We start from the raw sequence: 91419 nt of genomic DNA, 5'->3' as shown, positions 1-91419 counted from the left end.
GTGCCGCCCCCGTCAGGGCGGCACCGGCCAGCACACCGAACGCCGTGAGAACCGTGCCGACCGCTCTGCCCGCCGCGTACCGTTTCCGACGACGCGTCACTGTCCCCCCTGATGTCTCGTCAAATATCCCAGGACTCGGGGGAAGTGCACCAGACCGCGGTGTCCGGCGCGGTTGCTATGCGTCGACTACGCGAGAACGGGTGAGAAAACGCACCCCCTCGGGTGCCTCCAGAGAGAAGCCGCTGCCCCGTCCGGGCACCACGTCCACGATCAGCCGGGTGTGGCTCCACACCTCGTGCTGGCTCCTCGACATCCAGAAGGTCACCGGCTCTTCGACGCCCTCGACCGTCAGTTCGGCCAGCAGTACGTCGGACGCGCCGGTGCGGAACTCGCCGTCCGGATAGCACATGGGCGCGCTGCCGTCGCAGCAGCCGCCGGACTGGTGGAACATCAGCGGCCCGTGCTCCGCGCGCAGCCGGCGCAGCAGGTCGGCTGCCTGCGGGGTGAGTTCGACGCGTGGCGCTGTCTTTTCCTGGTCCATGGTCACCGTCCCGGAGCCTGGGAGAGCTGGCTGACGCCCAGTCTCAGGTCTCGTCGGGCAGGCGTCCAGGGGCGGTCCGTGCGTGCTCGGCCACCGCGATCGTCCCCTGGGCCACGGCGCACAGGGTCTCCCGGCCCTCCGCGTCGGCCGTGGACACGTCGCACCGGCAGACGGCGAGGGTGCGACCGGCCCGGACCACCTCGGCCCGGGCCCGCAGGAGCGTTCCCCGGGCCGGGCGGAGGTAGTCGATGGTGTAGCCGGCGGTGATCAGCCGGGGGCCGAGGACGGAGTCCGCCGCGTATCCGAGGACTCCGCCTCACTTCACTAGTGAAGTCAGGCTGGCGCGAGCACGGTCCGCCTGTCAAGATCGGCCCATGTCCGAGCCGCCCGACCAGCGCCTGTTCTTCCTGTTGCAGCGCGCCGCGCACCAGTTGCGCACCGCCGCCGACCGGCGCTGCCTGGCCGCCGCGGGGGTCACCACGGCCCAACTCGGCGCGCTGTACGCGGTGCGCGACACGCCCGGGGGGACCCAGGGGGAGCTCGCCCGCACGCTCGGTCTCGGGGAGCCCGCCGTCACGGCGCTGGTCCGGCGGCTCGCCACGGCCGGGCTGGTGGCCAGGAACCCGCACCCGCGTGAACACCGGGCCGTCGCCCTGGAGCTGACCGACGCCGGGAAGGCCGCCCTGACCGCCGCGCAGCCCGAGGTGGACCGGTTCAACACCGAACTGCGCGGCCTGCTGGGGGACGACGGATTCAGCCGGACCGCCGCCGCACTGCATCGCCTCGCGGACTGGGACTCCTGAGCGCCCGCTCCCGGGTCAACCCCCGGGCGGCGGAACCGGCTTCGTCCAGTCCGGGTCGGCCCACCGGCCCGCGTCCGCCGGGCCGGGCAGGTCCGGGCGGTAGCCGGGCTCCCGTTCCCGCCGCAGCCGGACGCTGCCGTGCAGTACCGCGTCCACGGGCACGGGACGGGAGCGCCGGCCCGCGAGGGTCCACAGCGGGCCGTTGGTGTGGACGGCGGCGGTGGCGAAGTCCTCGGTCAGGGCGCAGGTCCTGGTGTAGGCGCCGGGGCGGAACAGCAGATCACGCGTGACGCCGTCGGCGATCCACTTCAGCGCGACCGTGGAGAGCAGCGGCTCGCCCTCCTCGTGCACGAACGTGCCGCCGACGTCGGAGTGCACCCCGGCGAACCAGACCTCCTCGACGGTGCGCGGCCGGGGCGTCACCAGGTACTCCCGGAAGGGCCGGCGCTTCTCGTCGAGGGACACGGCGTGCCGGACGCGGGCGGCGTTGGGCAGCAGGCGGGTGTACGGCCAGCGCAGGTCGCCCAGGCGCAGCAGGCCGGCCGCCTTCACGGTGTCCCAGACGCCGAGGCAGGCGACCGGAAGGGCGTGGTGCGAGACCTGCCGCGGATCGTTCCGCTTGACCTCCGCCCACAGCGGCTCGAGCTCGGTCCGCCGGCAGAACGCGTGCGAGAACCGTGCGACCTCCCGCTCGCTCTCGCCGATGTCCTGGTTGAAGGCGTACCTCGCCACGGCGTAGGGCACCAGGTTCTCTGCGCCGGGGCGCATCAGCCCGGGCTTGTTCAGCATGCCCACCAGGGCCCGGGCGGTGTAGGCACCGCGGCTGAAGCCGAAGACGTACACCAGGTCGCCCGGCTGCCAGTGCCGCATCAGATACGTGTACGCCTCGGCGAGGTTGGCCCGCAGTCCGGTGCCGAACGCCAGACCGCAACCGCGGGACAGCGCCCGCCCGGCCGGCCCGTGCGCGGTGGCCGACGACATGGTCCCGACCCCGGGGTCGTAGTAGAGCAACTGCCGCGCGGGATCGTCGGCCTCGAGCGTCTCCAGCAGCCGGACCACGTTGGTGGGATGGCTCGCGCCCACCTGATTTCCGGTGCCGTCGAGGCAGACGACGATCCTGCGCGGCATCGCGGAGCCCCGGTCAGCCGACGGGCGGGCCGGACGCGGTGTGCTGCCCGGGAGCGATCTGCCTCGCGAACGCCTCCAGCGCGACCGGGCTCTCCGGGGGCAGGACCGCCATCTTGCCCTGCTCCTCCGCTTCGGCCAGGGCGTGCGCCGCCTCGCTGCCCTCGGGCACGAAGGCCAGCCGTACATGCCCGTCGCCGGAGCCGCGCCGGTCCACCGGGGCGACGGCACCGTGGGTTCCGTCGGGCAGCGTGACCCACAGCTGGAAGTCGTCGAACCGGATGTAGTCCGCGCCCTTCACCGGCCACGGGTAATGGTGTTCACCGGGCGGCACGGTGGGCAGGATCGCCTGGTGGTCGGCGTGGCTCAGCGGCACGCACGAGTTGAACAGGGAGTCGGTCCACGCCTCGACGCCCTTGGCGTCCTTCACCGGGGTGCGCAGCAGTTCCTCGGCGCCTTCGTACCCCAGTTCCGCCAGCGCGGGCAGGGTCAGCGGGAAGGCGTCGACGAGTTCGGCTGCCTCCTGCCTCAGCCGGTCCACCTTCGCGGGGTCGGCGCAGAACTGCATGCTCCACTCGATCCCGACCCGGGCGCGGTACATCCGCCAGCCCCGCGCTCCCTTCACCCACAGACTGCCCCCATGGTGCATCTCCCAGTGCTCGGCGCCCACCGGACGTGGCCCGTACGGCAGTTCCTCGTCCGACGCCTCGGCGAGGATCTTGTGCGCCGTCCGTTTCGCGGCCTTGAAGAAATCGGAGTCGAAACGCGGCGGGTGGTCGACGAGACGTATCTTCCACGGGTGGTTCTCGGACTCGACGCCGCCCGGCCGTACGTCGGCCATGGCTGACCTCCTCGGCAGAGTTCCCCTGCCTCCATCGTGCGCCGCTCACCGGCCCGCCGCGACTCGGCCGGAAGGGTCATGTGCCGGTGCCGAGCGGCCGGCGTTCCGCGGCACAGTGCGCCACGTACAGCCGTACCGCGTCGTGCAGCCGGTAGCGGATCCCGCCGTCCCGCCCGGCCTCGGCGACATGGATCATCTGGCGGTGGAGCAGGTCCTCGAGGAGGTCGACGGCGAGTTCCGGGGACGACGTCACCCGGGCCAGCATGTCGTCCACGCCGAAGTCGCCCCGCACGGGCTGGAGTCGTCGCAGCGATTCCTTGAGCGGGGGTGGCAGCAACCGGTGGTAGGCCGTCACGCTCGCCCGCAGGGACAGGTCCCCGACACGCAGGAACGGGACGCGGGCCCGCTCGTCCGCGAGACGGTCCGCCAGGTCGCGCAGGGACCGGTGCGGCCGGGCCGTGAGCCACAGACCGGCGATGTGCAGGGCCAGCGGCAGCCCGGCGCAGGAGTGCAGGATGCTCAGGGCGGCGGACCGTTCCGCCCGGGTGCGCGCGACCCCGACCAGGTCTTCCAGGGCCCGATGGGCGTCCGGTTGCGCCAGGGCACCGACGTGGTGACGTAACTGCCCCGCAAGCGCGGGCAGTTCGCGCCGCGCGGCCACCAGGACGGCGCTGCGCACCTCGTCCACGAGCAACGGGCGGACCTGCGCCTCACTGTCGACGTTGTCGAGGACGACGAGGACGCGGCGCCTGCTCAGGGCGTCCCGCAGCCGGGCGGCGGCCTCCTCCGCGCTGTCCGCGGTCGACGCCGCGCCGAGGGAGCGCAGGACGCGGCGGACGACTGCGTCCGAGGTGACGGGGAGGGAAGAGGCGGGATGCAGGTCCACGAAGACCTGCCCGTCGGGGAAACGGCCGCGCACGCCGTGGGCGGCCCGCAGGATCAGCGAGGTCTTGCCCGCGCCGGGCGGTCCGACGACGACGGCGGGCCCGGTGGTCTCGCGGCGCTCCTCCCCGCAGAGATGGCCCTTCAGGGAGGCGATGAGGCCTTCCCTCCCGGCGAGCCGGTGACGGGGTGCCGCGGGGAGTTCCGCGGGCACCGGACCGGCCGGACCGAAGGGGCGCGGCGACATCGGCAGCCGTCCGGGCGGCAGGCCGAGGGCCCGGGCGAGAAGGAGCAGGGACTGTTGGCGGGGGCGGGCGGTGTGGCCGGTCTCGAGGTTGCGGATCGCCCGCACACTCAGTCCCGAGCGCTCCGCCAGTCCCTCCTGCGTGAGGCCCAGCGCCTCACGCGCGTCGACCAGAGCTGCCGCGAGCGTCTCCGGGTTCGGCGTTTCGGTCACGACAAGCCCATCTTGTTGTGCGGTCCCGGTCGGGGGTGCGTCAACCGTGTCCTGTTGCGGTGCGGTCCCGGCCGGGGGGTGCGTCAACCATGTCCTGCTGTTGTGAGGTTCCGGTCAGGGCCTGCGTCAGCCGTGTCCTCGGTCCGTGGGACGCATCAGCGCGGCCACGAACTTGTACCGGGAGCCGCGGTACACCGAGCGGACCCACTCCACCGGGGTGCCGTCGGCGTCCCGCGAGTGCCGGGAGAGCAGCAGCATCGGCAGCCCGACGTCGGTGGCCAGGAGCCCGGCCTCGCGCGGTGTCGCCAGGGAGGTCTCGATGGTCTCCTCGGCCTCCGCGAGACGCACTCCGTACACCTCGGCGAGGGCCGTGTACAGCGAGCCGCAGGTGTTCAGCGACTGTCTGAGGCCCGGGAAGCGGCGCGCGGACAGGTGCGTGGTCTCGATCGCCATGGGCTCGCCGCTGGCCAGCCGCAGCCGTTCGATGCGCAGCACCCTGTCGCCGACGCCGGTCCCGAGCAGTTCCGCGAGCTTCGCGTCCGCGGCGATGTGGCCGATGTCCAGCATCTGCGAGGCGGGGTCGAGGCCCTGGGCCCGCATGTCCTCGGTGTGCGAGGTGAGCCTGAGCGTGCGGTACAGCTTCGGCCGGGCGACGAACGTGCCCTTGCCCTGGATGCGGTCCAGCCGTCCCTCGCCCACGAGTTCCTGCAACGCCTGCCGGACGGTGGTGCGCGAGGTGTCGAACCGTACCGCGAGCAGCCGTTCGGCCGGCATGGCCGAGCCGGGCCTCAAGGCCTCGGTGATCTCGAGGATCTGCTGCTTGATGCGGTAGTACTTCGGCACGCGCGCGCTGCGACCGGGCGTCCCCCCGCGGTGGGCGCTGCTGACGTCGATGGTCATGGCCTGCCTTCCCGGCTCACTCGGCGGTCTCCCGTTATAGCCCCCAACTGCCCTATGGTCTAGTCCAACCAGAGAGGCGCCGCGCATGCCGGACGGGCGGCCAGCCGGCCGTCCGGTGACTTTCTCGTAACGGACCGCACGGCTTCCCGAACCACCCTTGACACCCCTAAAGGTCTAGGCCAAGCTCCACCGTACTGGTCTACACCATTAGTGGCCAGGTCCCGAGTCCCACGTGCGGCAGCGGCATACGCAGGTCACGGCAGGGGGCGTGGGGGGTCAGTGGCATCCCTGAGGAGGGTGGCGTGAAGCGCAAGCTGATAGCCGCGATCGGTATCGCAGGCATGATGATCTCCGTCGCGGCGTGCGGCGGCGACGACGGCGACAGCGGCAAGAACGCGGGACCGGACAGCTTCAAGGGCCAGACGCTGCGGGTCTGGACGATGGACGGATCCGCGCCGGCCCAGTGGACCAAGGACGTGCAGGCCGCCTTCGAGAAGAAGACCGGCGCGAAGCTGAAGTTCGAGATCCAGAAGTGGGACGGTATCCAGGAGAAGATCACCACGGCCCTCTCCGAGGACAACCCGCCGGACGTGATCGAGGTCGGCAACACCCAGACCCCGGCCTACGCGGCCACCGGCGGCCTCGCCGACCTCGCCGACCTCAAGCAGGCGATCGGCTCGGACTGGACCCCGTCCGTCTCCCAGTCCTCCGTCTACGACGGCAAGCAGTACGCCGCGCCGTGGTACTTCGCCAACCGCGTGGTCATCTACAACAAGAAGATCTGGGCCAAGGCCGGCATCAAGTCCACCCCGAAGACCCGCGACGAGTTCTACAAGGACCTCGAGGCCATCGGCAAGAAGACCGACGCCGACCCGATCTACCTGCCGGGCCAGAACTGGTACTTCTTCGACGGCCTGACCATCGGCCAGGGCGCCGATCTCGTGAAGAAGGACGGCGACAAGTACGTCTCCAACCTGGCCGACCCCAAGGTCACCCAGGCCATGGAGATCTACAAGAAGTACGCCTCCTACTCCACGGCCCCCAAGGACAAGGACGAGGCCACCCCGCAGCAGGCCGAGGTCTTCGCCAAGGGCAAGACCGGCGCCTTCATCGGCATGGGCTGGGAGGCCGGCACCGCCGTCACCGCCAACAAGTCCATCGAGAAGGACCTCGGCTACTTCACCATCCCCGGTGAGACGGCCGACAAGCCCGAGGGCGTCTTCCTCGGCGGCTCCAACCTGGCGGTCGCGCAGGGCAGCAAGAAGCAGGCGCTGGCCGAGGAGTTCCTGAAGATCGCGCTGTCCGACAAGTACGAGGGCGAGCTGGCCAAGCTCAACGGCGTCATCCCCAACAAGGAGTCGCTCCAGAGCAACCTCAAGGGCAACGCCGTGGCGGAGGCGGCGGCCCCGGCGGCCGCGGCCGGCGGCACCACCCCGCTGATCCCCGAGTGGGCCGCGGTGGAGAACACCCCGAACCCGATCAAGTCCTACATGACCGCCGTGCTGAACGGTAAGTCCCCCGCGGACGCCGCGAAGCAGGTGGAGGGCGACATCAACAAGCGTCTGGCCCAGCAGAACTGATGACCCGCGCCGGGGGCGCCGCACGTCGCCCCCGGCTCATTCGTGTCGTTCGTACGGCCGGTACCACTCATACGGCCGGTACGGCCATGGAAGAGATGGCAACTCATGTCAGTGCAGACCGAAGGCACGGACACGGCCGGGGAGCCCGCTGTCCGCAAGGCCGAGGCGCCGGTGCCTCCGAGGGGTGAGGCACGCGGGGCCGGCCGCCCGGCCCGGCGCGGTGCCGCCGCTCCCTACCTGCTCCTGCTGCCCGCGCTGCTGGCCACACTGATCCTGCTCGGCTGGCCGCTGGTGAAGAACGGCATGCTGTCGTTCCAGAACCTCAACCCACGGCAGCTCATCCAGCACCTCACCGAGTGGAACGGCGTCGAGAACTACAAGTCCGTGCTCAGCGGGTCGGACTTCTGGCACGTCGTCGAACGTTCCGTGGTGTTCACGGCGGCCAACGTCGTGCTGATCATGCTGTTCGGCACCCTGATCGGCCTGCTGCTGGCCCGCCTCGGCCGGAAGATGCGGCTGACGCTGATGCTGGGCCTCGTCCTCGCCTGGGCCATGCCCACCATCGCGGCCACAACCGTCTACCAGTGGCTGTTCGCCCAGCAGTTCGGCGTCGTGAACTGGGTGCTGGACAAGCTCGGCTGGCACTCCATGTCCGACTACAACTGGCTCGGCGGCCAGTTCTCCACCTTCTCCGTGATCACGCTGCTGATCGTCTGGCAGTCGATCCCGTTCGTGGCGATCAACCTCTACGCCGCCACGACCACGATCCCCAAGGAGCTGTACGAGGCCGCCTCGCTGGACGGCGCCGACGCCTGGAAGAGCTTCACCTCGGTGACCTTCCCCTTCCTCAGGCCGTTCCTGTACGCCACGACCTTCCTCGAGGTCATCTGGGTCTTCAAGGCGTTCCCGCAGATCTTCGCGATCAACGCGGGCGGCCCCGACCGGCTCACCGAGACCCTGCCCATCTACGCCTTCGTCGAGGGCGTCGGCAACCAGCACTTCGGGGTGGGCGCGGCGATCTCGTTCCTCACCATCCTGGTGCTGCTCGTCATCACCTCGTACTACCTGCGCATGGTGCTCAAGCAAGAGGAGGACGAGCTGTGAAGCGCTCACTCTTCGGCCGTATCTGGCCCAACGCGACCGCCCTCGTCCTCTTCGTCGGCTTCGCGTTCCCCGTCTACTGGATGTTCGCCACGGCGTTCAAGCCGGCCGGTGACATCATCGCCGACAACCCGGTGTGGTTCCCGACGGACGTCACGTTCGGCCACTTCACCAAGGCCGTGCACGCGGACCACTTCTGGACCCTGGTCGCCAACTCCGTCGTCGTCACCGTGTGCTCGGTGGTCTTCTCGCTCGTGATCTCGCTCTTCGCGGCCTTCGCCCTGGCCCGGATGCGGTTCAAGGGGCGGCGCGGCCTCATCGTGACCTTCATGCTGGCACAGATGGCGCCCTGGGAGGTCATGGTCATCGCCATCTACATGCTGGTGCGCGACAACGACATGCTCGACAGCCTCGTCCCGCTCACCGTCTTCTACACGATGATGGTGCTGCCCCTCACGATCCTGACCCTGCGCGGTTACGTGGCCGCGGTGCCGAAGGAACTGGAGGAGTCGGCGATGGTCGACGGCTGCACCCGCGTCCAGGCCTTCGCGCGGGTCATCTTCCCCCTGCTGGCGCCCGGCCTGATGGCCACCTCGCTGTTCGGCTTCATCACCGCGTGGAACGAGTTCCCGCTCGTCCTGATCCTCAACAAGAGCATCGAGAAGCAGACCCTGCCGATCTGGCTGTCCCAGTTCCGCACCGCCTTCGGCGACGACTGGGGGGCCACGATGGCGGCGTCGACGCTGTTCGCGCTGCCCATCCTGATCCTTTTCATCGTTCTCCAGCGCAAGGCCGTCAGCGGCCTGACCGACGGCGCCGTGAAGGGATGACACGCCCGATGACCACACGCGCCACCACCGCGTTCGACAGCGGCTCCGCCGCGGGTGACACCCTGTCCCGCGACGCGCTCGCCGTGTTGCAGCCGGGCTTCGCCGGCACCACCGCGCCGGACTGGGTGCGCCGCCGACTCGGCGAAGGGCTGGCCTCCGTCGCCCTGTTCGGCCGCAACGTCGCCAGTCAGGAACAGGTCACCGGCCTCACCGCCCGGTTGCGGGCGGAGCGGGACGACCTGCTGGTGGCCATAGACGAGGAGAGCGGCGACGTCACCCGCCTCGAGGTCCGCACCGGTTCCTCCTTCCCCGGCAACCACGCCCTCGGCGCCGTCGACGACCCGGACCTCACCCGCGGTGTCGCCCGCGAGCTGGGCCGCCGACTGGCCGCGTGCGGTGTCAACTTCAACTGGGCGCCGTCCGCCGACGTCAACGCCAACCCCGACAACCCGGTCATCGGCGTACGCTCCTTCGGCGCCGGCACCGACCTGGTCGCCCGGCACACCGCCGCCTACGTCCAGGGCCTCCAGTCCACCGGTGTCGCCGCCTGCACCAAGCACTTCCCGGGCCACGGCGACACCAACGTCGACTCGCACCACGCGGTGCCGCGCATCGACGTCGACGCGGACACCCTGTACGAGCGTGAACTGGTGCCGTTCCGCGCGGCCATCGAGGCCGGCACCCGCGCCGTCATGAGCGCGCACATCCTCGTCCCCGCCCTGGACCCGCAGCACCCCGGCACCCTCTCCCGCCGCATCCTCACCGAGCTGCTGCGCGGCGAGCTCGGCTACGAGGGGCTGATCGTCACCGACGGCATGGAGATGCGGGCCATCTCGGGGACGTACGGCCTGGAGCACGGCGTCGTCCTGGCGATCGCGGCGGGCGCCGACGCGATCTGCGTCGGCGGCGGACTGTGCGACGAGGGCACGGTGCTGGGGCTGCGGGACTCGCTGGTCGCCGCCGTCCGCTCCGGTGAACTGCCCGAGGAGCGCCTGGCCGACGCCGCCGCCCGGGTACGGCAGCTGGCGCGCTGGACCGCCCAGGCGCGGCGTGATCCTCAGGCCGCGGCCGAACCCGCCCCGGAGATCGGCCTGGTCGCGGCGCGTCGCGCGCTGACCGTGACCCGCTCGGGCGCCGCCGCACCGGTGACCGAGCCGGTGTACGTCGCCACCTTCAACCCGGCCGCCAACATCGCCGTGGGGGACGAGACCCCCTGGGGCATCGGCGCCGAGCTGGAGCGCACGCTGCCCGGCACCACGACCGGCTCCTTCACCGGGGCCGACGCGGGCGGCGCCGCCCTCGAGGCGTCGGGCGGCCGCCGGATCGTCGCCGTGGTCCGCGACGAGCACCGGCACGACTGGATGCGCGCGGCCCTGGACGTCCTCCTCGCCGCCCGCCCGGACACCGTCGTGGTCGAGATGGGCGTACCGCAGGCACCGCCGCGCGGCGTCCTGCACATCGCCACACACGGCGCCGCCCGTGTCTGCGCCGTGGCGGCGGCGGAGCGCGTCGTCACGGGCTGACGACGCGGTACCGAAGAGCGCCGGCCGGGCCTCGTGCCCGCCGGCGCTCACTTTTGTTCAACGACCGGCATTTGACAGGCACTTGGCGGCAATTCGGCCATGATCCGTTGAATCACGAAGTGGTCTAGTCCAAGGTGGGGGCACGTCAGTTCGATCAACCCGGAGTCGCCGCATGCCGACGCCTGACCGCCACCTCCACCTCTTCCGAGCGGCATCGGACCGCCCCTATTTCAGCGCGGACGGCGAGACGTACCTCGCACAGACGCCCCTGAGAGACATCGAGAAGTCACGGCCGCCGCGCGTGCTGTCCGAGGCGGACCTCGCCTTCTGGCAGACGTACGGCTACGTCGTCGTCCGGGACGCCATCTCGCCGGGCGCCGCCAAGAGTCTGCTGGAATTCGCCTGGGAGTTCCAGGGACTCGACCCCGACCGCCCCGAAACCTGGTACGAGGAGCGGGAGTTCCGCTCGGACCTCGACCGCGACCTGCACGTCTACGGCTTCGTCGAGGCCTACCACCACCAGCTCCTGTGGGACAGCCGCCAGACCGAGCGGGTCCACGGCGCCTTCGCCGACGTATGGGACTGCGAAGAGCTGTGGGTCACGCTGGACCGGCTCAACCTCAACCCGCCCAACCGGGGCACGCGTTCGCGCTCCCTGATCGAACCCACCGACGAGGGCTTCGACATCGAGCTGCACTGGGACGTCGACACCACCCTCGGTGTGCTCCCGCAGCGCGTCCAGGGCATCATCGCACTCACCGACACCCGCCCCGAACTCGGCGGCTTCCAGTGCGCGCCCGAACTGTTCCGGCAATTCGACGAATGGCGCATCGCCCAGCCCGCCGGCCGCGATCCGATCCGGCCCGCGATCGACCGCTCGGAGTTCCCCGTCGTACGGCCCGACCTCCAGGCCGGCGACCTGCTGATCTTCAACGGGCTGCTGGCGCACGGCGTGGCACCGAACCTCTCCGACAACGGTGTCAGAGCCGTCCAGTACCTGTCGATGATGCCCGCGCTGGAGGAGCACACGGACCTGCGCGCCTCCCGCGTCGAGTCCTGGCGCACCCTCAGCACCCCCGACTGGAACGCGACCCTGCTCGGCGACGCCCGCGAGCCCGAGGCCCTCCGCTACGGCCCCGCCGTCCTCGACGGCCTGGGCCGCAGGCTCCTGGGGCTGGACTCCTGGCGCGGACAGGGGGACGAGCGGTGAGCCCGGGGACCGGCACGCACCGGATCTGCCTCGCCCTTCCCACCAACCGCGCCTGCGCCCCGACCCTGGCCGCCGTCGCCGAGGAGGCGGCCCACGCGGCCCGCCACTTTGACGCCGAGGTGCATCTGCTGGTCCTCGACTCCTGCGACGAGCGGACCTGGTCCGAGCACGCCCGCGTCCTGGCCGCACTGCCCCCGGTGGCGGGACTGACCGTCCATCACCTCGACGAGGCCCGCCAGCGGGACTTCCTGCGGGACGTGATCCACGGGAGCGGTTTCGCCGATCCGGACCGGATGCTCGGCCTCATGCTCCCGTCCGGTGTCTCCTACGGCGCCTGCACCAACCGGGCCTTCCTGATCGCGAGTGCGCTCGGCTGCCGGTCGGTGCACCGCCGGGACTCCGACAGCGCCTACCAGTCGGCGGACGGCGAGCCGGTGTTCCCCGTGCACCACGAACTGCCGTCGCTCGGCATGCCCGCCGCACGGGCCGCGGCGGGCGTGTCGGAAACGGACCTCGACCCCGCGCACGCCGACCGCCCGGTGTCACTGGCCGGCGCCTCCTTCATCGGCGAACTCTCCGTGGACATCGCCGAGATACAGCGCCTGGACGAGGACCTCTACCAGGAAGTCGTGAGCCTCTGGGCGCCCGGTGGCTGGTCCGAGGAGCGCAAGCGGGACCTGGTCGCGGAGTCCTTCAAGGGCGCCGGCACCGCCCCGTTCACCGGGGACCACTCGACACTGACCCTCGTCGACCCCATGCGGGTGGACATGTGCAACATCGCCCTCCACCACGAGGTGTACGAGCGGGTGCCGCTGCCGCCGGCCACCGACACCATCGGCAGCGACTACTTCCTCCTCCACCTGGTCCACGACGCCACGCTGCCCGGAGTGCTGCACAACCGCCACATCGAGAACTTCCACACCCCGGAACGGCGCACCGACTCCGGCTTCCTCGCCTATCAGACGCGGTTCGTGAAGTTCCTGCTGTCGATGCTCTACTTCCACCACGTCTACGACCGGATGGCGGAAGCGGGCGCCGCCCTCCTCGACGACCGGCACCGCGTCCGGGCCGACGCCGTCGTGGGCTTCCTGCGGGAGAGCACCCGCCTGGACCGGTCCGAGAACGTGTGGCGGCTGGACCGTATCGACAACGCGTACCGCAAACTGGGCGGCAGATACGCGGCCTTCGCCGACCTGCTGGCGGCGCGCCGCGAACGACTGCTGGACGAGGCCCGGCGGGACATCGAGGACTTCGCGCTGCTGATCGAGGCCTGGCCCGCGCTGGTGGACGCGGCACGGGTGACCGGACTCGGGGAGGCGGGCCGGGAGACCGGAGTCGGGGGCGCGGACCGGTGAGCGGGGACATGTCCGCGCCGCTGGCCGCCGCGCTGGCCGCCGCCTCCGGGGACACCGTCGTCTTCGACCTGCTCGGGATCGAGGCCCAGTACGACGCTCTCGTACGGGAGTTGCCCGGCGCGGCCGTCCGCTTCGCCGTCAAGGCGTGCCCCGTCGACGAGGTGCTGACCTGCCTCGCCGACCGGGGTGCCGGCTTCGACGCGGCGAGCCCGGCCGAGATCGCGCAGGCGTTGCGGACGGGCGTACCCGCGGACCGTATCCACTACGGCAACACCGTCAAGTCCGACGCGGGGATCGCCGAGGCCCACCGGCTCGGTGTCCGGACCTTCGCCACCGACAGCGTGCAGGACGTGGCCGCGATCGCCGCACACGCGCCGGGCGCCCGGGTGTTCTGCCGCCTCGCCACCAGCGGGGAGGGGGCCCTGTGGGGGCTGAGCCGCAAGTTCGGCTGCTCACCGGACGACGCGGTGCGGGTGCTGACGGCGGCTCGGGCGGCCGGGCTCACCCCGGCGGGGCTGTCCGTGCACGTCGGCTCCCAGCAGATGACGGTCGAGGCCTGGCAGGACGCCTTCGACACCCTCGCCGAGGTGCTCGTGGCGCTGCGCCGGCGGGAGATCGTGCCGGACCACGTCAACCTCGGCGGCGGCCTGCCCGCGCTCGGCTACCTCGACCGCTGGGGCCACAGGCTCGAACCCCCGCTGGACAAGATGTTCACCGTCATCCGCGAAGGCATGGAGCGACTGCGGGAGGCCGGCTCCGGCCCGCTCGACCTCGTCATGGAGCCCGGCCGTCACCTGGTGGCGGACCACGGCGCAGTCCGGGCCCACGTGTACCGGATGACCGCACGCCGGCGACCGGACGGAGCCGCCGAGCACTGGCTGTACCTGAGCGTGGGGAAGTTCAACGGGCTCTACGAGATGGACCAGTTGGGCTACCGGCTGGTCTTCCCCGGCCACGCGGGCCGGAACGGGGCGGAGTACGTCCACGCCGTCGTCGCGGGCCCCACCTGCGACAGCGACGACACCTACGGAGCCGGGCACCACCGGGTGCGCGTGCCCGGGGACCTGGCCTCCGGCGACCCGGTCTGGATCCTGTCCGCCGGCGCCTACGCCATCAGCTACATGGCCCAGCACTTCAACGGCTTCCGCCCACTTCCGCACGACGTCGCACGCATCCGCCCCGTCGCCGGCGCCGACTGGCCGGCCGTGGCGGCCCTGGAAGCCGCCGCGTACGCGGACTGCTCGCTCTCGGAGGGCCAGGACGCCCTGGAGTCCAGGGGCCGCAGCTCGCCGGACACCTGCTTCGTCCTGGAGCTCGGCGGCCGGATCGCGGGCTACGTACTCTCCCTGCCCTACCCGAGGTTCCGCTACCCGGACCTCACCAGACCCGAGGACACGGTCTTCCACTCCCGTAACCTCCACCTGCACGACCTCGTCGTCGCCGAGGACCTGCGGGGCCGCGGACTGGGCAGCCTGCTGCTGCGCCGGCTGACGACCGCCGCCGGGGCGAGCGGCTTCGAGCACATCTCGCTGGTCGCGGTCGGCGGCATGGAGACCTACTGGCAGGCCCACGGCTACCGGCCCCATCGTGAGGCCGGACTTCCGCCGGGCTACGGCAGCGACGCGGTGTACATGTCCACCGGGCTGCGTACCAGCGGCCCGCACGACGGCGAGGAGCCGGGCCGATGCAGATGCTGAAGCACACGCCACGCGCCCACGACGGATTCCGCCGCGAGAAGTGGGCGATCGCGGCCCTGTTCTGCTTCCTCGGCTTCCAGTACGCCACCTGGGCCTCCCGGCTCCCGGCGCTGAAGACCAGGCTGGACCTGACCGAGCAGGAACTGGGGCTGCTGCTCATGGCCTGCGGCGCGGGCGCCGCCGCCTCCTTCCCGCTCGTCGCGTCCCTGACCCGGCGACTGGGCTCACGGCGCCTGGCGCTCGGCTCCGCCCTGTGCCTGGTCGCGCTGCTCCTGGCCCTGTCCGTGGCGCCGAACTACCCGACGGCGCTGCTGGTCATCTGCTGCGACGGCGTCGCCGTCGGCTGCCTGAACGTCGCCATGAACGCACAGGGTGCCGCGCTGGAGAGCAAGTACGGCCGCACCGCCATGTCCCAGCTCCACGCGACGTTCAGCGCCGGACTGCTGGGCGCGGCACTCCTGGCCTCCGGCGTCAACACGGTGACACCGGCCGTCACGGCCCACTTCGCGGCGGCCGCCGTCCTGCTCCTGGCGCTCCTCGTCCGGGCACGGTCGCGGCTGCTGACCGACGGGCCGCCGGAGCAACGGCCGCAAGAGCGGAGGACACGCCGCTCCGGACTTACCCTGCCGTCCAGCATGACGCTGTGGATGGGCTGCGCCATGGCCTTCGGCACCATCACCGAAGGCGCCATGAACGACTGGTCGGCGCTCTACCTGAAGGACGTCGTCAAGGCCTCACCGGCCGTCGCGCCGCTGGGCATCGCCGTCGTCTCGGTCATGATGCTGCTGGCCCGCGTGTGCGCCGACCGCTGGCGCAGCCGCTGGGGCGACGCCCGGGTCGTCCGCGTCGGCGGCGCCGTCGCCGGCCTCGGCCTGGCCCTCGCCCTCGCGGCCGGCGGGGTACTGCCCACACTGGCCGGTTTCGCCTGCGTCGGCCTGGGGGCGGCGGCGATCACCCCCTGCGTGTACGTCGCCGCGGCGGCGCACGGCCCGGACGCGCTGGCCCTGGTCGCCGCGATGGGCACCACCGGCCTGCTGGCCGGCCCCGCCCTGATCGGCTTCATCGCGGGCGCCGGCAGCCTCACCCTCGGCATGTCCGCGGTCGCCGCCTCGGCCCTGATCGTGTCGCTCTGCGCGCTGCGGATCCGGTGGGGGACCGGTGCCGTTGCCGTCGGGAACTAGGCGGCGACGCCGGCGGGGTGCTGCGGCGCGGTCGTCGATGCGCGACTGATTGCGCCGAGTTCCCCGTGGGTGGGCGACTGGTGCGCTACGGTCTGGGCAACGGGCGGGACGAGTGGACAACAGGGCGGGGAATGCTGGAACAGGCGTTGACGGCCTTGGCCGCGATGGGCGGTGCCGCAGTAGTTCAGGCGGCCGGAACGGATGCCTGGGGTGGCTTCCGGGCCGCAGTGGCTCGATGGTTCGGCCGAGGCAGCGCAGAGCGTGAGGGCGCCGAGATCGAGCGTCTCGAGCGCAGCGCCGCCGCACTCGCGGCAGCATCCGGCGGAGCCGACCGGGTGCGCGAGGAAGGCCTGTGGCAGGCGCGTTTCGAAGCCCTCCTGGAAAGCGTGGACGGGGCCGCTCGAGCGCAAGCCGCGACCGAACTGCGATCGTTGCTCGCCACCTACGTCCCCGTCGGTCCTAAGGCGGCCGTCGATCCTGCCGGAGTGTCCGTCGGCGGAGACGTGCACCTTCAAGCGGAACACGGATCGGTTGCCGCGCTCCGCATGGGAGACGTCGTTCTGGGTTCCCCTTCGAGGCCGGGCCCGGACCGGGGCTGACGAGACCCGGCACCCCTTCACGCCCCGACACCACGTCAGGCACCGCCGTCCACGCGCAGCACGGCGGCATCGCCGCCCGAAACATCGGGCTGATCCAGATGCAGACCCTGGCGCGTCCGCGCCTGGTCTCCTGGCCGCATCAGATCGGGATCGTCCCTCCCCAGGCGGACTGCTTCCAGCACCGCGACGCGGCCGATGCCCTGGACCGGGCCCTGGCAGGCCATGTGGCTGCGGCCTCGGCGGGGCCGGCAGCCACGAGAGGATGCCTGATCCTCGTCGGTGCCGGCGGGGTGGGCAAGACGCAGTTGGTCGCCCAGTACGCCCGTCGCATGTGGCATTCGGGAGACATCGATCTGCTCGTCTGGCTGAGTGCCTCGACCCCCGAAGCGATCGTCGACGCCTATGCCCAGGCGGCCCGCCGCGTGCTCGACCTCGATCACCAGGGCCCGGGACAAGCCGCCGAAGTGTTTCTGACCTGGCTGGGCCAAGACCATGGGAAGCGCTGGTTGGTCGTACTGGACGACGTCACCCAGCCCGCCGACGTCCATGATCTCTGGCCTCCGCACGTCCCCGGCGGCCGGACCCTGGTCACGACCCGCAACCGCGACGCCGCCTTCCTCACGCAAGACCGCGCATTCGTCGAAGTCGGCTTGTTCACCCCCGAGGAATCGCACGCCTATCTCAGCACCAAGCTGTCCGTTCACCAGCGACATGACAGCGCGGGGCAGATCAGCGCGCTGGCGGAGGACTTCGGACACCTTCCGTTGGCGCTCGCCCAAGCCGTGCCGTACATGGTCAACAAGCATCTGGACTGCGCCGCGTACCGCCAGCGCCTGGCTGACCGCAGGCTGGCCCTCCCCGACGTGCTGCCGGACATCGGCGGCCTGCCGGACGGACAGCGACACACGGTTGCCGCCGCATGGTCCTTGTCGGTCGATCTGGCGGACAGGCTCAACCCCCCAGGGCTCGCCCGGCCCCTCCTCCAGATGGCCGCGATGCTCGACCCCAACGGCATTCCCGGCCCGGTTCTCGACGGGGGGCCGGCCCTCGGCCTCCTCAGCCGGGACCGCGCCACAACCGTCGACTTCGACGACGTCACGTGTGCGCTGTGGAACCTCCACCAGCTCAGTCTCATCGACCACACGCCCGAGGTCCTCCACCGAGCCGTCCGCGTCCACCAGCTCATCCAGAGGGCGGTTCGTGAACCGCTCCCGCCGGACCGGTACCGGCTGCTCGCACGAACCGCCGCGGACGCCCTGGCGGACGCCTGGCCCGACCGCGAACGCGATATCGACCTGGCCCGGGCCCTGCGCGCCAACACCGAAGTGCTGAACGACCATGCCGAAGGGGCGCTCTACCAGCCGAGGGCTCACGGTGTGCTCTACCGCTGTGGCCACAGCCTCGGCGAGGGCCGTCAGATCGGCGCAGCCGCTGATCATTTCGCCCGTCTCGCCACCGGGGCCCGGCGTCATCTGGGCGACGAGCACCCGGACGCCCTCCAGGCCTGTCATGACTCCGCGGTGTGGCGGGGGAGGGCTGGCGACGCGAAGGGAGCCGCCAAGCTCTTCGCCGAGCTCCTCGTACCCACCTTGCGTGCGCTCGGCGACACCCATCCACAGAGTTTCACTGTGTGGAGGAACCTCATCGACTGGCGGGAAGCGGCGGGCGACACGGCCGGGGCAACGGCCGCCGGTGCCGGTTTCCTCGACCACCTGACGCGAGTGCTGGGACCCGATCATCCGTTGACGCGCGCTCAGCAGCGGTTCGCCCGGTGACGGTCAGGTGGCCAGCCCACCCGCGGCAAGGCGGTCACTCACGTCGCTCACCAACCCCTTACCGGAACTCTCGGCCTTGGTGACGAGCGCTTCGAAGGCCCTGAGGCGACGGAACGTCTCGGCGTACGCCGTCTGCCTCTCCAAGGGAAACTGCAGTACCTGGAGACGCCGGATGTCGACCCGGGACGAACTGGAGGCGTGGGTGCCTGCCTGGCGGCCGTTGGCCGGTGCGCGCAGACAGCCCGCGAGGAAGTGGGCATCGAGCTTCTCGGGGTTCACCCGCAAGGCGAAGAGCTGAGGGCCCAGGGCCACCGGCGGTCCTTCGTGGACCCACGCCTTGAAGGCCCGGATCACTCCGGCGACCACGACGTCACCCTCCTCGGCGACGGCGTGGGCCGAGTCGACGGGCAGCAGTCCGCCGGGCGCGCCGTCGTGCAGGAGGTCGGCGACGGTGAGGAGCGGCACGGTGGCCCCGCGAGTCGGTGTCACCGTCTCCAGCGGTTGTTGTCCGGCGCGCAGTGTCAGGGCGCCGGCTTTGACCAGGTCTCCCACGGACGCGGTGGTCTGCGGGGCACCGGCCTCGAAGTCGAGCACGGAGAGGTGACGCGCGTGATCGGCCAGGTCGGCCAGCAGCGATCCGAACTCGTCCCACTTGGCGAGGAGTTCCTTGCGGGAGGGTTCCGTCGTCGATGCGGTGTAGCGCCCCGGGGTGACGTCCACCTCGTCGTCCAGCAGGTCCAGCAACGGGACTCGGACCGCTCCCTCCGGTGGGTCCTGGTCAGGGTGTTCGAGGGTCGCCATCGCGGTCAGGACGAATGACCCGAGAGCGGCCCAGTCGGGGCTCGGCTCGCGCGATCCGGGCCTTGCGAAACGTGTCGCATCCACCAGCAGGGCGTCCTGGCTCGGGGGAGCGGCGGCAGAGCCGTCCGCCGCTGCCTGGAGGATCCACAACTGCAAGGACACACTGTGCGGTTGGGCACTGCCGGGAGGCAGGGACACCACCGACCGGAGCGCCCCGGTGCGCAGCAGCGAACCACGGATACGGCGGCCCGCCTTGCGCGACGCGACCGCCGGCGGAAGGACGACCACGGCGGCCCCACCGGGCTTCAGGTGGGAGAGCAGGTGCTGCACCCAGGCCAGTTCGGGTTCGGTCCGTGGGGGCAGCCCATGGGTCCAGCGCTGGTCGGTGGCGAGCTCCTCGTAGCCCCAGTCACGTTCGTTGAACGGCGGGTTGCAGAGCGCGATGTCGGCCCTCGCTCCGGTGAAGGGGTCCTCCCGCAGCGCGTCGGCCGTGGCGACGCGGGTACGCATGTCACGGTCCTCCGCGACGAACTCGAGCCGGGCGGACGCCAGGGCGGCCAACGCCGCGTCCAGTTCGCAGGTGAGCAGTTCCAGACCCGGACGGTCGTACTCCTGCGCGGCCGCGGCGGCCAGGTGTCCCGTACCGCACGCCGGATCGAAGACGGTGAGTCCGTCCTTCTCCGGGCCGAGCCGGACGGCGAGGGCGATCCGGACCATCAGCGCGGCGAGTTGCGGCGGTGTGGTGCTGAGCTGCCGTACATGGGTTTCCAGCCACCGTTGCAACAGGAACTCGAAGGTTTCGCGCGGTCCCTCCGCCCGCCCCAGTTTCGCCGCCTCGGCCACCAGGTCCCGGGCCTGTGCGGAGAGTTCGGGATGGGCGATCCGTGCTTTGGCGGAACGCATCCGGCGAGCTGCCTCGGCGACGGCCAGTCCGGACTCGTTCCTGCTGCCCAGCGCCTCGAAACGCGGCCAGAGGAGCTCCCGGCCGCCGATGTCCTTCAGCTTCCCGTTGTCCCGCAGCCACTGCTCGACCTCGGCCAGCGAGAACTGCGGGCTGACGTCGGTGCCCCCGATCCGGGTGGGAAAGGAGTCGTGGCGGCGGCGCCAGTTGCTCACCGCGGCTCGCCCGACACCTGCGATCCGGGCGATCTCGGCCAGGCTGACGGGTACGGCGTCGGTGGTACTCATCGATCAGTCTCCGAGTCATGTGGCGGCTGGGCTGGTCGGCGTCCCAGCGGCCGCATTGCTGGGAAGGCTACTACGCTCATTGACTTTGTTCACAGGGTTCACGTTCCACCTTGATGTGTGGGGAATGTGGAGGTCAAGAAAGATGCCGGGTCTCGCGCCGGGATTGGTGCTCAGTGACCGCTATCGGCTGGAGTCGGTTCTGGGCCGGGGTGTGATGGGACAGGTGTGGCGAGGCCGCGATCTGCCCCTCGACCGCCCCGTGGCCGTGAAGACCGTCGCCACGGAGCTACTGGCCGTGGCGAGCGGGCGCGACGCGGCCCTGACCCGGTTCGGCAGGGAGACACGGGCGGCCGCGCGCCTGCATCACCCGAACGTAGCGACCGTCTTCGACGCGTCACTCGCCGACGACACCTGTTGCCTGGTGATGGAACTGATCGAGGGCACCACTCTCGAGTACCTCTTCGACCAGCAGGAGGACGGGCGGTTCGACGTCCCCTCGGCAGCCGCCGTCGCCGCTCAGCTGCTATGAGCACCGACCAGCACACTCGTCAGGCCGCTGAACTGGACTGGTTCAAGAGTAGCTACAGCGGGACGAACGGTGGCGACTGCGTGGAGGTGGCCGCCGGCCTGCACGCCGTGTATGTACGGGACTCGAAGGCATCGGACGGTGGGTCGTTTTTGCGGATCGCTCCCGGGTGAGTGGGCGGGCCTGCGTGCGCAGCATCCCATACCGCAGCCAGAACTCGCTGACCTCGTCCTGATCAGACCTGACGGTCGCCACACCCTGAGCATCGACGTAGACGTGCCGCTTGCGGTCCGTCGACTCCAGCAACACCATGGGCCCGTTAAGTCCACTATGGGCCCCTCGGGAGGTCGGCATGACCTGAAGCTCGACGTTTCGCATCTGCGCGCATGTCAGCAGGTGCTCCAACTGATCGCGCATGACCGCATCGCTGCACACGGTTCGCCGGAACGCGTCCTCCTCCACGATGAACACGAACACCACGGGCGTGTTCTTCCGGGACAGCAGGGCCTGGCGCGCGAGTCGCGCTGCCACACGTTGCTCGACGACCTCCTCGTCCAGAGGCGGAAAGTGCGCTTCGAGGAGCGCCTGTGCGTAAGTCTCGGTTGCAGTAGCCCAGGGATGAGCAGGGGATCGTACGAGAACCTGCTCAGCGCTTCGGCCTCCAGGAGCGCTACGTTCCTGAAAAACCTCGGCAACTTAGCCCGATCCACCTCATCCTGAAGAACCTCCAGAACTCCACCCGCCCCCAGCACCCGCTCCGCCGCCACCGTGAACGCCGCCTTCGCCGGCCGTCGCCCCTGCTCGACCGAGGCGACCTGCTCCAGCGTCGTTGAGCTGCTGCTGGTTCAACCCGGCCCGCTTCCGCAGATGCTGGAGCAGCACACCGTACGCCGACCACACGCCAGGCAGATCCGGCGCCTTCTCCTTGGCCTTCAGCGCCCGCCCGCTCCGCCCGTCCCGTACCGCCTTCACACGCCCACGCCCTTCCGTCCCGAAGCGCACCCCGCTGCACATCCACCCACTGGGCCATGTTCAACGCGGGCCGTAGCAAAGGGGAACGAGCAAATCCCGTACAACGCCCGTACAGGCCCCGTACAGCCAAGATGACTGTCAGCCGCTCACCCCGTACGACGAGACCGACGTACGGCCGTCGTACCTGGTCAGCGGACCCCTCGCCCACTCACCCTGACACCGTGACACAGCATCAGCTCGCCGACGGGACGCAGCCGCCCCGTACTCCCACCCCCACCCACCACCTGGCCCTGCGCTTCAGCAGCACCAGACGCGGCGCCCCGCTTGGCCCGCCAACTCGCCATCCAGCAGTTCACCGAGTGGACGGCCCTCCCGCACGACTCCGACCCCGCCCGAACCGTCGCCCTCGTAACGGCCGAACTCGCGGCCAACGCGATCCGCCACGGCAGCCTCCCCGGCCGCGACTTCCGCCTCGCGCTGCTCCTCCTGCCGTACGCACTCCGCATCGAGGTGACCGACACCCGCCCGGAGCGCCACCCCCGGCCCGCTTCCACCGCCTCGCAGGCGCCGGACGCCCCATCGGGATGGGGACTGCTGCTGGTGGAGGCGTACACCGAACGCTGGGGCTGGGAAAGCCGGGACGCCCACACGAAGACCGTGTGGGGCGAGGTGGCGTTTCCATCCTCGCCCGCCTGGCAGGCTTCCCCATGAAAGCCGTGGAACCGGAAGCCTGGCGCAGATGCCATGTGCTCGGGTGCCGATGGGGCCGGCTTCATCGGTCTACTCCTCTCCTGTTCGGGGCGGTTGGCCGATTCCTTTAGGCGCCTGAGTAAACCGTGAGCCTGGGCATAGTTCGCTTGACGTGAACCTGTTGTGGTGAGACCGAACAGTTGTCTCACAGGAAGGTCATAGGTTGACCCTCCCCAGCAGAAGAAGACGCCGTACAGCCATCGCCGCGGCCCTCGCGGTCGTCCTCGGATCCGGGGCCGCGGCCACCGCCAGCTACGCGGCTCCCTCCGACTTACCGCCGCCCGTGCACGGCCCCCAGGCACGGGCTGCGGCTGCGGCTGCTCCGAACACGCCCAACGGTCCCGAAGTGGGGCCGCCGTTCAAGCAGTCCGGCAGCGTGTGGCAGGCCGACAGCACCACACCGACGCTACAGAACACCGTCACTGCCCCCAGCGGGCACAAGACGACCTCGACGTTCGAGGTCCACACCACCGACAGCAGTGGCAAGCCGACCGGCACGGTCGTGAAGCTCACGGACGACAACAAGTGGGGCGTCCTCGTATCCGGTGAGGTCACAACGGGCCAGCCGACGTCGGTGAAGGTGCCCTCGGGGAAGCTGAAGAACGGTGTGACGTACGCGGTCCGCTCCTCGGGGTACGACGCCACCAGCAAGACGTACGAGAGCGACTGGTCTCCTTATTCGACGTTCAAGATCAGCGTTCCGAAGCCGGCCACGCCGGCGAAGCCGAAGAGTGTGGTGAACAACGGCAAGCCCGGACAGTTCACCGTCACCCTGCCTTCCGGGCACACGGCGAAGTGGGTCGAGTGGCAGCTCGACGGCGCGGCCTGGAAGCGTGTCGACGCTGCCGGGCAGACGTCGGTCACGATCGACACCGGCCTGCGCTCCATGGCCAGGGTGTCCGGCGACCACACATTGAACGTGCGCACCGCCAACGACAGCGGGAGTTCGGATCCGGTCACGGTCAGGTTCACGGGCGACGGAACCTCTGGTTCCGGCCCCAAGGTGGACATCACTCTGGACGCGCCGGACGAGTCGGTGAAGCAGCCGTCGCATCAGGACGGGCCAATTCCGATCTCTCTCGTGACACAGGATCCTGCGGCCTCACGAAGTGCCAAGGGCCTGGAGACGTGCCACAAGGACGGTGATGTGACGTACTGCGTGAAGACGAAGCGCAGGACGGACCTCGTGGCGAAGATAGACCCGAACAAGCCGCAGCCCAGCCGGGCTCTACGCGCCGCGACCTACGACCAGTGCTTCGACGGCCCCGCCGACCAGAGTGGCGTGATCGGGACCTTCACGCGTACCGAGGCGTGCGTAGCCCCGGAAGAGGTGACGCTCACCACCCTGGACACCGACGGAATCTGGAGCAAGTCGGTGTTCCTCGTCAGGGCCAAGGTGCAGCTTGACGCCAAGTCGCGGAAGATGACGCAAAGCGTCAAGATCGAGAAGAAGTCCTTCGACGGAGCTGTCTCCGCTGTCGAGTTCGAGGTCTTCCCCTACTGTGTCGGACCACAGCTCGGGTGCAGGCAGGACAAGAAGTTCTCGTGGGACGGCCCTACGCTGTGGACGTCTGCGGTGCAGCCCACTCCGGACGACCACTCGATCACGGGCACGATGCCCATGGAATGGGTGTCGCAGTTCACCGGTGCCGACACGAAGGACTCCCTCAACTCCGAGCAGTTGGAGATGTCCTGGTCCTACACGGCGAAGGTGGTGACCGTCGACAAGTCCCACACGTTCGAGGAGGAGGACGCCGGTCTCGCCCCGCTCAAGGCCCGCTGCGACTCGGTGTACGCGACGCCTGGCTGCGTCTTCCCGGACTACAGGCCCGGCTACGTCTTCAACTCCAAGAAGTACCCGGAAGCCGCCGCCCATGCGTGGCTGTATCAGAACAAGCTGCCAAGTCACTGGGGGGCGTTCGACCATCCGTTGCGGTTCCTGCCGGACAAGGTTCCCAACGGCACGGCCGGTGACCGCAACGAGTACGGGCGGGACCCGGACAAGAACCGTCAGGTGATCTGCGGATCGAGCTCCGGCTGGGACCCGCACCCGGATGCTGTCAAGGGCCTGGTCGAAGGCAAGAACGACAAGATCAACTGCGACGAGATGGCGTTCGCGTCGACCTACCAGTCCGGTGGGATGCCCGCGAACATGAAGGGCACCAACCCGGTCGGATCCGGCGCCGAGTGTCTCCAGACGTACGCGACACGGCTCGGCGCGAACGGAGACGGAGCCTGGAAGTTCTACAGCGATGAACGCAAGCACGTTCCGACCTGGAACGAGGAGTGCGGTCGGTCGGCGATCTCCGGCTGGATGAACTCCGGATCGGCTGCGGCCCTTCCTGGCTTCAACAGCAAGTACCGGATGCTGGACCAGGACAAGTTCTGGGTCCTCGTTCCTGGCTTCGAGTCGTGCGACCCGAGCAGGGACACGGTGAAGTGCTCCATGTCCTGACCGGACACCACTGATCAGCCGGCCACCCACACACAGTGGGTGGCCGGCTGCTTCACCAGGTGAGCCGGCCGTCCGACACCGCTCGTCCTCCGTCGGCTTCCAGTCGCTCGGCGACGTTCGCAAGCCGGTCGGACAGTGTCTGCTCCGATTCTTCGGGGGGGACGAACATGTTCTCCCGTGAGTACCAGCCGAGACGGCCCGTGCGGACATCGATGAAGTGGAAGTCCCTGGGGAAGGGGTCGGTGGTGTCCGTCGCGAGGGCCTGGACCCATGGCAGTCTCTCTCCGGCCAGATCGTCGAGGACGATCTCCATCATCGACCGGGAAGCCGTGCACTCCGCCACGGAGAACAGGTCGTAGCCGCAAAGAAGACCCTGGCTGGTGCCGTCGTGGATCTTCCACAAGGCCCGTAGCTCGGGCGGCAGGGGGCCCATGGTGTTCTCGGCCTCTTGGATGGCTGAAGGCTCAGCGGCAGGCGGGAGGGTCGCATAGGAGCTTGGCGCATGCTCCCGCAGCCAGGACTCGATCCGTTCCCATGCGTCCAGGGTCTGCTCGACTCGTATCTGCTCGTCGGTCATACCCCGTGACCTTACGGGGCTCCTGGGGCGGAACTGTGGCATCGGCCATTCGGTGCGTTCGTAGTTGGAGGCGCAGGCCCTCAGCACCAGCGCTGCCGTTCTTCTGGCCGAACTGAATGGGGCTGCCATGGAGTTGGCATGAGCGGCATGTGGTGATCGGGCTGCGGGGATGGAGGTCGCAGCCCCCGGCTTCTGAGTTCGGTCAGGACCTGCTGCCAGTGCATGGCGCCTTTACCACCTTCGCCGGCCCAAATTCCAAGATATCCCTCGAACCCTTCACGGACTTCGCGGAACGCGTAGTCTGCTTCATGATGTTCCTCCCCGGCAGGCTCTTCGGTACTGAACTAGCGTTTACTGGCCGGGAGTTGCGCGACTCTCCGTCAGGCCCGGCGAATGTGGCCGAGGTTTCTGCGGGAAGCCACAAGGAGTTCCTCGTCCAGCGGCCCAGACTCATGTCCGCATTCACGTGGGACTGCTTCCAAGCACTCTGATATCGAGGCGAACGACATGACTCTCTCTGCTTACGAACAACGGGAGTGGGACCGACTCCAGAAGCGAAAGGAGGCTTCCCTCAACAAGCAGGCGCGGAACCTGATTCCGCAGCAGGCCCGGGACCGGCTCGCTTCGCTCGGCCAGAAGGCGATGAGCGCCCCGGGCGCGGACAAAGTGGTTGCCGCCTACGGCGGAGCCGCACAGGGTCTCGGCAAGGCTGTGGGAGGCACCGCAAGTCGCACAGTGAGCAAAAAACGTGTTGTTGAGCAGTATCGACGTGCCGGACACGACGTACCCGGGTTGCAGGAGATCCGTGAGCTCGACCTGCGGGTCGTCGATGAGGTCGCGAGACACAACTTGGTTCGGTACGGCCACGCGCTCTCGGCAGTGGCAACTGGCCTTGGATCCGCCGCAGCCGTGACAGGCGGAGAGGTGCTCGCCAGCGCCGGAACAATCGCCGGCGCAGGCGCGGGTGCCGCACCCGGACTCGGGACCGTGGCCGGGGCGATGGTCGCTGACACTGCAGCGATGTTCGCCCTTGCCACTCGAACGGTCGCCGCCACAGCTCTCTACTACGGCTACTACCCGAGCGATCCCGAAGAGGAACTCTTCGTGATGTCAGTGATTGCTCTCGGAATGTCCACGGGCACGTCGGCGAAGACGGCCGCGTACGCCGAACTGTCTCAACTCACCCAGTTGCTGGTAAGGAACGCTCCTTGGGCAAAGTTGAACGAGAAGGTCCTCACCAAGATCGCCCAGGCCTTCGCGGCGAAGTTCACGCAGCACCTGACGAAGAAGAAGCTCGGGCAGTTCGTGCCCGTCGCCGGCATGGCTGTCGGCGCAGGACTGAGCTACATGCTCATCGATCGAATCGCTGTTTCGGCGCGCGACGCGTATCGCGAACGCTTCTTGATCGAGAAGTCGAGCGGCGACCTGACCGGTGACCTGAACTACGGCGACACCGACCTCGCACAGGACGATGACGCGATCGGCGTGATCGAACTGCTCTGGGAAGAGGGTGCTCTGCCGACGTCTCCCCCGTGCGACTCCGAGGACCAGCCGTACAACTGAGCTCGGTGCACCGCATCAGCCACATGAGATGACGGAAGTTATGCAAGTTGCTTGCCGCGGGCGAACAACGTGGCCTCGATCTGGTCGGGGAGGACACCCGCTTTCTGCGCGTGCTCGTGGGCGAGGAACAAGTACTGGCGGTACAACGGCGTCGTCCATCCGCTTGTGGGCCACTTCTCGCCGGTGTCAGCGGCCCGCAGTGCCAGGGCGACGAAACGGTCCAGGATCAGCGGACGCCACGCTCCATCGCACTGCTCGTGACCGGCGAAGTAGATCACCTTCGTGAAGAACGCCGGGCCCAGGAACTTGATGTGCTGGTCGTTGTTGAAGGCGTAGTACGCCGCGACGGGGCCCTCCTCCCGTAGCGCGCCCAACCCACCCTCCAAGCGCGCGTCGATGTCCCCGGCGGAGGCGGCCGCGAAGATGTCTGCGCGGCGCGCGACCGACCGGGCCTTGGTTCCCGTGCCCCAGACGAGGGCGGCGATCAGCAGGTGCCGACGGCCTTCGACGGTGTCCGATCGGCAGGCGACACCGAACACCGTGTTGCGGTCGACTCTCCGCCGACCGGCCACCGTCGGGCAGTCGTCGAGCTCCGGCGGCCACCAGTCGGCGCTGGGTAGAAGAGGCAGCCAACGAGCCCGGTCGAACGGGATCGCTTGCCCGAGCACCTCGCCACGGTCACGGAGGGGAGTCCCGGTGGGCATCAAGTCCACCTCGGCCGCCGTCATGCTTTGAGTGTTCCGCATCGCCGTATCAACTCCTCGGTGTCGGGGCGCCGGGACGGCAGCCGCAAGCAATACTGGAGGCATGCTTGTTCCCAGCGGTCAGCTGTCGCCGCTCCAGCAACACTTGTTGCGGGAAATGGATCTGTGTGACCTCCCGGCTCCCGAGACGGCGCCGGAGTCCTACGCGGCCCGGGACCTCGACACGGACGAGGTCCGGGACGCCCTGCCGACCCTGTTGTGGTCCGGGCTGGTCGAACAGCGCGGCGGCGACCAGGGCGCCCTCCGCCTCACCCCACTCGGCGCGGCGGTCCTGCGCGAGGCGGAGTGCGACGAGCTGACGGCTCGCCTGAGCGCGGTGGCGTCCTTCGCCGACACCGTGTCCCGGGGCGCGCCGCCCCGTACTGCTGGGCACGCCCTGAAACGGCTCGCGGAAGGGACATGGACCCTGGAGCAGGCGGAGTCCTACGTTCGCACGGGTGACGCGGGCGGCGCCGACCTCTCATGATTCGTCCCACTGGCCGAAGTCCAGGACGACACGGCGCCGGGCGCGCGTCGCCCCGGGCTGCGGAGGGAGAACGCCTGCGGACGTGAGGTCGGCGACAGTGATGACCGGCGAACTCACGATCTTGGCGGTGAGCGCCTGCTGCGAGGGTGCGAGGTCGACCAGCCGCCGGAGCACCGACAGCAGCTCGATCAGCTCTTCCGTCCACTCGCTCGGCCAGGCCGTCACGTGGATCTCGTCCAGCGGGCTGGTCTTTCTGCTGGTGGGGGAGGCCTTCCGGTAGCCGAACCACTTCTTGATGACGTGCATGCCACCGACTTCGTAGTTCCAGACTTCGGGCGGGACTCCCGTGAACGTGCCCGGGCCCACGTGCAGGGTGCTGGCCTCCTTGTCGTAGCTGAGCGTGTCGGGCACGGTGGAGCCGATTCCTGTCGCATACCGCACCTGTCGTGGGTCTCCCGACGGGAAACCGACGCCGTCCTGGCCGGACGCTGGCACATCGGGTGGGGCGCCGACCTCGCCGTAGGTCGCCGCCCACAGGAACTCGCGGCCGAGGCGGACCGCCTCGCGCCACAGTTCCGGGTCGCGGGTGAGAGGTAACCGGACGCCGGGGGTGAGGAGTTCCTCGGTGAAGTGCTCGGTGAAGGCGCTGTGACCGGCGACAGCCACGGCGTATGCGGCGAGGTCGTGCACGGTCACCTGGTCCCGGCCGAGGGCGGCGGCCACGTACCGGAGCAGGCCTGTGGGCACGTTGGCGCTTCCGTCGGGATGGAGAATGGGATGCACCCTTCCGCCTCGGCCATTGAAGTGGTGCGTGTCCGGTAACAGTGCGGTCGCCACCAGCGCCGGGCCGCTGTTGATTTCGTGGCTGCTTTGCTGGTTGAGGAACAACTGCCCAGGCTGCAAGGAATCCCATAGGTCGGGCCGTGGGAAGTCGAGCGCCCGGTTGTCGGCGATGAGCCACTGGCGGTCGAAACTGCGCCGGGCGATCCGCGCAAGCAGTGGGCGGCTACCGGCCTCTTCGTCGATAGTCCGGTCGGGATGGGGAAATCCCGGCAGACATCCCACTCGTCTGTCGAGCTGGCGGTCTCGTGTCTCCTTGAACAGCAGCGCCTTGACCTCAGGGTCCTCCTCTGCCTGGAGACGAGCCCAACGCTGCTGAAGGAGCGACTTGTACGGCGAGTTCACCCAGGACCTGTTCGTTGTGATGCCAAGGCTTCCCCACGGGAACAACTCGTCCAGCGCCGGATAGTCCTCCCACCCCGACAACGTGGCCGGAGTAAAAGGCCGCACCCCCTGCACGTGCGCATCCCGCCAGCCCCCATCATCCAGCCGCACCCCGCGAAGCTGCTCGAACTTCTCCGCCCGCCGGCCATGCAGAGCCCGGTAATGGATGCGCGCAGGCGCGTGGGAGTCGTGATCCGCGCGCCGTACGAAGACGCAGATCGACAGCGGCTGGGCGACGTGCGGGAACACCCGGGTGGCCACGTCCGACCGCTGCCCCTCCGGCGACAGGTTGATGACCCACCCCTCGTCGCACGTCCTGCGCAGATAGTCGCGCATGCCCCGCCCGGCGGGCCCGGTGGCGAACGCGGACGGGGTGATGAAGCAGACGACGCCGTGGCGGTCGTCCGCATGGGCGTCGAAGACCTTCCAGGTGGCCCAGCGCCAGAAGTAGACGTACATGTTCTTCAGCGCGTGCTCGTAACGGCCGTTGCCCGGATGACGGAAGTCGTCCAGGGGAGGACGGCCCTGGCCTTTCACACGCTTCTCGATCCAACCGCCGCGGTTCTCGGCCTTGTCGTCGTACGGCGGGTTCGAAATGACCACGGTGACGGGGACATTGGCCTTGACGTGGTTGGCGCGGGCGCGTGACACCGACAGGGCCGCGTACGTCGAGGCGAGCTGCTCCTCTTGGACGTACGGGTCGTCGAGCGTGTCCGTGACGTGGAGGTTGAGGCCACCCGGCGGGAGCTCGGCCCCGTGCTTCTTCAGCAGGTCGGCCGCGCGGAGTTCGGCGACGGCGAACGGGCCCATCTGGAGCTCGAAGCCGTACAGACGCTCGGCGAGCCGGCCGATCGCGTCGGGTGCCATGGCCTGGCCGTGTCGCTCGGCCGCCTGCCGGGCCACCCGCTCGATGATGGTGTGCAGGTAGGTGCCGGTGCCCATGGCGGGGTCGACGATGTGCACGCTCTCGTCCCCGTATCCGCGCGCCTTGCCCAGGCGGGTGCGCAGCACCTCTTCGGCGAGGCGGACCATCTCCTCCACCACCTGGTGCGGGGTGTAGTACGAACCGCTGCGCTGGCGGAGGCTGTCGTCGTAGACGGAGAGGAACGACTCGTAGAGGTGGAGGTAGGCGTCCCGATTGCCCTGGCGGATGGTGTCCCACTCGACGGCCGCGACGGTACGGGCGAGGAGGTTCAAGGTCACCTCGAACCGCTCGTTGACGTTGTCGGTGAGGAGTTGGAGGGCCTTGCCCATCAGGGCGTGGCCGGCGTTGAGGCGGCGGCCGATCTCGTGGAAGCTGCTGCCGGTGACTTGGATGCGCTCCGTTCGGGCGAGGAGCAGCGCGAAGGTGACGGTCTGGGCGTAGCCGTCGGCGAAGGTGGCGTCGTCGGCGGTGGGGAACAGGAGCCGGCGCCAGTCGCTTCTGAGACCGGTAAAAGGGCGCTCGGCCGTGGAGTCGGCCGCGTCGAGTCCGGCTTCGGCCCGCAGCTGTTCTCGTACGGCCTCCCGCAGCAGGCGGCACAGCGGCGCGATGTGCTGGACGAGTACCGAGACGCGCCGGATCTTCGGCGGTTTCCAGCAGAGCACGGCCTGGGCCAGCGCGTCGAAGGCGGCGAGGTTGCCGGCTGTCAGCTTCTCTCCGGCGCTCTTCAGGGCGCCCGACAGGACGACCTCCTCACCGATCTGTACGCCGTACTGGAAGACCCGCCAGTGCGTGCCGTTGGTGTAGAGCAGGTTGGGGAGGTCGCGCAGGCGCTCCCACTGCCTCTTGTCGTGACCGGTGAAGGAGTCGGGGTCGATGGGCTTCTCCGGCCGCTTCACCTCGATGTAACCGGTCACGTCCGCCTTGACGCGGACGGCGTAGTCGGGGCGCACTCCCAGGTGGGGGATGCGGGTCTCCGGGTGCCAGCTGACCTCGTCCATCGCGTGGTGCGCGGCCATGGTGCGGAACAGTTGCTCCAGAGGGCCGCGGATGGCTGCCTCGCGGTCACCGGGGCCCGTCAGGTTCCGTTTGCATTCGGCGCCGAAGGTGGAAACGGCCTCTTGGAGCCACTGAAGACGTGCGTCACCCATCGATTGTTCCCCCCGAGCCCCCAGGCCCCGACGACATACGGGACCATTCCCTCTTCGCGAAGTATGGGACAGAGACATGTCAAATGGGAGGGGCGTACAGGATTTCAAGGGAGGTGACGGTGCGCCCCCACAACACAGCAGTGGGCAGACGAGAGGGCCCGCCATAGTGTGGGCGGGCCCATCGACAACTGTTGCCGCGGTCGGCTAGTCCTCCAGGCGGACCGGCATCAGGATCGAGAAGGTCAGCTCGTCGTCGGGCCGACGGATCGCGATCGGTGCCGTGGGAGCGCCGAGCTCCAGGATCAGCTCGTCACGATCCTCGGCGGCGAGCGCGTCCAGCAGGAAGTCCCGGTTGACGCCGACGTCGTGCCGGCCGTCGTCACCGTCCTCGCAGAGAGTCACCGTGCCGTCGTCCTCGACCCTGAGCACGCTGACGTCGCAGCGCTCGCCGTCCTGCTTCCGCAGTTCGCTCGCGCGGACCGGACCGGCCTTCAGCGCCTCATGGAAGGCCGCCGTGCCGACGAGGGCCCGGCGGCCTTCCGGCAACTGCACCAGGCGACGGTAGTCGGGGAAGTCGTGGTCGAGGCACTGGCCGGCCGTCTGACGGTCTCCCGACTCCAGCGACACACGGTCACCTTCCACGGCGAGCCGCACCGGTTCCCCGCCCTGCAACAGTGCCCGCATCTCATCGGCGAGAGGCAGCGGCACGATGGCCTGCACGCGGGGTCCGTCGTATCCGGTGGTGGCGGCCTGGGCGACGGCCATCCGGTAGCGGTCGGTGGCCGCCACCCTCAGTGCCTCGCCCTCGATGTCGAACAGGACACCGGCGAGCACCGGCAGGTCCGGGTCCGAACCGGCCGCGAAACGGACCGCGTCCAGCGCGTCGGCCAGTTCGGTTGCGGGGACGGACAGTTCGACCGTGGTGGTGCTGAGCGAAGTCATGGGGTTCTCCCTTTGGTTGAGCAGTGCTCGGAGGGCGGAGAACTCGCTGCGTGCGTCGGACAGGCCCAGTTCCAGGCGACGCAGGTGCGCCCGGAGGAGCCCCCGCACCAGATCCGTGTCCGTGCTGGACCAGCCGGCCAGTACCAGCCGGATGTCCGCCAACGGCATACCGGCCCGGCGCAGACGGGCCAGCACTCGTGCCTCCTCCAGCTGCCCGGGGTCGTACCACCGGTAGCCGCTGACCGGGTCCACCCAGGCGGGGACCAGCACACCGGCACGGTCGTAGAACCGCAGCGCACTCACGCCCAGCCCACTGGCCCGCGCCATCTCCCCGATGCTGCGCATCTCGTTCTCCACACCCGGAACTCTGATCCCTCGACAAGGTCGAGGGTCAACCTCGGCCATGGTCGGCAAGTGTCACTCAGGCCGGGCAATCGGCCTGCGTGGTGGCCGTGCCCCAACGGATCATCATGTAGTGGGAGCCGCCGATCTCCGCCACGGCATAGCGGGAGTACGGCCAGGCGCTTCCCGCGCTCTCCCGTTCACTCACGAGAGCCCGGCACGCCTCACCAGCGGCCAGGCCCGCCCAGGAGTCGACCTGCTGCTCGTTCCACTGCACGTAGTCCGACCAGACGTACATCGCCGAGTTGGCCGGGTCGAAGCCCACCTTGATCTGCGCGTTGCCGAGCACACGATCCGTGCCAAGCGTCTGACGCATCCCGTTCGTGCCCGCGATGATCTTCCTGGCGGCGCCGTCCGCGACCCGGATCTCCGCGCTGTCCGTACTGGGGATCATCGCCTGCCCGAGGCCGTCGTCGTCCGGCTGCCAGTCCTGCGAACCGTCCGTGTCCTGCCCGCTGCCGTTGTCGGCGGCCGACTGGCAGTCGGTGTTGGCGACGAAGTCGTCCTGCCAGGTCACCTGGGGATCCTGCCCCTGTTGCTCCTTCACCATGACGTACGTGCGGTACGGCAGGTCGGGGTGCAGGCGGAGCACGACGTCCCGCAGCGTCAGACACATCGACCTGGCGATCTCCGTCTCCGCGTACATCGACCCCTGTTCGTCGGAGGTCAGCCGGTACGAGAGGTAGACCTCGCGGCGAGACTCGTGGAACCGCACGGTCTCCGGTGTGAAGTCGGCGCCGTCGCTGAGGTCCTGGGCCTCCACGCCCTCGTCGTGCAGGACCGCGCGCGCCACGTCGTGCTCACCCGCGCCCTGCGCGGCTCGCGCTTCCTGCCAGCTCGCCGCGCTCGGCTCACCGCCGCTGGATGCCTGTTGCTTCGACGCCGGGTCTGCCTTCGCGGTGCTCGCGGAGGCCTGCGCGGACCCCGTCGCGGCAAGCGGCGACGCCGCGGAAGTGGACGGATGGTGGCCGTTTCCGGTGTCGCCGGGCAGCAGCGCCGCCAGTCCTCCGGCAAGTCCGCCGACGACGCCTGCCGCGAGGACGAGGGCGCCGGCCAGTCGCTTCTTCGAACGGCCCCGGTCCCTGGGCAACTGCCACGTGGGGTCCTCGGCGGGTGGTACATGCCAGACGGCCGTGATCATGTCCACGGCCGTCGCCGGCACCGCGTCGGCACTCGCCACCTGGGTGACTTGAGAGGCCAGCAGCGCCGCGCACTCCTGGGCGGCTTCGGCGGCAGACGGGCGGTCACCCGGTTCCTTGGCCAGCGCCTTCTCCACGGTCCGGCGCAGTGCCGCGGGGACACCGTCGAGGTCGGCCTCGCCCGACATCACGCGGAAGGCCACCACGTCAGGTGCGCCGACTCCGAAGGGCAGCCGTCCGGTGGCCCCGTAGGCCACGAGCGCTCCCCACGCGAACATGTCACCCGCCGGCCCCGCGCTGCCCTGACGGTACTGCTCGGGGCTGATCCAGCCGGGGGTTCCGGTCATGACTCCGGTCCGGGTCACACTGGTGCCGTCGGCGGCGTGCGCGATGCCGAAGTCGAGCACCCGGGGGCCGGCGGACGTGAGGAGGACGTTCTGCGGTTTCACGTCACGGTGCACCACTCCCACGGCGTGAATCGCGGCCAGCGCCTGTGCCGTGGCGGCCGCGAAGGCGTACAGGCTTCCGCCCGTGAGTGGCCCGTGAGCGAGGATGTGCTCGTTCAGCGTCGGCCCCGGAACGTAGGCCGTCGCGAGCCACGGGGTCGGCGCGTCAGGGTCGGCGGTGAGAAGTGGGACCAGGTGAGGTCCGGTCACGCGGGAGGACAGTTCCACCTCGCGCCGGAAACGAGCCCGGAACTCCGGCTCCTGGGCCTGCTCGGGATGAACCACCTTGACCGCCACGCGCATGCCGTCGGACGCGACTCCGGCGTGGACGGTTCCCATACCGCCCGCGCCGAGGCGGCCGACGATGCGGTAGGGGCCTATGCGGGAGGGGTCGCCGGGACGAGCCGGCTGGACTCTTCCACCGGAGCCGATTGCGCTCACGAATACTTCCTTGAACTGGGAAACGGCCTGGAACGGGCCGACAGGGTGTGACGGGTGATCAGAGTGCCATGCCTACGAGGGAGTCGGTCGGGGGAGCTGTCTGCCCGGCGTACTCGACACTGCCCTTCCGCATCACGGTCCCCTCCCCGGCCGTCGACGTGTGGCGACGTGAGCCTATGCGTCCTGCGCACCCATGGACAGTCAGATCGACGATCTCTGTGAACATTTGTTGTGAACTCAGTGCATGGATCGCATACTGAGGGCCTCAGCGTCACCTGCTCGCCGGCCGGTGACTCAGTGTTCCCGGCGTCCCTTGTGAGGTCCCATGCTCGACCACCGCCTCGTGCAGACCGCCGTGATCGGCCACAAGAACTCCGATCATCCGGTCATCCTGCCGATGGACGCCTGGGAGCTGGACCGATGGCGCAAGGCGCATCCCGACTACAGCTACTGGTGTGGGTTGCAGCTCGGCGGCTGCGGTGGTGAGTTGAGCGACCGTCGTTACACGACCAAGGTCTGCCACTTCGCCCACCACCCGACCGCCCCGGCCTGCAACCGCAAGAACAACGGTGAATCGAGCGCCGACCACCTCTTCATCAAGCGCGGAGTCCAGAGCCTGCTCGGCAAGCGGCGGGCGCGAGGCCAGGTGCAGACCCGGGATCTCGGCAACGGGCCCGGTGACGCGGTTGACGTGCATCTGCCCGACAGCCGGCGCCGCCTGCGTTTCCAGCTCAGCACCGTGGACTACCGGGCGTGGCGCCGGGCCGACGACGAACTCGCGGCGGACGGCGACGACATCGACTGGATCTTCGCGTCCGAGGGGGCGATCACCCAGCAGCTCCTCGGCCGACACGGCTACTGCCTCCGGGTCCGCTGCGAGACGGTGGGCGGCGAGCGCCGCGTCCACATCGGCGCCGAGGCCCGGGACCGGACGGTCGCGTGGACCCCGATGGAGGACTGTGAGCTGACGCCGTCCGGCCTCGTCACGCCGGACACCGAACGGATACGCCTGAGTCACCCCCGTCCCCGGCCGACCGCGTTCCCGCTCCAGGGCGGGCTCGTCTTCGCCCTCGCGCCGGAGGCCGAGGTGCCCGCCGACTCCCCGTTCGCCTCGGAGCGACGGCACCTTCTCGCCGCCGATGTGAAGCCCCTGGACAGCCCCATCGTCCGGGCCCTGATCTCCCTCCCGGCGGACAGTCCGGGTGCCACCCGCCGAGCACGTCTACCGGGTGACTGACGGAGCACGCCTCCTCGTCGCCGAGACCGGCGCGGGCTGGGCGGTCGAGGCGAACCGGTACGTACGCCTGAACGCGCACGACGCCCAGCGCACGGGGCTGTGGACGCCCCCGCCTCACGCTGTCACCGAGCAGGCGGCCACATCAGAGGTACCGAAGTCCCGGCAGAGCAGGACCGAGCCGCCCACCCTCCCGATGCAGACCGAGCCCGTCCGTGCCACGCGCTCCGTACCCGGTGGCGAAGCCCCGAAGGGCGGGGCGCTCTTCAGCCACGCCGAAATGGTGACCGCCGTGCGTGACGCGCTTGCTCAGCACGCGCGGGTCCAGTCCACCACCACGTGGGACACCTTGGCCCGCACCGTCAGTCCCGCACTCGCCAAGTATTCGGACACCGGCCGACGCGATCTGCTCGTGGCGGTCGACAGCCCCCTGCGGGACCACGCCCCGGTCCTGTCCGCGCTCATCAGGGACAGGGGAGAGCCGCTGCCCTATCTGTTCCGGGTGCTGTCAGAGCTCGGTGTCCGGCACGCGGCAACGTCCCATCGCATCAAACGTTGGGCCGCCGTGGAAACCGAGCGCGCATTCGCCGCCTACGGCGTTCCGCCGCGCGCCATGCCGCCCCGCATGTCTCTCCTGCCCGCTCAGCCGGCACTGCCGCCACCGGCGCCGGTGCCAAGCGGCCTGCCGACCGCGGCTCCGAAGCGCAAGATCTCCCGCGCGGTGCCCGAAACCTCAACTGTGCAACGTCTGCGTTCCCGCACGGCGGAACTCGAAGCGATGCTGCCGCTGTTGGGTAAGGGCCCCGTAAGCGAGCCCGTAGGTCGCTCAGCTCGGCTCAGACCTGGCTCGCCCTTCGCGACGGCGAGGTGCTGCCCCAGCCGCAGCACGACACCGTGGCCCGGAAGAAGCCCGGCCTCCTCATCGTGGTCGTCGAGGAAGCACTGGAGACCGCCAGGGAGAGCGTCGTGGCGGCCAAGCGCTTCCGGGAAATTCACGAAGGGAAACAACTCACGGGCATCGTCGCGCTGGAGACACAACTCGTCAACGTTGCAGCGCGAGGAGGCACGATCGAGATCGGACAGCTGAAAATCACATCGAAGAACCATGGCGCCCGCCGCGTTCTCGGCGATCTGGAAAGAGAAGCCGGCACTGACAGGCCCATGCTCTCCGCCCTCGTCGTCGGTAAGAACGGCGGCCCTGTGCCCTTCTTCCGCGACATCCTGAAAGCCGCGGGCCTGGCTGTCCCGCAGACCGACGAAGCACTGCTGAAGATCTGGCGCCGGGAGCAGGAACGCGCGCACGCCGCACACGCGAACCCGCCCCGCCCGCTGCCACCGCGGCTCGTGCCGAGGGCGTCCCATGCCGAGTCGGCGAAGTGACTGTCAGTCCCTCCGCGCCAGATCCAGCGCCGCCACCCCCACGAACCAGTCCAGCACCTCGCAGATCTCTTCACCGTGCTCCGCGAAGACACTCACAGGGAAGGACGGCCGCAGCTCCAGCTTCGCCTCGGGCAGGTCGATGCCGTCGATCTGGTTCAGGCGGTTCAGCAACTCGCGGCGCTGTTCCGTGTCGTCGAAGGGGGTGCGGGACTTCAGGTACTGGAACACCACCTCGACCGTGCCGCTCACGGGGTAGATCCCGACCGGCCAGAGCAGATGCGGGCTGCGGCTGGCCCCGGCGTCCAGCATCGGGAAGCAGCTGGTCTCCTCGTACCGGCCGTAGTTGACGTAACCGCCCTGTCGGCGCCAGAAGTCGAGGGTCGCGATGACGCCGGGGTACGCGTCCGGCCAGTGCTTGTGCAACTGCGTCTGGAAGCGCTCGGCCGCCGCCGAGTCCTCCCCCTCGGGCAGCGGGTCGTGCGAGACCTGCTGTGCGACGTCCTTGCCCAGCAAGGTGGCCAGCTCCGCGGCGGACAGGCGTTGTGAGCGCTGCGCCCGGCCCCAGGAGTCGAAGCGCACTCCTTCGCTCGTCAGCAGCTCCTGCGGCGGCGGCCGGTCGTCGCCGTCCGCCCAGCGGAAGGCAGGCGAGATCTTGCCCTCCGCGGTGAGGACCCGGTAAGCGCCGATCACCGTCGGGTTGGCACCCAGGTAGGAGCCCACGGCCACCGGATGGCTGCCGATCAGCTCGGCGACGTCCCCGTACGTCGTCCAGGTGCCGCTCGGCATCGCCACGAGTGCGGCGCGCAGCTCGGCCCAGCCCGGAGACTCCTCACCGGCCGGCTTCACCCCGCCGATGGGACCCGGCCACAGCTCGACCGCGCGCTCGGCCAGACGGTCGGCCCGCCCCAGGATCTCCGCCTTGCCCCAGCGCTGTGCCGAGGAGATCTCGAGGTTCATGCGCAGGGCGCTGGAGTCGAGGATCTGCTGCTTGCGCTCGAAGGGGTGATTGGACAGTTTCGAGTTGTCACCGGTCAGCGTGAGGTTGCCGAGTGTGTGCACCAGGAGATCGTGCAGTTCCTGCGGAGTCTGGTTCGGCTCCGTCTCCTCGGCGAGCAGGTCGAACCACGCCGGAGCGGGGCGCTGCGGCAGGACGTGCTCCACACTGAAAGACGCCTTGGCGAAGTCCACGGGCTCGGAGGCACGGTAACTCTCCTCCAGGCGGCGCAGGATGTAGCTGCGCTGCGGAGGACGCCCGCTCCAGTAGAACGGCTTGGTGCGGATCGCCTCGCGCAGTTCCTCGTCGCTCGGCCAGCGACGGCGCCGGCCGGACAGGAACCGCCGTACCGCCTCGGCGGCAGGACGATCGGTCTCCAGCTCCTTCGGCGCCTCCATGAAGATCCGGTTGAGGTTGGTCGTGGGCGTCTGGCAGATCAGGCGCCGTACCAGATAGGACTCGACGTAGCCCAGCGCCTGCGCCGCGTCGTCGGGCGTTGTCCTGCCGGCGGCGACAAGGTCCAGCAGGTGCAGCGCGAGCGGGTAGTGGGTCTGGCCGCCCCAAGAGGCCAGGCGTTCCAGGACCGCTCGGACGGCGGGGGACTGCTCGCGGGCGGGGTCGACGATGCGCAGGAACCTCCCGGCCCGCTCGGTCAGCTGCTCGATCTCACGTTGCAGCGCGTCCTCGTCACCGGCCAGCGGCTGGAGCCGTTTTTGCTGCTCGCGGTAGATCTCGCTCTGCTTGGTCTTGTAGTGGCCGCGTACCACCAGGTCGAGCCAGACCAGGAGTTCGAGGTTCTTCGGACCGAGGCTCTGCTGCATGGGCAGCCACAGTTCCTGGTAGATCCGCTCGCCTCGCTTCGGCAGCAGCATGAACACGTAGTTGCGCAACAGGTCGCTCTGACTGAGCCCGACACCAGTGTTGTTGATGGACTCGAAGATCCGGTAGACGTTGTCACCGGACTCGGCGGTGATCTCCACGATGGACAGCAGATCCTTGAGGACCGTCTCGACCGTGGCGGTCCAGCGCTCGTCGCCCGCCTCGTGGCCCTCGGCGAGCGCGCCGCGGAAGAACCGGTAGGCAGCCCCGATGTTGTCGCCTCCGCCGGCATCGGCGCGGGACTGGACACAGGCGGTGTACGCCTCACGGTCCGCCTGCGTGGGCAGCAACCGGTAGTGGTCCGGTCCCTCGTGGAACTCGTTGACCAGTATCTGGCGGTGCACCCGGTCCACACCGCGCGCGTCACCCGTCTCCTTCAGATGGTCCCGGAGCGCCGTGAAGACCAGCATCAGCGTGGTCAGCCGCTGCTGTCCGTCCACCACCAGCCACCTCTGCACCCCGCCCGCCTGGATCTGGCCCGGTGCGAGCACCACCGAACCGAGGAAGTGCGGGGCCGCCGTCTCACCTGCCAGATGCTGCTCGACGAGTTCCCCGACGTCCTCCCACAGCCGCTGGAGCTGCTCTCTGCTCCAGCTGTACGTGCGCTGGTAGAGCGGCACCTGGAACTGCTTGTCCCCTTGGACGAGCTTGAGGAAGGTGATTTCCTGGGCGCGCATGCGGCTCCTTTCCTAGAGGCGGCCTTCTGCTGAATCTATGCCTCTTCAGGCGTTGTTGTCCGCCGATGTCAGGGGTGAGCGGCTGGAGATGCGGGGCATCGTCTCGTTGGGGGAGCGGCGCAGCAGCTTGATGCTGCGGCCCTCGACCCAGGCGTTCCACGCCTTCAGGTAGTAGAGCAGATGCTCGCGCGAGTCGTCGCGGCGCCGGTGTGCGTTGCCCAGAGCCAGGTTGACCATGGTGTTGCGCAGCGTGAGACGCGGGTCGCCCGGCTCCAGGCGTGCGCCGGTGACGACTCCTTCCTCCCAGGCGGACTGGTCGACGTCGGGCCGCGCCTCGGTGGTGACGTACCAGCCGATCGTCGCCGCCGTGACGGTGATGCGGCACCCGCGGTTCAACGCGATGCCGTGGTGCAGGGCGTCGCGGATACCGGGGTGCTTGGCGAGCAGATCCAGCAGCTGGTCGTTGCTCGTGACCGACGACCCCCCGCTCCACAAGGAGTTGGGGGCGTTCCGGTACAGGTGCAGCCCTCGCAGGGCGGCCGCCAGATGGGTCGCGTTCGTCTCACCCGCGAGGGCGAGCGCGTCGCGGCCGGTGTGCTTGCGGCCCGTGTCCATCACGGTGAACGCCGTGCGCGGCACACCGTGTGTGACGGTCAGCTGCACGGTGACGCCCGCCTTGACGATGGCCGCCAGGCGGTGCTGCCCGTCGATGAGAACACCGTCTTCGTCGAAGGCGATGCCCTGGTGGGTCAACTGCCATTCCCCGCGCTGGATCTGACCGGCCAGCTGCTGCACCGTGCTCTTGCTGAGTGGCCGGTTGTTGGTATTGCGGGTAAGCCACTCTGCCGCCAACTGGGGTGAGACGTCGGTCACTTGCATGTGCATGGGGCGATTACCTTCCTCCGGGAACGGCGCCGCGGAGACCGCATCGGTGACGCCGACGATATCCTGCCGTGTGATTGTGAACTCAGTCAATGTTTTCTAACGGGGATCGTGGCCTCTGCAGTGATGTCGGAGGCAGGTTGAAGTTGCCGACAGATCGCTCATCAGTGGCGATGTGTGCCGACGAGCCCCCAAGCGGGGTGAGGTGTCGAGGTTTGCCGATACGCTCGCCGCGTGTGCTCAGTTCACACTCAAGGTTGCGCGCCGGGGGGCGCCTCGTAGTCGGCTTGAGGCGGCTGGGCGGAATGTCACTGAACGGGCCACCGGATGGCCCTCAGCAGCAGTGGGGTGGGGCGTGTGAGCCAGGATGAGAGCGGGCTGAGCGACGGTCTGCGGCCGGTCGGTTCCGTCTACCAGTACGACGACGGCCTGTACGTACGGGTGGACGATGTCGCGCCGTACGAACTGGCCGACGCCGACGACAGCCACGGGTACCGGCCGGGTGACGATCTGGTGCGCTGCAGTGAGCAACGGCACCGGGCGGCCCATCGACGTGGACGGCATCACCCTGCTGGTGCGCGGCGGGCCGTACGGCAAGACGGGCCGTCAAGTGCAGGACCACGGTAGTGACGTCCTCGACGACGTGCTGGAGGGCACCCTGCGCGCGGGACGCAGGGCCTCCGCGACGTGGGCGTACAGCATTCCGGCCGGTACCGCCGGCGATCTGGACATCGAGGTCCGCTTCCAGGGTGGACACGACCGGGAGAGCGTCACCTTCACCACGGCCGCGGCCACCGCGTCGGCCTCTCTCAGCACCGGCATCGGCACCGTGTCCCTGTCCGTGGAGAGGGGCTCGGAGGCCTAGCCTGTGGGCGACCTCGACGACCTCGACGACCTCGGCGACCTCGGCGGTGGAGCGCTCGACGCCGTCCCGACCCAGCCGACCGGCCCCTGGCGCCAGTTCACGCAGTCACACGCGCCGCCGCAACTCTCCGCCGACGAGCTCGACGCCGCACGCGTGCGGCAGATCTTCCGGTTCCTCGCCGAGGCGGAGGAGTCGAAGACGCGCCCCGTGCGCACGCTCGACGGCGCGGCCGGCACCGTGTGGTTCGACGAACTACCGGACGACGACGGCGTCGAGGTGATGACCGACGGCGTACTCGACCCCACGAGTCGGCCTGGCTGACCGTCGCCCGCCCCGAACGCGAGGACGCGCCTCACCCCGAGGCCCTGCTCGCCCCCTGGGTGGACGAGACCCGCATCCGCGACTTCAAGCAGAACCGCGCCCCGCACCTGCGCCGGCGCATCGAGCCCGAGTTCCCCGACTGGTCGCAGGGCATCCCGCTCGACAAGACCTACCACGAGCTGGACGAACACCCCCTGCGGGAGAAGATCGAGAAGCTGTACGCCGCCTGGGAACAGGAATGGCTCGCCTGGGCGGAGCGGCGCCGCGCGATCGACCCCGTCGTCAGGCTGTACGACCGGTTGCACAAGATGCACGAGGACGCCGCCAACCTCGGTGAGGCCTACGAACTCGTGCTCGGTCTGGGCCGGCTGACCTGGCAGACGACCTCCGGGCAGCGGGTGGAACGGCACCTCGTCACCCACCGGGCCACCCTCAGGCTCGACCCGTCCACCGGCACGCTCACCGCGGCCCCGGACCCGACCGGCGCGGGCCTGGAACTCGAAGAGGGAATGCTCGAAGGGGCCCAACACGTGCCGGGTCCTGTGCGGGAGGAGATCGTCGAGGTACTGGAAGGCGCCTCCGACGTGACGGACCCCGAACACCTCGACGCCGTGCACACCGCCCTGCGCAGCTGGGTCAACGCCGCGCACAGCGCGGGCAGTTACGCGCCGGCTGTGGAGCGCGCCAAGCCGCGCAGCCTCGACGTGCCGCAGGTCGGACTCACCCCCGCACTCGTCCTGCGTGAGCGCAGCCGCCGCTCGACCATGGACGCTCAAGGCCATCGCCCGGCAGATCGACGCGGGCACCCCGCCCACCGAACTGCTCAGCTACATGGCGGGCCGGGACGGCGCGCTCACCGCGGCCGACCTCGCGGCGGCGGAGGACGACGGGACGGCGAACGACAGCGGCGAGATGTACTTCGCCCTGCCCGCCAACGAGGAGCAGCGCACGATCGCCGAACGCCTGCGCGCCAACCGGCTCGTCGTCGTCCAGGGCCCGCCCGGCACCGGCAAGACGCACACCATCGCCAACCTGGTCACGGACCTGCTCGCCCAGGGCAAGCGGGTCCTCATCACCAGCCACACGCTGCGCGCCCTGCGCGTGCTGCGGGACAAGCTGCCGGAGTCCATCCGCGACCTGTGTGTGAGCCGCACCGAGGACGGCGCCGCCGCCCAGCGCGAGCTGGAGGCGTCCGTGCACAGGATCCTCGGCGAGTACGCCGGTTACGACGAGAAGGCCTCCCGGAAGCAGATCAAGACGCTCCAGTCACGCCTCGACAAGGCCCGCGCCGCCCAGCAGGCCATGCTGCGTGACCTTGCCGCGCTGCGCGACCAGGAGACCCACCGCTTCGAGGCGGAGATCGGCGACTACAGCGGCAGCCTCCAGGAGATCGCCGAGCGCCTCACCGCGGAGGCGGGACGATACGACTGGCTCGGCCAGGTCCCGCAGGAACAGCCCGACCTGACCGCCGACGAGGCCCTGCGCCTGCTGCACAGCACCCGTGCGTACACCCCACACCACCAGGCCCTGGCCGCCGAGGTGCCGGGCCCCTCCGAACTGCCGGGTCCAGGTGACTTCGAGGAGGCCGTGCGGGTCGTGAGGTCGGCCGAGGAAGCGCACGCCGCCGCGCGCCAGGACGCCCTGTGCCCGGAGTACGACACAGCCGTGCGGAGCCTCAGCGAGACCGAACAGCAGCGGCTGTCCTCGGCGCTCGACGCGTTCTCCGCCGCCCGCGCCCGTGCCGCGTCCCTCGCCGCCCCGGCCGGCGACTGGGCGACAGCACTCCTGAAGCAGGTGACCGAGGGGCAGGACTGGCAGGCACGAAGCCGCCGGGCCGCCGTCACCGAGACCCTGGCAGCCGTCGACGCCTCGCTCGCCACCCTGGGCACAGCCATGGTCAGCGGCCTGGAGCAGTACGACCCGGCCACGGCGCTCGCCCAGGCCACCGCTCTGCACGACGGGCTGGGCCAGGGCCAGAAGCTGCGCGGCCCCCTCGGCATGCGCTCGAAACTGGCGAAAACGGCCGGCGCGTTCGTGGAGGCCGTACGGGTCGATGGACGGACCGCGGAGGACGTCGCGACGGCGGCGGTCGTCGTCGCCCGCGTTCAGCTCGAACTGCGGCTGGCGCAGGTCGAGTCCGAGTGGGGCACTCCCGTCGCCGCCTGGCACGGACACGGATCGCGTCTCGCCCGGCTGCGTCAGGACGCGGAGGTGCTCGACGCGCTGCTCGCCGTCGCCGCCGCCCGCACCGATGTTCTGACCGCCGCGGCCACCTCGCCGGCACTCGCCGTCGCCACCTGGCACGACGCGTCCGTCGAGAACGCCGTACGCGCCCTGCTGCGCGCGGCGACGACCCTGCGAGCGGCCGAACAGTCCCGCAAGGTCATCGCGGACACCGAGGAACTGCTGCGGGCCTGGAGCGACCGGCCCGGTGTCGCACCCGCGGTTGCCCGCGCCCTCGACGCCGTGCGAGACCGGGCCCCCGACGGCTACCGCTCGTTCAGCGAGGAGATGGCCGAGGTTCGGGAGGCCGCTCGGCTGCGGGCCGAACAGGACGTGGCGCTCACCCGTGTCCGCGAGGCCTTTCCGGCCCTCGCCGAGCGCATCACCGGCACGCACGAGGACACTGCCTGGGACACCCAGCTGCCCTCGCTCGCCGAGGCCTGGGCCTGGTCCGCGTGGCGTGAGCGCATGGAGCGGCTGACCGACCCCGAGGCCGAACGCGCCCTGCGCAAGCGGCTGACGGAGGCCGACGACGAGGCCCGCATCATGCTCGCGCGGCTGGCCGCCGCCCGTGCCTGGCACCGCTGCCTCGGCCTGCTCACCGGCAATCAGTCCCGTGCGCTCAGCGCCTACCAGCAGGCCGCTCGGCGCATCAAGGGCAAGTACCAGCACCGCTACAGGCGTGACGCGCAGGCCGCCCTGCGAAAGGCGCAGACAGCGGTGCCGGCCTGGATCATGCCGCTGCACCAGGTCGCCGAGACGGTGCCCATGGACCGGCCTGGAATGTTCGACGTCGTCATCGTCGACGAGGCCAGCCAGTCAAGCCTGGAGGCCATGCTGCTGAGCTGGCTCGCCGACCGGATGGTCGTCGTCGGCGACAGTAAGCAGGTCAGCCCCTCCAACGTCGGCCTCAAGCAGGACGAGTACTTCCACCTCAGGGACCGGCTGCTCACCGCGCTGGAACCCGACGTGCGCAGCCTGTTCGGCCCCGATTCCAGCTTCTTCGATCTCACCGAAGCGCTCTCGGCGGGCCGTGGCACGCTCATGCTCAAGGAACACTTCCGGTGCATGCCGGAGATCATCTCCTTCTCCAACGACCTCTGCTACAACCGTGATCTGCTGCCCCTGCGGCAGTACGGCGCCGACCGGCTGCCCCCGGTCCGCACCGTGCACGTCGAGCACGGCGAAGCCCTCGGCGCGAACTCCCGGCTGACCAACACCGCCGAGGCCGAGGCCCTCGTCGACGCGATTGTGCGCTGCTGCGCCGACCCCGCCTACGACGGGAAGACCATGGGCGTCATCAGCCTCCGCGCCAGCAAGGGTCACCTGACGGAGCTGGAGAACCTGCTCGCCGAGCGTCTCGACTACGAGCAGCGTGAGGTGCGCGGCGAGGGCGTCTTCCTGCGTGTGCGGGACCGCCTGGTAGCCGAGTGGGCCGTCCGTATGGAGAAGTCTCTGCCCATGGAGGCGCACAGAGAGGCGTACGCACGGTTCCGCGCCAACCGGAAGTCGGACCGCAAGACCAGTGACTTCGACCCCTATTCCGGCTGGCCCGGAGCCCGCTACATCGCCCTGCACACCCTCTCCCACCTGCTGATCCGCACCATCGCCCTGGAATGCGGCTACAACTCAGCCTCGCTCGCCGAACGCATCTACGCGGGAGACGAAAAGAACCCGAGGTCGGGCATCCTCATCTACACCGCGGTTCCGGACTCCGAGGGAACCCTGGGTGGTCTTGTCTCCCTCGCGGAGGAGCGCGAGTTCGACCGGATCATGCGCCGGGCCCTGACCGACGCCGGCCACTGCTCGGCCGACCCGCTGTGCGCCGAGCGCCTGCCGCACGACCCGGCCGACTTCCTCCACGGAGCCGCGTGCCACGTCTGCCTGTTCGTGTCGGAGACGACGTGCGAACGCGGCAACCGGTTCCTGGACCGTCGCTTCCTCGTCCCCTTGGCCGGGGACAAGGAACCGGTGCTGACGCCGGTCGGCCTGCTGCCGTGAGCCGGCCCGCGTTCGAGGCCGCAGCCGAGGCCGCCGTCGCGGCACTGGGGCTCTCCCGGAGCAAGGACCTCGTCGGCCTGCTCGCCCAGCAACACTCCAGGGAACGAATACTGACCGAACTGGCGACACCGGGAGTCGGCGAGGCCGTCGCGCGACTCTGCGACGCGATGGAGACGGAGTCGGTGCCGCCGGCCGAGGCCGCCGCCTATGTGCGCGGCTATGTCGCCGCCCTGCGGCAGGCCCGGGACTCGGTCCGGGTCCGCACCGTGTGGAGTGGCCCTTCGACGCCCGCCGTACCCGTCCGCACCACCGCCCAGGTGTTCGTCGCGGTCATCACCGAGGCCCGGCACGAACTGCTGGCCATGACGTACGCGGCTCGTCCGCATCCCGCCCTGACGCGCGCCCTGACCGAGGCCGCGGGCAGGGGCGTGCAGACGCACATCGTGGTCGAGACCCTGGCCGGCGCCGGGGGGCTTCTCTCGGGGAAGGAGCCCGCCGACGCGTTCTCGTCCGTGCCCGGACTGCGGCTGTGGGCCTGGTCCCGGGACCCTGCCGCACAGGCTCGCTCGCGGCAGCACGCCAAGCTGGCGGTCGCCGACCGCCGCATTCTCTTCCTCGGCAGCGCCAACCTGACCGAGTCCGCCGCTCGGCGCAACATCGAGGCAGGTGTGCTGGTCACCGGCGGAGAAGCACCGCGACGCGCGGCGGAACACATCGTGGAATTGCAGCGCCTGGGCGTACTGCGGCGTTTTCAGCCCTGAAGTGGATACCCACACGGGGAAAGGACACCAACCCCGTTGGTGACGATCCAGGACGTGGCGCGAGCCGCCGGAGTGTTCGCGGCGGCCGTCTCGCGTGTCTTCGACGACGGCGGGGTCACACCGGCACGCGCCCTGTCCGTACCTTCTTCACCTCGGTCGTCCGCGGCGTCGAGGGCTTCTGCGTCCAGAAGAACCCCCGCTTACATCTGAGCGTCGGTCAGGCCTCGGCCGCGCCGCCGTTCGCCGACAATGATCACCCGGAGTCGCCGTCGGCGGACCCGGGGCCCGTCCAGGGCACGGCGCGGGCACCGGCCCGTCTACCGGCCGGACCCACTCGCTCCCGGCTCCGCCAGGGTGGACAGGGTCTGGAGGCTCCTGAGGAAACCGTCGCGGTCTGCGGCCGGTAGTTGGTCGAGCAGCCGTTCCTCGCCCTTCTGGATGGCGGACTGGACGGTGTCCCGCAGCTGCCGCCCCTCGGCGGAGAGGGACAGCAGGCGCGCGCGCCGGTCATTGGGATCGGGCCGGCGGCGGATCAGCCCACGGCTCTCCAGATCGTCGAGGACCGCGATGATGCGGGTCTTGTCCGCCCGGATGGCATCGGCCAGTGCGGCCTGAGTGCGGATCGGTGTCTCGTCGAGGTGCAGCAGCACGGCATACGCCCACATCGTCAGCCCGTGTGCGTCGAGGACGGGTTGTTCCGCGGCCATCAGGGTGCGCAGCAGCGGCACGACCATCTCGGCAAGGTCGCGACGGGGCGCCCGTCCTCCCGGCGAGGCACCTGCGATGCCTTCCTGATCCGCGTTGTCGGCCATGACCAAGAAAATACCCGTTGACTATTGATAGGTGCGTGCCCATCATATGCGCATGCTTACTAATTCCTCCGCGCACTTGGACCGCTTACGGCGCCTCGACGCGCAGGCGGTCCGGTACAGCGTGGCCCTGGTACGCCGGGTGACCCCCGATGACCTGCTCCGCCCGACACCCTGCTCGGCGTGGACGCTAAGCGATCTGCTCGCCCATATGACGGGCCAGCACCGCGGGTTCGCGGCGGCCGCGCTCGGGCACGGCGAGGACCTCGCGCACTGGCGGGTCCGCCTTCCCGCCGAGGACGCCGCCACTGAGGACGCCGTCGCGGAGTACGGCGAAGCGGCGGAACAGGTCATCACCGCGTTCGCGGCCGTGGCCGCCCCCGACCGACCCTTCGCTCTGCCCGAACTGTCGGCCGTCCGGACGTTTCCGGCCGCCCAGGCCATCGGCTTCCACCTCATCGACTACGTGGTCCACAGCTGGGATGTCGCCCGCAGCCTGGGCGTCGCGTACGACCCCGGTCCCGAACTCCTGGCCGCCGCACTGCCCCTGGCCCGCACTGTCCCGGACGGCGACTTCCGCCTCGCCCCGGACAGTGCCTTCCGGCCCGCACTGCCCGCGGACGACGGCGCCAGCACGCTGGAACGGATCCTGACGACCCTGGGCCGATCGCCGGGCTGGCGCGGCCCGTCCGGCGATACGGCAGCGGACGCACGCCACAGCCCGGCCGTCCGCGACACGACATGCTGAGGTCCTCGTGGACGCCTGGCCAGGCCCATGACCACAGTGGCCCGGTGCTGGTCAGCGTCACCGACTTCAGGCTCGACAGCATCAGGGACCTGCCCGGCGTCTACCGGCAGGGCCGCCGACTGGCGGCGCGCTGGCCGCAGCTCGCGGGGGCGTACGGGATGTGCCTCTGGACGATCCCCACCGCCCGCCGGTGCGGGGCCGTGGCCGTATGGCGCGACACAGCCGCCTTGCACGGCTTCATCGCCTGGCCGCCTCACGTCGCCATCATGCGCGCCTGCGAAGGCCGCGGCACACTGACCTCGGTCACCTGGCAGGCGGACGCGTTCGATTCAAAGGCGATCTGGACCCGCGCGCAGGCCGCACTGAGGACAGCATCTTCGGAAGGGCGCGGCCAGAGGACGAGCCGTCGGCACTAGGCCCTGTTCGATGGATCATGTGACCGCCTGGCTCTTGGGCCATCGTTGCGCTCGTGGGGCGGAGCGATCTGACCGACGAGGAGTGGGCGCGGCTGGCGTCGCATCTGCCGAAGCTCGGCCACCCGGGCGGACAGTGGAGCGATCATCGGATGGTGATCAACGGGATCCTGTTCCGGGTTCACGGCGCACAGCGCGAGGAAACCGGTCATGGCGGCGGCCATGTGGATGGCTCCGGGTGTGCTCAGGGTCCTGGCCGGGGAGGAGTGACCGTCGGGAACCCGGCTCCGGGGTCGGGGGGGAAGAACACGGACAGGAGAAACGACGCGCCGAAGACGCCGATCAGCAGCGGCGCCCAGGTTCCGCCGAGCGCACCGCCAGCACCGAGCACCGACCGGCTTCGGGGGGTGCGGTGGTTCCGGAGGGTGCGGTGGTCACCCGCACATCGGCGAACACCACCAGCGATACGCCGTCGGGCAGGGCCCGGACCGCTTTCGGCGGGCCAATGGTCGTACGGCGCGGACGTCGCGTCGGCCGAGGGAGCGGGTTCGCGGCGGCGTCGTCGGCGACGGGACGTTCACCGCGGCGGCGAGGTCGAGGCCGAGCACGGTCTTACCTGCTCAAACGGAGTCGCGGGGGCGCTGTCGTGTCGGCCGTGCGATCGGGTACTCGGAGAGGGAGCCATCGGGGCACCAACGTCTCTGTGACCCGCCGGCCCGGGGTCCCGGGTCGCGGTGTGGTCTGTGCGGGAAGGACGGCGGCGACGTGGAGGAGGGCTTGAGGTCCCGGGGAGAGCACGAGAGGCGGCTGTCGGCGGCGAAGCCGGCTCTGTGGCATCAGGTGGTCGAGCAGCTGGGCACGGCCGTTGCCGTGGTCGACCCGGCCGGGCGGATCGTCGCGGTCAACCCGGCCGCCGAGCGGCTGCTGGGTCGCGCGGCAGCGGTGGTGTACGGGCAAGACCTGCATGACCTGTGCCATCGGGACCCGGGAGGTGCCCTCATCCCGCGGGAGCGCTGCCCGCTGCTGGGGGCGCTGGCCGAGGGGCGTCCTGCACGCGGGAACGACGACAGGTGCCTGCGGGGTGACGGACGGCTGATCCCGGTCTCCTGGTCGGCCACCCCTCTGACGGACGACGACGTCTCCGGCGTCTGCCCGGGCATGGCCGTGCTGATCGTCGAGACCGCGGCGGACCGCCGTGCCGGAAGGGCACGCGCGGAACGTACGGAGCAGTCAGAGCGGGTGGATCAGGCGGAACGAGCCGCTCATACGAGCGCTCTGGAGAGTCTCGCCGAACGGTTGACACTCGTCGCGGAGATCACCGACGTGCTCGGCCAGACCCTGGAGGTGGACGAGGCCCTCGCCCGGTTGAGCCGGGTCCTGGTTCCCCGCCTCGCCGACTGGGCCGCGGTGGACCTGCGGGTCGGCTCCCGTCAGGTGCACCGAGTGGCCGTGACCGGCCCCGAGGGCCGTGATGGGGGGCAGGAGGACTGGCGCGGTCAGCTGCCCCCGGCCGGGGAGGCGACCCACTTGCCCCTGGTCCAGGTGCTGAACGGAGGCGGTCCCGTCCTGCAGGACCGGGCGGACCTGGACGCACTGCCCGACTCCCCGCTGGCCACCGTCCACAGCGCCTTCCTCGGAGCAACCGGCGCGGCATCCGTCATCACGGTGCCGCTCGGCAGCGGACGGCAGGTCACCGGTGCGCTGACACTGGTGCGCACCGACCCGGCACGGCCCTTCGACACCGGCGATCTGGACGTGGTGAGCGACATCGGTCGCCGGGTCGGCCTGGTCATCGACAACGCCCGCCGGTTCGGCCGGCAGCGTGCGGTTGCCGAGGCCATGCAGCGCAACCTCCTCCCCCCGCTGCCCGCCCACGGCCGGTTCCAGCTGGCCGCCCGGTACCCAGCCCGCTCCGCCCGGATCCCAGGTCGGTGGTGACTGGTACGACGCGTTCCCGCTGAGGGACAGCACGCTCGCTCTCGTCATCGGGGACGTCGTGGGCCACGATCTGACCGCCGCGGCCGGCATGGCGCAGCTGCACGGCATCCTGCGCTCCCTCGCCTGGGACCGTTCCGGGCCGACCGGTGCCGTCGTGGACCGCCTCGACGACGCCATGCACGCCATCACCACCGTGCGGATGGCCACCCTCGTCCTCGCCCGGGTGGAAGGTCCGGAGACCGGCCCCTGGACGCTGCGCTGGACCAGTGCCGGGCACCCGCCGCCCCTGCTGCTGACCCCCGACGGGAACGCGCGGTACCTCGAAGCCGGGCAGGGACTCATCCTCGGAACCCATCTGGGCGCCGGCGGTCATCGCCCGAGCGCCGCCCACACCCTGCCGCCGGGGTCCACGCTCCTGCTCTACACCGACGGCCTGATCGAAGTCCGCGGCAGCGACCTGGACAGCGGGCTCAGCCGGCTGCGCCGCCACGCCCTCGCCCTCGCTCACGAACCACTGGACACCTTGTGCGACCAGCTGTCGGTCCAGGTGCCCCCCGGCAGCACCGACGACATCGCCCTTCTCGCCCTGCGCCTGCCCGTGCCCTGACCGGGGCCGAGGCGTGATCCATGACGGGGTGGCCGCTTATGTCCCCGGAGCCAGCACCAGAATGCGGAACGGACCGGGCGGCACGGCCTGGAGGGTGTCGTCTCCGGCGTACCGCCAGCCCCAGGACCGCATTGTCTCAACGGTCCTGTCGTCCCGGACGTCCACCAGTGCGACGCCGAGCGCAGCGCCGTGGTCGGCGAGCAGTCGCCGTTGCAGGCGCCGGGCGAGGTTCCAGACATGGTCCCGGTGCTCCCGGCGCACGTGAGGCGGGACGACGATCCCGGAGACGACGAAGACCCGACCGGAGGCGGCGCGGCGGAGCAGACTTGCCCGAACGTGTCGGTCGAAGCCCGCCCACCATGGACCTGCGCCGCCCGTGGGGAAGCCGTAGGCGTATCCGGTCAGGGCGGTGGTCTCCGCGATCAGCAGCGAGAACCCCGGTCGTCGTGCGTCGGCCGCGAGATGGCGCAGGAAGGCGACACGCGCCTGGTTCCACGCCCATGGGTCGCCACCCGAGGTCTCCGCGTACAGGTCGCCCAGTTCCTGCAGACGGTCCACGACCTGACCACGCGTCAGCGGGCGGACGCGTTCTGCGGCCTGGGGCGAGGATCTGTGCTCCCCCTTCGGCGGGCTCGGGATGCGGGGTCGCGGCCTGCCCCGTGCGGGCCGGAACGCCGGGAGGGCCAAGGTCGTCGGGAGGAACACCTGTGCGGTCATGACCAACCCTGCCCCAGGCGCGGACAAAGGCCGCCCCGGCGTCGTCGATCCCCGAGAACGGCACCGGTGCCTGAGGCGGTGCGCGGCGTGCCCTCGGTGTCTCCACCGTACTCCCGGCCGGGCCCGCCTCGGCGGGCCCGGCGGTGTCGCCGACGACTGCGGCAGCCGACGCCGAGAACGGCACCGGCCGTCCGCGAGCGGTCGTTGTTCTCCGGCCCAGGCCGGCTCGCGTGGCCACCGGGCTCGGCCGGGCGACCGGCAGGCGGCCGGTCGCCCGTCGGTCATGGGTCGCCCGGCCGGTCATGGGACGCACGGCCGCCCTTGACCGGCATACCCTTCAAAAGGGGCAGTCGTAGAAACGCGACGCAGGCCCCGCACAGTCGCCCGGTGTGTCGGGCGGCGCCGGAATCATGGTTCGTACCCGTAGCCTGCCAGGAGGTCCGTATGGAGCACGAGCCTTTTCCCTCCGAGAGTCACGCCGAGGTCCGCATCGTCGCGGCGACCCCGGAGGTCGCCCGGCGCGTCGCCGAAGTACTCCGGCGCTGTTTCGCCTCGACCGAGCAGCGCAGCTACCCTGCCGGCCGCGAAGGAGGGACCCGGCTCCATCTCACTCTCGACACCGCGCACGCCGCGGAACCCGCACGGTCCTGGCTCGCGACCAGCACATCGACAGAGCAGGCGCACACTCACGCCGACGAGGTACCGGGTCCGTGAGGCCACGAGGATCCACCGGCGCGTCCGTCCCGCCGCGGCCGTCACCCCGGAGAACGACAGCCATGACGAAACTCCGCGAACGCAAGAACAACCGGGAGGCGGTCCTGCGATCCCTGTACGGGGCCGTCGAACTCAATCGCCCCGAGGTCAGCGGATCGGCGCTCCGCGCCGAGCTGGGCCTGCCCGACGAGGACCTCTCCGCCGCCTGCGCCTATCTGGCTGACGAGGGCCTGATCAGCGTGGACTGGACCTCGCACCGGACCCCCGCGGCCGTCTCGCTGACACATGAGGGCATCTGCCTGATGGAGGAGCTGGAGGAGGAACAGGAGGAGCAGGAGGAACAGGAGACGGCAAAGGAGACGGAGCCGGACGACTGACCCGTCCGCTTCTCCTCGGCCAGGAGTAGCCTGACCGTACCGAGGGCTTTTCGCGTAGCGCTTCCGGCGGTGCCGTTCCCGGCGACTGACGAAACGAGCAGTCGACCCACGGCTGCCGGGACGGGACCGCACGATGGAACCCAGCCGCACGCCGGCCGAAGGTGCTTCCGGTGCTGACGCGCACACATATCGCATGCCCCTGCCCCGCCTGACCCTCACCCCGGACGTCAGCCACGGCCCGCTGGACGGGGCCTGGTGGCCGCGCTGCGATGCGCTGGAACTCGAACTTCCCTCGCTCCTCGGCTCGTTGGAGCCGGACCCGGGGGCCGCGATACGGGTCACCGTGGACTCCGCCGAATGGCCCGACGCCCCGCACACGGTCATGGCGCCCGGCCGGGTGATCGCCGTGGAGCCGGCCGGACCCGGAAGCGACGCGCACGTGATCACCCTGGACTGCGGCACCGTGGGACGCTGGGTACTCCTGGTCGTCCCGCCCGAGGAGCCCGCCGGAACCGCGGTCCGGATGCTGGCCGCCGCCGGCCTCGAGAACCCGCTGACCGCCGCACGCATGCTGGCGCTGGCCGAAACGGGTCGCCCGGTGGGCGCGACCGGGGCGGCGGAATGAGGCACGGGGCCCCTTGGGAGCCCACGGCAGGGACGACCGACCGGCCTCAACCACTGTCCGCGCGCGAGCTGTTGCCCACTCGGCACGATGCGTCTGCGCTCTTCTCGGAGTGCCGCATCGTCCGCGCACACGGCGAACTGGACAGGCGGAACGTGGCACCACTGGTCCGCGCCCTGGCCGAGGCCCGCGCGGCCCGGCCCGGACGGCTCCTCCTGATCGTCGACCTGAGTGAGGTGACCTTCACCGACTCCAGCATCCTGGCGCCACTGTGCGAGGCGTGGTCCGACTGCCGCGCCCGGGGCGGCTGGATGCGCGTCGTCCGCGACAACCACATGATCGACCTGGTCTTCCGCCACACCGGCCTGCTCGACCGCTTCCCCGCCTACGCGAACGCACAGGACGCCTGGGAGGGACGAACGGCCGACGCCACTCCACCTCACCGCGGGCTCGCTCCCGGCAGCCGAGGCGCACCGTCCGGCCGAGAACGACATACCGCGCCGAACCACTCGACAGGACACCTCATGAGCAGCCAACTACGGCACTCGCGACCGGCCGTGCCCCTCCTCCGCCTCTACCTCGCGCCCGAGGGAACCGTGCCACGCCGCATCGACGGGGCCTGGTGGCCGCGTACCTTCGATCTCCTGGCGGAACTCCCGTCACTGCTCTCCGGTCTGCCCCGTGCCTGGGGCCAGATCGTCAGTGTCCTGGTGAACGGCACGGCGTGGACCGGGGCACCGGGCCGCATGCTCGTTTGCAACCAAGTCGTCCGGCTGCGCAGGACCGCCACGGCGCGCAGTCCGAGCACCATCGTTCTGATCGCCCCCGCCCTTGGGCGCCGGGATCTGCTGGTCGTGCCACCGGAGGCCACCGAGCAGGCCGCCGAATCGCTCATGTCCGCAGTGGGACTGACACCGGACCAGGGCCACTTCGCAAGCTGAGTGCGCGGGTGCGGCCCGTCCAGCGGCACAGGTAGGCACACCCGACGAGGATGCGCTCGCTTGGTGACGCTTTCCGGGGCGACGACAGGTCATGCGCCGTTCGCGGCTTGGAAAACCGCCGCTGTGGCACCCGGCCTGTGAGCGGACCGGACGCGCGAACCGCGTCCCGAAGGGGCCAACGGTTCGGCAGTGAGCCGCAAGCCGCACGACGCCGGTACGGCCCGGCAATCGCCGTCGATCCGCTAGGTGCTGGCTTGCGGGCGAGGGCTTCTTCCGGCGCGGCCCTGTGCGCGACGCGGTGCGACGTCTGGCGTGGGTACGGCGGCTTAGGGCTGTTGACCGGTGGCCTTTGGCGTGGGCGCGGGGCGTTGTTGCGGTCGCGGTGCGGTCATGTCGAGCAGGAGCAGGGCGTCGTGGTCGGGAGTGCCGGGTTCGGCGGTGTAGACGCCGATGCGTTGACCGGGGGTGCCTTCTACGTGCAGTGACTGGGAGGTGAGGGTGACCGTGCCGATCTGGGGGTGGTGGAACGTTTTGTGCGCGGGCTTGCGTCCGGTCACCTCGTAGCGTTCCCAGAGACCGGCGAAGTCGGGGCTCTTGAGGAGGAGTTCGCCGACGAGGTTGGTCAGGTCGGGTGCGTCGGGGGCGGTGCCGGCGATGGCGCGCAGGCGGGCGACGCAGGCGGTGATCTGGCGGTCCCAGTCTTGAAAGAGGTCGCGGGCCGCGGGGTGGAGGAAGAGGTAGCGGGCGAGGTTGCGCTGTTTGGCGGGCCAGTCGTCCAGGCCCGCGTAGAGGGCGAGTCCGCTGGGGTTCCAGGCGAGCACGTCCATACTGCGGCTGATGACGTAGGCCGGGTTCGGGCGCAGGGATTCGAGCAGCAGCTTGAGGTGTGGGCGCACGGTGCGGCTGGGGGCGGGCGGCGGTTCGGGGGTGTAGCGGGCGGCGCGGGCGGAGAGCTCGCGCAGGTGCTGGTGCTCCTGGTCGTCCATGTGCAGGGCGCGGGCGAGCGCGTCGAGGACGGAGGGGCTGGGGCGGGTCTCCTTGCCGCGTTCCAGGCGCACGTAGTAGTCGATGCTGATGCCGGCGAGGGTGGCCAGTTCCTCGCGGCGCAGGCCGGGGGTACGGCGGATGCCGGCGCCGACGGTGAGGCCGACGTGTTCGGGGCTGGTCTGGGTGCGGCGGGCGCGCAGGTAGCGGCCCAGCTCGGCTCCCTCACTGGTCGCGCTCTCGGATGCCATGACTTCAGTCTCACCCGTTCAGTACCTGCCGCGCGGGGGATGAGGGGGGCCCTGTCATTACCCCTGAAGAGCCCGCCCTGCCACACCGGCGCCATCCAGGGGAAGGTGAATGAGCAAGACGCCGGCACCCCCGCTGCCCGAACCACAGCAGGCACGACCTGCCGGTCCGGGCAAGCGTGAGGGGCCGGGCAACGACACGAACAGAAGAGGGCGAGATGCGGTACATCAAGCTGCGTGACCTGGAGGTTTCCCGGATCGGCCTGGGCGCGATGGGGATGTCCCACGGCTACACCGGTTCCGGCACCGATGAGGCGGAGTCGATCAGGACCGTGTACCGGGCACTGGAGCTGGGGGTCACGCTCATCGACACCGCCGAGATCTACGGCCCCTACACCAACGAGGAACTGCTGGGCCAGGCGCTGAAGGGGCACCGGGACCAGGTGGTGCTGGCCACGAAGTTCGGCCTGGTCTCCCACGGCGGCGACGGCGCCTGGAACCTGGACTCCAGCCCGGCCAACATCCGCACCGCCGTCGAGGGCTCCCTGAAGCGGCTGGGCACCGACCACATCGACCTGTACTACCAGCACCGGGTGGATCCGAACACGCCGATCGAGGAGACCGCCGGCGCGGTCGCGGAGCTGATCGCCGAAGGCAAGGTGCGCGCCTTCGGTCTCTCAGAGGCCGGCCCGGACACGATCCGCCGCGCCCACGCGGTCCAGCCGGTCACCGCGGTTCAGTCGGAGTACTCGCTGTGGACGCGCGGCATCGAGGAGCGCATCCTGCCGGTCCTGCGCGAGCTGAACATCGGTCTGGTGCCGTTCTCCCCGCTGGGACGCGGATTCCTGACGGGCACCGTGCGTTCCACCGATCAGTTCGACGCCTCCGACTTCCGGCGCGACAACCCGCGCTTCACGGGCGAGAACTTCCAGCGCAACCTGGCGATCGCCGACGAGGTGCAGGCCCTGGCCGCCGAGGTCGGCGCCACGCCCGCGCAGGTCGCGCTGGCCTGGCTGCTCGCCCAGGGCGACGACATCGCCCCGATCCCTGGCACCAAGCGGGTCAGCCGCGTCGAGGAGAACACCGCCGCCGACGCCATCACGCTGACCAGCGAGCAGCTCGACAAGCTCAGCAGCCTGCCGCCCGCCGCCGGCGACACCCACACCGAAGCCCAGGCACAGATGCTCGAACGCTGACCTCACCCCTTCCCCCCGCCGGCGCGAGGCACGGCAGCCCCCTGTTTGGAGTAGTACCCCTATGCGTGCAGCAGTGATGTACGGAGCCGGAGACGTCCGCGTCGAAGACCGGCCCGACCCCAGGATCGTCCAGCCGGCCGACGCGGTGGTGCGCACGGTGGCCGCGTGCGTGTGCGGCAGTGACCTATGGCCGTACCAGTCGATGCCCGCCACCGGCACCGGCCGCCCCATGGGGCATGAGTTCCTCGGCGTCATCGAGGAGGCTGGCGCGGACGTGAGGGGTCTGAAGGCGGGCGACCTGGTCGTCGCCCCGTTCACGTACAGCGACAACACCTGCGACTACTGCGCCAAGGGCCTGCACATCTCGTGCCGCAACGGCGGCCGGTATGGCTTCGACGGCGTGGATGGCGGGCAGGGCGAAGCCGTCCGCGTCCCGAATGCCGACGGCACCCTGGTCAAGCTGCCGGTGGCCGCCGACTCCGCGCTGCTGCCGGCGCTGCTCGCGCTGTCGGACGTGATGACCACCGGCCACCACGGCGCGGTCACCGCCGGCGTCGCCCGCGGGGATGCGGTGCTCGTGGTCGGTGACGGCGCGGTCGGCCTGTGCGCGGTGATCGCCGCCAAGCGGCTGGGCGCCGAGCGGATCGTGCTCGCCGGCCGCCACGAAGCCCGCACCAGCCTGGGCCGCGAGTTCGGCGCCACCGACGTGGTCGCCGAACGCGGCGAGGAGGGCATCGCCCGCATCCGCGAGCTGACGGGCGGCGTGGACAAGGTGATCGAGGCCGTCGGTACCCGTCAGGCCCTCAACACCGCCCTGGGTGCGGTCCTGGACGGTGGCACCATCAGCCGCCTGGGCGTCCCGCAGTACGAGCAGGGGCCGATCGGTCCGGCCGAGTTCATGCGCAACATCACCCTGACCGGCGGCGCCAGCCCCGCCCGCGCCTACATCGAGCAGCTGCTGCCCGACGTCCTGGACGGCACCATCACCCCCGGCCGAGTGTTCGACCAGACCTTCACCCTCGACCGGACACCGGACGCTTACCGGGCCATGGCCGACCGCCAGGTCCTCAAGGCCCTCATCCGTCCCTGACTTTCCCCCTCCCACCCGCACAGCGAAGGACATCCCGCTCATGCAGACCGTCATCCTCAACAACGGCGTCGACATGCCGCTCCTCGGCTTCGGCGTCCATCGGGCAGCGTCTGCCTGCCCACAGGCTGAACGGCCACGTTCCTCGCGGGGGCGACCGGGTGGCTTCAGGACCGCACAACGCCGAGTGCGCCGGCAGATGCAGACGTTCTTGGCTGAGCGCGAGATCGAATTTGGTCCGTGACTGGTCCAGAGACCTTGCCGACTGAGGCCGTGTGGCGTCGGATCGTTCTTGTCACGTCACGGACAGTGACTGTGGCAGTCGAGTGCCTGAGGCGCAACGTTCGCTTCCGGCACCCGACTTCAGGCTCTAGAAGAACCCGAGTTTCTTCGGGCTGTAGGAACAAAGAATGTTCTTCGTCTGCTGGTAGTGCTCCAGCATCATCTTGTGCGTCTCGCGGCCGATTCCGGACTGCTTGTAGCCGCCGAACGCCGCGTGCGCCGGGTACGCGTGGTAGCAGTTCGTCCAGACGCGGCCCGCCTGGATCGCGCGGCCCGCGCGGTACGCGGTCGTGGCGTCGCGGGTCCACACGCCGGCGCCGAGGCCGTACAGGGTGTCGTTGGCGGTCTTGATGGCGTCGTCGAAGTCGTCGAAGGAGGTGACGGAGACGACCGGGCCGAAGATCTCCTCCTGGAAGATCCGCATGCGGTTGTCGCCCTCGAAGATGGTCGGCTGGACGTAGTAGCCGCCCTTCAACTCTCCGTCGTACTCGATGCGTTCACCGCCGGTGAGGATCTTGGCGCCCTCCTGCCGGCCGATGTCCAGGTAGGAGAGGATCTTCTCCAGCTGGTCGTTGGAGGCCTGCGCGCCGATCATCGTGTCGGTGTCGAGGGGGTGGCCGGGCTTGATCTGCCGGGTGCGGGCGACGGCGGCGTCGAGGAACTCGGCGTAGTGGCCCCGCTGCACGAGGGCGCGGGACGGGCAGGTGCACACCTCGCCCTGGTTGAGCGCGAACATGGTGAAGCCCTCGAGGGCCTTGTCGCGGAAGTCGTCGTCGTGGGCCCAGACGTCGTCGAAGAAGATGTTCGGTGACTTGCCACCGAGTTCAAGTGTGACGGGTTTGATGTTCTCGGAGGCGTACTGCATGATCAGCCGCCCCGTCGTGGTCTCCCCGGTGAACGCCACCTTCGCCACGCGCGGGCTGGACGCGAGGGGCTTGCCCGCCTCCACGCCGAAGCCGTTGACGATGTTGACCACGCCCGGCGGCAGCAGGTCCGCTATCAGGCTCATCCAGTAGTGGATGGAGGCCGGGGTCTGCTCGGCGGGTTTGATGACGACCGCGTTGCCCGCCGCCAGCGCCGGGGCGAGCTTCCAGGTCGCCATGAGGATCGGGAAGTTCCAGGGGATGATCTGCGCGACGACCCCGAGCGGCTCGTGGAAGTGGTACGCCACCGTGTCCTCGTCGATCTCCCCCAGCGAACCCTCCTGCGCGCGGATCACACCCGCGAAGTAGCGGAAGTGGTCGATGGCCAGCGGGATGTCGGCGGCCAGCGTCTCACGCACCGGCTTGCCGTTCTCCCAGCTCTCGGCGACCGCCAGCGGCTCGAGGTGGGCCTCCATGCGGTCGGCGATCTTCAGCAGGATGTCGGAGCGCTCCGTCACCGACGCGCGCCCCCAGCCGGGCGCGGCCGCGTGCGCCGCGTCGAGCGCCCGCTCCACGTCCTCCGCGGTGCCGCGGGCGATCTCGGTGAACGGTTGCCCGTTGACCGGCGAGGGGTTCTCGAAGTACTGCCCCCGGGCGGGCGGCACGTACTCGCCGCCGATGAAGTGGTCGTAGCGCGCCTGGTAGGAGACGATCGCGCCCTCGGTGCCGGGCGCCGCGTAACGGGTCATGCTGGTCTGCCTCCCGATGAAACGCTGCCCGCCGTTGGGCAGCTTCCGGCGCGAGGCTAGGAACCGGAACGTTGCGAGGACGTTGCGCGGCCGGTCAGCGCGCTGCCCGATGGGCCGGAGCCGTTGGTTCCGCCGGTTCCGCCGTCAGTTCCGACTCCAGCGCCGTGAGTCGCGCCCGTACCGCCGCCGTCGGTCGCACCACCGCGAGCGCCCGCCACACCTCGAGGTCCTCCTCGCCCCAGGGGGCGTGCGCCCAGTCGGCCAGCAGATCGGGGTCGCGGCGGCCTATCAGCGCGGCCCGCAGCCCGTCGGTCAGGCGCCGCCTCAGCCGCACCACCGCAGGCGCCTGCGAGGCGGGCAGCAGCGGGCCCGCGTACGCCGCCGCGGCCGCCGTCACCGAGCCCGCCCGCAGCCGCCGTTCGACGACGGTGACATCCGACTCGACCGGGGCCGTCAGCCGGTACGGCCGTGACGCGAGCAGTCCCGGGCCGAGCAGCCTGCGCAGCCGGGCCAGTTCGGCGCGCAGTGTCACCGGCGGCACCGACTCGTCCTCGTACAGTGCGCACAGCAGTTCGTCGCCGGTCAGCCCCTCGGGGTGGCGGGCCAGCAGCACCAGCAGTTCGCTGTGCCGGCGGGTGAGGACGATCCGGCGGCCGTCCAGCCGGAGCGTGGCCTCGTCCCGGCCCAGCGCGGTCAGCGCGGGCGCCTCGTCGGCGGGCCCGGCCGGCGCGAGCAGGGCGAGCTGCGACTCGGCGGCGCGCGCCACTGCCTGTACGAAGCCCAGGCTGTGCGGGTGTGCCAGCCCGTCCCCACCGGTGATGTCCACCGCGCCGAGCACCCGGCCGGTGTGCGGATCGTGCACCGGCGCGGCCGCGCAGGTCCACGGCTGGACCCGCCGGATGAAGTGCTCCGCCGCGAACACCTGCACCGGCCGGTCCACGGCGACTGCCGTGCCCGGCGCGTTCGTCCCGACCGCGGTCTCCGCCCAGCGCGCGCCCGGGACGAAGTTCATCCGGTCCGCCCGGCGCCGGGTCGCCGGGTGGCCCTCGACCCACAGCAGCCGGCTGTGCGCGTCGCACACCGCGAGCAGATGCTCGCCGTCCGCGGCGAACGGTCCCATCAGCTCGCGGACCAGCGGCATCGCCCGGGCCAACGGGTGCTCCGCGCGGTAGGCGCCCAGGTCCCCGTCGGTCAGTTCGACGCTGGCGGTGCCGTCCGGGCCGACGCCGGCCCGCGCGCTGCGCCGCCACGAGTCCGCCACCACCGACCGCACCGGCCGCGGCACGGTGCCGGCCGTGGTGAACGTCTCGTGCGCCCGGCGCAGCGCCCGGACGCGCTCGGCGGGGTCGGCCCTCGGCTCGAGGGCCATCCACGGATCGGTCAACGAGGCCTCCCGGACGACGATGCGGCTGGGGACATCGTCACTCGGGGTGGTGACCCGGACAACCGGTCAGGCGAAGTTGACCAGTCTGATGTAGCGGACCCAGTCCCAGTTCGGCCCCGGATCGGTGTGGTCGGTCCCCGGTACCTGGTAGTGGCCGATGATGTGGGCCCGGTCCTTCGGGATGGCGTACGTGTCGCAGACCGCCGCCGTCAGTTTCGCCGACTGCTCGTACAGGGCGTCGGTGAAGTAGGCGGGCTGGTCCACCCAGCCCTCGTGCTCGATGCCGATGCTGCGGGTGTTGTAGCCCCAGTTCCCCGCATGCCAGGCGACGTCCGCCTCGCGCACGCACTGCGCGATGTGCCCGTCGGCGGAGCGCACCAGGTAGTGCGCGGACACCGCCTTCTGCGGGTTCTGGAAGATGGCCAGGGTGTCGGTGTACGTCTCCTGGGTGACGTGGATGATCACGCGGTCGATCGTGTAGGTGCCGGGTCGGCCGGACACTGTGTAGTTGGAGCTGGTCGCCGGCTGCCACTCGGCGCTCGGGTAGTCGACGGTTTGGGCCTCGGCACCGGCCCGCGTGGTGGGCAGCAGTGCGCAGGGGACGGCGGCGAGGGCCGCGCCCTTGAGCAGGTGTCGTCTGGTGGGCAGTGATCTGTGCCGGTCCATGCTGGGGTTGCCTTCCGGAGTGGGGGTGTGGGGGAGTGGGCTGCGGAGTCGGGGCACGGCCGGTCGCGGAGGGCCGCGGCCGTTTCGCGCAGCCGTGCGTGCGGCCGTTCCTTGCGGATCTCGGCCACGCACGTGTGATCGGTGTCGCACACGTTGGCCAACGGCGATTCGACCGCCCGGGTTGCGAACTGATACGCGTCCAGCCCAGCGAATCCGTAGCCACCTCGCGCAGCACGACGGCGTCGCGCCGCGGCCCGGCTGACGTCTCCCCCGACATGTGTTTCCCCCGTCCGGATGTGTCCCCTCGTCCACCTCTCGCGCCGCCATCTCGAGCCGTCGGCGGCTGCGCCTCGCGTGAATCACGGTACGGCGCCTGCCGGTTGGGCAGAAGGACGCTGGGCGTTTCCGTGGATGACGCAGGAGTTGGGGACAACTCCGTCACTCGATCGAGTGAACTCGTCCCGGGACTCGGCCGGTTCCGGCCCTGTGACGGTCCTGTGGCCGGAGGAGTGGCTTCCATCACAGCCCGCCGCGGCCGCGTACTGATCCACTCGGCGGATGCGTGCCGCCCCCGCCATCGTGTCGACTGCCGTCGCCGGCGTCCTGCTGCTGGTCACCTCGTGCTCCCGGGCCACCGGTATCGCGGTCCCGTCCGACAGTCCCGCGTGCGGTGCGCACCTCTCCCCGGGGCCCGCCGCGACCGCCGAGCCCCCCGCCGGGGCGACGGGCGATGTCCGGATCGACGACCCGGGCGGCGACGACACGCACGACTGCGGCCGGTTCCAGGTCACCAACCACGCGACGAAACCGTTCACCTACACCATCAGCTTCGCCTTCGTCTCCGACCTCGGGGCACCACTGGCCGACACGTACCGGATCGTGCCGAATGTCGGGCCCGGCCGGACGGTGACCGGCACGGTCGGCACGAGCGACCTTCCGCCGGGTGCGCGGGGCTGGTCGGGGGTGCGCATCACGAAGGTGCGCAGCGTCCCCGTCGACGAGGCACCCGCTCCGGGCGGTCCCTGCCCGTCCTCGGGACTGCGCCTGTACGCCGACGAGGGTGATGCCGCCATGGGCCTCCGCGTGGTGGGCCTGCACCTGGTGAACTGCGGGTCCAGGCCCCAACGGCTCACCGGCTACCCCCGGCTGAGCCTCCTGGACGAGGACCACCGTCCGGTCGACGGGGTGCGGATCCTGCGGGGTGGTTCGGCCATCGCCTCCGGCACCGGCGCGGACGGCCCGGCCCGCCCGCTGTCCCTGAAGCCGGGCCAGAGCGCGCACGCGGGTCTGGTGTGGCGCAACACCGTCCTGTCCGGCACCGCGGTCAACGTCCCCTACGTCAGGGTCTGGGCGAAGCCGGGAGCCTCGCCGGTGATGGTGACACCGGAGCTGGACCTGGGCACCACGGGGAAGGTCGCTGCCGGTCCCTGGAAGCGGGACGTCTAGGTGAGGGGTTCACCCTCCCGCAGGCAGACGACGGTTCCGGACAGGGCCGCCGTGTGCAGCGCGATGAGGCCGGGGAGACGGGCGGTGAGCGGCGTCCCGGCCAACTCGTCGACGGCGAACAGCCCGTAGCCGTCGTGCTCGGCGCTCAGCCGGACGCGTGCTTCGTCGTCGAGGGCGCCGCCGTGGAAGAAGCAGTCGAGAACCGGTCCGGTCCCCAGGACGTCCACCCGGTGGTCGATACCGATCAGATTGGGGATCGGCCCCAGTTCGATGCCGGTCTCCTCCCGCATCTCCCGCCTTGCCGCCGCCCACGGGTCCTCGCCGTGGTCGACCATTCCGCCCGGCAGCCACCATGTCCCTGCTGTCGGTTGTCCGGGCCCGTACCGCAGGAGCAGCATGCGGTCGCGGTCGTCCAGCATCACGACGCAGGAGGCGAGAAGTGCCTGCGGCTGGGTCTTGACCCACTCCTCACGAGGTATCCATTCCGCCACCTGTGCCCCCTCGCTCCTCAGTTCCGTTTCGCTCCTCAGCCGCGTTCCGCCACCGCCGCCGGATCGTCGAGGACGGCGCGTATCACCGAGTGCGCGGCGCCCAGCAGCGGTCCCTCGGGCCCCAGGCGGGACACCGACACCGGGCAGGCGGGTCCCGCGGTGCGGCTCGCCAGCTCGGTCTCCAGGGACGGCAGGAGCCAGGGAGACAGCCCCGCCAGCGCGCCGCCCAGGACGACGGAATCGGGGTCGAGCAGGTTGACCGCCCCGGTCAGGGCTATGCCGAGGGCCGTACCGGCGTCGCGGAGCGCCCCGCGTACGTCCGCGTCCCCCTCCTCGGCTCGCCGGGCGAGCAGCCCGACCAGGTCCTCACCCGGTTCGAGCCCCGCCGCGCGCAGAACCGCTTCCTCACCGGCGTACTGCTCCAGGCAGCCCCGCCCGCCGCACGGGCACCGGGGTCCGTCCGGGCGGACCGGCACATGCCCCAGCTCGCCCGCGAACCCCCGTGTCCCGCGCAGCAGCCCGCCGTCCACGACGACCGCGGCTCCGATGCCGATCTCCGCCGACACGTGCAGGAAGTCGCCGGGGGTGTCCGTCCCGAGCCAGAGCTCCGCCAGCGCACCGAAGTTGGCCTCGTTGTCCACGGTCAGCGGTATGTCCGTGGGCAGCAGGGCTCCGAGGTCGGTGTCGTGCCAGTCGAGGTTCGGGGCGCGTACGACCGTACGGGCGTCCCGCGCCACCAGGCCGGGCACGGCGACCGCCAGCCCGGCGGGCCACAGGCCTTCCCGCTCCGCCTCCGCCACGACCCGGCGGACGAGTGCGTCGAGCTCCTCGAGCACCGGTTCGGGCACCCGGCCGCGGTTCGCGCGGTGCCGGACGGCCCGGGCCCGTACCTCGCCGCGCAGGTCGACCGCACACACCGCGAGGTGGTCGACGCCGACCTCCGCGCCGATCCCGGCCGGCCCCCGCCCGCTGACCGCGAGCGCCGACCCCGGCCGGCCCACCCGGCCGGGGCGCTCGGGGCCCAGTTCGTGCAGCAGTCCCCACCGGACCAGCTCGTCCACCAGCGTCGACACCGCCGCCCGTGTGAGGCCGATGCGCGAGGCGACCGCGGCGCGCGAGAGCGGTCCCTCGGCGTTGACGGCGTGCATCACCCGGGCGAGGTTGCGGCGGCGCATGCCCTGCTGGGTGTCCGGCAGAGCCCGGCCAGGGCCGACCGGGCGGGTCTCGTGCAGCGGTGCGCTCATGCCTCCCCCAGTCCTCGGTCCGTCTTTCCGGTCAGTGCGTCATCCCGTCGGTACGCCGGGCGGCCGGCCCGTACCCGAGCCGTCGCGTTCCGGACGGCGCACGGTCAGCGGCCGTCCGTCCCCCGCTCCAGCAATGGCGCCGCGTCGGAGAGTACCCCGGCGATCCGGGCCAGCGTCTCCTCGTCCCGCTCCACGGCGTCCAGCACCGGTCCCGCCGTGGTGTTCCAGCGGCGGGCGACCGCGGCCGGGTCCTCGCCGGTCAGCAGCCCGGCCGCCTGCGCCGCGGCGCCGAGCGCGACCAGTTCCCTGGCCTCGGGCACCTGCACCGGCCGCCCCGACAGTCGCCGTACCGTCTGCTGCCAGGCCGTGCCCCGGGCCCCGCCGCCGATCAGCAGCAGCGGCGCGGTGCGGTCCGCGTCCTCGTCGAGCACCAGGTCGAGCGCGCCCAGCAGGGAGTGCACGGCACCGTCGTACGCCGCCTGAAGGAGCTGTCCGGCGGTCGTGTCGTGGCGCAGGCCGTGCAGCAGGCCGGAGGCGTTCGGCAGGTTCGGGGTGCGCTCGCCGTCGAGGTAGGGCAGGAGCGTCACGGAGGTGCCGGGCTCGACGGCCTCACGGTCCAGGCCCAGCAGGGCCGCTACGCGGTCGACCGCGAGGGTGCAGTTCAGGGTGCAGGCCAGCGGCAGCCAGTCACCGCGGGCGTCGGCGAATCCGGCGACGGTGCCGCTCGGGTCGGCCGGGCGGTGCCTGGAGACGGCGTACACCGTGCCCGACGTGCCCAGGCTGAGCACCGGCGTGCCCGGGCGCAGCCCCAGGCCCAGTGCTGCCGCCGCGTTGTCGCCGGTACCGGCAGCGACCAGGGTCCCCTTGGAGAACGGGAGGTCGTGGCTGTCGCGGACCGTCCCGGCCACCTCGCCCGGCCGCACCACCCGCGGCAGCAGCGCCGGGTCGAGGCCCACGTGCGCGAGGATCTCCTCGTCGTACGCCTCGGTCCCGGACGCCCACCAGCCCGTCCCCGAGGCGTCGCCGCGGTCGGTGGTGCCCTGTCCGGTCAGGTGCCCGGTGAGGTAGTCGTGCGGCAGCCGTACGGCCGCGGTGGCGCGGACCGCGTCCGGCTCGTGCTCGGTGAGCCAGGCCCACTTCGTGACCGTGAAGGACGCGCCGGGCACGCTGCCGGTCCGCTCCGCCCAGGCCTTCGGGCCGCCCAGCTCCTCGACGAGCCGGCGCGCCTGCGGCGCCGAGCGCACGTCGTTCCACAGCAGCGCCGGGCGCACCGGCTCACCCCGGGCGTCCAGGGTGACCAGGCCGTGCTGCTGGCCGCCGATCGACACCGCGGCCGCCTCGTGGGCCGCGTCCCCGCACTGGTGCAGCGCCGTGCACAGGGCCTCCCACCACTGGCGGGGGTCGCTCTCCCGGCCGGCGCCGGAGGAGACCGTGTGCGGCGCCTGGCCGCTCGCCACGACCCGCCCGGTGGCCGCGTCGACGACCAGGACCTTGGTGGACTGGGTGGACGAGTCCACCCCGACGACGAGCGGACCCTCGGCTGCTGACATCGGGCTCTCCCTCTTTCCGCGGCTCGCGGGATCTGGTCTCGAGATCCGACCTCGAGAACATCTTGTCCCTTCCCAGGGACGCGAGCGCATACTAATTTGTAAATCGCCATGACGAAATAGTCGCAAGCGAGCCAAGCGAGCAAGGAGCCGCGGCATGAGCTACCAGCCCACCCCCGAGCACAGGTTCACCTTCGGCCTGTGGACCGTCGGCTGGCAGGGACGGGACCCGTTCGGCGACGCCACGCGCCGCGCCCTCGACCCGGTCGAGACGGTGCAGCGCCTGGCCGAACTGGGCGCCTACGGCGTGACGTTCCACGACGACGACCTGATCCCCTTCGGGTCCTCGGACACCGAGCGCGAGTCGCACATCAAGCGCTTCCGCCAGGCCCTGGACACCACCGGTATGACCGTGCCGATGGCCACCACCAACCTCTTCACGCACCCGGTCTTCAAGGATGGCGCGTTCACCGCCAACGACCGCGACGTGCGCCGTTACGCGCTGCGCAAGACCATCCGCAACATCGACCTGGCGGTCGAGCTGGGCGCGAAGACATACGTGGCCTGGGGCGGCCGGGAAGGCGCCGAATCCGGCGCCGCCAAGGACGTGCGCGTCGCCCTCGACCGTATGAAGGAGGCCTTCGACCTCCTCGGTGAGTACGTCACCTCCCAGGGCTACGACCTGCGTTTCGCCATCGAGCCCAAGCCCAACGAGCCGCGCGGCGACATCCTGCTGCCCACTGTCGGCCACGCGCTGGCGTTCATCGAACGTCTCGAGCGCCCGGAGCTGTACGGCGTCAATCCCGAGGTCGGCCACGAGCAGATGGCCGGGCTGAACTTCCCGCACGGCATCGCACAGGCCATCTGGGCGGGCAAGCTCTTCCACATCGACCTCAACGGCCAGTCCGGCATCAAGTACGACCAGGACCTCCGCTTCGGCGCCGGTGACCTGCGGGCCGCGTTCTGGCTGGTCGACCTCCTGGAGAGCGCCGGTTACGACGGTCCCCGCCACTTCGACTTCAAGCCGCCGCGGACCGAGGACCTCGACGGCGTGTGGGCCTCGGCGGCCGGCTGCATGCGCAACTACCTCGTCCTGAAGGAGCGCGCGGCCGCCTTCCGCGCCGACCCGGAGGTCCAGGAGGCACTGCGCGCCTCGCGTCTGGACCAGCTGGCGCAGCCCACCGCCGCGGACGGCCTCCAGGCTCTGCTCGCCGACCGTACGGCCTTCGAGGAATTCGACGTGGAGGCGGCCGCCGCGCGCGGGATGGCCTTCGAGCGCCTCGACCAGCTGGCCATGGACCACCTGCTGGGGGCGCGCGGCTGAGCGCACGCACGCGCGCGTGCCGGTGACGCGTACGCGCGCGTGGCGCTGATCTGCCCGCGCGCGGAATGCTCCGGAATCGTGCGGTCCATGGTGTGAGCCGGTATCAACTTCCGTGCGCCGGTCGCCCGATGAACCGTATGAGGCGATGGTGGACGGTATGACCACACCATCCGTACCGCCTCCGCCGCCCGGACCGCCGGGCGGCGGTTTCGGACCCGCTGCCGACGGGCCGGGCCCCGGCCCGCGGAGGCGCCGGGGCCCGCTCTTCGCCGTCCTGGCCGTGCTGGTGGCGGCCGTGGCAGTCCTGGTCGTGACCGTGATGACCTCCGGGGGTGACCGCTCCCCGGACGACCAGCGGCCGGAGAGCACTGCTACTTCCAGCGGCTCCGCGCGGCCCTCGTTCGGCCTCCCGACCGAACTGCCCAGCAGGCTGCCGTCGGGCCTGCCCTCCAGGCTGCCGAGTGGTCTGCCGTCGGGGTTCCCCAGCGTGCTCCCGAGCGAGGTGCCGAGCGATCTGGAGTCGCTCATCAGCTCGCTCCCGGACCTGTCCTGAGACCGGCGCCCGTCAGATGCCGTCGGGCAGCCGGACGTACGTCACCGTCGTCTCGACACCGCTGTCCACCAGCCGGCCCTGCGGGTCGAAGGCGCCCGCGCCGTCCGTCATCCCGAAGTCGTTGTCGTTGATGAGCGCCAGCGTGTCGTCGTCCACGCGCGCGATGCCCTCGATCTTCCCGGGCACCCCGGCGACCTTGCCCAGGTCGACGACGAGGCGCTTGGCGAGCACCGGTACACCCTCGGCCGCCGGGTCGTCGAGCTGCTCCAGGGACGGAGACGTCGTGTCGTCGTCCCAGGGGCCACCCAGGATGTCCGACCTGCGCTGGAGTTTCACCAGCTGGAGCCGGGCCGCCTTGTCGGTGCGCTCCTCCACAAGGAGCCGGTCACGGCCCACGGCCACCACCGAGGAGATCTTGAGCTCCGATGTGTCGTCCTCGCTCGGGTCGACCACGTTCACCGGGTCGAACCGGTAGGCGTACTCGGCGGTGACCGCTTTCTTCTTCGGCGAGAACCGCAGCAGCCGGGTCGTCCGCGAGGCGTCCCCGGCGTCCGCGTCCGGCAGCGAGAGCGGGCTCTGCAGCGCCATCACCAGATCGCCGCCGGGCAGCTGGGCCAGCCCCTCGAAGCCGCGGTTGATCTTCCGGTGCAGCAGCACCGACGGCAGCGCCTCCACGACCGGATAGTCCGCGCCGGTGAGACCGAACCCGCGGGGCACGTAGCGCGTGAGCACCTTCCCGCGCGCGGAGACGTGGATCAGGGACGGGCCGTACTCGTCGACGAGCCAGAAGGTGCCGTCCTCGGCCCGCACGATCCCCTCGGTGTCCAGGCCGTTCGGGTTGTACGACAGCTGTGTGGCGGCGTTGTAGGTGTACGGCGCCTCGTCGCGGCCCTGCTGGTTCGGCAGCCCGGTGACGGGCTTCCCGGAGGATGTGGTGATCGGGACGGCGTCGATCACCTTGACGGTGTCGCCGGACACCCGGATCTTCACGATCGCCGGGGCGAAGCCCGGTACCGGGAAGGTGCGGCGCTTCTGGCCGCTCACCTTGATCTGGCCGTTCGGGCCCCGGTCGGTCACCGTCCAGTACTCGCCCTTGCGGCCCGCCGGACAGATGTCGCTGCCGATGCCGCCGAGGTCGATGCCCCGGTCGTCGTCCACGCTGCCGGGCAGCAGCCCGTTGCTGAACGCGCCGAGGGGGATGTCGCCGAGCGTGGCCGTGTGGGTCACGTACGCATCCCCCGAGGGCGCCGCCGCGGCCGTACCGGCCGCCATGAGAGCGACCGCCAAGGCCAGCGGCAGACCGGTCGCGACAGTGCGGTGGACGCGGCGCCGACTGGTGGTGTGCGGGGACATCGTGCCTCCTGGTGGGCAATTTCGCTGACGCGGCAAGATTTGGGCCCACGGCGGAACCGTGCGCGGCCGGCAGGTGAACGCGGGGCGTCGCCCACTCGTCGGCTTCAGCTGGAAGGAGCCGGCCATCGGCTTCCGGGGGGAAGACACTGGTCCTCAGGGGTACGTAAGGGCCGGGCCTCAGGGACGTCTCAGGGTCGCGGCCTGGAACCGCGGGAAGCGCGGGCCCGTTCTCAGATCAGAGAGCGGCAGTGGCCGCGAAGGAGGCGACGCTCATGTCGAACAACGCGAAGATCGCCGCAGGAGGTGTGGCGGTCGGGCTCATCCTGCTGATATGGCTGCCCTGGTGGGTCTCGTTCCTGATCGTCCTGGGAGTGCCGGCGGCCGCGTACCTCACGCTGGATCCCTCACAGCGACGCAGGCTGCGCCGCGCCGCGCGCAAGGAAATCGGCCGCTGAGGCGAGTCGACCACATCGCCGCCCCGGGGCCGGCCGACGGTCCGGTCCGCGGGCGGCGATGAGCCGGCGTCCGTGAATTCGCTTGCGACGTTGATCACCGAAGGACCACGATGACGGCCATGACGTATGGAAAGGAGGCCCAGCGACTCCACGGTGAGCGCTGATGGCCGGACACGAGGCGCCGCAGACGCCGTCCCGACAGTCCCTCCCTCCGCAGGCGCCGCTGACGCCCGCCTGGCTGAGGGCCCACTTCGACCCCCTGCCGTTCCCGGAACGCATGAGTGCCCTGGCGCGCTACGCCCGCACTCTCACCCCGGACGCCTACGAAACCCTGCACCACGCCCTCGACACCGGCGACCGCGACGAACGGCACACGGCGCTCTTCCTGGCCGTCGTACGGCGTGACCTGGAACGCGTGGCCGATGTCCTCACGGATCCCTTGCTCGGGCACCGGGCCCGTGCGGCCGCCATCCGGCTGCCGGTTCCCGAACACGCCCTGGAACGACTGGCCCTGTGCGAGATCAGGGCCATCCGTCACGACGCCTTCCGACTGCTCAGGCTCAGCCGTCGGAGTGCACTCGCCGACCGGCTGCTGCCTCGCGTGCACGAGCGGCACGGGGTGCGTGACGCGGCCGCGTTGCTGCCCGCGTGCCCAGCCGAGACCGCGGGGGCCTGGCTGAGCCGCCTCGATCCCTCCCAGGGAGTCCTCAGCTCCCTGGCCCGCACCGCACCGAGAGCCGTGGCCGGGTATCTCGCCGCACAGTTCGAAGGGTGTCCGCGACAGGAGAGGCACCGCTTCATGACCCGGTACCGCGCCGTCGCCTCGATCGCCGCCCACCGCGATCCCGGCACGGCACTCCTGCTCCTGGAACGGGCCCCGGGCCTGCTCACCTCCCGAGGGGTCCTCTCGGCGCTCCGACGGCCCGCCGAAGCGGCAGCCATCCTGCGTGCGGCGGAACCTGACGAGGACGGCCGACTGCCCCACCATTCCGTACCCGCAGGGCCACTGCCGCCCTCAGTACGGCGGGCACTGAGCGAACTGCCCGCCGAGGAGCTCGCGTTCCTGGCCGAGCGCTGCCCCGCGACCGGCAGCCGCATGCGCGGCCCGGAACGGCGTGAGGTCGCCCCCGACGGGCTGCTGGCGCTCCTGCCGGCGGCGGACCGGCGAAGTGTCGCCGAGCGCCGGTTCACCGGCGGCAGAGGACTGTGGGGTGCCCCGCTCAGTCTGTTCGCCGCCCTCACCCCCGCCGACCGCGCGGAAATGATCCGGCCCCGGCTGGACCGTCACAGCAACAGACCCTGGACCCAGGCCCGGCTGGCCGCCGCCCTGCCGTTGGCCGATGCCGAACCGGTGCTGCGGGACATGACATCGAACCACCGGTCCCACCACCGGGCCATGGCCTGGCCGGCGCTGCTGGCCTGCGCGGAACTCGACGGGAATCCGGATGAGTTCGCCCGGATCGCGGTCGACTGCGAACGCGCCTGGCACGACCAGGTCGACGTACGCCGCTGGGCCCTGGAACAACTCGCCGGTGCCGCGACGCGGCTGCTGGCCGCCCTGCCCGAACGCGTGCTGCGCGACGCCGTGCTCACCACCGTCCAGTCGCGGGACACGACACCGGCCTGCCTGGCTGCCGCCGAGCGGCTGCTGCGCCGCGTCGTCGAACAGGCCGCACGGGCCGGCCGGCGCGACCGTGCCATTCACGTGGCCGGACTGCTGGGCCAGGTCGTGCTCGCGACGCCGCACGACCGAGCGGTGACCACCCTGAGCGTCGACCGGGAGGCGGCCCGGGCCATCTGGGCGGCCACCTCCGGGCCGGCGCGGAACCGGCCCGACGTCACCACGGCGCTCGCGGAACTCCTCGCTCACCGGCTCACCGCCCTGCCCGCCCTGGACTCCGCGGTCCGACAGGTCGCACTCACCTGCGACGACACGGAACTCGCCGCCCGTGCCGCGGCGGTCTGGGTCCGGCCGCCGCACCTGCGGGAAAGGCGCTGCGCCGAACTCGTCGCCGTGGACGCCACCTTCGCGACCCTGCCGGTCGTCCTGCGGACCCTCGCCGTCCGGCGCACGGACGTCCTGGACACCGTCCTCGCGGCCGCACGAGAACGGTTCACCGGGCGGCTTCGGCCCCGTCCGCTGCCCTGGGCGCCCAAGATGCACCCCGGGCCCATGGGCCGGTGGCTGCCCGGTCAACGGGACGCGTGGGCCGAGCACCTCGCCGGCGTGGCCACCGACGAAACCGCACCCCTGCGCACCCGGGCCGACGCCGCCGCCCTGCTGCGAGACCCCCGGCGGCTGACGGCGCTGGCGCGGGAGGCCCCGCAGCCCGTGGCCGCGGCGGCGCTCACGGCCCTCGGGGAAGCCACCGACCGCACGCTGGAGGCCGGCCGCGCAGAGCTGCGTGATCTCCTGCTGCGACACGCCGCGACCGGAGGAGTGCGCGGGCGGGCCGCCCTGGCCGCGCTGCGGCGGCTCCTGGAGCGGGCCCCCGACCGCGACGCCGTGGCCCTGCTGGCGCCCGTCGCGGCAGCCACCGTCGCGCCCGTGGGCACGCGCAAGGAGGCCGTACGCGCCCTGGGCACCCTGGACGGCGCGTTCGAGGCTCTCCTGGCCGCCTGGGACGCTCCGGGACAGCACCCGGATGTACGGGCCGTACTGGCCCGCGTGCTGCTGCCGGACATCGACCGCGCCGGCGTCTCGGACCGGCTGCGCGCGGCGGCCGACGAGCCCGCCGTACGGGACGCCGTCGTGCACGCGCGCGTGCAGGCGGTCCCCGGCAGCAAGGGCGAGCCGTACAGGGCGTTCCTCGTGCGGCTCGTCGAGGAGGGCGGCGAGGACACCACGGTGGCCGCCTGCCGGGCGCTGGCGGGCCGGCTGACCCCTGAGGCCACCGACGCCCTCCGCGTGCTGTCCGAGGTGATGGCTGACCCGGATCGGCCCCACCGGGTCTGGCGGGCGGCGGCACAGCAGCTGATGTTCTTCCCGCCGGGGCCGGTCGCCGAAGCCGCCGCCCGCACCGCTTTCGACGCCATGGCCGAGCGGGCCCGCGCCGACGATCCCGCAGCACGTGTCGAGGCGTTGCGGCGCCTCCACCAGTGGTGCGAGGCCATACGGCCGGGCCTCGGAGGCGGCAAGGCCCTGCATCTCCTGGACGGGCTGGCCGGCACGCTGGAGTCCGTCGGCATGCACGCCGACGCCGCACGCCTCAACTGGGAGGCCGCAGTGGAGGCCGTACGGCACGGACTCCATGAAGAGCACCGGTGGAACCGGCTGGTGCGATGGTGCGAAACGGGCCCGGGACGCATCCCCAGCACCACCGACTACCTACCCGTGGACCTGGACCGGCCGCCCACGCGCGCGGCCCTGCTCGCCGCCGCTCGCAGCCTGCGCACACGTGCGACGGCCGCGTCCGGGGTGCTCGCCCTGGCCCTGGTCCGGGTCGGCGGCCGCAGAACGGACTGGACGGAGCCGTGGCGGGCCGAACTGGAAGCGCTCAGGGCCCACGAGGACCCGGACATCGCAATGGAGGCCCTCCTGATCGACACGGACAGGAGCGGGTGACCCGCACCGCCGCCGGTGCCTGGCACGGCGCCGGCGGCGTCAGCTCGGCCGTACCGCCACCTTGTCGAGCGCCTCCAGCAGGCCGGGCAGCTCCGGCCCCCGGCCCACCGGCAGCACCTCGCCCGGTTTCTCGTCGAGCAGCACGAACGCCATGTCGTCGGTGCGGGCCACCATCGACCAGCCCGGGCCGTCGGCGCGCAGCGTGCGGGCGTCCCCCGGGGCGAACGACGAGCGGACCCTGCCGAGCGGCGGTGGCGTGTCCACGTACGCGCGAGCCTCGGCCAGGACACGCCGAATGCCACGTTGGCCTCGCGGCGACGTGTCCGCCCTGCCCTCCCGCGCGTCCCCGGAACCGTCCTGCGTGTCCGCCCCGTCGTCCCGCGCGTCCGCCGGGCCGTCCTGCGCCGGGGCCGAGCCGCCCGGTGCACGGAAGTCGGCCTCGTTGATCTGCCCCCGCCACATGGCCCACTGCGAGGCGATCTCGTCGGCGCCCAGACGCCGCTGGGCCGGTCCCCAGGAGGTGGTGTCCGGCGGGGCCAGCGCCGGACGGTCCGTGGCCTCGGGACCGGGGTCGTGCGGCGCGGGCACGTTCGGAGCGGCGACGGCGACCGCCAGGGGCCAGCCGGGCAGGGCGGCGACGACCGTGCGCTCGTCGGGCGACAACTCGTACTCCATGCCGCAGTCCCAGGACGCGATCGCGACGGCGACCAGCGAGACGTCGTCGATGACGACCGTCCAGCGAGCGCCGTAGCCGTCCTGGCCGAGCACCAGGCCGTAGCCGTCCGCGTACGGCGCCAGGCCGAGCGCGGCGCACGCCTCCGGATAGTCGTCGCCCAGCACGCTCGGAAACTGCGCCGGCGTCAGCAGCACAGCTGTGAGCACGTACAGCGCATCGTCCGCGGCGGCGACGGCCTCCTCTTCCGTCCCAGGCATCCCAGCCTCCCCAGTGGTTCGTCCAACGGCGCGCACCCTAGTGCGAGCGGAACGTCGTTGTCACGACTGCCACCACGCAGAGCTCCAGGTATCCACCTGGACGGGGCGAAATGCCGCTCGCCGGACCCGGGTCAGGCCACGGGCAGCCCCAGCAGGTCACGGGCCACCTTCCGCGGTGACTCGTCGCGTTCCCGGGCCAGTGCCATGACGGCCCGGCACGCCAGCTCGCTCACCCCGAACGACAGCGCCTCCGGCGACACCCAGGACGCGGCCTCGTCGATCCGGTCCTGGTCGTCCTCCGCGCGGGCCGACACATAGGCGGCCGCGGCATCGAACAGATTGTGCGTGCGCTTTTCACCATCTCCACCCGTCTCTCCGCGCCCCGAGACGGCCGGCCGGGCGATCTTCTCGCGGATCCTGCCCCACATACGGACCACCTTCCCCTGAGTGGCATCTCTTGCTGATCGTCCATCCGTCGTTGCTCAACATAGAGTTGAAGCCTCGGTGGCAAAAGAGGGACGACGCGGTGAAGCGGCCTCCCCCTCCTGGCTCGCACCCCGCTACGCGCGGCGGCTCCCGAGGCCGTCGAGTGAGGCCAGGGTCTCGCGCAGCCAGGTGAGTTCCGCCCGGCTCGTGGCCCGGGCGACGGTGAGGACGCCGCGCCGGAACGGGTCGTCCAACTCCTCCGCACGCAGCGGCCGGTCGCCGTCGTAGAAGAAGCTGGCCGGCTCCTCCAGGAAGGCCAGCCGGCGCCGCAGCACCGCCGCCTGCGCGGCCGGGTCCTCGAGGTGCCGGAGAAAGGCGAGCACCGTGAACCATCGGTTCTCGTCGGTGATGTCACGCGGGGCCGGTTCGGCGAGCCTGCGCCACAGCTCGTGCCTGCCCTCCTCCGTCAGCGTCAGCACATGGCGCGGCGCGGCGACGGAGCCCGGCTCGGTGGCGCGCGCCAGCAGGCCGGCCTTCTCCAGGCGTTTGATCGCGGGGTACAGCGTGCTCTCGGCGATGGGCCGTACGTGGCCGGTCAGTGCCGCGATGTGCTTGCGCAGGACGTAGCCGTGCAGCGGGGCGTCGTACAGGAATCCGAGGATGGCGAGCTCCAGCATGCCCGCATTCTCCCTCAGGTCCGCTGTATGTCGAAGAGCCTGTATGTCGGACCACGAATATATCTGTTCCGCAGTACATCGTGACCGATGTATTGTCGCCACGTCGACCGCAGCCAGGGCTGTGACCAAGGAGGACGTGATGAAGCACGCCGAGTTCGACGGCAAGGGGAGCCGCATCCGGTGGACCGAGACCCCGGGTGCCGGACCCGCGCGCGTGTACCTGCACGGGCTGGGGGCGGCCTCGACCGTGTACCACGCGCACATCGCGGCCCGGCCCGAGCTCGCCGGCCGGCGCAGCCTGTTCGTCGACCTGCCCGGGCACGGCGTGAGCGACCGACCGGAGGACTTCGGCTACACCCTGGAAGAGCACGCCGACGCCGTGGCGGCCGCGCTGGACGAGTCGGGCCTGACGGGGGCCGAGCTGATCGCGCACAGCATGGGCGGAGCCGTCGCCGTCGTGCTCGCCCACCGGCGGCCCGACCTGGTCTCCCGGCTCGTCCTCACGGAGGCCAATCTCGACGCGTTTCCGCCGGCCACCGCGGGCAGCAGCGGAATCGCCTCGTACGAGGAGGAGGACTTCGTGGCGGGCGGGTACGCGCGCGTGCTGGAGAGGGTCGGCCCGCTGTGGGCGTCGACCATGCGGCTGGCCGACCCGCGCGGACTGCACCGCAGTGCCGTCGGTCTGAGGAGGGGCTCGGACCCCGTCATGCGCACCATCCTGGAGGGGCTGGGGATCGAGCGCGTGTATCTCCAGGGCGAGCTGAGCGGTGAACTGACCGGCAGGGAACGGCTGGAGGCGGCCGGGGTTCGCGTGCGGACGGTGCCGGCCGCCGGCCACAACATCATGTTCGACAACCCCGACGCGTTCGTGGTGGCGGTCGCGGGGGAGAATCCGGCCCGAGCCACGGCCTGAAACCGGGTGACAGCGGCTATCCCTCGCGGACCGCCAGTGCCAGGAAGCGGGCGTCTTCGTCGACGTACGACCTCATGCGCCATCCGGCACCGGCCAGCAGCGGCCTCAGGTTGCCCTCGGCGCGCAGGTCGTCCGGGGTGGTGCGACGGCCCTGGCGGGCTGCCAGCGCGGCGCGCCCGATCGGGTGGAACAGAGCCAGGGTGCCGCCGGGCCGCACCACGCGCGCCAGCTCCCGGAGGTTCTCCGACGGGTGCGGCAGGTGCGCGATCAGGCCCGCGCCGAACACGGCGTCGAACGACCGGGACCGCAAGGGCAGCGCGGCGACGTCGGCCAGGAGCAGCCGCCCGTGACGATCCCGCCCCGCCCGTACGGCGGCCCGCAGCATCGCCGGTGTCAGATCGACCCCGATGACGACGCCGGACGGGCCCACGGCCGCGCGCAGCGGCGGCAGGGCGCGTCCCGTGCCGCAGCCGGCGTCGAGCACGCGGTCGCCGGGGTGCAGCCCGAGGTCGTCCACGGCGGCCGCGAAGGCCGGGCCGTCCTCCGGGAACTTGCTGTCCCAGTCGTCCGCCCGGGCGGTGAAGAACTCCTGGACGTGTGTGTGATCGTCGCTCATGGTGCGCATAATCCCTCACTTGTAAGGAGGGGCGCCCTGCGCGCATGTTCGAACGTGACGCGATCGTTCCGGCGCACGTCTGTGCCAGATTCCGACACCTTTCGAAATGCGCCCCCTTTGTACGCCCCTGCCGGGGCTAGCGTCCCGGGGCCATGGGACACCTGGACCACGCCTCCCTGGGTTGGCTGACCCCCGCGCTGTCGTACGTGATGGCCTGCATCGGCGCCGCCCTGGGACTGCGCTGCACCGTCCGCGCGCTCGGCACCACCGGACGGGCGCGCCGCAACTGGCTCGTCACCGCGGCCTCCGCGATCGGTACCGGCATCTGGACCATGCACTTCGTGGCCATGCTCGGCTTCAGCGTCAGCGGCACCGACATCCGCTACGACGTGCCGCTGACCATCCTCAGCCTCCTCGTCGCCATGGTCGTCGTCTGCGCCGGCGTCTTCGCCGTCGGCTACAGCCGCGATCGCACCCGCGCCCTCCTGCTCGGCGGCCTCACCACCGGGCTGGGCGTGGCGAGCATGCACTACCTCGGCATGGCCGCGGCGCGGCTGCACGGTGACGTGACCTACGACCCGGTACTCGTCGGGGTCTCGGTCCTGATCGCCGTGGTCGCCGCGACCGCGGCCCTGTGGGCCGGTCTCAACATCAAGTCGCCCATCGCGGTCACCGTCGCCTCGCTCGTCATGGGAGCGGCCGTCAGCAGCATGCACTACACCGGCATGTTCGCGGTCCGCGTGCACGTCACCCCCTCCGGCGAGGTCCTGCCCGGGGCCACGGCGATGCAGTTCATCTTCCCCCTCGCCGTCGGCCTCGGGTCCTACCTGTTCATCACCTCGGCCTTCGTCGCCCTCTCACCGACCGCGGGGGAACGCGAGGCGTCCGCCTCCGCGCAGCGTCCAGTGCAGAACCCGGCCGGCTGACCGGCCTCCCGCCACAGAGCGTGCCACGATCCACTTCCGAGCGAGAAGGCCATGCGTACACCCCGTAGGACCACCCCAGGCGCTCAGACGCCGTCCCCGCCGCCCGCGCGCGGCCGTCGCGCCCATGCCGGGCGACCCGCCGAGGAGGACCCCGACGACCCGCCCGGCCAGGCCCCGGACGGCACCCCCACGCGCGCGGGGCGCCGGTGGCTCCGGCCCCGGACCGTACGGGCCAAGGTCGTCTGCCTGCTGATGGTGCCCGTCGTCTCCCTGCTCGCCCTGTGGGCGTACGCCACCGTCAGCACCGCCCAGGACGTGTCACGACTGCGCCAGTCACAGCGCGTGGACGCCGAACTGCGCACCCCGCTCGCGGACGCCGTCACCGCCCTCCAGGCCGAGCGCGCGGCCGCCGTGCGGTACGCGACCGATCCGGCCGCCGGACAGGGCGGCGACCTGCGGACCCTCGCCGCCCGCACCGACCGGTCCGTGGCCCGGCTGCGGCTCGGCGACGACAACACTGTCGCGGACAGCGAGGAGCTGCCCTCCGGTGTCGCACAGCGCTTGGACGCCTTCGTCACCGGGGCCGAGCACCTGCGCACGCTGCGCACGGCGGTGCTCGACCGGCGCGCCGGCTGGGAGGAGGCGTACGGGCAGTACACGCGGACCATCAGCACCGCCTTCAGGGTGGACGGCGCCCTCACCGGCATCCAGCAGGCCGACCTGGGCTCCGACGCGCGCGTACTCCTCGAGTTCTCCCGCGCGCAGGAGGCACTGGCACAGGAGGACGTCGTGCTCGCCGGCGCCCGTCTCGCGGGCGGTCTCGCGGGCGAACGACTGCGGCTGTTCGCCGGCGCCGTCGACACGCGCCGCACGCTCACCGACACCGCCGTCGCCGATCTGCCCGACGCCCAGCGTGCCGCCTGGCAGAACCTCGCCGCGAGCGGCGCCTACACCGGCGTCGGCAGCCTCGAGGACAAGGCCCTCGCCGCCGACCCGGGCGCCCGCGCGGTCGACGCGGCCCCGGCAGCCGACTGGGAGACCGCCCACGCGCGCGTGCGGGACGGAATGCGGGCCATCGGAACTGACGCCGCGAGCACCGTCGCGGGCCGGGCCGACCCGTACAGCCGCGGCCTCCTCACCCCGGCCGGCGCCGCCGTCCTCTTCGGCCTCGCCGCCGTCGCCGCCTCGCTCGTCATCTCCGTACGCATCGGACGCGCCCTCGTGGTCGAGCTGGTCAGCCTGCGCAACGGAGCACTGGAGATCGCCCGCCGCAAACTTCCCGAGGCGATGCGGAGACTGCGCGCCGGAGAGGACATCGACATCCGGACCGAGGCCCCTCCGGAGCCGCCCGCCGAGGACGAGACCGGCCAGGTCGCCGAGGCCCTCAGAACAGTGCACCGCGCCGCCCTGCGCGCCGCCGTGGAGCGCGCCGAACTCGCCAGCGGCATCTCCGGGGTCTTCGTCAACCTCGCCCGCCGCAGCCAGGTCCTGGTGCACCGCCAACTGAGCTTGCTGGACAGCATGGAACGCCGCTCGGACGACCCGGGCGAACTCGGCGACCTCTTCCGACTCGACCACCTCACCACCCGCATGCGCCGCCACGCGGAAAGCCTGATCATCCTCTCCGGCGCGGCCCCCGGACGGGCCTGGCGCATGCCCGTCTCCCTCACCAACGTCGTGCGCGCGGCCGTCTCCGAAGTCGAGGACTACGCGCGCGTGGAGGTGAGACAGCTCCCCGAGGCATCCGTCGTCGGCGCAGCCGTCGCCGACCTCACCCATCTGGTGGCCGAACTCGTCGAGAACGCCGCCCAGTTCTCCCCACCCCACACGCGCGTACGGGTCACCGGCGAACCCGTCGGCAACGGCTACGCCCTGGAGATCGAGGACCGTGGCCTGGGCATGGGCCCCGAGACACTCGCCGAGGCCAACCGGCGCATCGAGCAGTCCGAGGCGCTCGACCTGTTCGACAGCGACCGCCTGGGCCTCTTCGTGGTCAGCAGGCTCGCCGGGCGCCACGGCATCAAAGTGCACTTGCGCACCTCCCCCTACGGCGGCACCACCGCCGTGGTCCTGGTGCCCACCGCCCTGCTGCACAGCGGCGCCGCGGGAGCCGTCAACCGCTCGGCGGCGGACCCGGAACGGGCCGGGCACCCGGCGTACGCGCGCGTGTCCGGCGCACCCCAGAAGGCTGTGGTCACGTCCGCCGACCGGCCCGCTCTCGCGGCCACCGGCCGGCCCTCGGCAGCACCCGCGCCCGAAACCCCACCCCCGGGAGTCACCACCTTGCGGCTGCACCGCCCCCCGAACGACTCCGAGGGCTCCGACGGCCTCCCGCGCCGGATACGGCAGGCGAGTCTGGCGCCCCAACTGCGCGAACACCGCCCCGAGAAGTCGTCTCCGGCACCGGACGCGCACAGCGACGACCGGCGCACCCCCGAACTGGTGCGGGACCGCATGGCGGCCTACCGCGACGGCTGGACGCGCGGCGGCGGCAGGCGACCCGGCCGCGGCGCCACCCCTGATCCCGAAGCGGGCAGCGACAGCAGTGAAGGAGACCCTGCATGATCCAGGACCCGAGCATGAGGGCCGCTCAGCGATCCGGCGAACTCGACTGGCTGCTGGACGACCTGGTGACCCGCGTGGGCGACGTACGGCACGCGGTGGTGCTGTCCAACGACGGCCTGGCCGTGGGCGCCTCCACCGGCCTCGAGCGCGCGGACGCCGAGCACCTCGCCGCAGTCGCCTCCGGCTTCCACAGCCTCGCCAAGGGCACCGGGCGGCACTTCGGAGTCGGCGGGGTGCGCCAGACCATGGTGGAGATGGACGACGCCTTCCTCTTCGTGGCCGCCGCCGGAGACGGTTCCTGCCTCGCCGTCCTCACCGCGGTCACGGCCGACATCGGACTCGTCGCGTACGAGATGGCACGGCTGGTCAGGCGCGTCGGCGAACACCTCTACACGGCACCCCGGGTCGCCGCGCGGCCGCCTGCCGCCGGATGAACCGAGAGGGTGGTCGGCACAGATGACCGAGAACACCACAGACGCCCCGCGGGAGCAGGGCAGCCAGTGGTACGACGGCGAGGCCGGACCTCTCGTCCGTCCCTACGCCATGACAGGCGGCCGCACCAGGTCCGGCCCCACCGGAGTGCGCTTCGACCTGATCGCACTCGTCACGTTCGACCCCGGCGGCCTTCCCGCGGACGGTGACCCCGCGCTCGGCCCCGAGCACCACACGCTCGTCGACCTGTGCCGCACGGAGACGCAGTCGGTCGCCGAACTGGCCGCAGGCGCGGACCTTGCCGTGGGCGTGATCAGGGTGCTGCTGGGCGACCTGCTGGACCTGGGCTGCGTCACGATCAGCCGCCCGGTACCGCCGGCGCAGCTACCCGACGAACGCATTCTGCGCGAGGTCATCGCGGGATTGCGAGCGCTGTAGATGACAGTTCACCACCCACCGGACCCACGCCGCGCCGCCGGCCGCGACTCCCACCCCCGAGAGAAGTGATCATGGTCTCCGAGCACCCCGACGCCACGGACGACGAGACGTCCGCCCTGGCGCTGAAGATTCTGGTCGCCGGCGGATTCGGCGTGGGCAAGACCACCCTGGTCGGCGCGGTCAGTGAGATCCGCCCGCTGCGCACCGAGGAACTGCTCAGCGAGGCCGGGCAATTGGTCGACGACACCGACGGCGTGGACCAGAAGGTCACCACCACCGTGGCCATGGACTTCGGCCGCATCACCATCCGCTCCGGCCTGTCCCTGTACCTCTTCGGCACACCGGGCCAGGACCGCTTCTGGTTCCTGTGGGACGAACTGTCACAGGGCGCCCTCGGAGCGGTGGTCCTGGCGGACACCCGGCGGCTGGAGGACTGCTTCCCGGCCGTGGACTACTTCGAGCACCGGCACATCCCGTTCGTCGTGGCCGTCAACTGCTTCGCCGGCGCCCGCGCCTACGGTGCCCACGACGTCTGCCGCGCCCTCGACCTCGACCAGGGCACGCCCGTGGTTCTCTGTGACGCCCGCGACCGGGACTCGGGAAAGGAGGTGCTGATCCGGCTCGTCGAGTATGCCGGGCGGATGCACACCGCCCGGCTGCTCGACTCGGTGGGCTGACCCGCCGATGGCGGTCTCAGCCCGCCAGGTCCTTCACCGCCACCACGTGGTCCACGGTGACGCGGACCAGGAGCTCGCCCGGAACGCCGTTACGGGCGCCGAACTCCTCGGCGCGTTCCTCACCCATGTACCGTGCGGCGATCCGGGTCGCCCAGTCCCGGACCTCGCCGAGGTCCTCGGACAGCCGGGCTCGGCCGCTCAGCGTCACGAAGTGGAAAGGCGGCCGGTCGTCGTCCACGCAGAGCGCGACGCGCCCGTCACGGGCCAGACTGCGCCCCTTCACGGTCTCTTTGCCCGTGTTGAAGACCACTTCGTCGCCGTCCAGCAGGAACCAGATCGGCGCCACGTGCGGGCTGCCGTCGGCGCGCACAGTGGACAGTTTGCCGGTGCGGGTGCCCTCCGAGACGAACGCCCGCCATTCCTCATCGGTCATCTTCTGTGCCATGCCCCCATCCTCCTTGCCCGGACGGCGGTCGTGGGGAAGGCTGGCGGGAAGTTCCTCCAGCCAGGGGGAGACGTCACACGGGGAGAGACGGAAGATGGCGCAGAACCAGGGACTCGGGTGGCTCCTGGACGACCTGACCGGGCGCGTGGAACAGGTACGGCACGCGCTGGTCCTGTCGAACGACGGTCTGGTGACGGGCGCGAGCACCGGCCTCCGCCGCGAGGACGCGGAGCACCTCGCCGCCGTCGCGTCCGGACTGCACAGCCTGGCCAAGGGTTCGGGACGCCACTTCGGCGCGGGCAGAGTCCGCCAGACGATGATCGAGTACGACGACGCCGTACTGTTCGTCACCGCCGCGGGCAGCGGCAGCTGCCTGTGCGTGCTCAGCGGCGCGGAGGCCGACATCGGCCAGATCGCCTACGAGATGACCCTGCTCGTCAACCGCGTCGGCGAGCACCTCGGCGTGGACGCCCGACAGCCCGGGCGTGAACCCAAAGAAGACCTCTGACCTGCGAGTTCGTTGCCCCGTACGGAGTTATCCACAGGCTTGCCCGGAAATTCGCCGGACCGGCTACGGTTTTTTTCACGGCGAGCGCGGACGGCGTGAGCCACCGACTCCACGGGGGAGACGACCATGTCGGGCAACACCATCGAGGCACCACGTGACCAAGCACCACGTCACCTGACCTGCACGCCGAGCCGCGCCGCTCGCGAACTCGGCCTCAAACGAGGTGAATTCGATCTCGCGGTACACCTCGGACGGATCCGTACCGTGCCCGACGAGGGCGGAGGCGGGGGCCGCCGCGTCGACCGGGCCGAGATCGAGCGCCTGCGAGGGCAGGACGGATTCCCGGAATCGTTCCGGGAGAGCGTCAGGGTCGTGGGCACCACAGAGGGCGCGGCGCTGATGGAGGTGTCGGCCGCCAGATTCACCCGGCTCGCGCGCCTCGGCCTGGTGGTACCGGTCAAGTTCTATCTGAACCGGTACCGCGCCGTGGTGTGGCTCTATCTGGCGGAGGAACTGCGGAAGTTCGCGGCGGACGAGCGGAACGCCCGCCTGCTGACCGGCCGTACCCCTCAGGCTCTGCGCGACCGACTGGGGGAGGGGCTGGACCTGCGGGCCCGCACCTGGCGCGGACGCCACCTCGGATTCCTGCTGCGACAGGCCGACGATCCGTGGGAGCGCGCCGGGACCGTGGCCGCCTTCCTCGACCCCGTGCACATCTCGGACGTGGTCAAGGACCCCTACGAACGGGCCCATGTGAACCGGTTCCGTCCGGGGCCGCCCGCCCACGGCACCCCGGGCTCGCCGTCGGCGGATCTCGCCGAGCGGATCATGACTGCGGACGACCCCGACGAGGTCGGCTGGCTCCGCGGCGATCTGGCGCAGACGGTCGACGAGGCCCGCGCCCACCGGCCCGCCCCGCGCCCGGCGCCGCGCGAGTCCCTGCCCGCACGGCCCCCGGCCCTATCCGCATCACATCCGGGCCCGACAGCACCGCACTCGCCCCCACCCACGCCCGCACCGCACGCGGCGTGCTCGACGAAGGCCTCACGCGGACTACGGGGCTGGCTGCGCCGCAGAAACCCCAGGCCCGCGGAGCACTGAGCGGCGGCTACCTCGGCGACAGCGACTGCAAGGACCTGAACAGTCCTTCCTGGACGACCGACACGAGCAGACGCCCGTGCAGGTCGTAGATCCGCCCGCGGGCCAGACCACGACCCCCTATCGCGATCGGGGACTCCTGGTCGTACAGGAACCACTCGTCCGCGCGGAACGGCCGGTGGAACCACATCGCGTGGTCCAGCGAGGCCATGTCGAAGTTGCGTGTGCCCCACAGCGGCTCGACGGGAATGCGGACCGCGTCCAGGAGGGTCATGTCGCTGGCGTAGGTGAGCGCACAGGTGTGCACCAGCGGGTCGTCGCCCAGCGGGCCGACCGCCCGCATCCACACCGCGCTACGCGGCTCGGCGCCCTCGATCTCCTCGGCGTGCCAGCGCAGCCCGTCGGCGTAACGGATGTCGAAGGGCTGGCGGCGCGCCATCCGCTCCAGCTGTTCGGGCAGAGCGCCCAGGTGCTTGCGGATCTCCTCCGTGACCGTCGGCAGGGATTCCGGGTGCGGCACCTCGCGGGCCGGCGGCAGCTGGTGCTCGAACGGTCCTTCCTCAGGCTTGTGAAAGGAGGCGGTCAGATTGAAGATCGTGCGGCCCTGTTGCACGGCGGTGACCCGGCGCGTCGTGAACGACCGGCCGTCCCGGACCCGTTCCACCTGGTACACGATCGGCACGCCCGGGCGGCCCGGGCGCAGGAAGTACGCGTGCAGCGAGTGCACCGGACGGTCGCCGTCCGTGGTGCGCCCGGCGGCGACCAGCGCCTGTCCCGCCACCTGCCCGCCGAAGACCCGTTGCAGGGACTCCTGCGGGCTCAGCCCACGGAAGATGTTGACCTCGATCTGCTCCAGGTCGAGCAGGTCGACGAGTCTCTCGGCCGGGTTCGTCATGGGTGGGAGTCTCCTGCGCTCACAGCTGGCCGACGTCGGTGACGCGGACGACCGCACGGCCCTCCACGTCGGAGGCCGCGAGGTCGACCTCCGCGCTGATGCCCCAGTCGTGGTCGCCGTTGGGGTCGTCGAAGATCTGGCGGACACGCCAGAGTTTGCTCTGCGGCTCCTCCTGGATCACGAGCAGCTTCGGACCGCGGGCGTCGGGACCGGTACCGAGGTCGTCGTACTCGTCCCAGTACTTGTCCATCGCCTCGCCCCAGGCCTGCGCGTCCCAGCCGGCCTCGGCGTCCAGCTCGCCCAGTTCGTCGACCTGGTCGAGGGCGGCGAGTTCCACGCGGCGGAACATCGCGTTGCGGACCAGCACCCGGAAGGCACGCGCGTTGGTGGTGACCGGCTTGACCTCGTCGGCCTTCTCCTGAGCCTCCTCGGCGGTCATCTCCTCCGGGTTGGCCAACTGCTCCCACTCGTCCAGCAGGCTGGAATCGACCTGGCGCACCATCTCGCCGAGCCATTCGATCAGGTCCTGAAGGTCCTCCGACTTGAGGTCGTCCGGAATGGTGTGGTCCAAGGTCTTGTAGGCGCCGGCCAGGTAGCGCAGCACGATGCCCTCGGTGCGAGCCAGCTCGTAGAAGGACACCAACTCCGTGAAGGACATTGCCCGTTCGTACATGTCGCGGATCACGGACTTCGGCGACAGCGGATGGTCACCGACCCAGGGGTGGCTCTTGCGGTACGTGTTGTACGCGTGGAAGAGCAGCTCCTCCAAGGGCTTCGGGTAGGTGACGTCCTGGAGGCGCTCCATGCGCTCCTCGTACTCGACACCGTCCGCCTTCATCGCGGCCACGGCCTCGCCGCGCGCCTTGTTCTGCTGCGCGACGAGGATCTGGCGCGGGTCGTCCAGGGTGGACTCCACGACCGACACCATGTCGAGGGCGTAGGAGGGCGACTCCGGGTCCAGCAGCTCGAACGCGGCGAGCGCGAACGTGGACAGCGGCTGGCTGAGGGCGAAGTCCTGCTGGAGGTCGACCGTGAGGCGTACGATGCGGCCCGTGGGGTCCGGCTCGTCCAGCTTCTCGACGATGCCGCCGTCCAGCAGCGAGCGGTAGATCGCGATCGCCCGCCGGATGTGCCTGAGCTGCTGTTTGCGCGGCTCGTGGTTGTCCTCCAGGAGGTGGCGCATCGCCTTGAAGGCGTTGCCGGGCCGGGCGATCACCGACAGCAGCATCGTGTGCGTGACCCGGAAGCGGGAGGTCAGCGGCTCCGGCTCGGAGGCGATCAGCTTCTCGAAGGTGTTCTCCGTCCAGCCGACGAAGCCCTCCGGCGCCTTCTTGCGCACCACCTTGCGGCGCTTCTTCGGGTCGTCGCCCGCCTTGGCGAGTGCCTTCTCGTTCTCGATGACGTGCTCGGGCGCCTGCGCGACCACGAGCCCCGCCGTGTCGAAGCCGGCCCGGCCGGCCCGGCCCGCGATCTGGTGGAACTCACGGGCGCGCAGGGTGCGCACACGGCTGCCGTCGTACTTGGTCAGAGCCGTGAACAGCACCGTGCGGATGGGCACGTTCACGCCGACACCGAGAGTGTCCGTGCCGCAGATGACCTTCAGCAGACCGGCCTGTGCCAGCTTCTCCACCAGGCGCCGGTACTTGGGCAGCATGCCGGCGTGGTGTACGCCGATGCCATGGCGGACGTACCGGGAGAGGTTGCGGCCGAACTTCGTGGTGAAGCGGAAGTTGCCGATCAGCTCGGCGATCTGGTCCTTCTCCTCGCGCGAGCACATGTTGATGCTCATCAGCGCCTGCGCCCGCTCCACGGCCTGCGCCTGGGTGAAGTGCACGATGTACACCGGCGCCTGCCTGGTCTCCAGCAGGTCGGTGAGCGTCTCCGTGAGCGGGGTGAGCCTGTACTCGTAGGAGAGGGGGACCGGGCGGGTCGCCGAGCGGACCACCGACGTGGGGCGGCCGGTGCGGCGCGCGAGGTCCTTCTCGAAGAAGGAGACGTCGCCAAGTGTGGCCGACATCAGGACGAACTGCGCCTGCGGCAGTTCGAGCAGCGGGATCTGCCAGGCCCAGCCGCGGTCGCCCTCCGCGTAGAAGTGGAACTCGTCCATGACGACCTGGCCGACGTCCGCGTCCTTGCCGTCGCGCAGCGCGATGGAGGCGAGCACCTCGGCGGTGCAACAGATGACGGGCGCGTCGGCGTTCACAGAGGCGTCGCCGGTGAGCATGCCGACGTTCTCGGTGCCGAAGAGCTTGCACAGCTCGAAGAACTTCTCCGACACCAGTGCCTTGATCGGAGCTGTGTAGAAGGTGACCTCGTCCCGGGCCAGCGCGGCGAAGTGGGCACCTGCGGCGATCATGGACTTGCCCGAGCCGGTGGGCGTCGACACGATCACGTTCGCACCCGAGACCGCCTCGATCAGCGCCTCCTCCTGGTGGGGGTAGAGCGTGAGACCGCGCTCCTGGGCCCACGACTCGAAGGCTTCGTACAGGGCGTCGGGGTCGGCGGTCGGCGGCAGCTGATCGATGAGGGTCACGCACCCATCTTGCCTGGCCTCCCGGCCGATGGGGGAATCGGCTGCGAGCAGGAAGATCACGGCAGCTACGCTGTGTCGCCGACGGAGCGTCAATGCACCCGGTCAACTGGACAGCGGCACACGAGGAATGGGGCGGGCAACGGCCATGATGGGACCAGCACACTCACTGTCGGGGGCCGCCGCCTGGCTCGGCGTCGGAGCGGCAGCCGCCGCGGCGGGCCACCCGATGCCCTGGCCGGTGCTCCTGGTCGGCGCGCTGATCTGCGCCGGTGCCGCGCTCGCCCCCGACCTCGACCACAAGGCGGCCACCATCTCGCGTGCCTTCGGGCCGCTCTCCCGCTGGGTCTGCGAGATCGTGGACAAGCTGTCGTACGCCGTCTACAAGGCGACCAGAAAGCAGGGCGACCCGCGGCGCTCCGGCGGGCACCGGACGCTGACGCACACCTGGCTGTGGGCGGTCCTGATCGGCGGGGGCTGCTCGGCGGCGGCGATCACCGGGGGCCGGTGGGCGGTGCTGGCGATCCTGTTCGCGCACATGGTGCTGGCCATCGAGGGCCTGCTGTGGCGGGCGGCCCGCGGCTCGAGCAGCGATGTCCTGGTCTGGCTGCTGGCCGCGACCAGCGCGTGGATCCTGGCCGGCATCCTGGACAAGCCGGGCAACGGTTCCGACTGGCTGTTCACCGCGCCCGGGCAGGAGTACCTGTGGCTGGGGCTGCCCGTCGTGCTGGGGGCGCTGGTGCACGACATCGGGGACGCGCTGACCGTCTCCGGCTGCCCGATCCTGTGGCCGATCCCCGTGGGCCGCAAGCGCTGGTACCCGCTGGGGCCGCCGAAGGCGATGCGGTTCCGGGCGGGCAGCTGGGTCGAGCTCAAGGTGCTGATGCCGGTGTTCATGCTGCTCGGCGGGGTGGGCTGCGCGGCGGCGCTCAACGTCATCTGAAGGGCTCAGGCCATCTGACGGGCTCAGGCCATCTGACGGGCTCAGGCCGGCTCGCCACCCTCGCCCGGAGCGGACCCGCCGGTGGACCCGGCGTCCGCCCCGCCGTACCGGCGCTCGAAACGCGCGACGCGTCCCTCGGTGTCGACCGTGCGGGCCTGGCCGGTGTAGAAGGGATGGCTCTCCGAGGAGATCTCCACGTCGACGACGGGGTAGGTCTCCCCGTCGTCCCATTCGATGGTCCGGTCGCTGGTCGCGGTGGACCGGGTCAGGAAGGCGTAGCCGGCGGCGCGGTCGCGGAAGACGACCGGGTGGTAGTCGGGGTGCTTGTCCTGCTGCATGGCGGCTCCTCGCGCGGGGCGGTCGGCGGGCGTGCTGCGTCGGGTTCAGCCGTAGGTGTCCTCGTCCACGATGTGCATCGCGGCCTCCTCGGCGGAGGCGGCCGCGCCGTCGATGCCGACGTCGGTGGCGACGAGGGCGGCCTCCTCGTCCTCGTGCGCCCCTTCGTCGGGGGCCACGAGACGGCCGGAGCGGAGGTCGCCGACCTCGTTGTCCAGGGGTTCGCCGTCGGTGTCCTCGACGTCGCCGATACCGTCGCCGTCAGGGGCGGCGAGGTCGGGCATCTCCTCGGCCAGGCGCTCGTCCAGGCTCTCGCCCTGCCGGCGCTCGCCCGCCGTCACGCCCGCGTGCTCCACCGCCCACGGTCGCTCGGGAGGGGACCAGCCGCGGTCCAGGGGATCGTCGACACCGTCGTCGACGAGTGTGTCCTCCGCGTCGAGCAGTCCCGCGTCGTCCTGAATCTCGGACGCATCGGGCTGGTATACGTCATCTCCCCATCCGTCGGTGTTGTTCACGGGTACCTCCAGCTGCTGGGCACGGCCCGTTCTCACCGCGTCCGGCGGCGGACCGCCGGGATGCGCGGCACAAGTGTTACCCGGCGCGAACCGGACGGTGACCGGACGGTTCCCGGGCGCTCCCCAAGCCGGTGCCAGTCTCCAGCCTTCCACCCCGGTTCGGCACCGCGCAACGGCACGGGGCCTGGCCCGAGAGTACATACCCCGGCCCCGGCCCCGCGTCGTCCGTCGGCAGCGCGCACGGCCCCTCTGACCCCGCCCCCGGCCGTACTGCCTCCCGCGAGATCACCCGTGCCAGGAACGCCACAGCGCCGCGTACGCGCCGTCCGCCCCGACCAGCTGATCGTGGCTGCCCAGCTCGCTGATGCGGCCGTTCTCCACGACGGCGATCACGTCGGCGTCGTGCGCGGTGTGCAGACGGTGGGCGATGGCGACCACCGTGCGGCCGTCGAGGACGCGGGCCAGGGAGCGTTCGAGATGCCGTGCCGCGCGCGGGTCCAGGAGCGAGGTCGCCTCGTCCAGGACCAGCGTGTGCGGGTCGGCCAGCACCAGCCGGGCCAGCGCGATCTGCTGGGCCTGGGCCGGGGTGAGCGCCAGCCCGCCCGAGCCGACCTCGGTGTCCAGGCCGTCGTCCAGCGCCCGCGCCCAGCCGTCGGCGTCGACCGCACCCAGGGCGGCCCACAGCTCGGCGTCGGTGGCGCCGGTGCTGGCCAGCAGGAGGTTGTCGCGCAGGGAGCCGACGAACACATGGTGCTCCTGGTTGACCAGGGCGACGTGCGAGCGAACCTGCTCGGCGGGCATCCGGGAGAGTTCCGCGCCGCCCAGGGTGATCCGGCCTTCCCGGGGAGCGTAGATGCCGGCGAGCAGCCTGCCGAGC

81 protein-coding genes and 4 pseudogenes (1 of these 85 cut by a window edge) are annotated in these 91419 nt (G+C 70.9%); 49 read left to right on the top strand and 36 right to left on the bottom strand.

The genetic code is table 11. From position 1 onward, the window contains the following. Positions 1–175 precede the first annotated feature (175 nt). Both ACWGJM_RS27495 and ACWGJM_RS27490 read right to left on the bottom strand, forming a co-directional pair. Positions 176–541 carry a DUF779 domain-containing protein gene (locus ACWGJM_RS27495; RefSeq protein WP_453414391.1) on the bottom strand — a complete coding sequence of 122 codons (366 nt, stop codon included), beginning with the start codon at positions 539–541 and terminating at the stop codon, positions 176–178. Between the two features lie 43 nt (positions 542–584). Next, positions 585–857 (bottom strand): annotated as a pseudogene (locus tag ACWGJM_RS27490) (PaaI family thioesterase); the annotation flags it as partial. A 58-nt stretch (positions 858–915) separates the two neighbouring features. Here ACWGJM_RS27490 and ACWGJM_RS27485 point away from each other — a divergent pair. Then, complete coding sequence (locus tag ACWGJM_RS27485; protein WP_453414390.1) at positions 916–1344, top strand: MarR family winged helix-turn-helix transcriptional regulator; 429 nt, start codon at positions 916–918, stop codon at positions 1342–1344. A 15-nt stretch (positions 1345–1359) separates the two neighbouring features. Here the strand turns inward: ACWGJM_RS27485 and ACWGJM_RS27480 are convergent, their stop codons facing one another. From ACWGJM_RS27480 to ACWGJM_RS27465, 4 genes are all read right to left on the bottom strand, one after another. Next, entirely contained in the window at positions 1360–2472 is a 1113-nt protein-coding gene (locus ACWGJM_RS27480) for a DUF2235 domain-containing protein (RefSeq protein ID WP_453414389.1), read from the bottom strand. Positions 2473–2485: 13 nt separating this feature from the next. Next, complete coding sequence (locus tag ACWGJM_RS27475) at positions 2486–3310, bottom strand: DUF6424 family protein (protein WP_453414388.1); 825 nt, start codon at positions 3308–3310, stop codon at positions 2486–2488. A gap of 76 nt (positions 3311–3386) precedes the next feature. Continuing rightward, positions 3387–4649: an NB-ARC domain-containing protein gene (locus ACWGJM_RS27470; RefSeq protein ID WP_453414387.1), complete on the bottom strand. Its 1263-nt coding sequence runs from the start codon at positions 4647–4649 to the stop codon at positions 3387–3389. Between the two features lie 126 nt (positions 4650–4775). After that, positions 4776–5549, bottom strand: coding sequence for a GntR family transcriptional regulator (locus tag ACWGJM_RS27465; RefSeq protein ID WP_453414386.1), 774 nt, complete (start codon positions 5547–5549; stop codon positions 4776–4778). A gap of 302 nt (positions 5550–5851) precedes the next feature. Here ACWGJM_RS27465 and ACWGJM_RS27460 point away from each other — a divergent pair, with 302 nt between their 5' ends. From ACWGJM_RS27460 to ACWGJM_RS27415, 10 genes are all read left to right on the top strand, one after another. Continuing rightward, positions 5852–7129 (top strand): extracellular solute-binding protein, encoded by a 1278-nt coding sequence (locus ACWGJM_RS27460; protein ID WP_453414385.1) that lies wholly within the window; start codon positions 5852–5854, stop codon positions 7127–7129. A 105-nt stretch (positions 7130–7234) separates the two neighbouring features. Continuing rightward, a complete protein-coding gene (locus ACWGJM_RS27455) occupies positions 7235–8233 on the top strand; it encodes a carbohydrate ABC transporter permease (protein WP_453414384.1) in 999 nt (332 codons plus the stop codon). Beyond that, positions 8230–9060, top strand: a complete 831-nt coding sequence (locus tag ACWGJM_RS27450; RefSeq protein WP_453414383.1) for a carbohydrate ABC transporter permease — start codon at positions 8230–8232, stop codon at positions 9058–9060. Before ACWGJM_RS27455 ends, ACWGJM_RS27450 begins: the two co-directional genes overlap by 4 nt. A gap of 8 nt (positions 9061–9068) precedes the next feature. Then, the gene (locus ACWGJM_RS27445; RefSeq protein WP_453414382.1) at positions 9069–10583 is read left to right on the top strand and encodes a glycoside hydrolase family 3 protein; all 1515 of its coding nucleotides are present in this window, start codon (positions 9069–9071) and stop codon (positions 10581–10583) included. 172 nt (positions 10584–10755) lie between these two features. Beyond that, a complete protein-coding gene (locus ACWGJM_RS27440) occupies positions 10756–11793 on the top strand; it encodes a phytanoyl-CoA dioxygenase family protein (protein ID WP_453414381.1) in 1038 nt (345 codons plus the stop codon). Then, on the top strand, positions 11790–13148 hold the full coding sequence (locus ACWGJM_RS27435) for a DUF6271 family protein (protein ID WP_453414380.1): 1359 nt from the start codon (positions 11790–11792) through the stop codon (positions 13146–13148). The genes ACWGJM_RS27440 and ACWGJM_RS27435 overlap by 4 nt, the downstream gene beginning before the upstream one ends. 8 nt (positions 13149–13156) lie before the next feature. Then, complete coding sequence (locus ACWGJM_RS27430) at positions 13157–14845, top strand: type III PLP-dependent enzyme (RefSeq protein ID WP_453414379.1); 1689 nt, start codon at positions 13157–13159, stop codon at positions 14843–14845. Further along, the gene (locus ACWGJM_RS27425; protein WP_453414393.1) at positions 14839–16026 is read left to right on the top strand and encodes an MFS transporter; all 1188 of its coding nucleotides are present in this window, start codon (positions 14839–14841) and stop codon (positions 16024–16026) included. Before ACWGJM_RS27430 ends, ACWGJM_RS27425 begins: the two co-directional genes overlap by 7 nt. A gap of 131 nt (positions 16027–16157) precedes the next feature. Next, positions 16158–16625: a hypothetical protein gene (locus ACWGJM_RS27420; RefSeq protein ID WP_453414378.1), complete on the top strand. Its 468-nt coding sequence runs from the start codon at positions 16158–16160 to the stop codon at positions 16623–16625. 98 nt (positions 16626–16723) lie between these two features. After that, complete coding sequence (locus ACWGJM_RS27415; RefSeq protein ID WP_453414377.1) at positions 16724–18400, top strand: NB-ARC domain-containing protein; 1677 nt, start codon at positions 16724–16726, stop codon at positions 18398–18400. A 3-nt stretch (positions 18401–18403) separates the two neighbouring features. On the opposite strand, the gene ACWGJM_RS27410 is transcribed toward ACWGJM_RS27415, so the two are convergent. Further along, entirely contained in the window at positions 18404–20389 is a 1986-nt protein-coding gene (locus tag ACWGJM_RS27410; protein WP_453414376.1) for an N-6 DNA methylase, read from the bottom strand. Between the two features lie 142 nt (positions 20390–20531). Between ACWGJM_RS27410 and ACWGJM_RS27405 the strand changes: the two genes are divergently transcribed. Further along, a complete protein-coding gene (locus ACWGJM_RS27405) occupies positions 20532–20918 on the top strand; it encodes a protein kinase domain-containing protein (protein WP_453414375.1) in 387 nt (128 codons plus the stop codon). Continuing rightward, complete coding sequence (locus ACWGJM_RS27400) at positions 20915–21088, top strand: DUF397 domain-containing protein (protein ID WP_453414374.1); 174 nt, start codon at positions 20915–20917, stop codon at positions 21086–21088. The genes ACWGJM_RS27405 and ACWGJM_RS27400 overlap by 4 nt, the downstream gene beginning before the upstream one ends. Here ACWGJM_RS27400 and ACWGJM_RS27395 read toward each other — a convergent pair. Then, positions 21066–21929: pseudogene (locus ACWGJM_RS27395) on the bottom strand (DUF5753 domain-containing protein); the annotation flags it as partial. The gene ACWGJM_RS27400 and the pseudogene ACWGJM_RS27395 sit on opposite strands and share 23 nt — an antisense overlap. 282 nt (positions 21930–22211) lie before the next feature. Here ACWGJM_RS27395 and ACWGJM_RS27390 point away from each other — a divergent pair. Both ACWGJM_RS27390 and ACWGJM_RS27385 read left to right on the top strand, forming a co-directional pair. Further along, complete coding sequence (locus ACWGJM_RS27390) at positions 22212–22598, top strand: ATP-binding protein (RefSeq protein ID WP_453414373.1); 387 nt, start codon at positions 22212–22214, stop codon at positions 22596–22598. A gap of 385 nt (positions 22599–22983) precedes the next feature. Next, entirely contained in the window at positions 22984–25092 is a 2109-nt protein-coding gene (locus tag ACWGJM_RS27385; RefSeq protein WP_453414372.1) for a hypothetical protein, read from the top strand. Between the two features lie 52 nt (positions 25093–25144). On the opposite strand, the gene ACWGJM_RS27380 is transcribed toward ACWGJM_RS27385, so the two are convergent. Then, entirely contained in the window at positions 25145–25669 is a 525-nt protein-coding gene (locus tag ACWGJM_RS27380; RefSeq protein WP_453414371.1) for a hypothetical protein, read from the bottom strand. Between the two features lie 507 nt (positions 25670–26176). On the opposite strand from ACWGJM_RS27380, the gene ACWGJM_RS27375 reads away from it, so the two are divergent. Continuing rightward, complete coding sequence (locus ACWGJM_RS27375; protein ID WP_453414370.1) at positions 26177–27232, top strand: EcsC family protein; 1056 nt, start codon at positions 26177–26179, stop codon at positions 27230–27232. A gap of 38 nt (positions 27233–27270) precedes the next feature. On the opposite strand, the gene ACWGJM_RS27370 is transcribed toward ACWGJM_RS27375, so the two are convergent. After that, the gene (locus tag ACWGJM_RS27370; protein WP_453414369.1) at positions 27271–27978 is read right to left on the bottom strand and encodes an 8-oxoguanine DNA glycosylase OGG fold protein; all 708 of its coding nucleotides are present in this window, start codon (positions 27976–27978) and stop codon (positions 27271–27273) included. Between the two features lie 115 nt (positions 27979–28093). Between ACWGJM_RS27370 and ACWGJM_RS27365 the strand changes: the two genes are divergently transcribed. Beyond that, on the top strand, positions 28094–28462 hold the full coding sequence (locus ACWGJM_RS27365) for a hypothetical protein (protein ID WP_453414368.1): 369 nt from the start codon (positions 28094–28096) through the stop codon (positions 28460–28462). On the opposite strand, the gene ACWGJM_RS27360 is transcribed toward ACWGJM_RS27365, so the two are convergent. From ACWGJM_RS27360 to ACWGJM_RS27350, 3 genes are all read right to left on the bottom strand, one after another. Beyond that, positions 28457–31759: a type ISP restriction/modification enzyme gene (locus ACWGJM_RS27360; protein ID WP_453414367.1), complete on the bottom strand. Its 3303-nt coding sequence runs from the start codon at positions 31757–31759 to the stop codon at positions 28457–28459. The two genes, ACWGJM_RS27365 and ACWGJM_RS27360, sit on opposite strands and share 6 nt — an antisense overlap. A 204-nt stretch (positions 31760–31963) precedes the next feature. Continuing rightward, complete coding sequence (locus tag ACWGJM_RS27355; protein ID WP_453414366.1) at positions 31964–33046, bottom strand: DNA polymerase III subunit beta family protein; 1083 nt, start codon at positions 33044–33046, stop codon at positions 31964–31966. A 76-nt stretch (positions 33047–33122) separates the two neighbouring features. Further along, complete coding sequence (locus ACWGJM_RS27350) at positions 33123–35129, bottom strand: serine/threonine-protein kinase (protein WP_453414365.1); 2007 nt, start codon at positions 35127–35129, stop codon at positions 33123–33125. Between the two features lie 325 nt (positions 35130–35454). On the opposite strand from ACWGJM_RS27350, the gene ACWGJM_RS27345 reads away from it, so the two are divergent. Further along, positions 35455–36366: a hypothetical protein gene (locus tag ACWGJM_RS27345; protein ID WP_453414364.1), complete on the top strand. Its 912-nt coding sequence runs from the start codon at positions 35455–35457 to the stop codon at positions 36364–36366. Between the two features lie 891 nt (positions 36367–37257). After that, the gene (locus ACWGJM_RS27340; RefSeq protein WP_453414363.1) at positions 37258–37743 is read left to right on the top strand and encodes a hypothetical protein; all 486 of its coding nucleotides are present in this window, start codon (positions 37258–37260) and stop codon (positions 37741–37743) included. A gap of 3 nt (positions 37744–37746) precedes the next feature. Here ACWGJM_RS27340 and ACWGJM_RS27335 read toward each other — a convergent pair whose 3' ends face one another. Together ACWGJM_RS27335 and ACWGJM_RS27330 are read right to left on the bottom strand one after the other, a co-directional pair. Further along, complete coding sequence (locus tag ACWGJM_RS27335; RefSeq protein WP_453414362.1) at positions 37747–40293, bottom strand: GmrSD restriction endonuclease domain-containing protein; 2547 nt, start codon at positions 40291–40293, stop codon at positions 37747–37749. 45 nt (positions 40294–40338) lie between these two features. Beyond that, entirely contained in the window at positions 40339–41178 is an 840-nt protein-coding gene (locus tag ACWGJM_RS27330; protein WP_453414361.1) for a hypothetical protein, read from the bottom strand. 520 nt (positions 41179–41698) lie between these two features. Between ACWGJM_RS27330 and ACWGJM_RS27325 the strand changes: the two genes are divergently transcribed. The 4 genes from ACWGJM_RS27325 to drmC all read left to right on the top strand — a co-directional run bounded on the left by ACWGJM_RS27325 (position 41699) and on the right by drmC (position 47346). Continuing rightward, positions 41699–42040, top strand: coding sequence for a hypothetical protein (locus ACWGJM_RS27325; protein WP_453414360.1), 342 nt, complete (start codon positions 41699–41701; stop codon positions 42038–42040). 3 nt (positions 42041–42043) lie between these two features. Next, positions 42044–42361: a hypothetical protein gene (locus ACWGJM_RS27320; protein WP_453414359.1), complete on the top strand. Its 318-nt coding sequence runs from the start codon at positions 42044–42046 to the stop codon at positions 42359–42361. A gap of 741 nt (positions 42362–43102) precedes the next feature. Next, on the top strand, positions 43103–46585 hold the full coding sequence (gene drmB, locus ACWGJM_RS27315; RefSeq protein ID WP_453414358.1) for a DrmB family protein: 3483 nt from the start codon (positions 43103–43105) through the stop codon (positions 46583–46585). Beyond that, positions 46582–47346 carry a DISARM system phospholipase D-like protein DrmC gene (gene drmC / locus ACWGJM_RS27310; protein ID WP_453414357.1) on the top strand — a complete coding sequence of 255 codons (765 nt, stop codon included), beginning with the start codon at positions 46582–46584 and terminating at the stop codon, positions 47344–47346. Before drmB ends, drmC begins: the two co-directional genes overlap by 4 nt. 317 nt (positions 47347–47663) lie before the next feature. On the opposite strand, the gene ACWGJM_RS27305 is transcribed toward drmC, so the two are convergent. Further along, positions 47664–48158 (bottom strand): MarR family winged helix-turn-helix transcriptional regulator, encoded by a 495-nt coding sequence (locus ACWGJM_RS27305; RefSeq protein ID WP_453414356.1) that lies wholly within the window; start codon positions 48156–48158, stop codon positions 47664–47666. Positions 48159–48210: 52 nt separating this feature from the next. Here ACWGJM_RS27305 and ACWGJM_RS27300 point away from each other — a divergent pair, with 52 nt between their 5' ends. From ACWGJM_RS27300 to ACWGJM_RS27280, 5 genes and pseudogenes are all read left to right on the top strand, one after another. After that, positions 48211–48903, top strand: a complete 693-nt coding sequence (locus ACWGJM_RS27300) for a TIGR03086 family metal-binding protein (RefSeq protein ID WP_453414355.1) — start codon at positions 48211–48213, stop codon at positions 48901–48903. Between the two features lie 44 nt (positions 48904–48947). Continuing rightward, positions 48948–49319 (top strand): hypothetical protein, encoded by a 372-nt coding sequence (locus tag ACWGJM_RS27295; protein WP_453414354.1) that lies wholly within the window; start codon positions 48948–48950, stop codon positions 49317–49319. Between the two features lie 53 nt (positions 49320–49372). After that, a pseudogene (locus ACWGJM_RS27290) lies at positions 49373–49495 on the top strand (IS5/IS1182 family transposase); the annotation flags it as partial. Between the two features lie 598 nt (positions 49496–50093). Continuing rightward, positions 50094–51254 carry a PAS domain-containing protein gene (locus ACWGJM_RS27285; RefSeq protein ID WP_453414353.1) on the top strand — a complete coding sequence of 387 codons (1161 nt, stop codon included), beginning with the start codon at positions 50094–50096 and terminating at the stop codon, positions 51252–51254. 58 nt (positions 51255–51312) lie between these two features. Then, positions 51313–51861 carry a PP2C family protein-serine/threonine phosphatase gene (locus ACWGJM_RS27280; RefSeq protein WP_453414352.1) on the top strand — a complete coding sequence of 183 codons (549 nt, stop codon included), beginning with the start codon at positions 51313–51315 and terminating at the stop codon, positions 51859–51861. A 36-nt stretch (positions 51862–51897) separates the two neighbouring features. Here the strand turns inward: ACWGJM_RS27280 and ACWGJM_RS27275 are convergent, their stop codons facing one another. Continuing rightward, positions 51898–52419: a hypothetical protein gene (locus tag ACWGJM_RS27275; RefSeq protein WP_453414351.1), complete on the bottom strand. Its 522-nt coding sequence runs from the start codon at positions 52417–52419 to the stop codon at positions 51898–51900. Between the two features lie 603 nt (positions 52420–53022). On the opposite strand from ACWGJM_RS27275, the gene ACWGJM_RS27270 reads away from it, so the two are divergent. From ACWGJM_RS27270 to ACWGJM_RS27255, 4 genes are all read left to right on the top strand, one after another. Continuing rightward, entirely contained in the window at positions 53023–53292 is a 270-nt protein-coding gene (locus ACWGJM_RS27270; RefSeq protein WP_453414350.1) for a hypothetical protein, read from the top strand. 62 nt (positions 53293–53354) lie between these two features. Next, positions 53355–53669, top strand: coding sequence for a hypothetical protein (locus ACWGJM_RS27265; protein ID WP_453414349.1), 315 nt, complete (start codon positions 53355–53357; stop codon positions 53667–53669). 193 nt (positions 53670–53862) lie between these two features. Continuing rightward, positions 53863–54294 (top strand): DUF5994 family protein, encoded by a 432-nt coding sequence (locus ACWGJM_RS27260; protein WP_453414348.1) that lies wholly within the window; start codon positions 53863–53865, stop codon positions 54292–54294. Further along, the gene (locus tag ACWGJM_RS27255; RefSeq protein ID WP_453414347.1) at positions 54291–55232 is read left to right on the top strand and encodes a DUF5994 family protein; all 942 of its coding nucleotides are present in this window, start codon (positions 54291–54293) and stop codon (positions 55230–55232) included. Before ACWGJM_RS27260 ends, ACWGJM_RS27255 begins: the two co-directional genes overlap by 4 nt. A gap of 326 nt (positions 55233–55558) precedes the next feature. Here the strand turns inward: ACWGJM_RS27255 and ACWGJM_RS27250 are convergent, their stop codons facing one another. Further along, the gene (locus tag ACWGJM_RS27250; protein WP_453414346.1) at positions 55559–56467 is read right to left on the bottom strand and encodes a helix-turn-helix transcriptional regulator; all 909 of its coding nucleotides are present in this window, start codon (positions 56465–56467) and stop codon (positions 55559–55561) included. Between the two features lie 215 nt (positions 56468–56682). Here ACWGJM_RS27250 and ACWGJM_RS27245 point away from each other — a divergent pair, with 215 nt between their 5' ends. From ACWGJM_RS27245 to ACWGJM_RS27235, 3 genes are all read left to right on the top strand, one after another. Continuing rightward, the gene (locus ACWGJM_RS27245) at positions 56683–57660 is read left to right on the top strand and encodes an aldo/keto reductase (protein ID WP_453414345.1); all 978 of its coding nucleotides are present in this window, start codon (positions 56683–56685) and stop codon (positions 57658–57660) included. A 61-nt stretch (positions 57661–57721) separates the two neighbouring features. After that, positions 57722–58750: a zinc-binding dehydrogenase gene (locus tag ACWGJM_RS27240; protein WP_453414344.1), complete on the top strand. Its 1029-nt coding sequence runs from the start codon at positions 57722–57724 to the stop codon at positions 58748–58750. 40 nt (positions 58751–58790) lie between these two features. Continuing rightward, positions 58791–58991: a hypothetical protein gene (locus ACWGJM_RS27235; RefSeq protein WP_453414343.1), complete on the top strand. Its 201-nt coding sequence runs from the start codon at positions 58791–58793 to the stop codon at positions 58989–58991. A 126-nt stretch (positions 58992–59117) separates the two neighbouring features. Here ACWGJM_RS27235 and exaC read toward each other — a convergent pair whose 3' ends face one another. From exaC to ACWGJM_RS27215, 4 genes and pseudogenes are all read right to left on the bottom strand, one after another. Next, positions 59118–60641: an acetaldehyde dehydrogenase ExaC gene (gene exaC, locus ACWGJM_RS27230; RefSeq protein WP_453414342.1), complete on the bottom strand. Its 1524-nt coding sequence runs from the start codon at positions 60639–60641 to the stop codon at positions 59118–59120. Positions 60642–60735: 94 nt separating this feature from the next. Then, positions 60736–62025, bottom strand: coding sequence for a GAF domain-containing protein (locus ACWGJM_RS27225; RefSeq protein WP_453414341.1), 1290 nt, complete (start codon positions 62023–62025; stop codon positions 60736–60738). 66 nt (positions 62026–62091) lie between these two features. Further along, positions 62092–62691 (bottom strand): N-acetylmuramoyl-L-alanine amidase, encoded by a 600-nt coding sequence (locus ACWGJM_RS27220; protein WP_453414340.1) that lies wholly within the window; start codon positions 62689–62691, stop codon positions 62092–62094. A 65-nt stretch (positions 62692–62756) separates the two neighbouring features. Beyond that, positions 62757–62909 (bottom strand): annotated as a pseudogene (locus ACWGJM_RS27215) (acetamidase/formamidase family protein); the annotation flags it as partial. A gap of 340 nt (positions 62910–63249) precedes the next feature. Here ACWGJM_RS27215 and ACWGJM_RS27210 point away from each other — a divergent pair. Then, positions 63250–64137, top strand: coding sequence for a DUF4232 domain-containing protein (locus ACWGJM_RS27210; protein WP_453414339.1), 888 nt, complete (start codon positions 63250–63252; stop codon positions 64135–64137). Here ACWGJM_RS27210 and ACWGJM_RS27205 read toward each other — a convergent pair. The 3 genes from ACWGJM_RS27205 to xylB all read right to left on the bottom strand — a co-directional run bounded on the left by ACWGJM_RS27205 (position 64134) and on the right by xylB (position 67422). Next, on the bottom strand, positions 64134–64628 hold the full coding sequence (locus ACWGJM_RS27205) for an NUDIX hydrolase (RefSeq protein WP_453414338.1): 495 nt from the start codon (positions 64626–64628) through the stop codon (positions 64134–64136). The genes ACWGJM_RS27210 and ACWGJM_RS27205 overlap by 4 nt on opposite strands. A gap of 35 nt (positions 64629–64663) precedes the next feature. Further along, positions 64664–65872 (bottom strand): ROK family protein, encoded by a 1209-nt coding sequence (locus tag ACWGJM_RS27200; RefSeq protein WP_453414337.1) that lies wholly within the window; start codon positions 65870–65872, stop codon positions 64664–64666. Positions 65873–65976: 104 nt separating this feature from the next. Next, positions 65977–67422, bottom strand: coding sequence for a xylulokinase (gene xylB / locus ACWGJM_RS27195; protein ID WP_453414336.1), 1446 nt, complete (start codon positions 67420–67422; stop codon positions 65977–65979). Positions 67423–67576: 154 nt separating this feature from the next. On the opposite strand from xylB, the gene xylA reads away from it, so the two are divergent. Beyond that, the gene (gene xylA / locus ACWGJM_RS27190; protein ID WP_453414335.1) at positions 67577–68743 is read left to right on the top strand and encodes a xylose isomerase; all 1167 of its coding nucleotides are present in this window, start codon (positions 67577–67579) and stop codon (positions 68741–68743) included. Between the two features lie 157 nt (positions 68744–68900). After that, positions 68901–69296, top strand: coding sequence for a hypothetical protein (locus tag ACWGJM_RS27185; protein ID WP_453414334.1), 396 nt, complete (start codon positions 68901–68903; stop codon positions 69294–69296). A 12-nt stretch (positions 69297–69308) separates the two neighbouring features. Here the strand turns inward: ACWGJM_RS27185 and ACWGJM_RS27180 are convergent, their stop codons facing one another. Next, positions 69309–70649, bottom strand: a complete 1341-nt coding sequence (locus ACWGJM_RS27180; protein WP_453414333.1) for an esterase-like activity of phytase family protein — start codon at positions 70647–70649, stop codon at positions 69309–69311. A gap of 272 nt (positions 70650–70921) precedes the next feature. On the opposite strand from ACWGJM_RS27180, the gene ACWGJM_RS27175 reads away from it, so the two are divergent. Together ACWGJM_RS27175 and ACWGJM_RS27170 are read left to right on the top strand one after the other, a co-directional pair. Then, positions 70922–71104, top strand: a complete 183-nt coding sequence (locus tag ACWGJM_RS27175) for a hypothetical protein (RefSeq protein WP_355932362.1) — start codon at positions 70922–70924, stop codon at positions 71102–71104. A 163-nt stretch (positions 71105–71267) separates the two neighbouring features. Beyond that, a complete protein-coding gene (locus tag ACWGJM_RS27170; protein ID WP_453414332.1) occupies positions 71268–74669 on the top strand; it encodes a hypothetical protein in 3402 nt (1133 codons plus the stop codon). Positions 74670–74708: 39 nt separating this feature from the next. Here ACWGJM_RS27170 and ACWGJM_RS27165 read toward each other — a convergent pair whose 3' ends face one another. From ACWGJM_RS27165 to ACWGJM_RS27155, 3 genes are all read right to left on the bottom strand, one after another. Beyond that, positions 74709–75602, bottom strand: coding sequence for a hypothetical protein (locus ACWGJM_RS27165; RefSeq protein ID WP_453414331.1), 894 nt, complete (start codon positions 75600–75602; stop codon positions 74709–74711). Positions 75603–75733: 131 nt separating this feature from the next. Next, positions 75734–76030, bottom strand: a complete 297-nt coding sequence (locus tag ACWGJM_RS27160) for a hypothetical protein (RefSeq protein ID WP_453414330.1) — start codon at positions 76028–76030, stop codon at positions 75734–75736. A gap of 132 nt (positions 76031–76162) precedes the next feature. Further along, complete coding sequence (locus tag ACWGJM_RS27155) at positions 76163–76705, bottom strand: PadR family transcriptional regulator (RefSeq protein ID WP_453414329.1); 543 nt, start codon at positions 76703–76705, stop codon at positions 76163–76165. 139 nt (positions 76706–76844) lie between these two features. On the opposite strand from ACWGJM_RS27155, the gene ACWGJM_RS27150 reads away from it, so the two are divergent. Further along, positions 76845–77618: an alpha/beta fold hydrolase gene (locus tag ACWGJM_RS27150; RefSeq protein ID WP_453414328.1), complete on the top strand. Its 774-nt coding sequence runs from the start codon at positions 76845–76847 to the stop codon at positions 77616–77618. A 16-nt stretch (positions 77619–77634) separates the two neighbouring features. Here ACWGJM_RS27150 and ACWGJM_RS27145 read toward each other — a convergent pair whose 3' ends face one another. Further along, the gene (locus ACWGJM_RS27145; RefSeq protein WP_453414327.1) at positions 77635–78234 is read right to left on the bottom strand and encodes a class I SAM-dependent methyltransferase; all 600 of its coding nucleotides are present in this window, start codon (positions 78232–78234) and stop codon (positions 77635–77637) included. A gap of 152 nt (positions 78235–78386) precedes the next feature. On the opposite strand from ACWGJM_RS27145, the gene ACWGJM_RS27140 reads away from it, so the two are divergent. The 5 genes from ACWGJM_RS27140 to ACWGJM_RS27120 all read left to right on the top strand — a co-directional run bounded on the left by ACWGJM_RS27140 (position 78387) and on the right by ACWGJM_RS27120 (position 83272). After that, on the top strand, positions 78387–79160 hold the full coding sequence (locus ACWGJM_RS27140; RefSeq protein ID WP_453414326.1) for an MHYT domain-containing protein: 774 nt from the start codon (positions 78387–78389) through the stop codon (positions 79158–79160). A gap of 51 nt (positions 79161–79211) precedes the next feature. Continuing rightward, positions 79212–81725 (top strand): sensor histidine kinase, encoded by a 2514-nt coding sequence (locus ACWGJM_RS27135; protein WP_453414325.1) that lies wholly within the window; start codon positions 79212–79214, stop codon positions 81723–81725. Then, positions 81722–82159 (top strand): roadblock/LC7 domain-containing protein, encoded by a 438-nt coding sequence (locus ACWGJM_RS27130; protein WP_453414324.1) that lies wholly within the window; start codon positions 81722–81724, stop codon positions 82157–82159. Before ACWGJM_RS27135 ends, ACWGJM_RS27130 begins: the two co-directional genes overlap by 4 nt. Positions 82160–82181: 22 nt before the next feature. Then, positions 82182–82595: a DUF742 domain-containing protein gene (locus ACWGJM_RS27125; RefSeq protein ID WP_453414323.1), complete on the top strand. Its 414-nt coding sequence runs from the start codon at positions 82182–82184 to the stop codon at positions 82593–82595. Between the two features lie 71 nt (positions 82596–82666). Next, positions 82667–83272, top strand: coding sequence for a GTP-binding protein (locus ACWGJM_RS27120; protein WP_453414322.1), 606 nt, complete (start codon positions 82667–82669; stop codon positions 83270–83272). Positions 83273–83288: 16 nt separating this feature from the next. Here ACWGJM_RS27120 and ACWGJM_RS27115 read toward each other — a convergent pair whose 3' ends face one another. Beyond that, positions 83289–83717, bottom strand: a complete 429-nt coding sequence (locus ACWGJM_RS27115; protein ID WP_361435936.1) for a PPOX class F420-dependent oxidoreductase — start codon at positions 83715–83717, stop codon at positions 83289–83291. 94 nt (positions 83718–83811) lie between these two features. On the opposite strand from ACWGJM_RS27115, the gene ACWGJM_RS27110 reads away from it, so the two are divergent. After that, positions 83812–84225 (top strand): roadblock/LC7 domain-containing protein, encoded by a 414-nt coding sequence (locus ACWGJM_RS27110; protein ID WP_132854825.1) that lies wholly within the window; start codon positions 83812–83814, stop codon positions 84223–84225. Between the two features lie 126 nt (positions 84226–84351). Then, positions 84352–85326: a DUF6397 family protein gene (locus ACWGJM_RS27105; RefSeq protein WP_453414321.1), complete on the top strand. Its 975-nt coding sequence runs from the start codon at positions 84352–84354 to the stop codon at positions 85324–85326. Between the two features lie 7 nt (positions 85327–85333). Here the strand turns inward: ACWGJM_RS27105 and ACWGJM_RS27100 are convergent, their stop codons facing one another. Both ACWGJM_RS27100 and ACWGJM_RS27095 read right to left on the bottom strand, forming a co-directional pair. Continuing rightward, positions 85334–86218 (bottom strand): acyl-CoA thioesterase, encoded by an 885-nt coding sequence (locus ACWGJM_RS27100; RefSeq protein ID WP_453414320.1) that lies wholly within the window; start codon positions 86216–86218, stop codon positions 85334–85336. 19 nt (positions 86219–86237) lie between these two features. Then, positions 86238–88751, bottom strand: a complete 2514-nt coding sequence (locus ACWGJM_RS27095; protein ID WP_453414319.1) for a DEAD/DEAH box helicase — start codon at positions 88749–88751, stop codon at positions 86238–86240. A 145-nt stretch (positions 88752–88896) separates the two neighbouring features. On the opposite strand from ACWGJM_RS27095, the gene ACWGJM_RS27090 reads away from it, so the two are divergent. Beyond that, entirely contained in the window at positions 88897–89691 is a 795-nt protein-coding gene (locus tag ACWGJM_RS27090) for a metal-dependent hydrolase (RefSeq protein WP_453414318.1), read from the top strand. Between the two features lie 41 nt (positions 89692–89732). Here ACWGJM_RS27090 and ACWGJM_RS27085 read toward each other — a convergent pair whose 3' ends face one another. The 3 genes from ACWGJM_RS27085 to ACWGJM_RS27075 all read right to left on the bottom strand — a co-directional run. Continuing rightward, positions 89733–90029: a type B 50S ribosomal protein L31 gene (locus ACWGJM_RS27085; protein ID WP_453414317.1), complete on the bottom strand. Its 297-nt coding sequence runs from the start codon at positions 90027–90029 to the stop codon at positions 89733–89735. Between the two features lie 45 nt (positions 90030–90074). Then, positions 90075–90542 carry a DUF5709 domain-containing protein gene (locus ACWGJM_RS27080; protein ID WP_453414316.1) on the bottom strand — a complete coding sequence of 156 codons (468 nt, stop codon included), beginning with the start codon at positions 90540–90542 and terminating at the stop codon, positions 90075–90077. Positions 90543–90827: 285 nt separating this feature from the next. Further along, a protein-coding gene (locus ACWGJM_RS27075; RefSeq protein ID WP_453414315.1) for an ABC transporter ATP-binding protein crosses the window boundary here: on the bottom strand, positions 90828–91419 show its 3' portion. It continues 1190 nt past the right edge of the window; only the last 592 of its 1782 coding nucleotides appear in the window; its start codon lies off the right edge, out of view — the gene reads right to left on this strand; it ends in the stop codon at positions 90828–90830.

The sequence above is a fragment of the Streptomyces sp. NPDC054834 genome, assembly GCF_053611185.1.
Note: the sequence above shows the minus strand (reverse complement) of the source record. Positions and strands in the feature narration are given on the sequence as shown.

Coding starts and splice junctions, on each gene's coding strand:
- ACWGJM_RS27495 (WP_453414391.1), bottom strand. CDS start 541: ATGGACCAGGAAAAGACAGCGCCACGCGTCGAACTCACCCCGCAGGCA.
- ACWGJM_RS27485 (WP_453414390.1), top strand. CDS start 916: ATGTCCGAGCCGCCCGACCAGCGCCTGTTCTTCCTGTTGCAGCGCGCC.
- ACWGJM_RS27480 (WP_453414389.1), bottom strand. CDS start 2,472: ATGCCGCGCAGGATCGTCGTCTGCCTCGACGGCACCGGAAATCAGGTG.
- ACWGJM_RS27475 (WP_453414388.1), bottom strand. CDS start 3,310: ATGGCCGACGTACGGCCGGGCGGCGTCGAGTCCGAGAACCACCCGTGG.
- ACWGJM_RS27465 (WP_453414386.1), bottom strand. CDS start 5,549: ATGACCATCGACGTCAGCAGCGCCCACCGCGGGGGGACGCCCGGTCGC.
- ACWGJM_RS27455 (WP_453414384.1), top strand. CDS start 7,235: ATGTCAGTGCAGACCGAAGGCACGGACACGGCCGGGGAGCCCGCTGTC.
- ACWGJM_RS27445 (WP_453414382.1), top strand. CDS start 9,069: ATGACCACACGCGCCACCACCGCGTTCGACAGCGGCTCCGCCGCGGGT.
- ACWGJM_RS27440 (WP_453414381.1), top strand. CDS start 10,756: ATGCCGACGCCTGACCGCCACCTCCACCTCTTCCGAGCGGCATCGGAC.
- ACWGJM_RS27430 (WP_453414379.1), top strand. CDS start 13,157: ATGTCCGCGCCGCTGGCCGCCGCGCTGGCCGCCGCCTCCGGGGACACC.
- ACWGJM_RS27425 (WP_453414393.1), top strand. CDS start 14,839: ATGCTGAAGCACACGCCACGCGCCCACGACGGATTCCGCCGCGAGAAG.
- ACWGJM_RS27420 (WP_453414378.1), top strand. CDS start 16,158: ATGCTGGAACAGGCGTTGACGGCCTTGGCCGCGATGGGCGGTGCCGCA.
- ACWGJM_RS27415 (WP_453414377.1), top strand. CDS start 16,724: ATGCAGACCCTGGCGCGTCCGCGCCTGGTCTCCTGGCCGCATCAGATC.
- ACWGJM_RS27410 (WP_453414376.1), bottom strand. CDS start 20,389: ATGAGTACCACCGACGCCGTACCCGTCAGCCTGGCCGAGATCGCCCGG.
- ACWGJM_RS27405 (WP_453414375.1), top strand. CDS start 20,532: ATGCCGGGTCTCGCGCCGGGATTGGTGCTCAGTGACCGCTATCGGCTG.
- ACWGJM_RS27400 (WP_453414374.1), top strand. CDS start 20,915: ATGAGCACCGACCAGCACACTCGTCAGGCCGCTGAACTGGACTGGTTC.
- ACWGJM_RS27380 (WP_453414371.1), bottom strand. CDS start 25,669: ATGACCGACGAGCAGATACGAGTCGAGCAGACCCTGGACGCATGGGAA.
- ACWGJM_RS27375 (WP_453414370.1), top strand. CDS start 26,177: ATGACTCTCTCTGCTTACGAACAACGGGAGTGGGACCGACTCCAGAAG.
- ACWGJM_RS27370 (WP_453414369.1), bottom strand. CDS start 27,978: ATGCGGAACACTCAAAGCATGACGGCGGCCGAGGTGGACTTGATGCCC.
- ACWGJM_RS27365 (WP_453414368.1), top strand. CDS start 28,094: ATGGATCTGTGTGACCTCCCGGCTCCCGAGACGGCGCCGGAGTCCTAC.
- ACWGJM_RS27360 (WP_453414367.1), bottom strand. CDS start 31,759: ATGGGTGACGCACGTCTTCAGTGGCTCCAAGAGGCCGTTTCCACCTTC.
- ACWGJM_RS27355 (WP_453414366.1), bottom strand. CDS start 33,046: ATGCGCAGCATCGGGGAGATGGCGCGGGCCAGTGGGCTGGGCGTGAGT.
- ACWGJM_RS27345 (WP_453414364.1), top strand. CDS start 35,455: ATGCTCGACCACCGCCTCGTGCAGACCGCCGTGATCGGCCACAAGAAC.
- ACWGJM_RS27335 (WP_453414362.1), bottom strand. CDS start 40,293: ATGCGCGCCCAGGAAATCACCTTCCTCAAGCTCGTCCAAGGGGACAAG.
- ACWGJM_RS27330 (WP_453414361.1), bottom strand. CDS start 41,178: ATGCACATGCAAGTGACCGACGTCTCACCCCAGTTGGCGGCAGAGTGG.
- ACWGJM_RS27305 (WP_453414356.1), bottom strand. CDS start 48,158: ATGGCCGACAACGCGGATCAGGAAGGCATCGCAGGTGCCTCGCCGGGA.
- ACWGJM_RS27300 (WP_453414355.1), top strand. CDS start 48,211: ATGCTTACTAATTCCTCCGCGCACTTGGACCGCTTACGGCGCCTCGAC.
- ACWGJM_RS27270 (WP_453414350.1), top strand. CDS start 53,023: ATGGAGCACGAGCCTTTTCCCTCCGAGAGTCACGCCGAGGTCCGCATC.
- ACWGJM_RS27265 (WP_453414349.1), top strand. CDS start 53,355: ATGACGAAACTCCGCGAACGCAAGAACAACCGGGAGGCGGTCCTGCGA.
- ACWGJM_RS27260 (WP_453414348.1), top strand. CDS start 53,863: ATGCCCCTGCCCCGCCTGACCCTCACCCCGGACGTCAGCCACGGCCCG.
- ACWGJM_RS27255 (WP_453414347.1), top strand. CDS start 54,291: ATGAGGCACGGGGCCCCTTGGGAGCCCACGGCAGGGACGACCGACCGG.
- ACWGJM_RS27250 (WP_453414346.1), bottom strand. CDS start 56,467: ATGGCATCCGAGAGCGCGACCAGTGAGGGAGCCGAGCTGGGCCGCTAC.
- ACWGJM_RS27245 (WP_453414345.1), top strand. CDS start 56,683: ATGCGGTACATCAAGCTGCGTGACCTGGAGGTTTCCCGGATCGGCCTG.
- ACWGJM_RS27240 (WP_453414344.1), top strand. CDS start 57,722: ATGCGTGCAGCAGTGATGTACGGAGCCGGAGACGTCCGCGTCGAAGAC.
- ACWGJM_RS27235 (WP_453414343.1), top strand. CDS start 58,791: ATGCAGACCGTCATCCTCAACAACGGCGTCGACATGCCGCTCCTCGGC.
- exaC (WP_453414342.1), bottom strand. CDS start 60,641: ATGACCCGTTACGCGGCGCCCGGCACCGAGGGCGCGATCGTCTCCTAC.
- ACWGJM_RS27220 (WP_453414340.1), bottom strand. CDS start 62,691: ATGGACCGGCACAGATCACTGCCCACCAGACGACACCTGCTCAAGGGC.
- ACWGJM_RS27210 (WP_453414339.1), top strand. CDS start 63,250: ATGCGTGCCGCCCCCGCCATCGTGTCGACTGCCGTCGCCGGCGTCCTG.
- ACWGJM_RS27200 (WP_453414337.1), bottom strand. CDS start 65,872: ATGAGCGCACCGCTGCACGAGACCCGCCCGGTCGGCCCTGGCCGGGCT.
- xylB (WP_453414336.1), bottom strand. CDS start 67,422: ATGTCAGCAGCCGAGGGTCCGCTCGTCGTCGGGGTGGACTCGTCCACC.
- xylA (WP_453414335.1), top strand. CDS start 67,577: ATGAGCTACCAGCCCACCCCCGAGCACAGGTTCACCTTCGGCCTGTGG.
- ACWGJM_RS27185 (WP_453414334.1), top strand. CDS start 68,901: ATGACCACACCATCCGTACCGCCTCCGCCGCCCGGACCGCCGGGCGGC.
- ACWGJM_RS27180 (WP_453414333.1), bottom strand. CDS start 70,649: ATGTCCCCGCACACCACCAGTCGGCGCCGCGTCCACCGCACTGTCGCG.
- ACWGJM_RS27175 (WP_355932362.1), top strand. CDS start 70,922: ATGTCGAACAACGCGAAGATCGCCGCAGGAGGTGTGGCGGTCGGGCTC.
- ACWGJM_RS27170 (WP_453414332.1), top strand. CDS start 71,268: ATGGCCGGACACGAGGCGCCGCAGACGCCGTCCCGACAGTCCCTCCCT.
- ACWGJM_RS27165 (WP_453414331.1), bottom strand. CDS start 75,602: ATGCCTGGGACGGAAGAGGAGGCCGTCGCCGCCGCGGACGATGCGCTG.
- ACWGJM_RS27160 (WP_453414330.1), bottom strand. CDS start 76,030: ATGTGGGGCAGGATCCGCGAGAAGATCGCCCGGCCGGCCGTCTCGGGG.
- ACWGJM_RS27155 (WP_453414329.1), bottom strand. CDS start 76,705: ATGCTGGAGCTCGCCATCCTCGGATTCCTGTACGACGCCCCGCTGCAC.
- ACWGJM_RS27150 (WP_453414328.1), top strand. CDS start 76,845: ATGAAGCACGCCGAGTTCGACGGCAAGGGGAGCCGCATCCGGTGGACC.
- ACWGJM_RS27145 (WP_453414327.1), bottom strand. CDS start 78,234: ATGAGCGACGATCACACACACGTCCAGGAGTTCTTCACCGCCCGGGCG.
- ACWGJM_RS27140 (WP_453414326.1), top strand. CDS start 78,387: ATGGGACACCTGGACCACGCCTCCCTGGGTTGGCTGACCCCCGCGCTG.
- ACWGJM_RS27135 (WP_453414325.1), top strand. CDS start 79,212: ATGCGTACACCCCGTAGGACCACCCCAGGCGCTCAGACGCCGTCCCCG.
- ACWGJM_RS27130 (WP_453414324.1), top strand. CDS start 81,722: ATGATCCAGGACCCGAGCATGAGGGCCGCTCAGCGATCCGGCGAACTC.
- ACWGJM_RS27125 (WP_453414323.1), top strand. CDS start 82,182: ATGACCGAGAACACCACAGACGCCCCGCGGGAGCAGGGCAGCCAGTGG.
- ACWGJM_RS27120 (WP_453414322.1), top strand. CDS start 82,667: ATGGTCTCCGAGCACCCCGACGCCACGGACGACGAGACGTCCGCCCTG.
- ACWGJM_RS27115 (WP_361435936.1), bottom strand. CDS start 83,717: ATGGCACAGAAGATGACCGATGAGGAATGGCGGGCGTTCGTCTCGGAG.
- ACWGJM_RS27110 (WP_132854825.1), top strand. CDS start 83,812: ATGGCGCAGAACCAGGGACTCGGGTGGCTCCTGGACGACCTGACCGGG.
- ACWGJM_RS27105 (WP_453414321.1), top strand. CDS start 84,352: ATGTCGGGCAACACCATCGAGGCACCACGTGACCAAGCACCACGTCAC.
- ACWGJM_RS27100 (WP_453414320.1), bottom strand. CDS start 86,218: ATGACGAACCCGGCCGAGAGACTCGTCGACCTGCTCGACCTGGAGCAG.
- ACWGJM_RS27090 (WP_453414318.1), top strand. CDS start 88,897: ATGATGGGACCAGCACACTCACTGTCGGGGGCCGCCGCCTGGCTCGGC.
- ACWGJM_RS27085 (WP_453414317.1), bottom strand. CDS start 90,029: ATGCAGCAGGACAAGCACCCCGACTACCACCCGGTCGTCTTCCGCGAC.